Below are 115,343 nucleotides of genomic sequence, written 5' to 3' on the forward strand. Positions count from 1 at the left end.
TTCCCGCCTGTTTGATTAGTTGCTAATAATGTTCCGATGGGAGAGACGGAGGAACTTGAAATCACCAACTTCACCATGAAAATATTCGAAGAACCTTTTTTGTGTTTTTTATGATTTATGTATAAAATCGATCCTTACGTGGAGTTCTATAGTTAAACCATTTTTTACAGCAGAACCTTAAACCGGGATGGATGAATGAAATTAACAATGACAATGCTGGCGCTTGCCACCACTACTGCGGTGTGGGCAGAAGATAAACCGAAATTTGTAAATACCGTCGAATCGCTGCAGCAGTATGAATGCGCCGACTGGTTCCGTGATGCCAAGTTCGGCATTTATCTGCACTGGGGCGCCTATTCCGTTGCCGAACAGGGCGAATGGTATGCCCGTAATCTCTATATTGAAGGTCGCCCTGAATATGAGCACCATCTGAAGACCTACGGTCACCCTTCTGAATTCGGCTACGCCGATTTCATCCCGATGTGGAAAGCCGAAAACTTTGATCCCGATGCGCTGTTGGCTCTGTTTAAGCGGTCAGGAGCTAAATATTTCACCCCCTGCGCGGTGCACCACGATAACTTTGACCTCTGGGACTCGAAGTATCATGTATGGAATTCGGTCAAAAAAGGTCCGAAAAAAGACCTGATTCAGATGTGGAAAGATGCCACGCACAAAGCCGGTCTCCGTTTCGGGGTCACCACCCACCTCTCCCGCTCCTACAGCTGGCTGAATACGGCAAACCAGTCGGACACAGAAGGACCCAAAAAAGGCGTTCCGTATGATGGAGCCCAGGGCAAAGCCAAAGGCCTTTATCCGTCCAATGACGGACAGAGCACCCACCCGCGTGCCCCGTTCGATGCTCCACAGGAGTGGCGCGACAACTGGGCCAAGCGCATTAAACAGCTGATCGATGACTATGAACCGGATCATCTTTATTATGACTGTGCCGTTCCCTTCCGCGGTGAAGACGCCGGAGCAACCGGCATGGATGTCATTGCTCATTTTTATAATAACCGGCCGGAAGGCGTCATGTGCATCAAAGAGCGTCCATGGCAGGGACTCTATGCCGACGGCATTGCCACCCTCGACTATGAGCGCGGTAAAGCCGCAAGCATTCTCGAACAGCCCTGGCAGACCGATGATTCCATCGGGTCCTGGGGCTATAAAGCAGGCACCCCTTATATGACACCCGACCTCGTCGTCGACAAGCTGATCGATATCGTTTCCAAAAACGGAAATATGCTGCTGAATATTCCGATTAAAGCCGATGGCACATTGGATGCAGAAGCCACCGAACTGCTGAACAAGGTCGGCGATTGGTTTGATGTCAACGGCGAAGCGATCTACGGCACCCGTCCCTGGTATATGTTCGGCGAAGGGCATAATGAAATCGGACACAAAGACCTGGAATCACCGATGACTGCCAAAGATTTCCGCTATACCACGAAAGGCGATACCCTTTATGCCTTTGTTTTGGATTGGCACAACGCGAAGAAAAAACCGGTTGTACTTCCAAACCTTACCGCCATGAATACCCGGATAACCGAAGTGGTTTCCGTTGAAATGCTCGGGCATGAAGGCGATCTGAAATGGGAAAATCATGCCGATGGGCTCCAGGTCTGGTTCCCCAATGAAAAACCGTGTGACTATGCTTATGCCTTGAAAATCGGGTTCAAAAAATAGTTTAATTACATCTCATCGCCCTCGTGGCATTTCCAGCCTTTGGACTATCCAAAGGTTGGAATTTTTAATTTAACACCGTTAGGAGAGCACCATGTTTAAACACCTGTTGATTGCCGCAGTGGCCGCCGCAAGTATCTGCGCCGTGGCTGAAACCGAAAAACCCAACATCCTGTTTATTTTTGCCGATGACCTCTCCTATGAAACGATCGGTGCTTTCGACATACTCGACATTGACACCCCCCATTTGGACAGCCTGGTTGAGGCCGGCACCACCTTCACGCATGCCTACAACATGGGCGCCTACAACGGGGCCGTCTGTGTGGCCAGCCGTGCCATGCTCAACACCGGCCGTTTCGTCTGGGGCACCTATCAGCACGACACCGGCCCGAAAATGAAAGCAGAAGTCGAAGGCGGTCGCATGTGGTCGCAGCTGATGAATAAAGCCGGCTACCGCACCTATATGACCGGTAAGTGGCATGTTAAAGCCCAGCCTTCGGACATTTTCGATGTAGCGGCCAATGACCGCCCCGGCATGCCGAGAGACTTCTGGCGTCAGGGATCCGCCGATGGGATCAAGCCAAAGCATTACGGATACTTCCGTCCGGTGGATGAAGAGGATTATAAAAACGGCTGGAAACCCTGGGATACCTCGAACGGCGGCTTCTGGGAAGGCGGAAAACACTGGAGCGAAGTGGTGGCTGATGATGCACTCGATTTCATTGCCGATGCAAAAGAACACGAAGAACCCTTCTTTATGTATGTCGCATTCAACGCAGCCCACGATCCGCGGCAGGCTCCGAAAGAATATATTGATCGCTACCCACTTGATCGCATTAAGTTGCCGGAAAACTTTGTTCCGGCCTATAAATACCAGGATGAAATCGGCTGTGGAAAAAGTCTGCGCGATGCGGCCCTCGCCCCCTTCCCGCGCACCGAGTTCGCTGTAAAAGTACATCGTCAGGAATATTTTGCCCTCATCACACACATGGATGACCAGATCGGTCGCATTCTCCAAGCCCTGGAAGAATCAGGAAAAGCCGACAATACCTATATCGTTTTTACCGCCGACCATGGACTGGCCGTTGGACGACACGGGCTGATCGGCAAACAGAATATGTATGATCACAGTGTCCGCGTTCCATTCATGGTCGTTGGTCCGAATATTGACAAAGGGACCGAAAATACAAATCCGATCTACCTCCAGGATATCATGCCGACCAGCTTGGAGCTGGCCGGTGCGCCGATTCCCGATTATGTCGAATTCAAAAGTCTGAAAGCGCTGCTTGAAGGTAAAAAAGCGGAGCACTATGACTCCATTTACGGTGCCTATAAAAATCAGCAGCGTATGATTCAGAAAGGCGACTGGAAATATATCGCCTATCCCACCTGCGATGGTGAACGTCTCTACAACATTAAATCAGACCCCTTCGAAATGAAGGATCTATCCACGAATCCTGAATATGCCGCCAAAATGAAGGAGCTGCGGTCCGGACTTCTTGCCCTCAGTACCGACCTGAACGACCCGCTCGACTACAACGATCCGGTCACCAGCTGGAAAAAAGCAGCGCCTTCAAAATCAAAAAAAGCGGCTCATTGATCTTCAATAGCCCAAAGGTCTTATTCAGTGTTTTATAATGCCTTAAGTGTTCGGTCTAGTTGGATTTTAACTTCGGTTGCCTACAACTGGTCGACCTGATTGGATTTGAACTTAGGGTGCCTACAAACCCATACCCCATCTTTTGTCAGCAAAAAAGAAGGGATGGGTATTCCACCGCCTTCTTCCCGGCGGCCTAGGCCGCCTTGCGCTTCATCAGCGCTGTCCACCATGCAATGGCTTTCATGGTTCTCCTTTCCCGCTTTCGGACTCTTCGAGTTCACGCAGCATTTCCCTTTGTACCCGTTCCAGGGTCTGGATGATTCCGGCATCGGGGTCATGCAGGACATACAACTCGAGTTCATCCAGGTAGCCATTGAGCGCGGCCCTGAGAACCGGTTCATTCTCATGACGGAGCCGGGCGTGGTCCACCACGTCCCAGGCCATCAATCCAACAGCCAGCCACCAGGCTCCACCGCGGACCACCTTTCGCCCTACCATTCCCGCTCCGCCTTCAACTAGGTGTTTGCCGGTCGTCCTCAAGACCAACGCCCTTACCTGTCCGGCGGATGCCCGGGCGACCCGCGCCACGGCCAGACCGCCACCGGCAATGGTGGCCTTGGTAACAACCGGCACCTGCCTAGGCCCGCCCTCTATTATGGCCAACGTGAGGTCGGAGACGTTGGCGAGGTGCCTTTCCCATTCCATATCCGGTATCATAAAATCAGCCTGAAGGCCTTTGAGCTGGGTGCTCAATTCCAACAAGTAGACCTCAATACATTCACGGGTAACGGCCTCGACCTTGAGCTGGGCGGATTGGGGTTGCAGGACGCGGGCGGCATACGCCTCCTCAATCTGCTTCCCCAACCGCTCACGGGCACTCGGTTGCTCTCCTGCCAATGCTTCAACCGGCGGGAGATCAGCCAATACATACCCAATACTTTTCATGGCCCAGGCATTCTGGTTCCAGTATGACAGTACATATTCACAATACCCGTCCGTCCTGGAACGCAGTTGCCTTATCCACTGACCCACTGCGGTCTCTGCATGCCTGACCGCCTTGTCATGGGCGGAAAGCACAGCCGCCCGGATACGGACATCGACCTCCTGCCAGCTGACCACTTTAACGGTCTGCGTGCGCGGAAGCTCCGTATTCGGCTTCTGACGACCTCTACTGCAGAAACGCAGCGAGACCAGCATGAGCACCAGCAGTGCGCCGAGGGCGAATTTCCATTGGAGGGAAACGCGCAGCCTTCGCACCGGCCGCCGCGGACGCGGAGGATAATCGCCATATTCGTCGTAATCATCGTCGTACATGGCAAACCCCACTAACTGTTTCTGTTTTCATTTTATGCTCCTGTTAACGTTTCTTTTCTGATGGCGGAGATGCTGTCCATGAACAGTTCATATTCATGGGCGGCAGATCCCCCCTCTTCTATCTCCCCGACAGCCAGCGTATAGAGATCGATGATCTCGCAACGGTGGCCGGGGAATTGCCGGATGGCGGCACGGGCTTCGATCAGCAGTTGCTTTTCGTAGTCCATTAAGCCGCCTTCCTTTCGGCCACCATGCCGTCTGCAACCGGTTGAGCTGCCATAGCCTTTTCCTCGAGATTGCCAAGGACATAGTCATAGGCTTTCTGTGCCTGACTACCGGCGGTGATCAGCATGGATGGATCGGCTTTCAACCGAGCCAGCCAGCCCTTCAGGTAGGCAGTGGAGTTCTCTTCGGTCTTCGGCAGAATGCCGCAGTGGCCACAGAGGAACGCCGCGCCGAGTTCGGCAACAAGCTCTTCCTTGGCATACGGATCACTGCCGAACCGATTGGGCTCCATGATGGCCTTGCGGGCCAATCGCTTCGCAGAGCCGGTCGCATGAACACATTCGTGCAGGAGAGCTGAAAAATAGCTTTCTCCACTAACGAATGTTTCCGGTGACGGCATACTGACCGTATCGGTCGGCGGGCAGTACGATGCCGCCTGCCTCCGGCCATGTACAATGTGCGGAGGACACGGCATATTCGCGACCACCGCTTCCACCTCGGAAATCGGCGTATGTACCCGCTTCGGCACTTCCACTTCAGGTACCTTGCCGTCGAGCCCTTCGCACTGCTCCGCTGCATTCCAAACCTTGTAATACCTCAACATTGCGAATGACCGTTTACCGTCATCAGCCGTGTCATCGTCCTTCTCAATAATCTTGAAGAATGTGACAACATTGCCTTTTTCATGCTTACGGATCCGACCACCGAGTGCGTTGACCTGCTTCAGCGACAAAAACCAAGGTGAGCTGAACCCCATCATGTGCAACAGGAACACGTTCACGCCCCGGTAGTTTTTCTTACTCACCAGGTTCCGTGGCATCGTCGATACCGATGTCCACGGCTTCTTCCAGGGCAACTCGCCCGTTTCATTGATGCGGTCGATCAAACGCTGCACGACCATTTCGTTAATCTTAGCGCTCATGGCGCCTCCTTTCATTGGTTGTTAAAATTAAAGGCGGCCATCCCTCCATCGGGGATGGCCGCCGGCTTCCTCATGTCTCCCAGGGGTAGTCACGCTTGGCGGAATAAGGGTGAGGCCGCCCCTGGGGACGGCCTCGTGTCCTGTACTAAACTTTGGAACGCGTTCCAAAAGTCTGCCTTGCTTAGAACAAGTCTCGACATAATAACCTAGAACTTTACGAGACCTGCTTCACGCAGGGACAGCGCGGTCTCGCCTAGGATCACATGATCCAAAACTTTGATCCCCATAATCTCCCCGGCACTCACCAGCTGCCTGGTAATCTTGATGTCCTCGGCGCTCGGAGCTGGATCTCCAGACGGGTGGTTGTGGACCAGGATCACGGACGCCGCGCTGCACATTAGCAGACATCGGAACACCTCTCTTGGATGTACGAGTGCAGAGGTCAATGTGCCCAGCGAAACGATATGCTTCTCAATGAGCCGCTGCTTCGCGTTGATGGCCAAAAGGCAGAAGCATTCCTGGGCAGCGCTCTTCAGTTCCCCCAGGCAATTCTCCACATGTTCCGGTGATGTAATCAGCGTACCGTCTATCTCCGATTCACGAACCATCAGTTCAGTTTCCAGTCGTAGGACCATCTTATTTTTCTCCTTATGTTATGTTTATGAAATCGATGCGTAGAAACCGTGATCGGTGAATGGAGCCAAGGTTTTGGCATATTGGAATTTTTGAGCAGCTGACGTTTTTATCAACGCACCAATTCCTAGGCGGGTTCCGGGAGGGCTAAACCAACCGTTTTCGAGGAAACTCGCGTTTACCCCCATGTTCACTGGTGAATCTTCGGGTCAAACACGGTGATCCCGGAACATTTCGGAGGCCGATGAGAAGAAAAACGGATGACAAACGCCGAAAACGCCTGTCATCCGTGACAAATAAAACCCACTCAGCCCCGAAAAATGCACGAAATCGCATGCCGGAAACCGCGATTTCGAAGGTTTTGTGTAAGTGGTCCAGAAGGTTTTGGCATTTTGCCTACGCGGCCATGACCGCCGGTTCTTCCGCAGACCTGCACCACTCCGCACACGCTCCGGCATAGGGGCATCCACTGCACCCAAACGAATCCAGATTCGCGTAATGCAATCCATGCTCCACTATGGCATCCGCTTTAGCCACCAGCTTCGACAACAGGTTCCAATCTCCGGTGCCTCTCATCGTACTGTGCTGTTCGAATACAGGTCGGACATTTTTAACGGCCACGTCAAAACGGACACCAACGTTCTCCCCGTGCTTCATGCTATAGGCATAGGAGTAGGCCGTGGCCTGCAGGGATTTTCCTGCCCGGTTCTTGGCCCAACGGGTCGCACTCGTCTTCCAGTCAACCACCACCGGAGCGCCATCCTTACCACGTATTACCAAGTCGAATTCCCCTACTAGAGGCTTGGACATGAAACGGCCATTATACCTCACGGGTACCGCGAACACCTCGCTGATGCTAATGACCTCCTCATCGGGATCAACGTGGTCATACGCGAGCCTCACGAGCTTCCTGCCCTGCTCCTCTATGCCATCGGCATCCAGTTTGCCATACCGGACATTCTCCTTACCCACCGTACTGCGCCAGTCACTGGTAAAGAGCTCGGCCACGTCATCTACCGACAACGGCGAACCTTTCATTATACCGTTATACATCGTCGTCAACACCCTATGATAACAGCTTCCATACGCAAGGCTGACCGGAGTATGGCTGGGTTTCAGTTTATCCACCTTCTGGAATTTCCAGGCCAACGAACAGATAAACAACAAGGACTGCAAACTGCTGTAGCTCCAATGCGGGCGTTTTCTTAACTCTTCCAACTTCATTTGTTTTCTCCATATACATAACAGCCCCGCCGTCCACTGGGGACAACGGGGCTGTTACAGTCATGTTATTAACTACGCCGCCTTCTGCTGCTGCATGTGATCAATCATTTTACTGCATGAAACTCTATCCAGCATGTAAATTGAATCGACCCCGAACCGCTGCTGCACCTCGGCATTCAGCTGCGCCAGCGTCACATTCCGCGCGGTTGCCAAATCGAGCAGGTAGGCGGTCTGCTTTTGACTGGCTGGCCCTTCAGGCGCACGCTGACGCCTTTGCTGCCCCTGCCGTTGCGGGAGCCGCGTTACTTTTCCGGATATCTGCTCGTCAATGGCCTGCTCCAACCGTGCATATGTCTGATGAATTTCAGACTTTAACTGCTCCGCATTCAGGTCACTCGGCAATTCTTTTTCCAACGATGCATGATAGCTTTTACTGGAGAACTCACGATCTCCAGGCTCCTTGCGCCCTACCGACGCCGTCAATCTCGTAGGCATGATATTACCTCCATGGTTAATTACGAAAAAGGGCTGCTGGCACCAATGCCGAACAGCCCACTCACTGAGATTCTGTGTGCAGAACCTCTCTATATTATTTTTCCCGTTTTGCTCTCCAATTTAACCTAGAGCAATTTAATTTAAACTGTAGCCGCATGAGGCAAACCAACCTTGAGCATCCGCCGCACTAACGCACCCTAAGGCAGCGCCGATCGCATCAAACAGAGATTCCAGGGAGCGCGCTTTTTCCCCGCGAAGCAATTGCTTTACTTTGCTCCACATCTTTTCGATGGGATTGAGATCAGGACTGTAGGGCGGAAGGAACCAAACCTCTGCCCCAGCTTCTTCGATCAACTGTAACGAAGCCTTGTCCTTATGAGCCGAGAGGTTATCAAGCACAACGATATCGCCCACTCGAAGAGTCGGAGCTAGAACCTGTTCGACATAGGCACGGAATACATCGCCGCTTGTGGCGGCATCAATCGCCATGCAGGCTGTTTCTCCGTTGAAACGAATGGAGGAGATCATGGTGGTGGTACACCAATGGCCATGCGGGGCGTGATCGTAAGCCCGCTCATTTTTCGGCGAGCGTCCGTACAGCCGAGTCATATTGGTCTTGGCTCCAGCCTCATCAATAAAGACCAACCGAGCAATGTCAAGTTGCCCTTGCATGGCCATCCACTCAGCCCGTGCGAGTTTCACGTCTTCGCGCCCTTGCTCGCTGGCGTGAAGCGTTTTTTTTAAAGCTCATCCCCATGTCCTTGAGTACATAGTGAATGGCAGGCAGCGTGCAATCGAGCTCCAGTTGCTCTCGGATCTCCCACAACGTGATATCAGGTTGCCGATCAATCAGCGTTTTCATCTGCTTCCGGTGCTCTTGGGTGAAGTAGGGTTTTCTTCCTGAATGGCTGTGAAGCGGGGCGATATCGCCGGTTCGCTTCCGTTGCGAGAGGAGCTTCTTTACCATACCAAGCGATACCTTGTATCGGTCAGCAATGTCCTGCCGGGTTCCTTCTCCGGCATCGTAGGTGGCCAGAATTCTCTGGCGTAGATCCAGTGATAGAGTGCTCATGCAAAGAACTCTACACAATGACTCATCTAATGGCTATAGAATTATTTAAAATGCTCTAGGCAGCCTGTTTTAGGCGTTATTCTGCCCGTTTTACGCGTTTTCGGGACGTAAATGCCGTCGATTCCCAGCTTTTTCTTCAGATCACAGGCGTCACCCTTCGCCAGAAAGCCGGTGTCAACAGCGTCATCAATCACCCGTACGCCCGAGCGCCCGAGGAAACGATCCAGGTGGTGGCTCCAAGCTGTATTACGCGGAGTAGGCATACACCCCTGCCTCCTATGGCATAATCGTGGCGGCAACAACTTCATGTGGAACAACCGTGCCTCCACCCACCCGTCTTTGGCATCGGTTATTTCGCCGCCGCACGTCTCGCATATCCATGTCTGTTTCTTCTTCATTCGTCTTCTCTACTTTCTATGTAATCTGTTTTCGGCTGCACGGATCTATCCGGCAGCGTTAATGACAATCTCTTTTCTTTGACCGCTCTTTAACCGGACGGTGATAAGGCCGCTGGCTTCAAGCCTGTCCAACGACCGCTTCGCAGTCAGCTCCGTGCCCACCCCGTGCTCTGAAAGACGCCTGTGGCTGATCTGGAAGGATTCCCCGCGGTTAAGGCCATGGTGGTGCCACAGGATCATCCCCGTATGCAGGCATTTTCCTCCCAGTGCCCCTGCCGCGGTCACCCACGACAACGGCAGAGGTCCTTTGATGAAGAGTTCGTTATCCGTCTTCGGGGCGTCCGCCACGTTACCGACATCACCGCCGCCGACAGCGGTATCGACATCGTTACCGGCACCGGTATCAACCACGTCATCTAAAGCAAATTTATCTCTCAGGCCTTCCATCACACTCTCTACTATCTAATAGATATATTATAAGATTGGGCGGGGGTATCAGAATTGATAGGGGTCCCCTATCAGATCTGATAGGGGTCGAGGCTCCGGTTGATGACGTCCCACACCCACTCGCCACCAAAATCAAATCGGTCTGGGTACCGCACGATCTCGGCGTCGCTGCGCAGCTTGAATCCACCGAGTACAGCGGCGGATGCCTTCGTCATACACGACTGCATACAAGCCACGTCGCTATCAACGCTATCGGCATCGGCCTCGATAAGGAATGCATCATGCACGGGCGCACAGATACCGATACCGGCCTCTGTCGCCAGCACCGCCGCCATCCTCATCATCTCCGCGCCGTTACCCTGCATGGGGAAATTGGCGAGGGAACGGGGGTTGGCATCGGCCGGTACCGCACGCTGCCAGTCAAATACCGTCCGCAAACGCCCTGTGAGTATCGCCGAGTTCACAACGCGCTCCTGCCACTGCCAGAACCGGGAAAAGGCCGCACGGTGCTGTTTAAGCAAGTTACGGGCTTCGAGCCGACTGCATGCCAACCGCGCAGCCAAACCGGCCTCGCCCATGGAGTACTGCACACCAAGAACAACGGTCTTATAGATGTCGCGTTCAGCACCATGCGTCTCCCGAGTTGCCGACGGCGACACAGCTCCCACAAGCTTGGCAAAACCCAAATAGGGATCGCCACTGTCATAGGCCGTCATCATCGCCTTATCCCCGGACAGAGCCGCCGCAATGCCGAATTCCTGCTGATCCCAATCGATATAGGCCAGGGCCTTACCGGGTTCAGGACGGATAACAGACCTCAGCCACTTTGATTGCCCGAAGATAAACTTTGAGGACGATGGTTGGTTACGACCTGTAACCGACGCGAATGGCGAGAGTATGCAGCGGTTACGGCCATCGGGGCCTACAGCGAGTTTGTTATTTCTCAGTTGAATCAGGGTACGGCGCAATGTGCGTACGACATCGACGTCCGGGTGAACCTTAGCCATATCGCGGAAAACACCATCGTTTAGTGCCAGCGCACCGGATTCCAGGCGCGGCCAGTCGATGCCCCTTACACGAACCCACTCAGTGAACAACCGGGTATTGAAGCAGTCATCAATAAAAAAGCGGCATCCCAACCGCTGTTCAGCCTCGGTTATCAACGCCGTTACGATTTCCGAACGGTGTTCTGAAATGTAATCCAGTTTTTCGACATCGACGGGAATGCCCCGGCGCTCCATGGCCGCAATGGACTTGGTGTATTCACCGCGCCACCGACAGTACGGATCTGTCAGGCTATCGCACAAAACCTCCCAAAGCCGGGCAGCTGCGCTAACATCACTCTCGCAGTATTCGAGTATACGTTTACGCTGGTCACCGGTGTAGATACAGTTATCTATAATGAGTGAGCGGATCTCGTCTTTGTCATCGAGGCCCGTAACCGGCAAACCAAAATATATCAAGGCACCGACCAGGCCGTTGCCATGAGCAACTGGTACGCCGTTAGTGGCACAGCGGAATTCGACATGAAGATCGACAACATTGACCGGTAGCGGCCATCCCAGCTCCAAAAAGCATGACATCTCGGCCGCCGCGTAATACGCGATGACCAACGACGAGCGGCCAGCAGCAAAAGGAGCACGGTCAAGTTTAAGGAGATCATCACGCCACAGACGTATCACCCTCCCCGACCGCAGCTCCTTAGCCACCATGCATACCACGAAGGGCCGGTGCCCCGAAGGACACCGGTATTCAAAGTCGACCACCCAGATCTCGTCGTACGGGTCACACCACGCCATCAGAAATCTGCTCCCCTCAACTTTTTAAGGAATGGATGATCCTCGTTATCGATGGCGGACGCCCGCAGCACATCATCGTACAACCCTGCGATATCGACATCCGACCAATCGGGGGCTTGTGGACGGGAAGCCGGTTCCTGCGCTTTGTACGCACCGATACCCCGCACGGCTATGACACGAACCCATTTCCCCGCGTATTTACCGGCGATGACATGCGCGCTTTTATGCCAGGTGTTCCAGTTGCCGGTTTCATCCGGCAGCCCGACCGGCCACAGGCGCACACTGCCATCAACCAGCTTATAGGGCACCAGCACCATCTTCCGGCACTCATCAGCGAACTCATCCATCAGTTTAGGATGGAGAACGTAGTGCTCACCGGATTCGTCATCGGTCATGATGTAGCACGTCATACGCGCGCCGGAATCTGGGCAGGGGCTGACAAACTCCTGCTTCTTCGGCTTCGCGATCGACACGGTACACTGCACGGTTTCAGTGATGCCGGCAGCGCAATCCTGATCAAGTGCGTAATCCGCCATGCTGGCCGACAGCGGCACCGGAGCCGGTTCATCGGCCCCGACACTGAAGTCGGCGGAGGGGCCGACAACGGCCTCCTCCACCACGGTTACGTCACCGCCCGGCGACACCTGCGTATCATGGTCATTTTGATTATCCATCATATTCTCCATGGTTACGCAGCAACGGCCGCTTTGGGTTTGGATTCAAGAAGCTCTGGATAATATCGACGCAACCAGGCATGTGCCTCGTACATTGCATCGATAACATCGTCGTTCACAGCGAGAACGGTTGCCGGTTCCGTTGCCAGACCCTTACCACGAGCCGCTAGGTACATTTCAATCACCTCGGCAACCTCGTCTTCGAAACGCTGGAGAGGCCACTGACAGGGATCTGCACCCTCTCTGGATAAATCCAGCAGTTCTTCAAACCACGCCTGTTGTTCTGCAGCGACATTTCCATCCGGTTCCCAGAAGAATTCATCCAACAAGGCCTTGTTGTCACCGCCCAGACGGAGGAGCGACTCCCGGTATTGGCAGGCCCCCTTGATCACTCCTATGCGCAGCCTTTTATGCATGTGCAGGTTCCGGTGGTAAGCACATGCAATCAGAGCTGCGAAGGGGGGAACGAACCCCCTCGTAGCAATATCGATGCGCTCATCCCGCGGGATATCATGTATCCCGGTGCTTTCATCCAACCGACGGAGGCCGGTATACATGTCATAGTCTGGATTATGAATCATGTATCAGCCCTCCTGCGTTAGGGGAACAACCCGCCGATGACGGGGCAACCGCCTCGCCGATAACCGCGACAAGGGCTTCGAGTTCATGCGTCAGGCAACCGGCGCAGTCAAAAACGGCTTTATGTACGTTTCTGCCGCGATGGGACGCTTTCACCCCCATGAGCCCTGGACCAACAGGGTCTACGGTAATTTTGAACAGAGGAGCACTCACTACGCCACCTCCTTCCACGAACCGGATTCGAGCTCAATGTGGTCGGCGACGTCGGCGCAGGACAACAGCCCCAACTGACGCGCTTTTTCGGTCAGCACGAAATCATCGCCATCGATTTCATAATAATCACCGAGCTGCCCCACGCTTTTGAACACACCTTCAGACTTATCAGCCCAAACAAGCTCACTGGAACCGCGCACCGGATTACATAGCCATTGCGGACTGTCATCTCCCCCGCTGTTACCGATGAAGAGACATTCATCGGTAAGCTTTTCGGCATATGGCGACACTCCCTTCGCCCAGTTTTTCTGCGGCATTTCCGTGGGTGATGCATCCAGAAGACTCTCCCTGATCTCATTTACAGTTATGATCGTTACGCGGTTCCCTCTGGCAGCGTAAAGGAGATCCCTGGCCAGCTGGCGGTAGTGGAAATTTTTCTGATCCGATTCATCCAGCACATCACCAATACATTCAATGATGATCACCTCAAAAAACTGAGAGGTAATGAGGTACTTCAGGTGGAACTCAGATCCTGGCCGAAATATCTTCACCGATGGGACTATGGGACCAAGTACACCGGAATTGTCAGTAATGGTGAATTGAACGCGCGTCGGTGGCTTGTCGGATTTCCACCCCTTTGACAAGGGAAACTCCTTTTCAAAAATCCACCTATTTCCCACATATTGGATATGTAAGACGGAGGAACCATTTTCGACGTAGCTTTTAACTAGCTGTCTAGTTGCCATTCTGCCATCAGACCTTTTACTGGCAACAAATGAGAATACAGCCTCCTCCCTGAGCCGGCCTCCAATATGACCCGCAAACAACAATGCTTCCTGTGTAGGGACGAGAGACTTAGCTTTTGGGTTTTCTTTCCATTCTACAGCCATTAGAGATCTCCTAATGCTATTGAACCGCAGATACGGTCAGAATTCCCTATAACATGGTCTGTTAGGGCCTCCACAGTATTACGAAGCTGCTCAAGGCTCGTACACGTGTACTCATCACCTTCATCTAATTCCCGGATCACATAATGATCTAGGTCATAGACATCGACCTCTAATTCTAGCAGCAAAGGCCGATATTCACTTTTGACCGCTTCCGTTGCTGCTGACTGATTTTTCTTGGACTTACTCATGGATAACTCCTTTAAGTTCAAATGCGTATCGATTGTTACTACGTATTTTACTCTGTCCGCTCATTACGCCGCTCCAATCCGATGTTCATCAATCCAGCTTCTGACTTGCTCGAGATCGAAAAGGATCGTTCTGACACCAACCCTCACATAGGGCAGCCGTCCATCTGCAACAAGCTGCCGGATATACCGGGGGGATAGGTTCAGCATCTTTGCCAGTGATACCGTTTTTAGGTACTTCGGTTCTATTTTCATTACTTTGTCCTTTCGGGGTTACGTTGAACAACGCGTTCAACTGATGAAGGACAATAGGGGCTGTTCTCGGCATTTCAATATCATGCATATATGCACTATATCGGCATGGTTATGCATATTTTTAGATGCACCGAAATACGCATCACCCTAAATGGATTACCCGTGTTTCAGCTTGGATAACCAAGCCTTGAAGGCCTGCTCATACCGAGCATCGATCCGCCTTAACCGTACGCAATACTGTCTCGTCCTGACCTCGGGGATAGACGATGAGGACACTGTCTTCTTCCACATTTCGTTGGATACAGCGTCTAGTTCTCTTATTACCTGCGATTTCCGAAGTTTGCTGTCACGCCCCTCCAAAGAGCGGTAAACAATATTAACAACTTCCAATAGCTGATCATCAGAAAGCTTCCCCGATTTGGTAGCAGCTTTTTCAATACCGGTCACTGAATTCACCTGGGCACATACAACCCTATAGGCTTCATGCGGAAAGTGATTCTTCAATCCAACTCCGGCGTATCCTGAGGGCATTACGATCCGCACAGTACCGGTTACTCCAACAACAGTACGGCCATTAATAAGATCGGGGCGCTCAAACCTAAAAAAATCCCGGTCCCATTCTGATTTTTCTCCTAGCCGGATGCAATATAGCCCGTACTCCTGGAAGACTGATACCGCCTTGAACAATGCCTCTTTCTGCAGATGCACGTCGGAAGAATTTGCCGATAACTCGAATTCCATATAACCAAGCAGCTCGTTATACGAAGGTGCGTGAAGGCACCCTTTCCCATCACAAAACGGCAGAAGGTATTTCCCGTGGTCTTCTATGAGAGACCGAACCGCATCCTCTGTGGCGACTGCATTATAGGCCGTGGGCGTCAACAGATTCCACTCCCTCCACTTCTTCGGAGGCTTTGTGAACATGTAGTCAAGCTGAACCATTTGCTTCGCCAGCGTAAAAGCTCTGCCCGCACCAACCGAGTGTGCGACCCGAGCACCATCCCCATCCTCATTCGGACATGTTGGAGGGACGGAGGGGAAGATACTACTAACATAGATCTCGACCTCTTTGTTCCAGTCATACGCAGAACTCTGAAGCAGTTGTTCCAACTCCTCGAATACCTCGGTGGCATCCCACGGAAGGCGAGGCTTCGTCAACGATATCTCAACCTCCCTGAAGACCTGCTGAAATGTCTTTCTGCCCGGACTTAAAGCCAAAGCGTCACTACCAGCATATTTTGCCACCAGATCCTTGTACGTAAGAACTCTTGCAGCATATTTCCGAATATAGTTTTCAGACACAAATGCTCTCCCTTGATCCCATACCGTTACCACAAATTGAAGTATCAGAGAATTAGAATCAGGAAATCCCGATGCAACCTAAAATGCAACGAAATACCGTATATTGGTTGCATTTAATGCCGTTATTGCACTACCCGGCCCTTTACGAATACAAAAATAAAACCTCGTAACTTGTTAATTACGAGGTTTTTATAGTGGTAGAAGCGTGGGGGTTCGAACCCCAGACCCGCTGATTAAGAGTCAGCTGCTCTACCGACTGAGCTACGCTTCCAACGCAAAGGCAGGAAAGTAGAGACTCAGCCCGGTTAACGCAATGATAATTGATGGTTTTGTTTGGTACCGAGTTGCCTCAAATTAAATGACACCGAAGCATCCGATAGGATGCGGGCGGAAAGGATTCGTTGACTCACAAAAAATCACACCCTGCATACAAGATGAGTTGCGAAACCAGAATGGAATACATCGCGGTGCAAACACGCCGCTACAAGCGCGCGAAATAGGCCTTCAAGCCCCGCCTGCTCGACGAGGTCTGCACGGTATGCGGCTGCTCAACGGCTCGCTGAAGCCCTCCAGGGGCAAACGCGGACGCAAAGGCGAGTATGACTCGCCGGAACTGCAAAAGGCCCTGAAAACCCTGAGGCTTCGGTCCGGCCAACTCTGCGGAAAACGCCTCAAGCCCACCATGCCCCACTGGCTGAAGCACTATGAAAAGCATTTCGGCCCCCTGTCGTCCAAGTGCCGCGGAACGGTGCTCCTCGCCGTTTTGTTTCATCTAAGCTGGAAAAGCCCACCCCACCCCGATGTTGCAGTTATGCTGACGGCCGTCAGCATAACTGCAACATCCTGTGGTGGGTTTCGATCTGTGCCCGGGTCGAATTCAAAGGGGTTCGGAAGGGCATGCAGGGATCCCCGGCCGGAAACAGCTCCCTGTTTTTCCAGCTCAAGACGCTCTTCCGTGAAGAGGCCAAAATTCTATGTAGAGCCTTTTGTTTTTCCGGAATCCCTCACCGCCGCACCGGCTTTTTAAAGCGCAAGCCGACCCGGCAACCATTGCAAGATATCGGGGTGAACCGGAAATATTCGTCAGTTAATTCAGATCCGCCTGCCCTTGATCCAGTTAGTTCGATTCCCCGTTCGAAAAAGCGCTTTCCATGACGATTATTTCCGAACCGGCAACGCGCCATCCGCCGGAATGGCCCAATGGCGAAACCCTTGCTAAACCAAGCGAACAAGGACTTTGTGACAGTTGGAGGGCTGCCTCTTCGGGAGTGGCACACCTGGTGCGTAGAGACCATGCATATAAACAACCCCATAATATGTGTGTTTTATGAATCTAACGCTTGGTAAACCGGCGCCTTTGTTCTACAACGTCCGGCTTCCTGGTGGTTTTAATCCCTTAACAACGAAAAAACAGGCACTTGAAAATGACCCAAAAAGATCCGTTGGCGAATCCCGCCCCGCTTGGCCTCATGGGCTTCGGCATGACGACCGTCCTCCTCAACATTCACAACGCCGGGTTTTTCCCGGACGTCGGGAGCATGATCCTGGGGATGGGGATTTTCTTCGGCGGCATTGCCCAGATGATCGCGGGGATCCTTGAATATAAAAAAGGCAATACCTTTGGGATGACCGCGTTCACCTCCTACGGCGCGTTCTGGCTGACGCTCGTTGCGATGATGGTTATGCCGAAGCTGGGGCTCGCGACCGCGCCTCCAGCCGGTTTCGTTGGATGTTATCTTTTTATGTGGGGCCTGTTCACCGCGCTGATGTTCGTCGGGACGCTTAAGGCCAACAAGGCGCTCCAGTTTATCTTCGCGTCGCTGACGGTTTTGTTTTTCCTACTCGCGCTGGAGCATTGGCTTCCGGAACACACGGCGCACACGGTTGGAATCGTCGCCGGCTTCGAGGGTATCGTCTGCGGCGCGAGCGCAATCTATTTGGCCATGGCCGAGATCATCAACGAAGCCCACGGAACCGTTGTTCTGCCGATTGGCGAATACCAACCCCGCGCTTCCAGGAATCCCGCTGCCGAAACCATGCCAGGCCTGTCCGGCAGCCCGGCGGCATAGCCCCGGATCCTGCCCCAGGGCAGATTCAGCTAGCGTCATACAAGCCCGAACGAATGCCGAAGTTCGAATGCCCGAAGGGTTTGGTTCGGATGGGCGGCATTTCGGGTTTCGTTTTTGGTTTTTCTTTAGGTGTTTGGGTGCTTCGTCATTATTCATTCATACAACGCGTGTTCTCCTGCTGCGCGAATCGGCCATGGCCTGCCCCCGAATTGGATAAAATAAGTTTGCCAACCCCTCTCGGGCGAATTATCTACTCCACCGTCGCATAAAGGCTTTCGAGAGTCCACCCGTGTGGGAGGGCAGTGAGTACGGCGGCAAGAACACTTCTTCCAGGAGAACAGAATGAAGAAGAACCTCCATGAAAGGGTCGTCATGTCCCTTTCGCTTTCCTTCGCCCTGACCTGCGCAACCCTGCAAGCCTCAGCGGCCGCTCCGTCCAACACCTTCCAGGACATGGACCAGGATGCCGACGAACGCGTGTCGAAGGACGAGTTCATGGCCTACGGCAAAAACCTCAAGGAAACCGCCGGAAAACCGTTCGATGAAGCCGCCGCCGGTGCATCCTTCGATAAGCGAGATACCGATCAGGACGGATACTTGTCCCCGGCGGAACTCGCGGCCAAGAAACCGCCCCAGAACAAGAAAATGACGCTCGCCGAGCAAAAGCAAAAGATCGAGGCCGCGAAAAAAGCCAAGGCCGAGGAAGAGGCCAAGAAGAAAAAGGAGGAGGAGAAAAAGAAAGAAGAGCGCAAGCGCCTCGCCGAAAAGAAAAAGGACGAGAAAAACAAAAGCAACGATGACGGCGACGATGACTAGAACATCTAGCCTATGAGCTACCGCAAGGTTGTTTCGTGGAGGGGCGGACGCCGTGCGCCCCTCCGGCAAAGCAACTGTAGGGCGGGCATTCCTGTCCGCCCTTGACCATGCAAGAAAGCCTGCTCCACACAGGGAGGGATGTGGCGATCAAGGTCTGTTAACCCACCTGCGCGATGGCCTTCTCCAGGCAGGCCTCGATCATTTCGGTGGTGGGTTCCTTGATGAACCGGTTGTCGATGAGATGCTGGGTGAGGTTGCGCGCTTCGTCGATGTCGGCCTTGGCCTTGGCATAGACCTCGTCGCCTGTCATCTGGACACGGGCAACACCGTCTTCGATGGCCTGCAAGGCAACGGCTTTGGCGACGGCGGGGAAGGTTTCGGTTTCGTCCATCAGCGGCGCGATGTAGTCGGCATGCAGTCCGTTCTTCTCGGCGGTCTCGGCAATGGCGTAGGCGGCGGCGATGGCCATCTTGTCGGTAATCTTCCTGGCTTTCACCAGTAGCGCGCCTTTGAGCAGCCCGGGGAAGCAGAGGGAGTTGTTGACCTGGTTCGGGAAGTCGCCGCGGCCGGTTGCGACAATGTAGGCACCGGCGGCCTTGGCGGCGTGCGGGTAGATTTCCGGCACGGGGTTGGCGCAGACGAAGCAGATGGATTTTTCGGCCATGGTGGAGACCCACTCGGGCTTGATCACGTCGGGGCCGGGGCGGGACAGGGCGATGAGCACGTCGGCGCCTTTCATGGCTTCGTCGATGGAGTTGACCTTGCCGGGGTTGGTGGTCTGGCAGAGATCCCATTTTTTGTAGAACGCCTTGTCGGCCTCGATATCGGCGCGGTCGGTGTGCAGCCCGCCCTTGGAATCGCAGATGATCATTTTCTGCGGATCACCGCCGGCCTGGATGATGAGGCTGGCGATGGTGGTGTTGGAAGCTCCGGCGCCAAGCATGGCGATCTTGACGTTTTCCATCTTTTTGCCGGCCACCTTTACGGCGTTGATCAGGCCGGCGAGGGTGACGCAGCCGGTGCCCTGGGCATCGTCGTGCCAAACCGGGATCTCGCATTCGTCGCGCAGGGTGTCGAGGACTTCAAAGCAGTTGGGCTGGGAAATGTCTTCGAGGTTGACGCCGCCCACGCTGGGCTGGAGCATCTTGACGAACTCGATGATTTTCTTCGGGTCGTGCTCGCCCTTTTCATTGCGGGAATCCACGCAGAGCGCAATGGCATCGACGCCGCCGAGGTATTTCATGAGGTAGGCTTTGCCTTCCATCACGCCGAGGCCGCCGGACGGGCCGCAGTCGCCGTCGCCCAGCACGCGCGTGGAGTCGGAGACGACCGCAATCAGGTTGCCGCGGTTGGAGAGGTCGAACGAGCGCTCCGGGTTGTCGCGGATTTCGGTGGAAACCTTGGAGACGCCGGGGGAATACCAGACGTTGAACCAGTTGAAGCCATAGTAGCCCGCCTTCGGAACGGTCTGCATCTTGCCGCCGTAGAATTCGTGCATGGTTTCGGCGACTTCCTTGAGGAAGAGGGTTTTGCCCTTGGCGACCTGGTCGGGCGTGAACGCTTCCGGGAAGAGGGAATCTAGGTTTTCGAGTTTGAGGTTTTCGATTTTCGACATGGCGATCTCTCCTGTTTGAAATTGAACGGGGGATTATGCCCACGTCCAACGACAAATCAATGCTTTAGCCGTCGAGGAACGCGGAATTAGAGCAAAGCCACGAAACGGGGCGCCACAAAAAAAACGAAGGAAGAAGGCGGATTCCCGCTATTTTCCTATGCTGAGAGGGTTGTTGGAATCGTGGGAAACGCCGTTACGGTATCCCCGGCCCCCGTCGCGCGTGACCATGATGCCGAAAACCACGGCCCCGATTAATACCAAGACCGAGATTCCAACAAAAATCTGGGCCAGCCATGTCATTGCACTTTTCTTCTGTCCGGGATACATCTGGTTTCCTTTGTGTTGCCTAGCCTGGGTTTAAAGCAGGAGCCGTGCCGTTTATTCGGGCAATTAGAAAGCGAGCCGCGGTTTCCCGCAGCTCGCAGTCACGGCTTAATCGTCATGCATCCCCTTACGGCATCGGCAGTCCGTCCATGGAGTGCTGCGATTTTTCGAGCAGCTCGTCGGGCAACGGATAGTCCTGCAGGTTGCCGTCGAGATAGGCCTCGTAGCCCTTCAGATCCATCAGGCCGTGTCCCGACCAGTTGAAGAGGATGGTCTTTTCCTTGCCTTCTTCTTTGGCCTGCTTCGCTTCGCGGATCGCCTGCGCAATGGCGTGCGAGGTTTCCGGCGCGGAAATGAAGCCCTCGGTACGGGCGAACTGGATCGCCGCTTCGTAGCACTCGGTCTGGCCGATCGATGCCGCTTCGATAAGCCCTTCGTTGAGCGCGTGGCTGACCATCGGCGCCATGCCGTGGTAGCGCAGGCCGCCGGCGTGCAGCGGCGGCGGCACGAAGGTGTGGCCGAGGCTGTGCATCGGCAACAGCGGGGTCATCATGGCCACATCGCCGGAGTCGTAACGGTATTTCGCGCGCGTGAGCGTCGGGCAGGCCTCGGGCTCGGTACCGATGATGCGCATGTCCGCGCCGTGGATCTTTTCGTTCGCATAGGGGAAGGCCAGGCCGGCAAAGTTGGAACCGCCGCCCGCGCAACCGATCACGATGTCCGGGGAAGCGCCGATCTTCTTCATCTGCGCCTGCGATTCCAGGCCAATAATCGATTGGTGCAGCATCACGTGGTTGAGGACGGAGCCGAGGGCGTAGCGGGTATCCTCGCGCTGCACGCACTCCTCGATCGCTTCGGAAATGGCGATGCCGAGGCTGCCGGGGGTGTCCGGATCTTCCGCCAGGATCTTGCGTCCGGTTTCCGTATCCATGCTCGGGCTGGGGACGCAGTTGCCGCCCCAGGTGCGCATCATCACCTTGCGGAATGGTTTTTGGTCGAAGCTGATCCGCACCATGAAGACCTTGCACTCGATGCCGCCGACGAGCGAACAGGCGAACGAAAGGGCCGAGCCCCACTGGCCGGCGCCGGTTTCGGTGGTGAGCTTCTTGATGCCGAATTGCTTGTTGTACCACGCCTGGGCCACGGCGGTGTTGGGCTTGTGCGAGCCGGCCGGCGAAACGCCTTCGTTTTTGTAGTAGATCTTGGCGGGGGTGCCGAGCGCCTTTTCCAGGCGGCGGGCGCGGTAGAGCGGGGTCGGGCGCCAGATCTTATAGTAGCCCAGGATGTCTTCCGGAATATCGACCCAGCGGTCGGTGCACATTTCCTGCTCGATCAGGTTCATCGGGAAAACCGGGGCCAGTGCTTCAGGGCCGATCGGGTTTCCATCCATGCCCACCGGTGGAGGCATCGGCTTGGCGAAATCCGCGTTCAGGTTGTACCACTGCCTCGGCAGCTCGTCTTCGGTCAAGGTAACTTTGATTTGTTCACTCATGTGTGCACCCCCATGTGGTTGATGAATTGCGTTAAAAAACAACGGAACAATCTAAGCGTTCACCCCCCGAAAGGTCAAGAGGCGCGGCAACCAAACCTTATTGAGACCGGGTTGCAAGATGGACGCTTCCACGATCCAGCAACATCTTTCCAAGAACCTCTTTATGGATATCAGTCCTATGAAATAATGTTTTGGTGCGGGTTGCTAGTCCTCGCGATACCGGTCTCCGGGATGTGAACAAACCTCCACCAATGGGATCTCCCATTCATCGGGGCAGCCTTTGGGAACCTCGTCGAGGTATTCCTTCCGCCAGGTGATGATGGAATGGACCCGCGCTTCCTTGACGAGCGGGAGCTTGCCGTGCCAATCGAGGCTTGCCGCCTGGGACAAGGCCCCCACCTTCAGCCCGGCTTCGTTGCGCAGGAAAATCCTGTTTTCATCGGCGTGTTTTTCCAGGCCCACCACCGAACCCACCTTTAGCGCTGCAATTCGCCGCCGCGTTGCAGGGGAATAGACGGGGTAACCGATATAAACCTGCTTTAGATCGAGTAGTGCATATTGTGTCTGCAAAACCGCGGCATCGGGATGCTCCAACGCGCCTGCCCGCAGCCTTCTGGTTCCCGCCAAAGCCAATTTTTCCGTGAACGGGTTGCTGTGCCCTTCCAGCGTGCACAGCGTCAATGTTTGGCGCGCACGCGTCATGCCCACGTAATAGAGCCGCCGTTCCTCTTCCTGCTGATCCGTTGCCACCTGCCCGTTCCATTTTCCGAGCATGATTACATGGTCGAATTCCAGCCCTTTGGCGGCGTGCACGGTGGAAAGGTAGACTTCGTCGCCCACGCAGGGAGCACGCTGGAGTTCGTGCAGCGCTTCGTAGATGAAATCGACGGCATCGCCTGGCATGCGGGCATGGTTCCCGGTTGCCTCTTCCCACTCGGCCAGGATGCCGTCCACCATGCGGCACCAAGGGCTGTTCGATTCGTAGATTTCCATGTCGCGGAATGCCCGGCGCAAGCGGCTGGCCGACACCGTGGCCTGGCCCAATCCCTTGATGAACGCAATCAACGCCTGCGGCTCGCGCAGGCGATGGAGCGGAACGTTGCTTTTGCGCCCGGCGGCCATGGCCACCGGAATGCCCTCGGATTCCAGCGCGGCGCGGATGGGGTGCAGCTCCTGGTTGGTGCGGGCGAACACGGCGATGCTTCCGCCGCCGCGAGCCCGGATCTCTTCGAGAACGAAGCGCGCCTGGAGCAACGCATCGGAACAGGCCACAATACGCACGGGTTCGCCGGGTGGGTCGGAGCGCCGCGCCTTGTTGATTTGGATCGGGTGGCTGGTTTTCATGCGGTCGCGGTTCAGCGCGATGAGCTGGTTAGCGGCGGCGATAATGTTTTGGGTGGAGCGGTAGTTTTCGACGAGGAAGTGGGTACGCGCGGCATAGTCCTGCTCGAACTGCCGGATGAAGCGGATATTCGCGCCCTGGAAGGAGTAAATGTTTTGGTCGTCGTCGCCGACCGCCAGGATGGAAAGCCTGGCATCCTCGTTGTCCGATTCCAGCGTCCGGCCGGCGATGGCCGAGACCATGTCGTACTGGTCCTGGTTGATATCCTGGTATTCGTCGATCAGGATATGGCGGCATCCGGCCAGCAGGCGCTCGCGCATTTCGTCGCGCTCGAGGCCGGGCAGGTCGCACTCACCCCGCAGCAGACGGGTGGCGTCGCGGATCATCTGGTCGAAATCGGGATTGTCCTCCTTCTTTTCGGAATGTTCGGCCAAGGAGGCGCCGACCAGCCGCATGGCCAAACCGTGGTAGGTTTGCACGGTTACGCCGGCGGCATCCTTCCCGGCCAGTTCGCGGATGCGCGTCCGCAGGCTAAGCGCCGCCGCGCGGTTGAAGCACACCACCAGGATTTCGCGCGGCCGCACGCGCTCGACGCGCAGCAGATAGGCGCACCGGTGCGCGATCACCCGGGTCTTCCCCGATCCGGGGCCGGCCAGCACCAGCATATTGTCGTCCGTCCTGGCCGAGACCACGGCCACCTGCACGCCGTTGTTCAGCTGGTCGACGATCTTTTGGTAGGATTCCGCGCTGGTTGCGCGCTCGATCATCTTCTGTTCGCCGGGAAAGAACGTCTTCACGAACCCGGTCTTATCCATCGTGAAGTAGGCGGCGACCAACGCCAGCGCACCCTGGATCTTTTCCAATCCGAGAGCGGCGTAGCGGTTCATCACATGGATTTGGAAATTGCGCTCGCGGTAGTGCTCCTTGAGCGATGAAAAGTCGCCCGTGGTAAAGCGCCTTCCCTTTGCTTCCGGCAGGATCGTGATCGTCATGGCCGAACGGAACACGGCCAGCCCCTGCTGGAGGATGATACAGCGTTGCTCATGGAGGAAAAGCAACCCGCGCTCGATCGCCGAGCTAAAATCCTTGATCTGCGCCGCAACGAACATGTCCGTCTTCAACGCGGTGACCAGCTCGCTCTCGCTGAATTCCACCAAATGCTCGCCGCCCGTCCCCTCCGGGACCTTTCCCGCAATGGCCTTCAGCACAATGCCCGCAACCGCCTGGCGTTTTTCCGCGGTTTCCTGCAAGGCTTCCCAGCTGCGCTGCAGCTTGACGCGGTAGTGGTCGCGGTCGCGGTATTTCAATTCGATGCTTCCCCTGCGCCCAGCCAGCCCCTGCCCGTCCATCGCCAGACTTTTGAGCAGGTTGCGCAGGGATTCGGGGGCGGAGGCGTGGTCGTCGTCGAGCAGCCGCTGGTTCAGCCGCCGCAGGCTCAGCGCCATCCAGCCCTCGCCATCCGGCTCCTCCTCACGCAGCAGGGCGATCATCGCCTTCTCCAACGCGCAGACCTCCGCCAGCGCCTTCTCGGCGGAATTGGCGCAGCGCACCTTGACGTAGGCGCTCAGGAGGGTGTCTTTCTTCACCAGCCCGGCATCGACCATGTCCTTCAAAATCCGCAACACCGGCAGTGTATCGTGTCGCAAGGTGCGATACTGCGCGATCTCCTCCGCCACGGCCATGGAGGGCAGCTCGGCCAGCTCGTCGGCGCTAATCGCCTCGTCGGGATCGCGGTCGAAGAGCTGCGCCATGATTTCGTGCCACTGCCTTTTAACCCGATCCGCAAGATCCAGCGCGTTGATCTTTTCGATGGCTTCCTCGCGGGTTTGCATCAACGGCTTGACCTGCATCACGGCGGTTTTATTTTCGTCGCGCTGGACAAAGTTGCCGCGCTCCAGCATCGAGACCGCCGTATTGACCTTGGTCGCCGCCATGGGATCGGTGGTGTTGAATTCCGTTTCCACCTCCTCGTCGCGGAGGATTTCGCCGGCGGTGATGACGACCTCGTTGTCCTCGTTGCGCTTGGCGCGGCGGAGGCCGCGCAGGATCTGGGCAATGTCGTTGCGCGTGAGCCGCGAAAAGGCACTCATGGAAAACTGGGTTTCGATGTCCTGCTCGTCGAAGAGCAGCACGCACTGGGCCGCTTTTCTGTCGCGGCCGGCGCGGCCGGCCTCTTGCAGGTAGTTTTCGAGCGATCCGGGGATGTCCGCATGGACGACCAAGCGCACGTTTTCCTTATCGATCCCCATGCCGAACGCATTCGTGGCGCAGATATGCTGGATGTCTCCGGCAATGAATTGATCCTGAATCCGCCGTTTTTCGGGCGCTTCCAAACCGGCATGGAACGCCTCGGCCGAGAGGCCGGCCAGCTGGAGCCACTCCGCCATCTCCTCGGTTCGGGCGCGCGTTGCGCAATAGACCACCGATGCGCCGTTTTCCGGCACCCGATCCCTCAGCAGCTGCAAGACGCGCGTTTCCTTCTCCGCCGAATTGATCATCTGAACTTCGAACCGCAGGTTGGTTCGTTCGGCGCCGCCATCGAACACGCACAGGTCTTGCGAGAGCTCCTTTTCAAAATGCTGCAGGATTTCCTCGACCACATCGCACTTGGCGGTGGCCGTGAAGCAGGCCACCGGCGGGCACTCGACGCGCTGCTGTTCCGCCAGTTCGCGGATGAAGCGCGAGGCGTAGAGGTAGTCCGGGCGGAACGAGTGCCCCCAGCGCGACAGGCAGTGCGCCTCGTCGAAAACCCAGCATCCGATCTCCCGCTGCTTCACCATGTTCCTGAACGAGACGTTGCGCAGCTGCTCCGGGGAAACATACAATAAGGCGATATCCCCCAGGCGCACGCGCTCCAGCACGCTGCCCCGCTCGGGCGGGGTGAGCATGCCGTAGAGCGCCGCGGCAAAGTTCGATTCCGTCAGGCGGTTGAGGTTGTCGACCTGATCCTTCATCAGTGCCTGCAAGGGGGAGATGACGACGGTCAGGACGCCCCGGCGCTGGTTGCGCACCAACGCAGGCAACTGGTAGCAGAGCGACTTCCCGCCGCCGGTCGGCAGGATGGCCAGCAACGGCTCGTTGTTCATGCCGCTGCGGACAATGGCCTCCTGCAAGCTCCCGCCCTCGGGCAGCGAAGGCTCCGGGCGGAAATCGTCGAACCCGAAGAAGCGCTTCAGCTGCTCCTGCGGGTTGTGGTTGGCGCGGCAGTATGCGCACCCGGGGTCATCGCATGCGGTCTCCCGCAAGGTACGCACGAGCTTCACCACTTCGGGGAACCGGTACCGAACCCAGGGCGGCAGAATGGAATTGGAACCGGCCACCCGCAGCCACGCCAATGCATAGGCCGCCGCTTCACGATTTTCCGAATCCGCCGACCGAGCCGCTGTGGCGCATCCGAACCCCGCCGCATGTTCGGCAAAGAAATCCGCAGCCTCCCGATCCCCGAAAGGCGCGACCCCCAGCGCCTGGAACAAAGGCTCCATCGTTGCCGTAAAGGCCCATGCATAGAACCGCAAGAGCCCGGCATCGGATTCCCGCAGCGGGTCGAACGCCTCGAGCTGGTCCTTGAATAGAAGGGCGGCGTTCCGGGCATCGGCAACCGGATCGTTCAAGGCGGTGCTGACGAGTTTGTAGTCCTTCACCAAGTGGTGGTAGGGATTTTCCGGAAAGGCGATCGGCGAAAGCAACAGCGTGTCGATGACCGGAATCTCGTGGAGAACCAGATGGGGAAACTGCTTCTTCAGCAGCGGGAGGTCGTGGTCGAGGATGTTGTGGCCGAGCACGAAACGGGCATTCCCGGCCATTCCATCCAATGCCTGCACCACATCGGATGGCCGGAACCGCCCCTTAAAAAACCGTGCCTCGGCACCGAAAATGGCACCAACTTTAAGAATCCTTCCATCGGGGGCCGTCTCCAAGTCCAGCAGCAGGCTTCCATTCAATAATTTTTCAGCACGATCCATACAGCCAAAGTCTAGTTTTTCGCATTAAACACATGCAACAAGGAACTTTGCAAGTAGGCAGATCAACGCCGCTTTCCCCCAACGATTGCAAAGAGGCCAAAGATTGTAACACGCCGTCGGGCCGGCCCCCGCCGGAATTCCAAATGGCACACAGGATGCTAACGCTTTGCCCTTGACCCCGCGGGGCGATTTGTCACATTGTTTCCCGATTTTACACGAAGCAATTTTACTTAAAGGAAAACCAATATGTTCAACCGGGCCATGGGGATGTTCTCCAGCGACATTGGAATCGATCTGGGAACAGCGAATACTCTGGTATACGCGCGGGATCGCGGGATCGTGATCCGCGAACCCTCGGTCGTGGCGGTGCAGGCCGGCACGAACCGGGTTTTGGCGGTCGGCGACGAGGCAAAGAGAATGCTCGGCCGTACGCCAGGGAACATTGTGGCCATCCGCCCTCTGAAGAGCGGGGTGATCGCCGATTTCGAAGTGACCGAGGCGATGCTGCGCTATTTTATCCAGAAGGTGCATAACAGAAGACGGATGGTGAGGCCCCGGGTGGTTATTGCAGTGCCCAGCGGCATCACCGAAGTGGAGAAGCGCGCAGTAAAGGATTCCGCGATGCATGCGGGCGCGCGCGATGTGTTTTTAATTGAAGAGCCGATGGCCGCCGCGATCGGGGTGGGCCTGCCTGTACAGGAACCCGCCGGCAACATGATCGTGGATATTGGGGGGGGAACGACCGAAGTGGCCGTGATCTCCCTTGCCGGCATTGTTTACAGCCGGAGTGTGCGCGTTGGCGGCGATGAGATGGACGAGGCGATAATCCAGCACATTAAGCGGGAATATAATTTGTTGATTGGAGAAAGAACCGCCGAGGAAATAAAGATTACGATGGGATCCGCCCTGGCAACCGGTGACGAAAGCACCATGGAAGTGAAGGGACGGGATCTGGTGGCCGGGTTGCCGCGGACGCTGACAATCAGCTCCGAGGAAGTGCGACAGGCCCTGCAGGAACCGGTGAATGCAATTGTCGAGGCGGTCCGCGTGACGCTCGAACGCTGCCTGCCCGAGCTCTCGGCCGACCTCGTCGACCGGGGCATGGTCCTGGCCGGCGGCGGCGCATTGCTGCGCGGGCTCGATGTGCTCATTTCGGAGAAAACCGCCCTGCCCGTGCATGTGGCGGACGATCCGCTGAGCGCAGTCGCGGAAGGCACCGGAATTGTCCTGCACGAAATCAATTTCCTACGCAAGATGGCGGGGCCCAACAACTAGGGCTCTTTATCCGACCGATTTTCCCCGCCCATGTGCGGCTTTCGCCTGTCCTCCCGTTAGGGACGGATAGTGCTGAGGAACAAAAAACTTATCTATGCCGGAGCAACAGCCCTGCTGCTGCTCGTGGTGTTCGTTCCGCTACCCTCCTTGACCCAAAAGGGAAAGGGGGCGGTTCGTGACGCCATGGCACCGGCGGAACGCGGCGTTTCCGGCGTTTGGCAGCGGCTGTCCGAGGCCACCGCGGCCATCCGCGGCATAGGCGGCGCGGTGGAAAAAAACCGCGAGCTGCGGCATGAACTCGTGCGCATCCAGGCCGAACTCAACCACCTGCGCGACGCCGAGGAAAACAACGCCCGCCTGCGCCGCGCCTTCAAGTTCCGCAGCATCAATTCCTACACCATGATCCCCTGCGATGTCATCAGCCGCAATATTTCCGGCTGGTGGAACTCCGTGCGCATCGGCAAGGGCAGCGCCGACGGCATCGAGGCCAACCTGGCGGTCATTAGCCCCGACGGCCTGGTTGGCCGCACCAAGGAAATTTCGAAACTGACCAGCGAAGTCCTGCTCGTTTCCGATCCCGCCTGCCGCGTTTCGGCGCGGATCGCCCGCATCAAGGATGGCGGCTACGGCCTGGTGCGCGGCGCCGGCAGCACACTCAAGGGCTACCCCAAGGCTCGAATGGAATTCATCAACAAAGACATCGAAATCAAGGTCGGCGACGAGGTCGTCACCTCCGGACTCTCCAGCCGAGAAGGCGAAGGGCAGTTCCCCAAGGGCGTGCACATCGGCTATGTTGATAAGGTCTATATGGACAAGACGGGCCTGTTCCAGCATGCCGAGCTCATTCCGGGCGCCACCGTGGGGCTGCTCGACTATGTCTTCGTGGTCTCCAATACGGGAGGTGAAGGATGAAGCGCCGCATTCTCATGGCGTTGCTGCTGATGCTCGGCGCCCTGCTCCAGCAGGTGCTGCCGGCCTGGCCGCTCTTCGGCTCCATGAAGCCGCCGATCCTCGCCGCGATGGTGCTCTACTATGCCCTGCGGCGCGACAACCGCGACATGTGGCTGGTCGTCTTTGCCGCCGCGCTGCTGCAGGATGGCCTCAACCTCGGCGCGTTCGGCCCCGCCCTGCTGGCCTTCCCGGTCATCGGTATCCTAGCCAACAAGATACGCAGCGAAGTGTTTGCCGACGGCCTGGTTTCGCAGTTGATCTTCGGAGCGGCCGTCGGGCTGTTCACCGCGTTCGCCTCGTTGCTGATCTACTCCGCCACCGGGCAACGGCCGATGCATTTCGGCCTTACGCTGCTGCGGCTGGGCGGCTCCTTCTGGCTCGGCATGGCCACGCTGCCGCTCGTCTCGTTTTCGATCAACAAGCTGGAGGCCGCCCTCCCCAAACGACGGGGGTACGGATGGCAATGAAGGTGAGGCAACAAAAACGCGCTTCGAGCAACCACGTCATCTGGGCCGTCTTCGGCCTGATGGTTTTCGCCATGGGCGTGCTGGCCACCAATTTGTGGAAGCTGCAGGTGCGTGCCAAGGGATCGTTCGACGACCAGCTGTTCAAGCAGAGCGTCCGGCGCATCCGCCTGCCCGCCGTGCGCGGCATGATCTACGACCGCAACGGCGCCGTGCTGGCCGATAGCGTCCCGAACTATTGCATCGCCATCTACACCGAGGAGCTCTATGCCCCGAAATCCATGGTGGCCAAAACCCTCGAACTCGTGCACGAAATCTGGCTGCGCGTCGGCCGCAAGCCGGATGTGAGCTACAACGACATCAAGCGCCATCTGCATTTTGCCCCCGATAAACCCTTGGCCGTCTACAAAAACCTCACCCCGGACGAGATCCGCAAATGGCGCATCGGGTTCGAGCAGTGGACGGCCCCGCCCAAGGGCTGGAACAAACGCTATGAGGTGCCCGGCCTGGAACTGAAGAATCCGGTGGTCGACGGCGGCATCGTGATCCATACGGCGGAGCTGGAAGAACGGGCGACCTCCACGGCCGCCAACACGCTGGAGCTGGTCTACAAGATCCATGAACGCCTCCACGGCCGGGTCGACATGGAAAAGCTTCCCATTGGCCTGCAAGCCATCAAGCGGCACATCAACTCCCAGCGTCCCGTGCCCCTGCTGGCCTGGAAGCGCCTCGACCAGAAAACCATCGCCAAATGGGCCGACACCTGCTCCGACCTGACCGCCACCGACATCTATTGCCTGCCCGACCGCACCTACCCCGAAGGCGAAAACCTGGCCCACCTCATCGGTTTCACCCGCGAAGCCGACACGGGGAAACCGGACGAGCAACCGGGCGAACAATTCCACTTCGATGTCCGCGGAATCAAGGGAAAGAAAGGCCTGGAAGGGCTATACAACGAGCTGCTCGAGGGCGAACCGGGCTACCAGCTCGTCCAGATCGATGCCGACGGCTTCCGCCACCGCGACCTGCAAACCCTGCCGTCGCGCCCCGGCGGCGACCTCCAGCTCACCATCGACCGCAGCATCCAGCAGTTCGCCAAGGAAGCCCTCACCATGCACCTCGACACCGATCCGTTCGAGGGGCCGGTGAAAGGCGCCGTGGTGGTGCTCGACCCGAACAACGGCGATGTGCTCGCCATGGTCAGTTCGCCCTTGTTCGACCCCAACGAATACATGGCTTCGAGCGAATATGTGCAAAAGCTGATGACCGATACGAACGCCCCGACGCTCAACCGCGCGGTCTACGGGCAGTATGCCCCGGGCAGCACCTTCAAGCCCATCGCCTGCCTGGGCGTCCTGCGCGAGCACCCGGAGTATGCCGACGTGCACCACGACTGCCCCGGATACCACATGATCGGCAAGCGCAAGATGCGCTGCCATGCCCGCTACGGCCACGGGGACGACCTCTCCATCCGGCAAACGCTGGAAAAATCGTGCAACGTCTACATGTTCAAGATGGCGATCGAAGTCGGCTATGAACCGATCTACCGCATGGCGAAGGATTTTGGCCTGGGCCAGCCCGTTGGCCTCTTCCCGGACGTCGAGGATCTCTCCGGCACGTTCATGACCAAGGGCAACAAATACGGCAACCTGCCGGAAAAAGCGGTCGGGCTGGCGGGCGCCTGCAACCTTTCCATCGGCCAGGGCGAACTGATCGTGGCCCCGCTGCAGATGGCGATGGTCGCCGCAACGATCGCCAACGGCGGCCACCTCTACCGGCCCCGCCTGATCAAGAAATTCAGGTTCGATCCCGAACGGCCCTACGATCCCAACCCCACCTCGAAAATCCGCTACATCCCCATTCCGGACGAAGCCCTCGCGCAGGTTCGCGGCGGCATGCACGACGTGGTGATGGGCGGCGAGGAGGCCGCGAAGTGCGTCCAGGTGGACGACATCATCATTGCCGGAAAGACCGGCACGGCGGAATACGGCCCGAAGGAGCTGGGAAAAAAGAACACCTGGATGATTTCCTACGCGCCGTTCCACTTCCCGCGCTACGCCATTGCCTTCATTGTCCAGGACGGCGTCTACGGCGGCACCACGGTGGCCCCGCGCCTGCACGAGCTCTATTCGAAGATTTTCCACTACGATGGCACGCTCAAAGAGGAGGTGCTGTGATGGACGGCATTAATCCCAAGCGCATCGACTGGACCATGCTGGGCACCATCCTATTGCTGGTGGCGATGAGTGTGGCGTTTGTCTACAGCGCCCAGTTCAAGTCGGCCGAAAGCTACGGCAACAGCTGGGTGAAGCAGTTGCTGTTTGCCGGGATTGGATTATGCGTCTATGCCGCGTTGGTCTGGTTCGACTACAAGATTTTCTCCGCCCTTTCCTGGTGGGTCTATGCGGGGTCGATCGTATTGCTCCTCCTGGTCTTCCTTTTTCCGGCCAACAACGGGGCCCAGCGCTGGATCCCGCTGCCGGGCTTCACCCTCCAGCCCTCCGAACTGGCGAAGATCGCGGTGGCCATCAAGCTGGGCGCCTACCTCTCGGCCCCCGACCGCGACATGGACGAGTGGAAAACCCTTATCATGTGCGCCGCCATTGCCGGGCTTCCGTTCCTATTGATTGCGGCCGAACCGGACTTGAGCACGTCGCTCACCCTCGCGCCGATCACGCTGGCCATCCTGCTCTACATGGGGGTGAAGCGGAAGCTGCTGCTCGGCGGCCTTGCATTCGTTATGCTGGTCGCCGTGGTGGCCTGCACCTGGATCAAGTTTGAAAAACCTTCGGAAGAGCAGCAGAAGAAAGGCGTCGTGGCCACCAGTCGCCAGGTGCTGCCCAGCATTCCGTTCATGGAGGATTACCAGAAGGACCGCATCAAGGTTTTCCTGGAAAAGGATTATGATGTCGCCGGCGTGGGGTGGAACAAGCTACAATCCCAGATTGCCGTGGGCTCCGGCGGACTGGGAGGCAAAGGCTATTTGCAGGGAACGCAGAATATTCTGGGGTTCCTGCCGGCCGCCGTTGCGCAATCGGATTTTATTTTCTGCGTCATTGCGGAGGAGACTGGATTTATGGGTGGGGCGTTCATCATCGCGCTCTACACCGTACTGTTAGCAAGATGTATGCGGGTATCGATGCGATCCCGCGATGAGTTTGGGCGGCTCGTGGCACTGGGAATCGGCGTCATGTTGTTCTGCCATGTGTTTGTGAATATTGCGATGACGATCGGCATTCTGCCGATCACGGGCCTGCCGCTGCCTCTGATGAGCTACGGCGGGTCCTTCATGGTGAGTACCATGATCGCGCTCGGGCTGGTGCAAAGCGTGTACCAGCGCCGGAGAATTAGATAAGGAGAGAGTACCATGCTTAAGAAACTAAAAGCCATCGGTGGCAATAAGCGGGAAAAGAAAGAGATCATCATCAACATCGAAACGCTCGAAACGCGCGTTGCGGTGCTGGAGGATGGCAAACTCGACAATTTCCACATTGAACGCCAGGAAGACAACCGTATCGTCGGCAGCATCTTCAAGGGCAAGATCCAGAACCTCGAGGACGGCCTCCAGGCCGCCTTCGTCGACATCGGCCTGAAAAAGAACGCCTTCATCCACTACTGGGACATGATTCCGGAAGACGCCGCGCGCCTCGAACGCGAGGAAGGCATCCGCGCCAAGAGCTCCACCCGCCGCCGCAAGAAATACAAGCCCGGCGAAATGCAGAAGATTTTCCCGGTCGGTTCCGAGATCATCGTGCAGGTCACCAAGGATGCCATCGGCACCAAGGGCCCGCGCGTGACCGCCAACCTGAGCATCCCCGGCCGCTTCCTGGTCATGATGCCCGGCACGCACCTCAAAGGCATCTCGCGCAAGATCGACGATGTGAAGGAGCGCAACCGCCTCAAGAAAATCCTGAGCCGCCTGCCGATCCCGGAAAACATTGGCCTGATCGTCCGCACCGCCGGCTCCGGCACGCGCAAGGTCAGCTTTGCGCGCGACGCCCGTACGCTGTTCGAAATCTGGAACGACATCGAATCCGGCATCAAGAACGATGCCGCCCCCACCTGCCTCTATTCCGAGCCCAAGCTCGCCGAGCGCGTGGTGCGCGACTACCTCACCGAAGACATCGACCGCATCTACATCGACAACCGCGAAATGTTCGATGCCACCCGCCAGATCATCGCCAAGTTTTCGCGCCGCTCGCGCAACTGGGTGCAGATGTATGGCGGCGAGGAGCCGATCTTCGACTATTTCGAGGTCGAGAAGCAGATCGAGTCCGCCTACCGCCGCAAGGTCTGGATGAAGTCCGGCGCCTACCTGATCTTCGACGAAACCGAAGCGCTCATCGCCATCGACGTCAACACCGGCCGCCACAAGGGCAGCAAGAGCCAGGAGGAATCCATCCTGCAGGTCAACCTCGAGTCGGCCGAGGAAGTCGCCCGCCAGCTGCGCCTGCGCAACGTCGGCGGACTGGTGATCGTCGACTTCATCGACATGAAGTCCAAGCGCGACCAGAACGCGGTCTACCGCTGCCTCAAGGAAGCCCTCAAGAAAGACCGCGCCCGCACCAACGTGCTGCAGATCTCCCAGCTCGGCTTGCTCGAAATGACCCGCCAGCGCGTGGAGGAGTCCATCTTCACCTCCGGCTACACCGACTGCAACTACTGCAGCGGACGCGGACGCGTCAAATCCTCGCTCTCCATGAGCGTCGAGATCCAGCGCCGCGTCAGCGAGTGCATGCGCAAGGACCGCAACGGCACGCACTCCATGCGCGTCACCGTCAACCCGCTCGTGCTCGACCGCCTGCGCAAGGAAGACGAGCAGGCGCTCATCGACATGGAGAAGGAGTTCCAGGGGCACCTCACCTTCGTCTCCGATGGCCACTTCCACATCGAGGAATTCACCATCACCAACGACGACAACGGCCGCGTGCTCTTCACCAGCATTGAAAACTAGGCCACGGTAACAGGCGCCCAACCCAACCCTGCCACCCCCCATGCGTCTAATTAGAATTGACGGCCGTCAATTCTAATTAGACGCATGGGCTCATGGAGCCGGGGCCAGCTGCAGGCGGAACATGAGCGCGGGTTCGTTGGTGCTTGCGGGTTTGACGACAACCTCTTGGGCAGCGCCGTCGGGCGCGGTGGATTCTTCGGAATAGGCGGCGGCGATCCATTGGGTGGGCGTTGCGCTGCTCTGGATGGAAATGGCGTAGTCGGTGGCCTGCGTGTTCCGCCTGTACCAAAGGCGCGGCTCGCCGTCGTTGCCGAGGAAGATTCCGAAGGGGCTGTCGTTGCTGGCCAGCGGATCGGTGAGCTGCATGTATTCCCAGATGTTCAGGAGTCCATCCCCTTCCGCATCGCCGAGCAGGTTGGTATCGGCGCCGGAGTTTCCGGCGAAAGCGGTCTGCACATAGTTCCCGTAGGTGGAGGGCGGCGGAATATCGAGGCGGACCAAAACGACGTCCAGCGAATCGATGTTGACGCCGCTTTGGCCCGTGGTTTCGAGCAGGATGGTGTTGTTGCCGGCCTGTAGGTGTTGCTCGGAGGATTGGGTGGTCCAACTGGAGGTCCAACCCCCTGAGCTGGGGAATTCCCAATCCGTCGCCACCGTAGTGCCGTTGATAGTGAGGTCCATCGGGCGGTTGCGATTAGAATCGCCACTGGTGTAGCGCACTTGGATTTCATAATCGCCCGGTTGCGATGCGTAGACCATCCAAGTGATGCTCCCCTCGGAGCTGCTGAAATCGGCGAATCCGGATCCGGTCCAGCCGCTGCCGCCGGTTTTGACAACGGGGCCGGAAAGCGCTGCATCCTCCGCCTCGTAGGGTCCCGTGCTTGGATAGATGACTTCGAGCTGGTCGAAATTCATTCCGCTTTGACCGGAGGTTGAAAGCCGGATGAGGTTTGAGCCGTTCTTGAGTTTGCGGGTCGAGCGCACCGTTGCCCACGTCGTGTCCCAATCCCCGGTGTTGGGGAACTCCAACGCATCGTCGATCCGTTCGCCGTTGAATTCGAAGCGCATCGGACGGCCGCCGTCGGGATCGGCGCCGGCATAGTGGAAGGCCAGCACCACCTCTTCGTCATCGCCGTCGGTGGTGACCGACCATTCGATGAATCCTTCGCCGTTGGAGAAGTCGAGGAAGCCCGTCCCCTTCCAGCCGGAACCGCTGGCGGCCACGGCCGCTCCGGCGGAATCCGCGTCTTCGGCTTGATAGAGCGTTCCGACGGCGGAGATGGCGGGCGCGCCCCAATAGAGCCCTTCGTCCTCATCGAACAGCTCTTCGCAGGAGACGACCTTTGCGCCGTCGGCATAGATGGCGGCCTTCACGGTTGTGCCGAGGTTGACGGAAAAGCTTTCCGTGTAGGGTGTGGAACTATCGTCCGGTTCTGAGCCGTCGACCGTGTAGTAGATGGCGATGGTTTTGTTGGCGGGCGCACCCCGGAGGGCGAGTTGGTCCACATGGATGGAAACCCGGTCGGATGTAATCTGCCGCCGCTCGCCGAGGATCGCGGCGGCCAGCAGCAGGATCTCGCCGTCGTCCGTTGTGGATTCCACGAAAGCCTTGGCCTTGCCCATAAAGGCGCGGCGGTTATCCGCCCGGTGCGGATCGGTGTCGGTCGGGCCGCCGTTGCCCACGGATTTGAGGGTGGCGGGGCCGAAGAGTTCGAACCAGACGCGGTTTTCGCCGTAGGGGTAGAACACGTGGTTGGTGTCGTTGATGGAGACAACGACCTCGGCCATGTCGCGCGCGTCCGCCAAAAGATTCGTGTTGTTGCTTTCGAGTTGGATGCAGGCGGGAAGGTCTGCTGTTTCGATGGATTTTTCGACCACCTTGGTTCCGCCGATGTAGCCCTCGGCCCTCAGGGTTCCCGGAAGCCATTGCACCAGCCACTCGGCCGCCATTTGATCCCAACCGCCATCGAGGCCGCCGAGGGCCTTGGTTCCCAGCAGGCCGCCGTCCTTGTAGAGCCGCACCTCTTCGCAGTTGGAATAGACGGCCACGGGAACCTCCGTCCCCTCGACCATCACGGGGTGGGTCCAGCTTGGCAGGATGTGGATCATCGGCGACTCGTTGCCGTCGGTCCAGAGGCTTTGGTAGAGATAGCAGGCGTCCTTCGGGAAGCCGGCGACGTCGATGACGCCGGAGCTGAACAGGCGGAACGGCCAGCCACCGTAGATATAGTCGGCTTCGCCGAGATAGTCGAAGCCCGTCCAGCGGAAGGCGCCGCTGAGCCAGTCCGACTCCTGCACCTTTTGCTGGAAATGGCGGATGTTGTCGCGCACGTAGGCGTTGTCGTAGGACGAGTTGAAGGCCCGTTTATAGGTGTGGCTCCCGGCCCAGTCGTAGGTGAAGATTTCCGACGGGGTCAGATTCGGCGTTTCGAGCACGGTGGTTGCGTTGTAGCCGTCGCGGTACCAGGTTTGTGTGCGGTACACGCCGCGCGCCATCCAGCTATGCGTGCATTCCGTACCGATGAAGGGCGCGGTGGAGCTGGGATTGGACGTGAAGTTGATTCGTTCGGTGGCGCCGTTTTCGCCGTAGACATCCATCATCTCCTCGTTGGAGCTACCGCTGGTCACAAGGCGGGACGGATCCATGGCATGGCAGACGGCGAGCATGTTTGCGGCGGCGGTGGATCCGGAGGTTTCGTTGCCGAGGCTCCAGAGAATGACGCTCGGGTGGTTGCGGTCGCGCATCAGCCAGTCGGTGATGTCGGTTTCCCACCAGTCGTTAAAATCGAGCGCGCCGTAATCCTGCGCCGCCTTTTGCTTCCAGCCGTCGAAAATCTCGTCCATCACCATCAGGCCGATGCGGTCGCACAGTTCATAGAAGATCGGGGGGCGCGGATAGTGCGAGGTGCGCACGGCATTGGCGCCCATATCCTTCAGCATTTGCAGACGGTTGCGCACCACCGCGTCCGGCACGGCGGCGCCGAGCGGGCCGTGGGCCCAGTGGTTGCACATGCCGTGGATTTTGAGGGGCTCGCCATTGAGCTCGAACCCGGAGTTGCGATCCCAGGCGAGCGTACGCACACCGATGGTGGTTTCGTAGCGGTCGATTTCCACGCCGGCAGCCTTGAGCACGCTGTGAACCGTGTAGAGGTTGGGCGAACCGGGCGACCAAAGGTCTGGATTCGGGATGTGGGCCTGCTGTGAAAAGGTATTGGTTCCGCCCGGCGATACGCTCAACGTTTGCGCTGAGCTTTGGCCGACGAGCGTGCCGGCCGCATCGTAGAGCTCCACCTGGCAGCTGACATTGGTTGTGGCGCCATGTTGGTTCACCATCCGCGTCTCGACATCCACGGTTGCATCGGAGCCGTCGTAGGAGGAGACCACCTGGGTTCCCCAACGGTCCACATGCACCTTGTTGGCGACGGAGGTCCAGACGTGGCCGTAGATTCCGGAGCCGGTGTACCAGCGCGCGGCGGGCTGCAGGCTGTTGTCCACCCGCACCGCGATCACCAGATTGGTTTTGCCGGCGATATGGTCGGTGAGATCGTAGGCGAACGAAATGTAGCCGTAGGGCCGGTGCCCCAACTCGGCCCCGTCCGCATAGACCGTGCTTTTGCGGAAGACGCCGTCGAACTGGATCGAAACGTGTTGGCCCTGCCACGCCGGAGGAATCGCCAGGTTTTTGCGGTACCACCCGACGCCCGTCGGCAGGTAGCCGATCTTGCCGCCGCCGTTGGCCGATGCGCTGTATTCGCCCTCGATGCTCCAGTCGTGCGGAACGTTCAGCGACCGCCACGAGGCGTCGTCGAAGCCCAAGGCCTCCGCACCGGAAACATCCGCCTGGATAAATTTCCAATCAAAATCGGCCGACAGCCTTTGACGCTCTGCGACTGCACAGCTGACAACAAACAGAAGCAAAACCGAGGAACGGACGAGGGAACATTTCATGGTCAAAACCAACTCTCTTTCATTTGGTATGCTAGGCAGCAAAAGCATCTGAGCCTATATATTCATAAACCCCGCCAGACCGCTATGAAGGACGCGGGAAATGAGTTGCGGCCCAACGCGCCTACCTTTATGGGTGGTATACAAAACCATGTAGATGTGTTTACGTGTTATACCAATGGGTACGAAGTGGAAAACACGGCAAAGCCTGCTGATGCGGGCGAAGAACCAGGACGACGAGGCGGCCTGGGAGGAGTTCGTTGCGTACTACCGCGATTTTATTGTGATGATCCTGCGCAAGATGAACCTCTATTCGGTGGATCTTGATGACCTGACGCAGGAGGTCCTGGTCAGGATCTGGAAAAGCCTGCCGAACCATATCTATGACCAGGACAGAGCGAAGTTCCGCTCGTGGCTCAGCCACGTGATCCGCAACCAGGTGCTGAACCATATCCGGGCCAACCAGCGCCGCGACACCAGGCACGCCGTGGCCACCCGCGATGAATCCGTTGGGGGCCTCTTCACCAACGAGGAACCGGAAATCGAAAAGATTATCCAACAGGAGTGGGAAGTCTACGTGGTGAAGCTGGCCCTCAAGAATATATCCGCCCTGTTTTCCGAAGGCGCCATCAAGGCGTTTACCCTGAGCGTGGAAGGGAAAAGCTCCGCGCAGATTGCCGCGCATCTCGGCGTGAAGCCGAACTCGGTCATCAAGCTGAAGAACCGGGTGAAGGTTCGGCTTGCGCAGGAAATCCAACACCTCCGAAACGAGTTGGAGTCGGTGTGAGCGAAGCGCCCTTCAACAATGATGAGCTGGACGGCATGGCCCGCATGCTCAGCTCCATGTACGGGGAGCGGGTCTCGGCGGAAGATTCCGAAGGGACGATCCATGCCGAGCTGAGAGCTTCGGGCGACCGCTACACGGATGCCGAGGTGCTGGCGCGCGGCGGCATGAAGAAGGTCAGCCGGGTGTTCGACACCAAAACCGGGCGGCAGGTGGCCATGGCCGAGCTACGCGCCCATGCGCCGGCGGAACTCTACGAACCTTTTCTGCGCGAAGCGCGCCTGACGGCCCTGCTGGAACATCCCAACATTATCTCCATCCACGACATCGGCCTGTTCCCCGATGGTCGACCGTTCTTTACCATGGATTTGAAGCGCGGCGATTCGCTGGCGAATATCCTGAGGAAAAACAAGATGCCGCGCGAGCAGCTGCTCGAAATTTTCGTAAAGCTGTGCGATGCGCTTTCCTATGCCCACTCGCAAAAGGTGCTGCATCTTGACCTTAAACCGGAAAACATCCAGGTGGGCCGCTTCGGTGAAGTGTTTATTTGCGACTGGGGGCTGGGGAAGATCGCCGACGGGGATGAAAGCGATGGGCAGGAGTTTGATCTCATGCTGTTCAACCCCGACCTGCTGAACAATATGACCCTCTCCGGCGAGCTGAAAGGGACGCCCGGCTACATGGCGCCGGAACAGTTCGAGAAGGGCGGCGTGAAAACCTTCCAAACGGATGTCTTTGCCCTGGGCTGCATGCTGTATGCGATTCTCACCCAGCAACCCCCGTTCAAAGGGAACCTGGAGGAAATCCGGGAACAAACCTTGGCCGGCAAGGTTGTTTCCCCGGCCAAGGCCTTTCCGAAAAAAAATGTACCGGCGGGCTTGAACGCCGTGGTGATGAAGGCCCTGAATCCAAAACCTGCCCATCGCTACACATCCGCGGCGGAGCTGCGCGACGATGTGAAAAACTTTTTGTCGGGATTTTCCACCTCGGCCGAAAATGCCGGGTTGATCAAGGAATCGGCGCTCTTTTTTAAGCGTAACCGAGCGGCCTGCCTGGTTGGACTGATGGCTCTGCTGGTGGTGGTTGCAACCACCGTTCTGTTTATTCAGCAGCTACAGGGCAGTCTGGTAGACACCCGACAGGCTCATGAGTTGGCCGAAATCCGGCGCGAGGAAGCCGACACGCAACGGCAGGAAGCCGAAGCCCTGCGGATCGAAGCCGAAACGGCATCCGCCCTCTATCGCGAAGAGCTGGATCGCAATCTGCGGTTGATCGGAAGCGTGGCCGAAAACCGGGAGCAACAGTTGTTCAGGCAAAACCTCGACTTTATCTATTTGGATCCGGTTTTGGCGATCGAGCTCTCCCTGCAGCAACTCAACCTGCTTGCGAGGGAGGCGCCCTCGCCCTATTACTCCGGGGAGATCGGGTTCCGCCATTTTATCCGGCAGGAGTTCGCCGTTGCGGAAGACCATCTTAAAAGGGGCGGCAAGAGCCACATTGATCTGTGGGAGCTAAGCCGGAAATATAAAAACCGAAAATCCGGCCACTTGTTGAACCTCGACTGGTTCGCGGAGTTGATCGGGGATCTGAAAGCGTCCAAAATGTACCGCACGGCATTGATGGAGCGGATGCTCGTCTACGACGATGCCGTACGTGAGGACAAGACCGGGTATGAAAAAGTCGTGGAGGCCGTTCTGCGCGGGTGGAACAACCGGTGGACCGAAGGCAGATTTGAATATGATCCCGAAAACGCTTCGCTCGAACTATCGGGAATCAACTTAAAGAGGTTCGTGATCCAATCCAATGTCAACTCCGGCGAAAGCCCGTTGCGGTTTATCAATATCCGGACGCTGGATGTCCACCACACGGGGCTTCAGGATCTGAATCAGATTAAAACACTGCGGATTCAGTCGCTCGATATCAGCAACACCGAAGTGGTTGACCTAAAACCCATAAGCCTTTTTCCAGCATTGAAAACGCTGATTGTGGCCCCAAACCAGTTTACGGACGCGCAGCTGGCCGCTTTGCCGTCAACGATCAGCGTTTCCATCCGCTGAGGCGTGATACGTGATACGTGATACGTGATACGTGATTTTTCAAGACCATCGTTGGGGCACCAAGGCCGAAGTTGATAAAACCTCCTGCCACCTGATTCCTATTTCTTTTTTCCCACCGGAGTCCCTCCGGGATTTTCAGCGGTGTTATTGCCTATAAGAAGTAGGGCTCTCAATCCGCCTGCCTGCGTTTTCGGCATCGGATTGGGCTGAACATCAAACAAAGAGAAGAACAGGAGATTAAAATGAGGAAAACAACATGGATAGCCGCTTTGGCGGCGGGGATCGTTGGTATTTCAAACGCCGAAACGATTTACATCGATTTCTACGATAACGGAACCGTTAATTCCGCGACGGAAACCTATAACGTATTGCATTCCGGCGCCGGGCAGGGCGGAAGCCACCCCTTGGCTTCGGCTAGTTCGGGGCTGAGCATAATGAATATGGTGGACACGGGAAATGGCGCGACCCCCGTCGATGCTCATCTCATCTCCTATAATAACGACGGAAATACATCTGCCGGCGGCGGGAATGTCGCCATCGGCGAAATCAGCGGGATTGCCACCAATGCGTCAAGTGATGCGCTCTGGTGCAACGATCAAGGAACGGCCGGCAGCGACTTTGGTCTGGTTTTGACGTTCAGCAATTTGACCGGATCCGCATACAACATTTCACTGCTGACCGCGACATCTTCCGGCGCCGGAACCTGGTCTGTGACGACCGGTGCAGGGGATGCAAGCGCTGTAGCCTATCCTACCGTTGTAAACACGTCGAACACGCTTGATTGGACGTCGGTCGTGCCGGTCGGAGGCACGATTCAACTGACCAGCGCGAATACGTCCGGCGGTAGCTGGAAAAACATCTGGCTCGCCTTTGCTTCGCTGGAGGCCGTTACCGTTAGCGGTGCACCGCCGAGCGCCGATGCCATCTCGACCAATGTTGTCGAGGACGGAAGTGTAAACATCACCTTGAGCGGTGACGATACCGATGGCGACGAGTTGACCTACCGTATTCAGTCCATGCCGGCCAACGGCACGCTGACGACGAACGGTACGCTCCCGGATGTCACCTACACCCCGGATGCAAACTATGTCGGCGACGACAGCTTTACCTATTACGTCAATGACGGAACGCTTGACAGTACGGTAGCCACGGTCTCGATCACGGTCGATCCGGGCAACGACGATGCGCCCGTTGCCGATGACAAGGAAGTCACCGTCCTCGAAAATGGCTCGGTCGAGATCACGCTGAGTGGTTCCGATCCCGAAGGCAGCAACCTGACCTATGCCGTGGTCTCCGGCCCCGGCAACGGCAGCTTGAGCGACACCACCGGGCAGGTGCTCACCTACACGCCGGATGCGGACTTTTTTGGTTCCGATAGCTTTACCTACACCGTCAACGACGGCGCACAAGACAGCGCCCCGGCCATCGTCTCCATCACGGTCATCGAAGTGTCTGATGACACATTGATCATCAATGGCGATTTTGAAGCGGATGAGATCGCAGGCAACAATGTACTTGGGCCCGTTACGGGCTGGAATGACGGCGCCAACATCAGAATCGATGCCTCGGACTCCAAAACCCCGGGGAACCCGAATACCGTCGTGCGGTTGACGGGAAATTCCACCGTATACCAAAATTTCACCACGACCTGGAGCTCGAACGATACGTTCAAGCTTACCTTCAATGCCTGCAATGTGTGGTGGAAAACGGGTACCGAGCCCGGCATCTGGGTGTCCATGCGCAGCGCCACGGGCACGGAATATGCCGCACAGTTGGCCGCCACGGCCCAGACCCATGCGAACACCACCTATGCAGACTGGACGCAAGATATGACCTGGAGCTTTGAATTTGCCTGCTCCAACCTAGTCGCGGCAGGTGCGAGCCCCAATGACGAATTGCGGCTCAACTTCTGGTCTAAGAACAACAACAACTCGATTAACTGGCTCGACAATGTCTCGTTGGCCCTGGAAGTCGGCGAGCTTCCTCCGCCGTCGGAAGTCGGCGACATCTCCATCGAAGTCGTCTCCGGCGGAACCGAAGTGGCCCTCACCTGGCCAACCGCGGCTGGTTGGAACTATGGCGTGGTGGCAAGATCAAGCCTGGTGATCGGAAGCTGGGATACCGCCACCGACATCACCAATGGCGTTCCCGGAAATGGCGGCGACGTGACCATCACCATCCCTGCAACGGATGACGTCGAGTTCTACCGCGCTTATCTCGATAACTAATTCCATTTAAACAAGTAGTAATCAACCGGGCGGACGCAGCATCCGCCCGGTGAAATAAGGAAAAGGAGAACAATGAAAAAAACAATAGTAGCACTCATAGCGGTGTCCGGCCTGTTGGCCTCGGCAAACGCCGAGATCATCGTCAACCTTGATTCCCTCGATGTTAACTCATCGTTCGGCACCAGCACTGGCACCGTAGGTGCGGTGTCCGTCCCGTTGGGCGGCACTTCGGCGACACACTCGTTCACGGTCAGCGGCTTGGACGTTGCCGAGGACAGCACTGCCAATGACACCGTGACGTTTTATTACGATGTGACTGCGATTAATGGCAATATCCAGAATATTACCGGTAACGCATTTTCAATCGGCGTCGATGGAACGGGTGATCCCACCGACCACGAAATCGATCCGGGCGAGGGTCTGATCTTCGACAACCTGACGGCAACGGTTGTTTTTGGAGACGCCACCACGGACACGCTTGTCATCAATTCTGCGGCTTTCACGTACTTTGGGTTACGCTATCCGGGGGGTGGTGATGTGTACAATGTGACCACCTTGGCTGGCGAGGAGATTACCACTAGTTCAACCCTCGATGGCGGTTCTTATGATCCTTATGCCTTCGAAAGCCCACAGTCAGACTTCAAAGTCGTTTCTAGTGCTGGCGGTGGCTTCGGTGTCGATACCATTCAGGCAACCTTCACTTTGTCAGTCATCCCGGAACCGGCGACACTCGGTTTGGTGAGTGCATTTGGCGGAGCGGTTCTGTTTATCCGCCGTCGTTTCATGATCTAATCAGAAACCATTCCTGTTGGTTGGAAGGGGCCGCTACAGCATGTGGCGGCCTTTTCTTTTGGTTGCCGACGACCGGCGGCCCGCCCTGCCCCGTCGAACAGGTAGCGATGTAGAGTTCGTCGAAGAAAAAAAGCTAGTAAAGGAAGAGAAATGAAAATCAAAACAACCATTTTGGCCCTGGCCGCTGTGGGGCTGCTGGCCTCGGCGCATGGCAACCTGATCCAGAACAGCGATTTGGAGGCCGATGGGTATACAGGCACCGGGGTGAATAACTTTACCACGACCATTACCAATTGGTCCGGCACCACGAAAATCAGCACCACGGGCGACAACAACACGATTCCGGAGGCCCCGAACACGGTGTTCCGGATGCAGGACACGACGAGTGTCTGGCAGAATTTCTACGCGAATTGGGGGGCAACCAACACGTTCACGGTCACTCTTAACGCCTGCGAAGTCTATTGGAGATCCGGCGCCGCGGGCGCTAATCTGCTGTGGGTTTCGCTGAGAAGCGCCGCGGGCACGGAATATGGCGCGGTTTCGATCGATCTTCAAGGCACGCACGGCGGGAGCGGCGTCACCTATGCCGAGTGGCAATCCAACCAGACGCACACCGTCCAGTTTTCGGGGCAGGATCTCATCGATGCCGGCGCAACCGCCGGAGAGGAGCTCAGGCTGAATATATATTCGGGGGATATTAACTGGGTCGACAACATTGCGCTGACCGGCGCGGAAGCCGGGGATCCGCCGACCGTGGGCTATGGCTCTCCGTTCCAAAACGGCATGGTGCTGCAGCGCGGCAAACCGATCAAGATCTGGGGAACGGACGATCCAGCCAACACCGTGACGGTGTCGATCAACGGCAACAGCGCCCAGTGCGTGGCCGATGAAAACGGCGACTGGCTGGTTGAACTTCCGGCCATGACGGCGGGAGGCCCGTATGAGCTGGGCGCGAGCAGCAATGGCAAAACCAATACGCTGTCGGATGTGCTGGTGGGTGACGTCTGGATTGCCTTCGGCCAGTCCAACATGGTGCGCCCGTTGAGCGAAATGACCAATAAGCAGAGCTATATCGATGATATTTCCACCAACCGCATGATCCGCTGCCTTAAGATTGCCCTGGATGCCGCCTTGACGCCCCAGAGCGAGGGAGACATGACCTGGCTCGACAATTCCAACCCAGGAGCCTGGGGTTCGGTCGCGGCCGTATTCGCCCACCAGATGCATGCGGGCAGCGGCGTGCCGACCGCCGTGATCTGGGCGGGCTGGGGCAGCTCGTCGATCGAAGGCTGGATGCCGAGCCAGATGACCGACGACTTTCCGCACTTCGACGAGATGCTGGATCTGTATCAAAGCATCGGCGAATACACCACCGGCGATACGATCTCGTCGCGGGTGCCATCAGGATATGCCTCGAATCTTGAATTTATCACGGCCGTGCTGAACGGCGAGGCCACGTGGGATGATAATGCCGAAATTTTCATCCGCACGCGCCCCAACATTATCTACAACCAGCGGATCCACCCGTTGCTCAACCTGGGCATTTCCGGGTTTGTCTGGTATCAGGGCGAGGCCAACAGCGGCACCCCGGAAAACGTTGCCCAATACGGCTTCACGCTGCCCGCATTCGTGACGGAATACCGCGAACTCTTCGATCAGGGCGACCTGCCTTTCCTGGGCGTGCAGCTTCCCTCGTACAACAGCACCTACTGGGCTTGGTTCCGCGAATCGCAGAGTCGCGTCTCGGCGCTGAGCAACGCCTTTGTGGCCGTAACCATCGATACGGGATTGGAGAACAACATCCACCCCTACGACAAGGAGCCGATCGGCCAGCGCCTTGCGCTGCTGGGCCGCAAATATGCGCTCGGCCAAGATATCGTGGCGCACGGCCCAACGTTCGAGTCCATTTCCATCAGCGGCAACGAAGCCACGCTCGGCTTCGGCCACGCCGACGGCCTGACGACCGACGACGGATTGGATCCCGCCGAGTTTGAGTTGGCGGGCGCCGATCAGGTCTGGTACGCCGCGACCAGCTCTTCCATCAGCGGCACGAACGTGACCGTCAGTTCCAGTTCGGTCGCTGCTCCCGTGGCGGTGCGCTATGCATGGTCGCCCGCCCCGGTGAACACGGTAAACCTGATCAACAGCGACGGCCTGCCCGCCGCCCCCTTCCGCACCGATGATTGGACACCGACCGACCTGGGCGACCAGGCACCGATGGCCGTGAATGACCGCTTTGCCGCATTCACCGATGAACTGCTCAGTGTTCCCGCCCCAGGAATTCTGGAAAACGATATCGATCTCAACCGCGACGATCTTTCCGCTTCGCTGGTGTCGGATGCAGCATATGGCACACTGGCGCTGGCACCCGACGGCTCGTTCACCTATACCGCCGTTGCCGGCTTTGCCGGATACGATTCCTTTGAGTATGCCGCCTTCGATGGTGCCCTCTCCGCAACGGCAACCGTGACGGTTGTCGTCCAAGGAGAGGTGGCCGGGGACGATTTGATCCTCAACGGGGATTTTGAGACCAACGATGGCGCCACCGGAGGCAACACCTTTGCCAACTTTAACAGCTGGGTGGGATACAACGACGGCGACGCAGTGAATATCCGTAATGATCTGGGCAATGGCGACAATGTCGTGGGTACTTCGATCATGCCGCGGCTGATCGCGACCAGCACCACGGGAGACCGAGGCGTATATCAGGATTTTTACGCTGGAACCTGGAATAGCGCGCATACGTTCATCATCAGCTTCAATGCCTCCGAAGTCTATTGGAAGGCCGGAGGTGCCGATAATGACGGGGTCACCGTGTCCCTGGGCGATCAGGATGGCGGCAATGCCGTATCGGTCTATCTCAACCTGGATGGCACCTACGATGCCGACGACGAACCTTACACGACCTGGACCGGCAACCAGACCCACGAACTGACCATCACGGGCACGGAGCTGATCGATGCGGGCGTAACCGCCGGGGAAGATCTCAGAATTGACCTCTCCGCAACCTACACCGGCAGCGGAAACTCCATTATCTGGGTGGATAATATTTCGGTGATGCTGGAGTCCGATGCCGACGCACCCGAATTTGTGCCGGGTGGCGTGACCGTTTCCAACGGAAACCTCGTTGTATCGTTCGCCGGAACCGTCGGCGGTCCGTACACGATCGAGTTCACCGACGATCTGACCGACACCAACGCATGGAACACGGTCACCAACTGGAGCGCCCTGCCCGCATCGCCAATGGCCGTCACCCTGCCCACCACCAACCCCGCCGCCTTCTATCGCGTTGGAACGCCGTAAACGCGGCGGGATTCTGTGCAACGTTGAGCGGTTTGTCCATGATTCTGGCAATCTAATCCATTGCTTTTTTCCAATGAATGCAGAAATGTTGGAAACTGCAATTTGGAACCTTTAGAGCATCCGGGAGAAAGAGGCATGGGAATCGTTAAAGAATCATTCGGGCAGACCAACGACGGGCAGGCCGTCGACGCATTCGTTTTGGAAAACGCCAAGGGCATGAAGGCCAAGGTTATCAACTATGGCGCAACGATCGTTTCGATCGAGGCGCCGGACAAGGACGGCAAGGTTGCGGATGTGGTTTGCGGCTTCGACGACATGGCGGGCTACCAGAGCGACGCGAACCCCTATTTCGGTGCGTGCTGCGGTCGCTACGCCAACCGCATGGCGGAAGGGAAATTCAGCATCGACGGTGTCGAATACACCCTGGCCGTCAACAATGGCCCGAACGGGCTGCACGGAGGGCACATCGGCTTCGACAAGAAAGTGTGGGCGGCCGAGATGGTCGGCGACACCGTCAAGATGACCCTCGTCAGCCCCGACGGCGAGGAAGGCTATCCGGGCACGCTGACGGTTGAACTGACCTACAGCCTGAACGACGATGGCGGATTGCAGCTCGACTATTCGGCCACGACGGATAAGAAAACCGTCCTCAACCTGACAAACCACAGCTATTTCAACCTGGCCGGCGCCGCCGGCGGGTCGGTTCATCCGCAACTGATCCGCATCAATGCCGACCACTATACCGAGGTGGACGACGATTCGATTCCCTCGGGCAGGCTGTTGCCGGTTGCCGGAACCGAGATGGATTTGATTGAACCGACGCCGATCGGCCAGCGCATCGACGAGGTGCAAGGCCTGGGTTACGACCATAACTATTGTTTGAACAAGAGTGCCGAAGGCGAACTTTCGCTGGCGGCCGTTGCAACGGATCCGGAAAGCGGCCGCTCAATGGAGTGCTGGACCACCGAACCCGGCGTGCAGTTCTACACCGCCAACTATGTCGACCACGTTGTGGGCAAGGGCGGCGCCGTCTACAACAAGCAGGAGAGCTTTTGCCTCGAGACCCAGCATTTCCCCGACAGCCCCAACCAGCCCGGCTTCCCTTCCACCTTGCTGGCCCCCGGCGAAACCTACAAGCAGACCTGCATCTATAAGTTTGGAATCGCTTGATCGCCGGAACCGGTGCTCTTGCTACCTTGAGATCCGCAGACTCACCACCTCGTCAAGAAGTCGCAACGGAATGCCTGAAGGCTTATCGCGATATACCGGGTTTGGGGATTGGGTCGATTCCCGAGTGGATCCACCTTCATATAGCCGCCCGCATCATCCAGCTGAATGGCATGCAACGGCCGCTTGTGCTCATCCAGAAATTCAACCTGGGCATTTGCCAGTTTGATTTCCTTGCCCTTGTAGGTGAACTCAATGAAATAGGTATGCCCCGAGGTATTGAGTTCAGGGTTTGAACTCTTAACCGCCCGGGTTGTGACCATCTGGTCAAGAACCTCCACTTCGGTATGGCTGTCGTATAGACGGAAAGAGCACACGGCGACCGCCAACTGATCGGCAATCGACTGCCCGAACGTGGATGCTACAAATAAAGGAACCAACGACGCGACAACCATCCATGTTTTGCTCATCCTGCACTCCTTTCGAAAATGCCTAATAAATTGAAACCACAACACCTTATGTCGAGCGGCAGTTTAAAACCCGAAAGAAGAATGGCAAGGCATTTCCTCGGCACGGCGGGGAATTGAAGCTTGTTAAGCCCATGCTTAAAATCCAGACTAACAGCAATGAGGATCGGTTTTTCGACATTTGTATTGGATGGGGGGCAGACGGGGGTTGCGACGTATATCTGTGAGCTGTTGCGCTTTCTGCAATTGGAGGATACGGAAAACACGTATGACCTGCTGATGGCACAGAGGGATGCCGACCTGGTTCCGCTCACAAATCCCAACTTCAGCAAAACGGTGGTTCCCTCGATCATCGGCCAGCCGCTGGTCAACCTGGTTTGGCACAACACGGCGTTGGCGGCGGCGGGCAGGAAGCTCGATGTCCTGCACGTCCCGAGCGCGCGGCGCGTCCCGCTGGTGAAGGGCACCAAGGTGGTGGCTACGGTGCACGACCTGGCGGCGTTTGCGGTGGAGGCGAAATACGATCCTGCCCGCATGCTCTTCAACCGCAAGCTCGTGCCGGCCATGATCCGCAACGCCGACCACGTCATCACCGTGAGCGAATTCACTAAAAGCGACATCGTGAAACATGTCGGCTATCCCGAGGAGCGCATCTCGGTGATCTATTCGGGCATCAACCGCGACCTGTTCCAGCCGGTTGCGGCCGAAGAGGCGCGCGACAGGCTGCAGGTGCTCCACGGATTGGATAAACCGTTCTTCGTCTATGTTTCGCGGCTGGAGCACCCGGCCAAGAACCACGTCCGGCTGATCGAAGCCTTCGAACGCTTCAAGTTGCAGAACGACAGTTCGCACCAGCTGGTGCTGGCGGGGGCCGACTGGAACGGGGCGGATGCCATCAAGGCGCGGGCGGCGGAGAGCCCGGTGAAGGACGACATCGTGTTCCTCGGCTTCGTTCCGGTTAAATCGCTCCCCCTGCTCTACTCCGGGTGCGACCTGATGGTCTTCCCCTCGTTGTTCGAGGGTTTCGGGTTCCCGATCGTGGAAGCGCTGGCCTGTGGCGCGCCGGTGGCGTGCTCGAACACGTCCTCGATGAAGGAGATTGCCGGCGACCTCCTCCCTACCTTCGACCCAACCGATCCGGAGGCGCTATTCCGGAGCATGGAACGAACGGTTGCACAAGGCTGGAGCCCCGAAATGCGGACTCGCGGCACGGATTATGCTCTTACGTTCGATTGGCGGAAAACCGCCGAACGTGTTTTGGAGGTATATCGGTCGCTGACCTGACCGGGTTTGTTGTATGAAACGGGGAGCCACAACCCTTTTATGGATGATTGTCGTCGCGGCACTGGTCGTGACGGGCGTGCTCGTCTATCTGGAAATGCCGAAGGAGCAACCGAAGCTCGAACTCACCCGCAAGGAGTTCACCTGGCTGCAGGAAAATGCCGAAAACATCCGCCTTGCCCCGTTGCCTGATTCCCGGCCGGTCGATTTCATCGACGATAAAGGACGGCACGCCGGGCTGACGGCCGACTACCTCCGGCTGATCGAAAACAAGCTGGGGCTCCGCTTCAGGATTGTCCAGTGCGAAAACTGGGCCGAGATCCTCGAAAAACTGCGCAATCAGGAGATCGATCTGGTTGGCTCCGTGCAGAACACGCCCGAACGGCAGGGTTTCCTGCGCTTCACCGAGCCCTATTTCCGCCTGCCGACCGTCATCCTGACCCGCCAGGACTGGAGCGAGGAATTCAACATCGACAACCTGCAGGGCATGCCGGTGGTGGTGGTGGAAGGTTCGGCGATCCACGGGCACGTCGCCAAGCTCCACCCGGAATACAACCTGGTTCCGGTCAAGGATGCCGGCTCGGGGTTCCGGATGGTTTCGTTCAGCGAAGCCGACGCGATGGTGGCCGACCTGGGCGTGGCCTCGCACTATATCGACACCTATGCCATCGCCAACCTGCGGGTCGCCGGCGATATCGACTATCCGTGGGATCTTTGCCTGGCCTCGCGCAAGGATTGGCCCCTGCTCAACTCCATTCTCAACAAGGCGCTGGCGCACATCACCCTCGAGCAGCGGCGCGCCATCAAAAAGCAGTGGATCACCCTCGACGACACGGTACGCATTCCGCGCGAAGATTATCTGAAGGTGGTCGGAGGCATCCTGATTGTCACCTTGCTGGCGATTGGCTCGGTGATGTTCTGGAACCAGACCCTGCGCAAGCAGGTGACCCACCGCACCGAGGAGCTGGGGCAGGTCCGCCAGAGCCACGCGCAGGCCACACGCGCGCTCGGCGAAAGCGAAGAGCGCTTCCGGGCCCTAGTGGAATCGTCGAGCGACATGATCTGGGAAATGGATTTTTTCGGCAGCTATCTTTATGTGAGCCCGCGTGTGCGCGAAATCCTCGGCTACACCCCCGAGGAGCTGATTGGCAAGAGCTCGTTTTCGTTCATGGACAAGGAGGAATCCGCCCGCAACCTGGCCGCCTTGCGAACGAGTACCGTCAACTACACCTTCGACTGTGAAATCAACACCTTCATCCATAAGAACGGGCAAAAGGTGATCCTCGAATCGAGCGGCCGGGCCTTTGCAAACAACAAGGGCGAAGTGGCCGGTTTCCGGGGCGTGGCGCGCAACATCACCGAGCGCATCGAAAACGAGGGCGCCCTGCGGCGTTCGGAGGAGCGGTTCCGCAACCTGGTGGAAACCTCTTCCGACTGGATCTGGGAGGTCGATAACGCCGGCAACTACACCTATGCCAGCCCGCAGGTCGAAACCCTGCTGGGCTTTGCGCCGAACGAGCTGATCGGCCGCCACTTCACGGAAAACATGCCCCCGCAGGATGCCGAATCATCCCGGTCGCAGTTTGCCGGGATCGTTGCCCGGGGCGGGGCCATCCATGCCAGCGTTTCCACCAACCGGCACAAGGACGGGCGAACGGTTATGCTGGAGACGAGCGCGGTGCCGTTCTACGACAAGGATTGGAACATCCAGGGTTACCGCGGCATTGTCCGCGACATCACCGACCGCGTCGCTTTCGAGAAGGAGCTCGAATTCGAGCGCAACCTCTTCCGCACCTTCATGGAACATGCGCCCGACCTGATCTATTTCAAGGACGCGAAGGGGCGCTTCATCGAGGTTAACTCCGCCAAGGCCAAGGAAGTGCAACTCAGCCCCGAGGATTTGATCGGCCATACCGATTTCGACTATCTTCCGCAGGAACAGGCGCAGGTGCGGCTGGAGGATGAACGGGAGGTCATGCGGACCCGCAAGCCGCTCCAGAAGGAGGAGCTTGCCACCACACCCAGCGGGGATTGCTGGTATCTCACAACCAAGGTGCCGCACCATGACGGGGAAGGAAACGTGGTTGGCACGTTCGGCACCTCCTGGAACATTACCTACCGCAAACTGGCCGAAGAACAGCTCCGCCAGCTCCGCGCCCTGCTCAGCAACACGATTGACTCCATGCCCTCCATCCTGGTCGGGGTCGATTCGGGAGGCACGGTGATCCAATGGAACCGTCAGGCGGTATCGATTACCGGAATTCAACCGGTCGATGCCATCGGGAGGCCCCTGCGCGAGGCCTTCCCCGGCTTGGTCAAGGAAATGGTCAAGGTGGAACGGGCCCTGCGCGAGCGAGCGCCGCAACAGGAGGAACGCATCCGCATCCAGGAGAACGGGCGCACCCGCTACAACGATATCACCGTATTCCCCCTGCTCGACGGCGAAACCGAGGGCGCCGTCATCCGAGTCGACGACGTGACCGACCGCGTCATGATCGAAGACAGCATCCGAAACATTGTCGAGGGGGTCGCCGCCGTTGGCCGCCGCTTCTTCAAATCGATGGTCGACCAGCTGGCCAAGACCCTCGATGCCGATTTTACCTTCATCAGCGAATTCATCGGCGAAGAACGGACGGCCATGCGCACCATCGCGGTTTCCGACAGGGCGCAAACGGGCGCGAACTTCGAGTTCGATCTCGCCAACACCCCTTGCGAGCTCGTGCTGAAGGGCGATTCGTGCCTCTATATCGAACGGGCGCAGGAGCGCTATCCCGACACCCAGATGCTGCATAACCTGGACATTGATGGATACATCGGCATCCCGCTGGTCGATTCCGAGGAGAATGCGCTGGGAATGATGGTGGCCATGTATCGCAAACCGGTGGAACAGGTTGAGTTCGCCACTTCGATCATGCAGGTTTTCGCCGGGCGCACCGCGGCCGAGCTGGAGCGCCTCCAGGCAACAAAGGAACTCGTTGCGCTGCAGAACCTGATGGAAAACATCATCAACTCCATGCCTTCGATCATTGTCGGTGTGGACGCGGATCGCCGCGTGATGCAATGGAACCACCAAGCCGAAAGCCTTTCCGGAATGGATGCGGCGCGGGCGCACGGCCAACCCCTCGACCGCGTTTTCCCCGACCTCGGCAACGAAATGAACCGCGTGCTCGAAACCATGGGCTCCCACGGTGTGCAGCACCACGAGCGGATCCACTGCTCCATGAAGGGCGAGCCGCACATGGTCGATGTCACGATCTATCCGATTACCACCGATGGTTCGGAAGGCGCCGTGATCCGGATCGACGATGTGACCGACCGCGTGCGCATCGAGGAAATGATGATCCAATCGGAAAAGATGATGTCGGTCGGCGGCCTGGCGGCCGGCATGGCACACGAGATCAACAATCCGTTGGCGGGCATCCTCCAGAACCTGCAGGTGATGCGCAACCGGGTGACGCACAACACCGACCGCAATATGGACGCGGCGCGGGATGCAGGCACATCGCTCGAAGCCATCCAGAACTATATGGAGGCGCGCGGCTTGCTGAAGATGATGGAATCCATCTCCGAGGCCGGACGGCGTGCCGCCAAGATTGTCGACAACATGCTCAGCTTTAGCCGCAAGGACGAGGCGCACTTTGCCCCGAACGATCTCGAGGAGATCATCGAGCGGAGCATCGAGCTGGCCTCGAACGACTACAACCTGAAAAAACGGTTCGATTTCAGGCATATCCGCATCGATCGGGATTTCGATGAGCTCGAACCCATCCCGTGCGAGGGCAGCCAGGTGCAGCAGGTGATGCTCAACCTGCTGTCGAACAGCGCCCAGGCCATGGCCGCCCGCCCGGATGAGGCCCCGGAACCCCGGATTGTGGTTCGGTTGAAAAAAGAGAAGGACATGGCGCTGATCGAGGTGGAGGACAACGGCCCCGGCATGGATGAGGAAACCCGCAAGCGCGCATTCGAGCCGTTCTTCACCACCAAGGAGGTGGGGCACGGTACTGGATTGGGCTTGTCGGTCTCCTATTTCATCATCACCGAAAACCACGGCGGAACCATGAATGTGCACTCCGCCCCGGGCCGCGGCGCCCGTTTCAGCATCCGGATTCCGTATGAACACCGCATGGAACGTTGGGGGTTGCGCCTGTGACGCCCATGAGAAATGGCTTGGGTTTGCCCGATGGTTCGTTTTAGCATGCCGGGCTGCTGGAGATTATGCGCATGAACGACTATTCAAACATACGGGTGCTGGTGGTGGACGATGAGCCGGGCATTCGCGATAGCCTGTCCGCCTTCCTGGACGATTATGGCTTCGATGCCATGGGCTGCGGAAGCACCGAGGAGGCGCGCGATCTGATGATCGAGAATACCTTCGATGTCTGCGTGGTAGACCTTCGCCTGCCGGGCCTGAGCGGCGAGGATTTGATCCTGCTGGCCAGCAAACGCTTCCCCAGCCAGCGCTACATCATCCATACCGGTTCGATTTCCTATAATCTTCCCCAAGAGCTCCGGGCCATCGGCATGAGGCCGGAACATGTGTTCCACAAACCGGTGCGGGTCTTGAGCATGCTGGTGAAGCGCATCAAGGAGCTGGCTGAAAACCCTGCGGCCCAACTGCCTTTGCCCAAACTCCAGCAAGCCGAATAGTCCCACTATGGACTTGGGTTGTGACCACCGAACATTATAGTCTCGAGGTTCAATAAAGGAATCTTGATGGCTGACTACTCTTCAATACGTGTTCTGGTGATCGATGACGAGCCGGCGATCTGCTCCAGCTTGTCCGCCTTTCTCGAGGACTATGGTTTCCGCGCATCCACGGCGGAAAGTGCCGAGGAAGCTCTCGACCTGATGAAAAGCAACGTCTACGACGTCTGCATCGTCGATATGCGCCTGCCGGGCATGAGCGGGGAAGACATGATCATCCAGGCGCGCGAGCGCTACCCGGAGCAACGCCACATCATCTATACCGGTTCGATCTCCTACAACCTTTCCGAAAAACTCAAGGAGCTGGGCATGCGCCCGGAGCACGTCTTCCTGAAGCCGGTCCGCGTACTCTCCCTGCTCGTCAAATGCATCAAGGAACTCGCGCCCGACACCCAGGCGAAATGACCCCGGAACAACCACAGACCAAAGTGCTGGTGATCGAAGACGAAGCCCCCGTCCGCGATAGTTTCCACAATTTCCTCGAAGACCAGGGCTATGCCGTTTTCGAGGCAACCAATGGGCGCGAAGGAATCGAACAGTTCGACCAATGCCAGCCCGACGTCGTTTTGATCGACCTGCGCATGCCGGTCATGAACGGGCAGCAGGTGCTTGAACGGCTGGCCCCGAAAGCTCCGGACACCCCCCTGATCATTATCTCCGGCACCGGGCACATCGGCGATACCATCGAGGCGCTGCACCTCGGTGCGTGGGACTACCTGCTCAAACCGGTGGCCGATCTCGACATGCTCGACCACGCCATTACGGCGGCGCTCGAGCGCGCCCGGCTGATCGCGGAAAACCGCGAATACCAAAAAGGGCTCGAAATACGGGTTGAGGAGCGTACACGCGAACTGAACGCGAAGGTGGAGGAACTGACCCGCTTCAACCGCATGGCGGTGGGGCGCGAACGGCGCATCATCGAGCTCAAACGGCAAATCAACAACCTGCAGGTTGAACTCGGGCGGGAGCCCCAATACAAGTCGCCGCAAATCATCGACGAAGATCCCTCCCTGCTCGACTAGTCCGCCATGCCCGACTCCGTAGCCATCATCATGCGCGCAAAGGACGAAATGCCGTATGTCCGGCAGGCCCTGGACATGCTCAAGCGGCAAACCTTCACCGATTTCGAACTCTGCGCCGTTGATTCGGGCTCCACCGACGGAACGCTCGAGGAACTCGAAACCCATTGCGGAAACCTTGTCCGTATTGCCCCGGGCGACTATGCCCCGGGAAAAGTGCTCAACGACGCCATTGCGCGAACCTCGTCGGGCATCGTTGTTTTCCTGAATGCCGATGCCGTTCCCCAATCCGACGATTGGCTCGAACGCCTGCTGGCCCCGTTGCACGAAGGCCGGGCCGATGCCACCTTCAGCAAGCAGGTTGCCCGGGCCGATGCACGGTTCATTGTGGCCTACGACTATGAGCGGGCCTACAACCCGGCCAGGATCGAACCCGGCTTCTTCTCCGCCGTCGCCTGTGCGTTCCGGCGCGGGCTTTGGGAAAAGCACCGGTTCCGGGAGGAGGGCTACGCCGAAGACGTTGCCTGGGCGAAGGCATGTGTTGCCGATGGCGCCCGGTTCCAGCTATTGGGAGATTCGGTGGTCGAGCACTCGCACAACTACTCCCTCAAGGGTTTGTTTGAAAAGCGGCGCCGCCAGGCGGTCACCTTCAACGAGGTGCCGAACCTCGGCAAACAGGTTGCGAAGTGCTTCCGGGAACTTGTCCGCGACCTGCTCCATGCCACCCGGAAACTCAAGCTCCACACCGTCCCCTACAACCTCGCCTACCGCATCACCATCCACCGCGCAATCCACCAAGGGCACAAGCACCGATGAGCAAATATACCATCAGGGGATCGGAAGCATTGGATGCGCGGATCGATATTCATCTCGAACATATCGCCAAAACCGTGGCGCCCTATTGCGAGGCCGTCGTGCTGCTGGGCGGCTATGGGCGGGGCGAAGGCACGCCGTTCATCAAACCCGATGGTTCGCAGGCCCCGTTCAACGACTATGACCTGGTCGTCATTGTCGATACGCTCAACACGGCGGTGCGCCTACAGTTCAACACGCTGGAAAAACAGCTGACCGAGGATCTCGGCCTGCCCGTCGATCTCTGCCCCTATGCCAAGGCGGAGCTGCCCTCCCGCGAGTTTTCCCTGCTGAACTATGAAATGAAACATGGCCACATGGTCATCCGGGGCGATGAACATGTGCTGGACGCCATGCCGAACTATGCCCACGATGCCATTCCGCTTTCGGAAGGCGCGCGCCTGCTGCTCAACCGCGGCAAGCTGCTGCTCGACATCAAGCGGCGCCTTTCCAATCCCGAGCCCCTCTTCGCGGTGGAGAGGATCCGCCTCATCAAGTTTATCCACAAGGCGCTGCTGGCCTTCGGCGACGCCGCCCTGCTCGCCGCCGGGCAATACGACATTTCCTATTCCGTCAAAAAAGAGCGGATCCTTAAAATCGGGGAATGCCCGGGTCGAGAGCGGATTGTCCAAGGCTACCTCCAGGCGGTTGAACTCAAGGAATGGGGCGACTTCCAAGCCTTGGACGAGTACGGCATCGAATCCGAATTCAGCGGGGTTTGCGAACAATTCCTGCGCTTCATGCCGTGGTACCGACATCAATATTCAAGGCGGGAGTGCTCCATCCCCAAGGCGGTTGCACTGAACCTGAAATGGAACCGGCGCCTTTGCACGCAACATCCGCGCGTTCAGCTCTACGATGCGATCATCGAGCTTTTGCAGGATAAGGCCGCCATGTCGCACCAACGCTTCTATGAACTGCAACGGAGGTTTTCCTGATGAAAAAGGAAAAGCTCAGCCTGTTCCTGTTCATCGATGCCTTTGGCTGGGAAGTGAAGCAGCGCCATCCCGAATTCCTGCAAGGCCTGATCCTGGAGAGCAAGCCGCTCGAAACCATCCTGGGCTACTCCTCCGCCTGCGACCCCTCCATCATCTCCGGCCTCACCCCGGCCGACCACAAGCTGTGGTCGTCCTACTACTACGATCCGGAAGGCTCCCCCTTCAAGTGGACGCGTCCCCTCGCCCTTTTGCCCGACTTCATTTTCCGGCGCGGCCGCGTGCGCAACCAGCTAAGCAAATGGATCAAGAAACGGTGCGGCTTCACCGGCTATTTCCAGCTTTACGCCGTCCCCTTCAAGCAACTGCACCTGTTCAACTATGCCGAGCAAAAACGTATCTGGGAGCCCGGAGGCCTCCCGCAAGGCGACTCCATCTTCGACCGCATGGCCCGCAAAGGCATCCCCTACTCCACCCATGACAGCGCGTTTCCGGACGAGGTTCGCATCGAAAAACTGCTCCAACACATCGAACAGCAGTCCATCGACTTCGCCTACTGCTCCCTCGGAAAACTCGACGGCCTGATGCATGCCGAAGGCATCGACTCCCCGAAGATTGGGCCATTGATGGACTGGTACGACGCGCAGTTGCGCAAATTGATGGCCACGGCGGAAGAACAGTATGAAACGGTGTCCTTCTACCTCTTCACCGACCACGGCATGCACAACGTCGCCCGTTCCTACGACCTCATCACCGACATCGAAGCCCTGGGCCTGGAATGGAACAAGGACTATGCCGCCTTCTACGACTCCACCATGGCCCGCTTCTGGATCCTCGATGAAAAGGCTCGCGCCCCCATCACGGAATACCTGAACGGGCATTCACAGGGTCGGTTGCTGACCGATGCAGAGCTCAAAAAGTTCGGCGTCTGGTTCGAGGATGGCCAATATGGCGACCTGGTGTTCCTCATGAACTCCGGCACCCAGATTATTCCAAGTTTCATGGGCGCCAAGCCCTGCAAAGGCATGCACGGCTACCACCCTGACGATCCCGATTCGCTCGCGTCGCTCTCATCGAACAAGCCCATCCCCGAATCCATCACCAAAATCCAGCACATCCACCAGCTCATGCTGACCGAACTGGCCTTGGAGGGCGAGCCAACCCCGGCAGAAACAGCTCGGACAGAGCCTCGCCCTCCAAAGGAATGATTACGCATCACTCGTTACGAATTACGTCCCATGGAAGAACTATTCCCCGATCCCAAATTCCTGCTCGAACTCGCCGAAGCCCGTATGCCGTTCGGCAAGCACCAGGGCTGGTTGCTCATCGACCTCCCCGAACCCTACGTCGTCTGGTTCAAGCAAAAGGGCTTTCCCCACGGCAAGCTCGGCAAACAGCTCGAAACCATCTACGTCATCAAAGCCAACGGCCTCGAGCACCTCTTCGATCCCCTGCGCTAATCCTTAACCCGGTAATGAACCACGAAATACCTGGAGCAGCGGTGCCACGCTAGGTATTCCGTGGTTCCAACCTCATTCATCGATCCCGGTTCAACCCAAATGACCTCAATTCGAACAACCATCCAACCCGTTTTCTTTTTTAAGTATATCATCCAACCACCACGATCGTGGTGGTTGGATGATATACTTAAAACTGGCAAGAGGAGTTTTCAATGCGGGGAAATTGGCCTATGCTTTCGCCATTATAGCCAAAGAAAGGAACTGTTATGGATTCACTCGAAGGAAAGAAAGCGCCAGCGTTCACGCTGGAAGGTAGCGACGGAAAGAAGCATTCGATCAAGGATTATCTCGGCAAGCGGATAGTGATCTATTTTTACCCGCGCGACAATACGCCGGGTTGCACAAAGGAATCGTGTGGATTCCGCGACCTGCACCAGGAGATCGGCGATCTGAACACGGTGGTGCTGGGCGTGAGCAAGGATAGCCTCGCCTCGCACGATACGTTTATCGAAAAGTTCAACCTGCCCTTCACGTTGCTTTCCGATCCGGAAACGAAGATGATGGCCAAGTATGGCGCATGGGGCGAAAAGGTGCTCTATGGCAAAACCAGCATCGGCTGCATCCGCTCGACGGTGATCGTCGATGAAAAGGGGAAGATCATCAAACATTGGCGCAAGGTGCCGAAGGCCGATGCGCACCCCGCCAAGGTGCTGGAAATTCTCCAGAGCCTTTAAACCTGGCTGGACTTAATTGCCACAAAGAGGCTCAAAATGCACAAAGACCCGGACTGTAGTGTCTTCATGCTTCTTGCACCTTTTCGTGGCAATCTCAACTCCCGCGAGTACTACATCCATTCAATATCATTCATGCAATGCTAGAGCAATTTAATTTAAACTGTAGCCGCATGAGGCAAACCAACCTTGAGCATCCGCCGCACTAACGCACCCTAAGGCAGCGCCGATCGCATCAAACAGAGATTCCAGGGAGCGCGCTTTTTCCCCGCGAAGCAATTGCTTTACTTTGCTCCACATCTTTTCGATGGGATTGAGATCAGGACTGTAGGGCGGAAGGAACCAAACCTCTGCCCCAGCTTCTTCGATCAACTGTAACGAAGCCTTGTCCTTATGAGCCGAGAGGTTATCAAGCACAACGATATCGCCCACTCGAAGAGTCGGAGCTAGAACCTGTTCGACATAGGCACGGAATACATCGCCGCTTGTGGCGGCATCAATCGCCATGCAGGCTGTTTCTCCGTTGAAACGAATGGAGGAGATCATGGTGGTGGTACACCAATGGCCATGCGGGGCGTGATCGTAAGCCCGCTCATTTTTCGGCGAGCGTCCGTACAGCCGAGTCATATTGGTCTTGGCTCCAGCCTCATCAATAAAGACCAACCGAGCAATGTCAAGTTGCCCTTGCATGGCCATCCACTCAGCCCGTGCGAGTTTCACGTCTTCGCGCCCTTGCTCGCTGGCGTGAAGCGTTTTTTTTAAAGCTCATCCCCATGTCCTTGAGTACATAGTGAATGGCAGGCAGCGTGCAATCGAGCTCCAGTTGCTCTCGGATCTCCCACAACGTGATATCAGGTTGCCGATCAATCAGCGTTTTCATCTGCTTCCGGTGCTCTTGGGTGAAGTAGGGTTTTCTTCCTGAATGGCTGTGAAGCGGGGCGATATCGCCGGTTCGCTTCCGTTGCGAGAGGAGCTTCTTTACCATACCAAGCGATACCTTGTATCGGTCAGCAATGTCCTGCCGGGTTCCTTCTCCGGCATCGTAGGTGGCCAGAATTCTCTGGCGTAGATCCAGTGATAGAGTGCTCATGCAAAGAACTCTACACAATGACTCATCTAATGGCTATAGAATTATTTAAAATGCTCTAGTGCTCGAACACCATGGTTTTGCAATCGACGCCACCAATGGCTTGGACGGCTTCGATCATCTGGCAGGTTTCGGGCGTATCGGCCATTTCCAGCAGGATCAGGCCGTTCGATGGGCAGATATCGTCGTGCATGCCCAAGCGGGTTTTAATCTGTTCGCCGAATTGCGTGAAGACCGCCTGAACCTTCACGGCATGGGCCTCGCGGTCGACAATGTGAACGCCTACGATAATATGCTTATCCATTTCCATTCTCCTGGTTGGTTGGTGATTCGTTGAGTACGAGAAAGCGCGGATCGACTTCGTAGAATTGGTTGCGCCCCTCTTTTTCCGCGTGGGCGGCCAGGCAAAGATCGACCCAGTTCTTGAGGTATTTCTGGATCTGCTGCTTGCTCTTTCCCATGGTGGCGGCGAGCGAGCTGTTGGTGAAGCGTCGTTGCCGGACGGCGGCAAGGAAGACTTCCAGCTCCATGCCGTGGAGCGTGCGCTTCAATTCGCCAAAGACAATCTCGTGCAGTCCCGCCTGTGCATCCTCCAGACCGAGCGGTTGGGCATAGCTATCGGGCAGGTGGCTGATGAGGGAGGTGATGGCATTCATGACATAGCGTATTTTTCCCGAGAAGGTTTCGTAGAGATAGAAGACCACATCGTAGTCGACCGGCTTGATCCATTGCATCCGCGGAACCGCGAGCAACGCATAGCGCTTTTCCATCACTTTTCTTACCGCCTCGTGCGACAGCGGTTCCAGATGCACCGGCGTGTCGAAGAAGATGCTGCGCACCCGGGGCAACGGGATGATGACCTGCTGGAACATGCCTTCATAGCCCACGAACACGAAATATGCGCCGGGTTCCTGCAGGACATCGCGGATGTTTTCGAAAAAGTCGCGCAGTTTTTCAGGCGTTCGCCGGGCCAAAAGTTCCAGGTTGTCCAGATGGAAAACGACGCCGGAAAATCCGCGGGTTTGAATGAGGGCTATCAAACCGGAAAGAAGCTCCCGGAGTTGGTCGTTGGTCACCTCGCCGACCTTGACGGAGGAATTGCTGGTTCGCCCAAACCCGCCTCCGGTTCCAATCACCGAGATGCTGCCGGAAAACCCGTGCCCTTTTTCAACATGCACGCCGGTGATTGCTGTGATCTTGCGCAGGATCTTGTTTTTGTCGAAGGCCTTTTCCCCCATTTCCAGGCGCAGGCGCGCCGAGAGCGAAGCGAGAAGGCTCAGGAGAAAATCGCGCTCCCCCCACTCTTCCCTAACCGAGATCTCCGTCAGCGGGGAAAGCAACCGATGGTCCTTGGACGACTCCCACAGCTGCCGGTGATAGTTGACAAACGTGGTCTTTCCGACCCCCGGTTCGCCTTCCACGACCATCCTCCCGCCGCCCGGATTCCGCAGGAAATTCATCAGCAAGCGGGAAGCCGATGAAGAAATATCGCGTTCCACATAGGCATCCTGCACCGAGAGCGGGGCCGCCTTGCTGAGCGACAACGCCTTCGTATCGTAGGGATTATCGGTAAACCCGTACCGCTCCCACAAGTTCTGCGTAAGCTCCATGGCATTCCTTTCAGTAAACAAGGTTAGGTTTACCTTGGTTGACCAACCCTGTCAAAGGTAAACCGTATAAGGATTACCTTTGTTTACCATGGATCCTCCCCGCCATTGGACGCTAGATCCGCTCTTTTTCGAAATATTTCGTGTGGAGCAGTTCGTGCGATTTGTGGCCGAGCGGGGCACCGAGGAAATCTTCGTATAGCTTGGCGACGGCCTCGTTCTCGTGCGACTTGCGCAGGGTTTTTCCTTCGTCCTCGGCATAGATGGCCTTGATGCGCGCCTTGCGCACTTCATCGGTCGTGATGCGGGGCTGTCCCCCACCCCCGATGCACCCACCCGGGCAGGTCATGACTTCGATGAAGTGGTATTCGGCTTCGCCGGCGCGGATCTTTTCGACCAGTGCGCGAGCATTGGCCAGCGAATGCGCCACGGCAACCTTTGCGGTGACCCCTTCGAGGAAGCTCCATGCCGGGACGGTTCCTTCGATGGTGATGGCGGCCTCCTTGATGCCCTCGAGCCCAACAACAGGCGTGACATGCAGGTTTTCGAAAGGCAGCTCGCGGCCCGTCACCAGCTCGTAGGCGGTACGCAGTGCGGCTTCCATCACCCCGCCTGAGTTGGCGAAGATGTCGGCGGCGCCGGAACCGAGTCCGAGCGGTGCATCCATTTCGGAATCTTCCAACGAAACGAAGTCGATGCCGGCTTCGGTGATCATCCGGCCCAACTCGCGGGTGGTGAGCACGACATCCACATCCTGCGCGCCGCTGCCGTTCATTTCGGGGCGGGCGGCCTCGTATTTCTTGGCGGTGCAGGGCATTACGGAAACCATGAACATTTCTTCCGGCTTTTTGCCTAGCTTCTGGGCATAGTAGGTTTTCACCATGGCGCCCATCATCTGCTGCGGCGATTTGCAGGTGGAAAGATTGGCGAGCATGTCGGGATAGTAGAATTCCATGAACTGGATCCATCCGGGCGAGCAGCTGGTGAACATGGGCAACGCCACCTCTTCGCCATCGACCAGCGCCTTCTTGAGGCGGGTCAGCAATTCAGTGCCTTCCTCCATGATGGTGAGGTCGGCCGAAAAGTTGGTATCGAAGATGGCATCGAATTTCATGCGGCGCAATGCGGTGGTCATCTTTCCGGTCACCAGGGTGCCCGGTTCCATTCCAAAGCATTCACCGAGCGCGGCACGGATGGCCGGTGCGGTCTGAACGACCACGGTCAGATCCGGATTGTCCAGTGCCGCCCATACCTCGGCGGTCTGGTCGCGTTCGGAGATTGCACCGACCGGGCAGACGGCGGAGCATTGGCCGCACTGCACACAGGTTACCGTATCCAGCCCCTTGCCGAAGGCCGGGCCAATGGTGGTTTTGAAACCGCGGCTCTGCGGAAAAAGAGCTGAAACACTCTGGGTTGCCGTACATACGGTTACGCAGCGGCGACAGGAAATGCACTTGGCGCTATCGCGCACTAGCCCGGCCGTGCTTTCATCCTGGCAACGCGGCGCCTTTTCCCCTTCGTATCGCAGTTCGCGAATACCGAGGTCGCGTGCAATGGACTGGAGCTCGCAATCCTCGTTCCGGTCGCAGATCTGGCAGTCGCCCTCGTGCTCGGAGAGCAAAAGCTCAACGACCAGTTTGCGCGCCTCGCGCACGCGCCGGTTGTTGGTGTGGATCTTCATTTCGTCGGAAACCGGCATGACGCAGGAGGCGACCAAATCCTTTACACCCTCGATCTCGACCAGGCAGACGCGGCATGCGCCAATGGCCTGTATTTTTTCGAGATAGCAGAGTGTCGGTATTTTGATGCCCGCCTGCTTGCACGCCTCAAGGACGGTGGTTCCCTCTTCGACCGAGTACGGTTTGTAATCAATGGTGATATCAATCATTTTTAAATCCTCGTTAAATCCCATTACCAAGTGTGAACTTCTTCGCGATAGTCGCAACGCAGACAACGCTTTGCCTGCCGGGTGGCCGTGGCTTCGTCCCACGGTTGTTCGACTTCATCGAAGTTGCAGCGGCGGCGTTCCACCGGAATCAGCGGTTGCTTTTCACGTTCAAACATAACGGGATCCGCATCGGGATCGAAGGGCGTGTCGTTTCTCTTCTCCTCGCGCCAGAAGGCGTTGTTTTTCCCGGTCAGGAATTGGTCGATTCCGGCGGCGGCCTTTTCTCCATCGGCCACCGCTTCGATGACGGACGACGGGCCGGTGGCAACATCGCCACCAGCGAAAATCCAATCCTCGGAGGTTCCTTTGGAGAGTGCATCCGTCGCCACATAGCCATTCCGCTGTACGTTGAGGTTGAGGTTTCCGGTGAGTGCTGGAAGATCGACGCTCTGACCGATTGCCGCAATCACCTGATCGCACGGAACAATGAAGTCCTCATCCTCGCCGGCCACCGGGCGCCGACGGCCGGAACGGTCGAATGCGCCCAGTTCCATGGGCTTGCACCGAATGCCTACCACCTTTCCATCCTCAACCAGGATTTCTTCCGGGGAAGTGAGCAATTGAAGCTTAACGCCTTCAGCTTCGGCCTCTTCGATTTCCTCTTCGTAGGCCGGCATCTGCTCCCGTGTTCGACGGTATAGCACGGTAACGGTTTCCGCATCCAGGCGGGCGGCGGTACGGGCCGCATCGATGGCGGCGTTCCCGCCCCCGATGATGACCACATGCCGCCCGACCGGTACAGAACCGCGGATGTTGTAGTCGCGCAGGAAGGTCATGGCTTCATAAACGCCCTCGGCCTCTTCGCCCGGCAAACCAAGTTTGAGACCATCGGGTGCACCGACTGCAAGGAATACGGCTTCGTAGCCCTCCTCTTTCAGACTCTCCAATGTGAAATCGACACCCAGAGCCTTGTCGCATTCGATATCCACCCCGAGGCGTTCGATCATACGGACTTCGCGGGCAAGAATTTCGCGCGGTAACCTGTAGGCAGGAATTGTTTGCGCCATCATGCCACCCGGGCGGGGTGCCGCCTCGAAGACCTTTGGCTTGTAGCCAAGACGTGCCAGGAAGAATGCGCAGGAAAGGCCCGCCGGACCTGCACCGACAATGGCGATTTTCTTGGCGGCATTCTTGGCGTTTTCCTTGCAGTCCGGAACCTGGATAATCATTTCCTGCTCCACCATGAAACGCTTTACGCCCCGGATGGATAATGGACTATCGAGCGACGAGCGACGGCAATGCTCTTCGCACGCATGGAAACAGATTCTTGCACAAGCCGCAGCGAATGGATTGCGTTCCCGGTGCAGTTTCAGTGCATCGGCATAACGTTTTTCACCGACCAACGATACGAAGCCGGGCACATCAACCGAAGCGGGGCAAGCGCTTTGGCAAGGAGCCCTGACCAATCCGGCACATACCCCGGCGCGGCATTTGTGCTCGCGGATGTGTTCCTCGTATTCCACACGGAAATGCCGAATGGTGGAGAGTACGGGGTTGGCCGCGGTTTTTCCAAGGCCGCACAAGGCGGTTTCCTTGATCTGCTCACCAAGGGATATGAGTCGTTCAATATCGCCCTCCTTCCCTTTGCCATCGCAGATGCGTTCCAGGATTTCGAGCAAACGTTTGGTTCCCACACGGCAGGGTGTGCATTTACCGCATGATTCTTCCTGAACAAATTCGAGGAAGAAACGGGCGACGTCCACCATGCAACTTTCTTCGTCCATGACGATCAGGCCACCCGATCCCATAATGGCACCGAGCTCATTGAGCGACTCATAATCGAGGGCCACATTGAGGTGTTCCTTCGGAATACAACCTCCCGAAGGACCACCCAGTTGCGCAGCCTTGAAGGGTTTTCCATCAACAATTCCGCCGCCAATGTCATAAAGTAGCTCGCCAAGCGATATTCCAATCGGAACTTCGACCAGGCCGGTGTTGTTTACGGCCCCGGCCAAAGCAAATACCTTTGTTCCCTTGCTCTTCTCGGTTCCAAGCTGGGCATAGGACTCCGCGCCATCAAGAATGATAACCGGAACGCTTGCAAATGTTTCCACATTATTGAGTAAGGTTGGTTTTCCCCAAAGCCCCTTGATTGCCGGGAACGGAGGACGAGGACGCGGCTCACCGCGGTTCCCTTCGATGGAGGTCATCAGCGCGGTTTCTTCGCCACATACAAAAGCGCCCGAACCCATGCGGATTTCAAGATCGAAACTGAAACCTGAACCTAGGATATTTTCCCCTAGCAATCCCGTTTGGCGGGCCTGGTTTATGGCCTTCTGCAAACGTTCAATTGCAACCGGGTATTCGGCACGGCAATAGACATAACCCCGTTGGGCACCAACCGCATAACCGGCGATTGCCATACCTTCGATTACGCTATGGGGATCGCCTTCTAGCACACTACGATCCATGAATGCGCCGGGATCCCCCTCGTCCGCGTTGCATACCACGCTCTTAGTGTCCGATTCCGCTTCCCGGGTGAATTTCCATTTCAGGCCGGTTGGAAAACCTCCCCCACCCCGCCCGCGAAGTCCCGATTCGAGAATACTATTTACTACATCTTCCGATGACATCGAGGTGATCGCTTTGGCAAGTGCCTTATATCCTTTAGCCGCTATGTATTCGTTAATTTTAAGAGGATCAATATTTCCACAATTACGAAGCACCAGCTTTTTTTGGCGCTTGAAGTACTCGATTTCATCAACATCCGCAACCGGCTTTCCGCTTGCAGCATCCTTATGCAACAGGTGCGAAACCACGTTGCCCTTCATAATATGCTCTTTAACAATTGTTTTCGCGTCTTCAACCGTTATGCCTTGGTAAAAAACATTATCCGGCATGATTTTCGCAACCGGTCCTGCTGCACATGGCCCCATGCACCCGGTTTCTACCAAGGTCGCCTTATGAGAGAGTTCATTTTCTTCAATGTAATTTTTGAATGCCTTGCAAATTTCGAGCGCACCTGAAGCCAGGCACCCTCCCCCGACACAGACAAGAATCTCCCGTGTTGAGTCGTCGTGCGATTTCGATAATGAGTGATCTGCACGCAATCCAAGTTTTTGAATTTCAAGATTCTGCAATTTATCCAACGCTTGCGCTGATTCTATTTTTTCATACATGGTTAGGCCTCCTCCATTTGCGTTTCATAATAGGGAGCAAGAATCTGTTTAATTCGTGCTGGCTTCACGCGCTGGTGAACATCGTCATTGATCATGATTGCCGGGGCTAAGCCACATGCACCGAAACACCGGGCTACTTCCAGTGAAAAAGCTTTATCCTCGGTTGTTTCCCCTACATCGATACTAAGTTCCTTTTTGATTGAATCGAGGACTTGTTTTCCTCCTCTGACATAACATGCCGTTCCAAGACAGACTCTTATGACATTGTCCCCTCGCGGCTGGGTCGAGAAAAAGGAATAGAAACCGACCACGCCCGCGACTTCGCTATATGGTTTGTCCATTTTCTTCGCAATATGGCGAAGCACATCCTCAGGAAGAAAACCGAACAGGCCTTGCGCAATCTGCAAAACCGGGATCAATCCCCCATCCTTATATTTATACTCCTCAAGAATCTCATCAAGCTTCTTAAACAGATTTTCATCACTGGATTCCATTCCACAGGAACAGCTTACGGATTTAGCTTCATTCAGCATACTACGTCTCCATTGCTAGGGTTCTCAAGTGCTACATACGGAAAGTCCACTCTCCAAAATACTTAAAAAACCCGAAGATTCAACTACTCTCTATTTTTATCGATATATTTATACAAAATATTGATTGTGATTAGGGGGTAGGTCTCAAAGCGGAGCCGCATATATATGCTTAAGGTGATGTTTTTTGTAATATTTTACGTGGTTATACACAACCAATTCAAAAACCACATAAATTCATTTCAGATGCATTAAGTGTTTATTATGTTGATTTTATTCCATTGTAATAAGGTGTACTTAAGCTGCTGATATGAAGAAAACATATAATATGTACCGCAGAGGTGTCCGAAACCTTAAAGCAATAATAGACTGAAACTCATGAACTAACTTTGTTAGTTTTGACCGGTTTCACGTTTGATAAACATCATAAGAATTGAAACATCAGATGGATTGACGCCAGAAATTCTAGAGGCCTGGCCCAAGTTTTCCGGGCGTATATTTTTAAGTTTTTCTCTGGCTTCGTAGCGTAGGCTTTTAACATTATCATAGTCAAAATCTGATGGTATATGCTGGTCTTCCTTCCTCCTGGCTGCATCAATACGCTCTTTTTCGCGTTTAATGTATCCAGCATATTTCACCTCAATTTCAACTTGCTTTATCACCTCGTCGCTAAGAGATGAAACATTATGCGGTAAATCCTTATAGGAAAAGTTTGGTTGGCGAAGCATTTGTCCTAGCGATTTCCCATCAAAATATATGGTCTCTAGTCGATCGCATTCCGCCTGAATTTGTTTGCCTTGATCTGATATTTCCTCAATTTCAGAAATATCGACAATACCCAGCTTCTTTGTCTTTTCAAATAGCCGATAATAGACATTATCCTGACGTAACGTCAATCGATGCTCCGAGCGAGAGGTAAACATTCTATAGGGTTCATCTGTTCCTTTAGTGACTAAATCATCTATCAGGACACCAATATAGCTTTCACTACGACTCAATGTGAAAGGGCCGCCTCCAAGAACCTTTATTGCAGCGTTAGCACCAGCAACAAACCCCTGAGCCGCAGCTTCCTCATATCCTGTTGTTCCATTCAATTGACCGGCAAAGAAAAGATTTTCGACGAGTTTAGTTTCCAGTGTATGGAAAAGCTGGGTTGGATTTGAGTAGTCATACTCTATCGCATAGCCAGGGCGAATAATTTCGGCATTCTCTAAACCATGGATGGAATGGATCATTTGCCCTTGAACATCCTCAGGAAGACTATTGGAGGTTCCATTTGGATAGAGGCGGATATTGTTCCGGCCTTCAGGTTCAACAAAGACATGATGGGAATCTCTACCGGAGAACTTCACAATCTTATCTTCAATAGATGGGCAGTATCGGACTCCGGTTCCTTCAACCAACCCACCATACATCGCACTTTTTTTTAGGTTTTCAGCAATGATCTGATGGGTATTTTCATTTGTATGGGTTAGCCAACAAGGGATCTGGTCTGTACCAGGCATCCACGGGTGCATTCCAGGTTGTTCCACGTGGAACATAGCATTCATCCCAATGGAACTTTCCTTCTGGTGTTCCACGTGGAACATTTTCCACTCTTTACGTGCCATTCTAGAAAAGAAAGGGGGAGGGTTATCGCCTGGCTGTATCTCCATCTTGGAATAATCGACAGAATCCCTATGTATCCGAGGTGGCGTTCCCGTCTTCAATCTACCCAATTCAAAACCGAACCGATCAAATGATGTGCTTAATTCCTCAGCCGATTCCTCACCCATCCGACCTTCGTTAATACTTTTCATACCAATAAGGACACGTCCACGAAGAAATGTTCCGGTACAGATTACAACAGCACTAGCATCGATGTCTCCACTTCCTCTAGTCGTCACACCACATATTTTTGATCCTTTTGTTCGGATTTCCGTGACAATATCATCATGTATGTCGAGATGCTTCTGCATCCCAAGCACCGCTTGAATTCGTACAGGAAAAAGGTCTTTGTCGCACTGGATGCGGTTAGATTGAACTGCCGGCCCCTTGCGCGTGTTTAACATACGGTATTGAATCCCCGTATAGTCAGAATTACGACCTAATTCACCACCGAGCGCATCCAATTCAGAAACTAAATGTGATTTCGCAATTCCGCCCACTGCTGGATTACAAGGTAATCTTCCAATAAGTTTTTTGTTTAGTGTTATCAATAGTGTATTAACACCCATTCTTGCCGAAGCCAAAGCAGCCTCATAGCCTGCATGACCACCACCAACAACAATAACATCATATAAAGTCTTATACATAATTACACCATTTATACTTATCGGGTCGTGGATAGTTGCACTCAGCAATAGAATGGTCAACGATAGCTTTTGGACAAAATAACGGATCACCTTTAAAACGAGCGTTCTATGAATGTAGATATATGCTGTAAGCGCTGTTCAAGTTGCGAGATCAGGCGTAAGTTGAGTATATTGATACGGGGAAACACTAATTAAGGAAGGACTGCCAATGAAAATTCTATTGTCTGGCTCGCATGGATTAATCGGAACCCAATTGATGCGCTCGCTGCACGAAAAAGGACATGAAGTTAAAGCGTTGGGAAGAGATTTTACAAAGGATATGGATTTCAACGATATAGACGCAGTAATCCATCTTGCGGGTGAGAGCATAGCCAAGGGACGGTGGACTACTGAAAAGAAGAAGCGCATTGAAGAGAGTAGGGTTGCTGGAACCACCTTACTCTCTCAACAAATAGCCGAAAGCCCACATAAACCTCGTGTTTTCATTACCGCATCGGCCATCGGATATTACGGCGAAAGAGGAAATGAAATACTCGATGAATGTAGTTCAGCTGGAACGGGATTTCTTGCAGAAGTATGCCGGAAATGGGAGGCGGTGAGTCTTCCTGCAAGGAAAGCCGGAATTAGAACCGTCAACATAAGAACGGGAATTGTCCTAAGCGAAAAGGGTGGAGCACTATCCAAAATGCTTCCTCCATTTAAAATTGGTGCGGGGGGAATTATTGGAAACGGTAAACAATTCATGAGTTGGATCAGCCTACATGATCTGGTTGAAGCGATAACCTTTCTAATTAACGACGATGAATCAGTAGGTGCCATTAATTTAGTTTCGCCCAAACCAATAACAAATCATGAATTCACGAAAACCTTGGGCCATGTACTTCATAGGCCAACCATAATGCCGTTGCCTGCATTTGCTGCAAAGATTATGTTCGGAGAAATGGCGGAAGCGCTATTGCTTTCCAGCACCAAAGTAATACCAAAAAAACTAATGGAGGCTGGTTTTAAGTACAAACATGAGGATTTGAGGGAAGCTTTAGAGGATATATTGAGATGAAACAAAATGATGCACTGGATAGAATCCATAAACAAATTTCGGAAAAAGAAAAGGGGTATCGCGCCAAGGCGCTAAAAATGTTTCCACATATCTGCGGCAGCTGTGCCCGCGAATTCGAAGGTCTGAAACTGAAAGAACTCACCGTCCACCACAAAGATCACAATCATCAAAACAATCCCCCTGATGGATCCAACTGGGAACTGCTTTGTGTATATTGCCACGACCATGAGCATGAAAAGCATAAGATGAAGGGTTTCGGCAATGGAACCGAAGAAGCTTTCAAGGGTGGGGGATTCAGTGCTTTTGAGGGGTTGGATGCCCTGTTTCCAACCAGTGGAAAGGATGAAGACAGCAAAGATTAGATGCGGGATCTGCCCAAAAGGGTGCGAACTCGAACATGGCGAAACCGGAGACTGTCAGGTTCGGACAAATATTGACGGATTAATTAGTAGTGTAACCTACAGTCGCCCCTGCTCAATGAACATCGACCCTGTTGAAAAAAAACCGCTATATCACTTTCTTCCAGGTTCACCGATTCTTTCCATTGGAACCGCCGGATGCAACCTCCATTGCAAGCAATGCCAGAACTGGCAGATTTCCCAATCCAATCCAACTTCGCCCAATACGACATCGCCCGGGGAAATCGTTAAGCTTGCGGTTCACAAAGTGTGTCCGTCGATAGCCTACACCTATGCAGAACCGCTCGTATCTTATGAATACACCCTGGATTGCTGTAAAGAGGCGGCCGACGCGGGAATTAAAAACGTACTGGTCACGGCTGCCTACATCAATCCCGACCCATTACGGAAGTTATGCGGATATATTGATGCTGCCAATGTTGACTTAAAGTCATTTTCGAATCGCTTCTACGAAGAGATTTGCGATGCCCGGTTAAAGCCGGTACTCAATGCACTGAAAATCATGCAAGATTCCGGCGTGTTCCTGGAAATCACCAATCTACTCATTCCAACCCTAAACGACTCTGAAGAGGAAACGAAACAGCTATGCGCTTGGATTGCCGAAAACCTAGGGATTGAAACCCCACTTCATTTTTCACGATTCTTTCCGCAAAACCAATTGCGTCACCTTCCTCCAACCCCGATGGAAACCATTATTCGTGCCAGGGAAATTGCCCTTGGAACTGGCCTGCAATTTGTATACGTCGGAAACATGCATGATGGGGAAGGGGAGTCCACCCGGTGTCCGGGCTGCGGCGTATGCCTTATTGAACGGTATGGTTACCGAATAGTAAAAAACGGGCTAGTGAATGGAGAATGCCCTGATTGCAAAACAGGCATACATGGAGTTTGGTGAACTCCCTTGCCTATTCACTCAATTAAAACTCATTTGACCGACTTAACGAATTCACCGAATTCATCGGGTGAAACATCATCCAGCGACATTCCACGCTTATCCAGTTCATCCTCTATTTTTCGGATAAGTTGCTGAATATACGCATGACTTTCATCGGATCCCATAAAAACATCATATTTTTCCCCTTTTGTGATCCGAACATGCCCATCCTCGGCATCGAACCCTACACCTAGCAGACGAATGATTTTCTTCTGGTTAGCCTTAGACATTTTTTTGATAAACCTGCTTGATCCAACAAGGGGAAATGGATACTTTCTGCCCTCATTCATTGCCGAATGGTGTAATTGGCAGCACAAGCGACTCTGACTCGCTTAGTCAAGGTTCGAGTCCTTGTTCGGCAACCATTTTCCCCAAACCACTGGATAAGTGGACTGCTGGTTAACTGGCAAGCTTCCCAACCACCATCCCACCATTCGGTTTTCCACGCGTTAACTCACGCGGATCGGCATGATCACGTAAAGGAACGGGACATTCGTCTTAATCACGCCGGGGCTGAGTTCGTCCGAGAGTTCCAGGAAGATTTCATCGCTATCAAGATGCTTCAGCGGCGCCATCAGGAAGGCCGGGTTAAATGCAATCGTGATATCCTTTCCAGAATATTTCACAGGAACCGCTTCACGCGATTCACCGATTTCCGGAGAGGAAGTCAAAAGTTCCATGCGGTTTTCAGTAATTTGAACCTTCACCGAGGCAGCCTGGTCATCAAGCATGAGCGAGACACGACGAACGGCGCTCAGCAGCATTTCGCGATCAATGGCAATCCGCTCTTCGCATTGGGAAGGAATAACCTGGCGATAATTCGGGTAGGTTCCGTCGATCAGCTTCGAAATAATAAAAATATTTCCGAATTCGAAGGCCACCTGCGTTGCGGAGGTCTTGATGATGGCTTCACCTTCATCGCCGAGTGTTTTGATTAACTCATTAACGGTCTTGGTGGGCACCACAATATCAACTTCTGCATCGTCTGGCATGTCGATTTCCTGCTCCACAAGAGCAAGGCGCCTACCATCCGTGCATACGGTTGTGAGCTTGTTGTCCCGGAATGCCATCAGGGAACCATTCAAAATCGCCCGGGATTCGTCCGTAGAGGCCGCGTAGGATGTTTTCTGAAGGATATCCTTCAGCGTGCCTTGAACGAGCGTATAGGAGAAACTCTCTTCGAATGTGGGCATAGGCGGAAAATCATCCCGGGAAAGCCCTTCGAGTTTGCATGTGTAGGAACCGGAGATGATCGTGGCCACATCTTCATTGCTCACGCCGATGTCAACCTGATGGCTGGGCAAGTCTCGGCAAATACTGAAGAACCGACGGGCCGGAAGGGTTGTTGCTCCATCCTCATCGATGTCAGCCTCGATACTGGTTCTAACACTGACCTCCATATCGGTTGTTGTGAGCGTCAGCTTCCCGTTGCCCGCTTCGAGCAGGACATTCGAAAGAATCGGTAGCGTGGTTCGTTGGCCAACGATCGACTGCACCTTTTGCAACGCTTCCAGAATTTGATCCTTCTCGATGCTGAACTTCATTAACAAGCCTCCTGTTATATAGATATACTCTATTTATAAATTCACTATTAGTATTAGTTGTGGATAACCGTTCAAAAACCTACCGATTTACCGTAACCCCGTCACCCGTAAAAGTTTGAAAAAATCAACAACCCTGTTAATAAGCTGGGCATAAAAACAGGTGTCTGTTCACAACCCCGAGTTGTTAATTCCATCATCAGAAACTCCACAGGTTATCAAGGATTCATTAACAGGCCGTAAGCGTAGGGGGAGTCCGCGCCCTCTGTCAAAATGAATACCTTTGCATAAGAAAAAAACCGTCCCAGTCGAGACGGTTCCCATTTGAAAATCAAATGCCATCCAACTCTACTGAACCGCTTTCACACAATTCTTGCTCACCTTATCCTTGAGAATAGAGATCGTTTGTTGCAATCCACGATCGGCCTTGGCCTTTTCAGAGACCTGTTCATGTGCATAAAGGATGGTTGCATGGTTACGGCTGAACTGCTCGCCAATCACAGGGAACGACTGCGTGGTCATGGTTCTGGAAAGATGCATGGCAATCTGCCGCGGCCAGGCAATATCCCTCGAGCGTCTCTTTCCGGTCAGGTCGGACTGGCGCAGGTCGAAGTGCTCGGCAACGGTGCGCTGGATAACATCGACGCTGATCGCGGCCTGGGATTCCTTATCGAGGAGATCGTGCAATAGTTCTTCCACCTTTTGAACGTCCACTTGCTGGTTGGTAAGCGACATGAATGTGGCGACGCGGATCAAAGCGCCTTCCAGACTGCGGATATTTGAAGAAACACGTTCCGCTAGGTAATCCAGCAAATCATGGCCGATGTTAAGGTTGAGTAGTTCGGCTTTCTTGCGAAGGATTGCCGTTCGGGTTTCCACATCGGGCTTGCCGAGTTCCGTAACCAACCCCCATTCGAAACGGGAAATGAGGCGGGGTGCCAATCCTGCCATTTCGCTTGGTGTGCGGTCGGAAGTCAGGACAATTTGCTTATGGCTTTCAAAAAGTGTGTTGAACGTGTGGAAGAATTCCTCCTGTATACGCGCTTTTCCATCGAGAAACTGGATGTCGTCGATCATCAGCATGTCGATTTTGCGGTATTTCTTCCTGAACGCTGCCACGTTATTGTTCTGAAGCGCATCGATGTATTCGTTCAGGAAGGTTTCGCATGTGGTGTAGCAAATCTTTGCCCGCGGTTTTTTGGTTGCGATATGGTTTCCGATCGCCTGCATCAGGTGGGTTTTTCCCAATCCGACACCGCCATAGATGAAAAGCGGGTTGTAGGTGCGCGAAGGCGAATTGGCCGCCGCCATGGCCGCAGCATGGGCAAACTGGTTCGCCGCTCCAACCACATAGGATTCAAATGTATAGTTGGGATTAAGGTTATGACTCGGTTTCTTGTTCCCAAAACCGAGCGTCGGAAGCGAAATCGGCGACGGAGCTTCCGGCTCCGGTTCCGGTTTAACGGAATCGAAACAACTGGAGTCCACTTCCAGCGAGATTTCCATCTCTTTCCCACTCACGACCATCACGGCTTTTCGGATCATGGGGAAATAGTTTTCCTCCAGCCAATCCTTGTAGAAATCGTTGGCAACCGCCAGACGCATGCGCTCGCCTTTGATTTCCATGCACTGGATCACAGCGATCCATCGGTCATAAATATCACCGGAGAGAATCCCTTTGAGCTGTTTGCAAGCCTCTTCCCAAATATTGCAGATATTCTTGTCCATGTTCCCTAAATTCTGTCCCCTTAACAGGTCTCCTGTACTTATTGACAAGTTATTAACAGCCAGTAAGTTCCCATTCCATAATGCGATGTTGAAAGGTAGTTAAAGCGGTTTGCATCCTCAAGGCATTAGAGATTCATTGAGGCATATTTTTTCAATACCACTAAATGTAGTTGCATACACAGGAACAGACACAAGATAGGCGTGTCCATGTTTAGGAAATGTTAAAACAAAAATGTACTGTTGGGGAATAGAACTGTTGTAACACAAGGAATTTGAGCAGGTTGTGCCCAAATGATTCAATTAACAGGACTCGTTTAGCGTTGAAGATTGGCCCCAAAGCCATGAATAGCCTGGTTGAAGTGGTAATCCTGCTGGGGTTCGCCATCGAAATTGGCGTCTCGACCGTGGATGCGGTGGACGGAATGTAGACGCGCCGGCGCAGGTTGGCGGCCCGTCTGAAAAAGATTGGGCTTTTGTAGGCAATAGCTGGCTGATACCTTTCGTTATACAGGCCGAACGACAAGTTCGGGAGATAACCTATGAAAAGCACACTATCAATTCTTGCCGCATGCGGTCTCGCCATCCCCGCGATGGCACAAACCAATGAATTTCGGAAAGAGCAGGGCGATCGCCAGCGCTCGGAATGGATGAGGGGCGAACAAGGAGGCCGTAAGGGTGAAGGTGAGTATGGCCATCTGGAGCGCTATCGTGAGATATCCCCCGAAGAAAAAGCCGAACGGCAGGAACGCCGGCTTCAGCTGATGGAAAAAACCCTTCAAGAAATTGGAATCAATGAAGAACAGAAAACCCGCATTCTTGAAGTTCAGAAAAAACTAAAAGAAGATTTGTCCGTAGCCCAGGTCAAAGCCGACCTGGTGCGCAAAAACCTTTCAGACCTTGAGAAAGCCGGCGCTTCCGAAGAAGAAATCTATGCCGCCATCGATGCCGTTTCGGACTCCCAGGCGGAGACGATGAAAATCCTGACCAGAAACCGGATGGCCATGGAGAGGATCCTTGGAAAGGAAAAATACAAGCAGTTCATGGATGCCGCCCGAAACCAGTATCGGAAACATGGTCGACGCGGTGGCGCCGGCATTCCGCCCCGTCCCGGCATTCCGCCCACACCCGGCGAAGGAAATCCAAATCAAGAGCCACCTCTGCCGGATACGGTGAAAGTTCCGCGAACTCCGCCACCACCTTCAATCTAGGGTAACCCCCGAAGGAACAATGAAGCCGCATTTCCATAGTGCGGCTTTTTTGTTAATGCCGATTTTATACCAATCCATGCGGTGAATATAAAAGACAGGTTACAGAACCTGTGTTTCCATTATATGTGGAGATATAGCTATGGGTAATAAGGGGAAACCGGGGTATTTCGGGAAACATGCAAAATCGAGCGCTGCGCTTGTCAGTTTGGCAATCCATGCGGTTTTGCTGGTCGTTGCACTGTCGTTCGTAGCCGTTCAGGTCATTGTGAAGGATGAGCAAACCTTCGAGGCGCAAAAAGTAAAACGGCCCAAAATGCAACTCAAGAAGCTCACTGTTCCCGTGAATGTAAAGAAGAAGAAGGTGCAGAAACCCAAACTCCGTAAAACCATTGTCGTCAAAAAAGAAATAAAGTCGATGGACATCAAAATGCCGGAAGTGTCCGGTGTTAAGGGGGGAATGGGGTATATGGATGGGGGCGGCGGGCTCGGTGGCTTGGGCTTCGGACTCGAAATCGACCTGTTCGGCGCCAATAAAGGCACTGGTAACGAATTCGAAGGCACCTTCTTCGACCTGAAGATGGACCCCGATGGAAAACCAGCCAAAATGGACGAAAACTACTACAAGGAAGTGCTGCGTAATTTCGATGGTTCCTGGAACATCAGCCGGTTCGAAAAAAAATATTTCAAGGCCCCAAAGAAAAAATTCGCGACCACCTTCATGTTGCCTAAGATGAAGGCCGAAGAAGCTCCCAAGGCGTATGCCGTGCAGGATGTCGTTCAGCCCAAACAATGGGTGGCCTACTATAAAGGGGTAATAGCCGCTCCCGAAACCGGGCGCTACCGGTTTTGGGGTATTGCCGACGATGTTCTTATGGTTCGCGTCAAGAATCGCTTGGTCATAGACGCCAACTGGCCGAGCATGGGCATCACCGGTTGGACGAGCAATGACGACCGCGATAAAAAATGGAAAATGTCCGGCCAAAATGTGCGAATAGGCGACTGGTTCCACCTGACCAAGGGCAAACCGACCGAAATGGAAGTATTGGTTGGTGAGCGTCCCGGCGGCTTTTTCTTTTGCCACCTGCTGATTGAGCAGGATGGAGTCGAATATCCAAAAGGGGAGGGGGGGCGCCCCTTGCTTCCCATCTTCAAAACGCAGGAAATCCCCGAAAAACTAATCCCGCAAATGAAGATAGAACCCGGAACCTGCACCACGGACGGTCCCACCTTCGGCGTTTTGAAGTAGAATCCGTTTTTTCTGCAAAAGCGGTTCTGTTTTGCTACATTCACTGCATGGCGGAAAAACCCCCCAGTCCATTGCAGGCCAGTTTCTGGCTAACGAATGAAGAACAGCGCTATATCCTGATTATATGCGCCTTGTTCATTACAGGACTCGCTGCCCGCTATTTATACTTGAAAAACCAAAAGCCCGAGGTATACACACCCGCCGGAATTGAAGAATTGGAGCCGAACCATGAGTGATTGCATTTTCTGCAAAATCGTTGAAAAGGAAATCCCATCCACCATCGTCTTTGAGGACGCGGATGTGCTCGCGTTCATGGATATTGGCCCCATTGTAAAAGGACATGCCCTTGTGATTCCCAAGCAACACCATGATCCGGTAACCGAAACGCCGGATGAGGTTTTGGCCAAGCTTTTTCTCACGGCTAAGAAAATCGCGAAGGCACAAATGAACGCATTCGGTGCACAAGGGGTCAATATCATGCAAAACAACGGAAGGGCGGCTGGACAGGAAGTTGAACATATCCACGTGCACGTCATACCGCGTTTCGAAGAGGACGGGCACCACTGGAACTGGAATCCAAAAAGATACGATGATTTCGATGAAATGGCCAAATTGGCCGATCAATTGCGGGAACAACTTTAGAACCATGAACAATCCAAGCCTAGACGATTTACTCGCCCCGATCCTCCTGAAGGACGACCGCTACCAGGCCCAGGCCTATGTGTTTGTGCGCGAAGGGCTCGACCACACCGTGCGCAAACTCGAAAAGCCCCGCCACGTAAGCGGCGGTGAACTGCTCGAGGGCATGCGCGAATACGCCCTCCAGGAATACGGTCCCGTAACCAAGCGGGTGCTTTCCGAGTGGGGAATCAATGAATGCGTCGACTTTGGCCATATCGTCTTCAACCTGGTGAACGAAGGGTTGCTGGGGAAGACAGAAGAGGACTCCATCGAGGATTTCATGGAGGGCTACGATTTCCACGAAGCGTTCATCCAGCCCTTCCGCCCCAAAAAGCCATCGGCATGCCCGGTTTCCGCCGATTAGGCGTTCATGCCGCCCAACCCGGCGGCATGTTGTCTGAAAAGTATTCCTTCAATACCTCGGTTTCCGTCTTCGGCTACTGAAAGGCCAGGGGGGATCAAAGATCCCTCTTCAGGTCCATGTAACCTGCCGGATTCCCTGCTTCAGGCATGCCCCTTTCATCTCCCTCCTGGCTCGTAGGCGCATTATTGTGGCCCGACCTGTCTGAAATCCCTTTCAGCAAAGCGTCACATGGGCGTATATCCTATGATTTTATAATAAAGACCAACACATACGAGGTAGGGGAATGAACACACCCGGCAAGCCGGTCAGCTGGCTTTTGATTGCATCCATGTTTTCGCTCAACCTCCCGGGCGCGGTGGCCCAGGAGGAGACAAACCAAACCCAGGCGGTTTCAGCTGAAAACGTTCCACCGGGAACGGCCATCACCAGCAGGCGCGATTCCTCCACCTCCATCCCCCCCGTCCAAACCGGCGTCACGCGCGATGCCTCCAAATCCGAGGTGGCCATCAATTGGGAAAACGTCACCCTCAAGGACTGCATCGAGGTGCTTTCCCGCGATCTCGGCATGGAATTCATCATTTCCCCCTCCGTCAACGTCACCCAGGAGGTCAGCATCCGCGCCGGCGATGTCACCTCGTGGAACCGCGAAAACAAGCTCGAACTCTTCGATGCCATTCTCGACACCGCCGGCGTCCAGCGCATCCAGCGCGGCCGCGTCTGGGTGTTCGCCCCGTCCGATATCCGCCCGGTCATCACCGGAAGTGCCGGATCCGACCTGGCCGACGGCCAGCCCGTCATCGGCGTCATACAGCTCAAAAGCATCAGCGGCGCGCAGGCGCAGCAATTCCTTGGAACCATTGGCGGCAAGCCCCAGCGCGTATTCGCCATGGGCGGCACGCAGACCATCATCGTGATCGGAACCAAGGCGTTCCTGCGCCAGGTCGAGGAACTCATCGCCATGGTGGATGTTCCGCCGTCGGTCATGTCGCACTATGTGTTGAAGAACGCCGATGCCGAAGACGTGGCGACTGAACTGGGCAATGTGTTCTACCGCCAGATCGGCAGCAACGGCCAGCCCATCCGCTTTTTCGCCGTGGCCCGCCGCAACGCCGTCGTCGCGCAGAACATTGCATCCGGTATCGAGCAGGAAGTGGAGAAATGGGTGAAGTTCCTCGATGAAACCGACAACCTCAACGAGCGCGTCACCAAGGTCTACCGCATGCAGGTCATTGAAGCCGATGTCATTGGAAAAACCCTCTCCAACCTCTATTCCGACCTGTACAAACAATCCCAGCTGCGCGAACGCGAGCGCGGAAAAACCGCCACCAAGATTGCCAAGGCCGGTGCCGGCGCAAACGGCGGGGGCAAGTCTGCGGCGCCCAGCGCGGATTCCAAAGGTTCCCCGAAAAACCAGGCCGCCAAGCCGGCCGCCCCCTCCCCGAACCAAACCTCCGGAGGCGGGAATGGCGGAATGGATGGAATCGCATCCTCGATGGATGAAGAAGTCATCATCCATTCCGACAAGGATACCAACACCCTCATCATCAACGCACCCGCCGAAATGCACCGCGAAATCGAGAAAACCATCAAGGAACTCGATAAATCCCGCCGCCAGGTCCTCATCGAAACCGCCATGGTCGAGGTGGTGCTCGACGACGGCATGGACTTCGGCGTCGAATGGGCCGTGCAGGGCGGGGGCAACCCGGCGCACGCCGGCGCCCAGATGAGCGGTCTCGAGCTCGGCGCGCTCGCCGCCGGAACCACCCCGCTGACCGAGGCCGCCAACGGCTTCACCTATTTCGTCAAATCGAACGACGAAAAGTGGGCGCTCATCCAGGCCGCCAAGGACGAAGACCGCCTGCAGGTGCTCTCCTCCCCGACCGTACTCACGCGCGATGGCATGGAAGCCGAGGTTTCCTTTGGCTCCGAAGTGCCCATCCAGCAGAGCAGCGTCACCGACGCGGGCAAGGAAAACTTTTCATACGACTACCGCGACGCCAAGATCACCCTCACCGTAACCCCGCACATCGACGACGACCAAATGGTTACCCTCAACCTGGAGCAAACCGTACGCCGCGTCGTCGAAAACACCATTTCCACCGATAACGACGCCCCCGTCTTCCGCACCCGCGAAATCCGCTCCAACCTCCAGGTCGACGATGGCCAGACCATCATCCTCGGCGGCTTGATCGAACGCGGCGACCGCGAAGAACGCGTCGGCATTCCATTCCTGATGGATATCCCCTTCATCGGTTTTCTCTTCGGCCGCACCTCGGTCACGAAGGAGGGCACCGAAATCCTGATGATCATGACCCCCTATGTCGTTGATTCGCGCGATGAAACCGACCTGCTCACGCGCGACTTCCGCCGCAAGGTGCTCGGCGGCCTGAACAAAACCAGCGCCGACATCCGAACACTCTACGATCTTCAGGAAGAAGCGCCCGAGGAGGCGAACTGATGGCCTACCGTCCCATAGGCGATATCCTCGTCGCGAACGGGTGCGTCAACCGCGATGCCGTCGAGGCCGCCCTGCGCAAGCAGAACGAGGGTGGGGGACTGCCCAAGCTTGGCCGGATCCTCGTGGAGGACGGGGCCATCCAGCCCGCCGAACTCCTCAAGGCGCTCTCCGAGCAATACGATCTGCCCGCCAGTCCCCACGAAAAACCGGCCGACCACCTTTTCCTCGACGAAAACCTGCCGTTTCCGTTCATGATCGAGCACCGCGTGCTCTTCCAAATGGTCGAAGAGGCCATCTCCGCCATCACCGACGACCCCTCCGACTGGTCGTCCATCGAGGCCGCGCGCCTGCACCACGGCGAGGCGCTTCCAGTCCACCTGGTGACCGAGGCGCAGATGGACGAAGCCTTGGGCAAGGTGCAGGCCTTTGCCGAAAACAACCTGAAGTCGATGATGGCCGAGGCCGAGGTTTTCCAGGCCGGCGAGTGGGGCGACGAGGAGGAGCACCTGCGCGACCTCGCGCTCGAGGCGCCCGTCGTTCGCATGGTCAACCTCATCATCACCCAGGCCGTTGAAAAACGTGCGTCCGACATCCACGTCGAGATCGGCGAATACAACCTGCGCGTCCGCTACCGCGTCGACGGTGTCCTCCACGCCGCCGAGATGATCGACCGCAAACACCACGCCGCCGTCATTTCGCGTATGAAGCTGCTCGCCAAGCTCGATATTGCCGAGCGCCGCATCCCGCAGGATGGCCGCATCAAGATGCAGGTCCACGGGCACGATCTCGACATGCGCGTTGCCACCACGCCAACGATCTACGGCGAAAACGTCGTCATCCGCCTGCTCAACCAGCAACACGTCGAGCTCAATTTCGGCAGCCTCGGAATGCCCGCGCATGAGGAAGGCCTCTTCTCCAAAATGGTCGAGCAGCCGCAGGGCTTCATCCTCGTCACCGGCCCGACCGGTAGCGGCAAGACCACCACGCTGCACACGGCGCTCACGCACCTGAATTCCGACAAGGTCAAGATCATCACCATCGAGGATCCCGTCGAAATCCGCCTGCAGGGCATCAACCAGATCCAGATGAACCCCAAGATCGGCATGACCTTCGCCAACGGCCTCCGCTCCATCGTCCGCCAGGACCCGGACATCGTGATGGTCGGCGAAATCCGCGATGCCGAGACGGCCGACATCGCCATCCAGGCCTCGCTCACCGGCCATATGGTGCTCTCCACCCTGCATACCAACGATGCCGCCGGCAGCGTGGCCCGCTTGGCCGACATGGGGGTCGAGTCGTACCTCATCGCCTCCGCCCTCACCGGCGCGCTCGCCCAGCGGCTCTGCCGCCGCGTCTGCCCCAAGTGCGCCGAAGCCACCGTGGTGTCGCGCTCGCACCTCTCCGATTTTCCCGAAGCGGTCGAGCCCGAATACACGCTCTACCACGGCAAAGGCTGCGAGCATTGCGACGGCACCGGCTTTTACGGCCGCATGGGACTCTACGAACTCATGGGCACCAACGATGAAATGCGCGAGCTGATCCAAAAGTCGCCCGAATCCGGCCCCATCCGCGCCATGGCCCGCCAGCACGGCACCCGCCTCCTCCGCGAGAGCGGCTGGGAGGCCATCATCGCCGGCACAAGCACCGTGGAAGAGATCCGCCGCGTCACGCAGTGGAGTTAGGCAATGATCAAGTTTTCCTACAAAGCCATGACGCCAACGGGCGAAGCGCGCAACGGGGTGATCGAAGCGCCGACTCCTGCGCGTGCCGCACTGATGCTCCAGCAAAATGGCCTGGTGGTTCTGAACATTTCAAATTCCGCTTCCGCGGAAAGCTCCGTCTCGGTTTCGAAATCGCTCGGAGGCCGGATCTCGGCGCAGCAGCTGATGGAGTTTTCATCCGAAACCTCGGCCTTGCTCGATGCCAAGATTCCGCTCGAAGAGGCGCTAAAGACGCAGGCCGACCTCTGCACCCACCCCAAATTCAAGGAAATCCTCACCGAGGTTTGGAAGGATGTCAACGGGGGCGCCTCCTTCGCCGATGCGTTGGCCCGGCATCCGAAAGTGTTCGAGCGCTTTTATTCCAACATGGTGCGCGGCGGCGAGGCCTCGGGCTCGCTGGAGCTGATCATGCAGCGCATCGCCGCCCTGATGGAGCGGCGCCAGGCGCTACGCGCCAAGGTGACCAGCGCGATGATCTATCCCTCGCTCCTGCTCATCATGGGCATTGCCGTGGTCGCCGGCCTCATGCTGTTCCTCATCCCCAAGCTCACCGAAATGTTTGCCGAAAGCGGCCAGCTGCTTCCGGCCTCCACCCGCGCGGTCATCGCCATGAGCGAATTCAACCGCAACTATTGGTGGCTCACGCCCATGCTGGTGTTGGGCGGATTCGGTGCATTCAAGTTTTCCACCCGCACGGAGGAAGGCAAAACCAAGTGGGGGCTCAAGGTGCTGAAGATCCCGATGATGGGCCGCTTGATCGCCGAGGCCGAAACCAGCCGCTTCTGCCGCATGCTCAGCGCGCTGCTCGATGGGCAGGTTCCGATCCTCCAGGCCATTTCCATCACCGGAGGAACGCTTTCCAACGCCGCGCTGCGCAGCCTCATGGGCAAAGTCTACGAAACCGTGCAGGCCGGCAAGCCGATGGGGCCGCTGCTCCAGCAGCATCCCGAATTCCCGCAGCTCGCCTCGCGCATGGTCACCATGGGGGAGGATTCCGGCGAGCTCGGCACCATGCTCAACAAGGTGGCCGACCGCTATGAGGACAAGGTGTCCGCCACCACCGACCGTTTTGTGAGTGTGCTCGAACCGATCATGATCGTCGTCATGGGGATCTTTGTTGCCTTCATCGTCATCGGCATGATGCAGGGCATGATGGCCATGAGTACGAGCGGAAGATAGTGAAATGGAGAAAAACATGAATGAGAAAAAGAAACAGAAGAAAGCCGGCTTTACGTTGGTCGAACTACTCGTAGTGATCGTGATCCTGATGGTGATCGGCACCATTTCGATGCAGACCTTCCGCAAGGAGCCCGACAAGGCGCGGGTGCAGGCGGCGCGCACCTCGTTCAGCCAGCTCGAAACCGCCCTCGAGCGCTACAAGCTCGACATGGGCACCTATCCCACCGAAGAGGCCGGGCTGAATGCGCTCGTCTCCGCGCCGGAAGAGAACGACGGCTCCTGGGGCGGCCCCTACATGCGCAAAGCCAAGGATATCAGCGACCCGTGGGGCAACGACTATCTCCTCAAGGTTCCCGCCTCCGACGGCACCGACTATGAAATCATCTGCCTCGGCGCCGACGGCGCGGAAGGCGGAGAAGGTTTCATGGCGGATCTCTCGTCGATCGACGAATAAGGAATATCGAACAAGGACTCCGGAATGTCGAAGGACGGCCAAGCATCAAGCATCAGGAAGCGAGCTACGAAACAAGCGTTTACGCTGGTTGAGCTCATCGTGGTGCTGGCGATCGTTGCCGTCTTGGTGGGCATCAGTGTGCCGGCCATTGCCGCATTCGGCTCTCCGAAGGAGACCCTTCGCAAGGAGGGGCGGCGGGTGATGCGGCTGATGAACGAGGCGCGGCAGGTGGCGATGAGCCGCAAGGTGCGCGTCGAAATCCGCATCGATCCCGTGTTGAACGAGATCCGTGCGGTGGAGTCGCACGCCTATCGTGCGCTGATGGCCAACTATCCCGACGGACTCGTTGACCGCGAGGACGAGGAATGGATCGCGTTCATGAGCAACCGGTTCGAACGCGCTGTTTCATTTGGCGAGGAAATCTCGCTGGAGGGCTTTTCGATCGAGGAGATCGAAGTGCCGTTCGACGAGGACGATGCGTTCCAGCGCCTGGATCTGCCCGAAACGCAATACGATGGCGCGGAAGACGCGGAGGCCGAGACCGTGGCGCTCACCTTTTCCCACTTCGGCGGCAGCGACGGGGGCGGGATGACGCTCCGCTTCAAGGAAACCTCGCTCAACATTGCCGCCGACATTCTTACGGGCAGGCCCAAGGTGGTGAATCGAAGGGTGGGGGAACCATGAAAAAGGGCTTCACCATTCTCGAGATCCTGATTGCCCTGCTGGTTTTCGCCATCGGGGTAACCGGGATGCTGGGGGCGCTGGGGCACCACATGAAGGAGGTGTCGCTTGCGGAGGATCACGCGCGCGGGGTGCGCATTGCCCAGCGCGAAATGAATGCCCTGCGGCGCCTGCGCTATTTCCCGGCCATGGAAATGACCGGCGAGGAAGGCCGCTATGTTTGGACGGCAACGGTCGAAGAGGCCGACTATGACGAGCTGCCGGGGGTCGATTCCGACGAAGTCAGCAACTCCCGCGCCCTAAGACCCTGCACCATGAGCGTGCTGGTGCAGTGGAGCGACTCCGCCGGCGGGGAATTGAGAAGACGCGTTTTGTTCCAGGGCATGGAGCTATTTCAAAGACGATGAGGATGGGCAAACCAACCAGAGTGGGTGAGTGGGCGATAGGGCGAGTGCGTGCCCTATCCCTCCATCGCGTTTTCTCCCGCTCGCCCCATCGGCCCATTGCCCCCTCTCGTAAACAAGGATTTACGCTTTTGGAATTGTTGGTGGCCTTGACCCTGCTCGGCATCCTCGGCGCTTCCATTGCGGGCGTGCTGAAGAATTCGGCGGATTCCGTGGCGCAGGGCTCGGCGGCAATGGATCAGCTGACGCGGCTGCGGTCGCTGGAAACGGTGCTGGGCGGCGCGATACGCGATGCCCGGATTGCCGAGGTCTCCCAGCTGGAGCGCAACCGGCTGGCCGACGACCCCTCCTACGACGGGGCGGATGGGCGCTACCGCTTCCGCGGCGAGGAGCTGCTGCTCGGATTCGTGATGGACCGGCCGTTCCTGGAAGCCGAGCGCGATGGCTTTTGGCACTGGATCAACGTCGAAGTGCGGATCGACGAGGAGACCGAACAGCAAAACCTGTGGATGACCGACACCTCCTACCTGCCGGGCATCGACAACCCGGTCGGCCCCGACTGGAGCTCGGACGGGCTGGACGACGATTGGAAGCCGGTCAAGGAAGTGATGCTGCTGGGGAACACGAAGGAGATCTTTTTCCGTTATTGGGAGCTCGAGCAAACCAGCATGACCGACGAGCCGGAAAAGGAAGAGATGGAGTTCGACGACATCGACACCGACTATTCCGTCCGCCTTCCCGATCTGATCGAGATGGTCATGACCATCCCCAATCTCGGCACCGAATCGCTCATGTTCGACTATTCGATCCGGAGGAAAGGGATATGAGAGCGCAACTGTTCAAGAACATTTCCGCTCGGGTGGACGAACGGGCGAACGGGCGAACAGGGGCTTTTTGCTCCCCACCCCCCCATCTCCCTTTCACCCCCACCCAAAAATCGGGTTCCGCCCTCATCATGGTGCTGGCGGTGGTGGTGGTGCTGGCGGTGTTGATCACGGGCTTCGGTTCCAACATGAAGGGCGAGGTGAAGGCGGCCGGCGGCCACTATGAAGAGGCGCTCAACTTCCAGCTGGCCCGTTCGGCCGTTGCCCTCGCGCGCATGGAGCTCAACCGCAAGAACACCACCCTCTATTCCGACGACTTTGGCAACGCCTTCTTCATTGCGGGCAAAGAGGACTACGAATCGCAGATCGAGGAAATGATGCTGTACCGCCAGGGGCTGGAAATCGGGCGCGGCCTCGCTTCCTACCGCATAATCCACAAGCCCAATGCGCTCGATCCCAACGAGGTGAGCCAGAACGACTGGCACCGCCTGCTGGAAGTGGCCTGCGGCATCGAAGAGGGCGAGGAGCGCAACGCACTGGTCGATGCCTTCCACGATTGGATCGATTCCGACAACCTCACGCGCGCCAACGGGGCCGAGGAGGAGTTCTACCAGGATCTGGACCGGCCGCGCCACGTCAAGAACGGGCCGCTCTCGAACTACGAGGAAATCCTGCTGGTCCATGGTTTCACGCCGGAAATGCTCTATGGCTACAACAATCCGGTGCGCATCGAAGACAACATTATGGTAGGCGGAGGGCTGCTGCGCTACTTCATCGGCGACAACTCGCCCGAGGCGCGCGCTTCCCGCAAATACATCGTCGATGGCATATTGCCCTCCGAGCCCTCGCGCCGCCCGGAGGACGCGCAACGCTTCCGCCAGGTGCAGCAAAAGCCCGAGCAGCTCCACCTGGTTGCCCAGGGCTTCGTTCCCGACGACCCCTTCCATGGCGAGGAAGACGACTTCAACGAGGTCGAAGCAGACGAACAGCTCCCGGAACCGGTCTATCAATCGCGTCACATCATCCTCATGCGGTTGGAGCAGTCGAAGGATGCCTACCGCATCGGCGACCTGCTCGAAAACGCCGCCGCCGAAACCATCGAGCGCATTTTGGCCTACGGAATCCCCGAGGAGGATCTATGATGAAATTTTTACCACCCAGACTCGAAGGGGACGAAGAAACGCCCCGTTCCGCAGCAGTAGGTTTTGTGGAACTTGGAATTCTTCTGGGACGATCCATTCACTTAACACGTAAAAACAGGCGAAGCCTATGAGTGCAAAATCAACCTTGTGCATCCTGTTCCGGGACGAGACGGTGGATGCCGTTTTCGTGGACCGGACCCTGCTGGGTGCGCAAATCAAATTCATGGAGCGGCTACCGCGCGACGAGCTCGTGTTCGGGAACGTTGCCGAGCGGATGAAGTCGGTCGAAAAGACCCCGGCGCGCGTACTGCTTTGCGTCCCGCGCGACCTGGCGATGCAGCGAACACTGCGCTACCCCGCCATGGCGCCGGCCGACATTGCCAACATGATCCAGTTCGAGGCCACGCGCCACGTTCCGCTGGCCGAGGCCGACCGTACGCTGGCCTGGGCCGCCGTGGAGGCGGTGGAGGAAAAGCAGGTCGTGCTCAACCTGGTTGCGGCACGCGATGCCGACATCCGCGAGCTGGTCGACCGTTTTGAGCAGGCCGGGGTGCCGATCGACGAGGCGCTGCCCTTCAGCGCCGCCGTATATCCCGTTCTGGGAACCGCTCCAACCCTGCTGGCGATTTCCGATGCCCGGCACGTGGAGCTCTGCCTCTATGGCGGCGGGCAGCTGCAGGATTCGCAGGTGCTGCCGGTCAATGCGCCCGGCTTCAGCCCCGCGCGGGTGCTCACGGCCGCGCGCCAGATGGCGGCCAAGAACAAGGGCTGGCTGGGCATGGAGGGGATCGCGCGCGTGTTGCTGACCGGCCCCGCACCGCTGGAGGTCGATCTCGGAACCGCGTTCGGGCTGCAGGCCCAGCCCTTGGAAGCGCCGATCGAGTTCGCCGCGCTCGAAGAGCCTTTGACCGATGCGTTGCTCGCGGCCTCGACCGAGCTGCCCATGGATTTGAACCTGGTCGAGCATTCGGCCCGCAAGGTGCCGATCAGCAAGCGTACGGTCCTGACCGCATCGCTCTGTGCGCTACTGGCGATCGAGCTCATCGCCTGGGTCGGCTTCAAGACCGCCGCCCCGGCCGTGCAGCGCAAGCGGGTGGCCGAGGAGATTTCCAAGGTGCGCCGCCGCGCCGCGCCCATCCAGCGCATGAAGGATAAAAACCGCGAAATGCGCAAACAACTCTACCGGCTCGACGAAATTTGCAGCTCGCACGTCAGCGCCATGCAGATTTGGGGCGGGCTGAGCGAGCTGCTCCCCGAAGACACCTACCTGCAGATGGCCTATTATAAAAACGGACTGCTCTCCTTCCGGGGTTCCTCGAAAGAACCCGACCTCCTGCCGGAACGGCTGATGGCCTCCCCCTTTGTCGAGGCGATCAGCAAGTCGGAAATTGGCAAGAAAGAGGGCGACTACCACTCCATTAGCATGAGCGTTACACTGAGGAACCGTGATGAAGAAACCGACATTTAGAATCTCGCGCCGCGAAAAGATCTACCTGATCGCCGGCGGGATTGCCCTGCTGGTCGGGGGGGGGGTCTACCCTGCGCTCAAGGCCGCTTCCGCCTTCCGCGAGGAGCAGGTTGAAGCCCTCCACGACGAAATCGCATTGCTCGAGGATTTGAACGGATTGCTGGTCGATGCCCGCGCCATCCAGCAGGAGAACGAAATGCTGCGCGATGCGCTCAAGGGGGCCGACGAGCTGCTCTTCCCGCCCGTGGAAAACCAGATCATGATGCAGACGAAGATGATCAAGCTGCTCAACGACATGGGGCCCGACCTCGATCTGGAGGTGACCGCCGGCCGCTCCTCGATCGACGATTCGGCCACCCAGATCAACCTTTCCGTCCGCGGCCGCGGCCGCTACCCCGAAATCCTCAAGTTCCTGCACCGAATGGAAACCTATCGACCGCTCATCCTGGTCGATTCGATGTCGCTGATGGCGCCGAAACCCAAGAAGCCGAAGGATTCTTCCGGTAAAACAAAGAAAGCGCCCGAAAAGACCAAGGATCCGAGCATGCAGTTCCGGTTGTCGATCCAGATCCACACGCGCGCCGGAGAGGAGGGGGGGGCATGATCAAATTACCCGACATTTCCAAATATCTGGTGCCCGCCCTGGGGGTCGCCTGCGTCGGCGGGGCCCTATTGGCGGGCTCCGGCATGCGCCCGCCGGTCGGGCTGGAGCCGACCGATGCGGCGGAGGCCGCCGAGGCACGGGTTCCGAAAGACCTGGTGCTCAGCGGCTACATCCCCACCATGGAGCAGGTTGTGGCCAAGCACCTGTTTGTGCCCGAGCGCGTGGCCACCGGAGAAAACGCCTTCCCCGACCTGTTGGTCAAGGGCGTCTATGTGGGCGAAACCCAGCGCAATGCCGTCTTTTCGCTGAAGTCCAAGCCCGAGGCCAACCTGCGCGTTTGGCAGGGCGACGAAGACGCGGCGATGGCGCAGGTGACAGACGAACGCGACCCGCGCCAGCCGATTGTGGATTTTCTCAGCGAATGGCATATTAAATCGATCGACTTTGCCGGGGTCACCCTCGAGCAGGCCATCACCGGCGAGGTGGAAACCTACGAGGTGGACTACAAACCGCTGAAGCACGCCAAGGCGAGCGCCGGGGCAGGCTATGGCCAGGGCTATCTGGACGAAGCAATCTCCGTTGCCGCAAAGACTTCTGCGGGCAAGCCCGCTTCGGCTTCGCAGCCCGCGAAATCGCAGGCCCCCCCGGGGGGTAGCACCCAGGCGATTGCCGGGCGCGTTGGCCAATACATGCAACGCCTTTCCCCCGAGCAACGCCAGCAGTTCATGCAGCAGCTCCAGAAGCAAAACGCCGCCTCCGCCAAGAAAAACGGCGAATCTTCGCAACAGAACAACAACGGAGGTTCGTCCGGCAAGAAGTCCGACGGCAAGAAAAGCGGCGGGGGTGGAAGTGGCGGCGGCGGTTCCGGTGGTGGCACCCGGCGCAGGTAGCCACGAATTTTCCAACCTTTGAAGGTGGAAAAGCTTAGGCCAATCCCTAATATTCCCCCTCTTTCGCAGAGGCGGTGTATTTTGACCGCAAAGACACGAAGACAGGTTCTTCGTTTCTTTGCGTCTTCGCGATCATTCATTTTTGAACGGAGCAGGTAGGATGAGAGAAGAGTATCCATTTAACGACATTGAAACCAAGTGGCAGCATTTCTGGGACGAGAACGGCGATTTCAATACCGATCTGGCGGCGGCGGAAAATCCATACTACTGCCTGATGATGTTCCCGTATCCGTCGGGCAAGCTGCACGTCGGCCACGGCCGCAACTACATCATCGGCGATGCCGTTGCGCGCTATAAGAAGATGCAGGGCTTCGACGTGCTCACGCCGATGGGGTGGGACTCGTTCGGGCTGCCCGCCGAAAACGCCGCCATCAAAACCGGCACGCCGCCCGCCGAATACACCGCCGCCAACATTGCCACCATGAAGGAGCAGCTCCGCGCCTGGGGCTGCATGTATGACTGGGACAAGGAGGTCACCTCCTGCATGCCGGACTACTATCAATGGACGCAGTGGCTCTTCCTCCAGTTCTACAAAAAAGGCCTCGCCTACAAGCAAAATTCCAATGTCAACTGGTGTCCCTCCTGCGCCACCGTGCTCGCCAACGAGCAGGTCGTCGACGGCGCGTGCGAGCGCTGCGATTCCGAAGTCGACCAGAAATCGATGGACCAGTGGTTCTTCAAAATCACGGACTATGCCCAGCGCCTGCTCGACGACCTCGACACGCTCGATGGCTGGCCGACCCGCGTGAAGACCATGCAGAAAAACTGGATCGGCCGTTCTGAAGGCGCCGAAATCGATTTCCCGATCGTGCCGCGCGAAGACGGGGCAGGGGACAACACCGATAAAATTTCCTGCTACACCACCCGCGTCGACACCATCTACGGCTGTACCTATATGGCACTGGCTCCCGAACACCCTGAGCTGAAAAACCTGGTTAAAGGCCTGCCGCAGGAAGAAGAGGTGCTTGAATTCATCAAGGCCAGCTCCAAGCTCACCAACCTCGATCGTGAAGCCGATGAAGTGGAAAAGGAAGGCCGCTTTACCGGCCGCTACCTGATCAACCCCTACAACGGCGAACAGATTGAGCTTTGGGTGGGTAACTACGTCCTCATGTACGGCACCGGCGCGGTAATGGCCGTTCCGGCGCACGACACGCGCGACTTTGCCTTTGCCAAAAAATACGACCTGCCCATCAAGCTTTCCATCCAGAACCCGGAAGGCACGCTCGTGCTGGCCGAAATGGAAGACGCCTACACCGAAGACGGAACCTGCGTCGACTCCGGCGACTTTTCCGGCATGGACAACCGCGAAGCGATCAAGGCCATGATTGCGCTGGCCGAGGAAAAAGAATTCGGCAAAGGAAAAATCAACTTCCGCCTGCGCGACTGGCTGATTTCGCGCCAGCGCTACTGGGGCGCACCGATTCCGATGGTCTACTGCGCCGACTGCGGCATGGTGCCCGTTCCCGAATCCGAGCTGCCCGTGCTGCTCCCGACCGATGTCGAGTTCAAGGCCGAGGGCGAATCGCCGCTCAAGGGCTCTGAAGCCTTCATGAACTGCCCGTGCCCGAGCTGCGGCAAGCCCGCCACCCGCGAGTCCGATACGATGGATACGTTCGTCGACTCCTCCTGGTACTTCCTGCGCTACCTCAGCGCACAGGATTCAACCCAGGCCGTCGATTCCGCCATCACCAACAAATGGATGCCGGTCGATCAATATATCGGCGGCATCGAGCACGCCATCCTGCATCTGCTCTACGCGCGCTTCTTCACCAAGGTGGTGAAGGATCTCGGCCTCATCGATTTCGACGAGCCGTTCAAGCACCTCTTCACCCAGGGCATGATCTGCAAGAAGGGCCCCGACGGCAACCTGCACAAAATGTCAAAGTCCAAAGGCAACGTCGTCAGCCCGGAAGAGCTGCTGTCAACGTATGGCGCCGACACCGTCCGCCTCTACACCCTCTTCATCGGCCCGCCCGAAAAAGAAGCCGAATGGCAGGATTCCGGCGTCACCGGCGCCTTCAAATTCCTCAAGCGCATCTGGCGCAGCGTGGCGCTCAACAAAGCACTTCTTGTAGAAGCGACGCCCTCGTCGCTTGACTTGTCGGCCATGGCCGATGCCGAGCGCGACCTCTATCGCAAAACCAACGAGACGATCCAGCAGATTACCCGCGGGCTCGACGGCGCCTTCACCTTCAACACCGCCATCGCCGCCATCATGGAACTGATGAACGCCATCGACCACTTGAAGATCTCGGACGCCTCTTCCACCTCCGCCAAGGCGGTCTTCCGCGATGCCATGGTTAACGTTGTCCTGCTCATTTCGCCCTTCGCGCCGCACATTGCCGAAGAGCTGTGGGTTGAGCTCGGCCACGAAGCCGGCATCATGAATGCCGACTGGCCGACCGTGAACGAAGAGGCCCTCAAGCGCGACGAGCTCGACATGGCCGTACAGGTCAACGGCAAAGTCCGCGACCAGATCAAGGTTTCCGCCACCGCTTCCAAGGAAGAGATCGAAGCCGCCGCCATGGCCTCCGAAAAGATCCAAACCTGGCTCGAAGGCAAAACCATCCGCAAAGTCATCGTCGTCCCCGGCCGCCTGGTCAACATTGCGGTTTCGTAAAAAGAAGAGGGCTTCCAATCATTGGTAGCCCTCGCTGTATCTCTATTTCCTCTTCTTTGGTTTTTCAACCACCGTGGTTCGAGGATGCTTCTTTGCGAAGTTCTTCGTCACGTATCGGCCAGAGATCGCTGACCTTGCTTTGCCTTTTGCATTAGCCATTTTAGTTCTCCACTAAATTTCCGCCTAGGAGCGATACTCCTAGACGGAGTTTCATGATTACGCTTTCACTAGGATCGGAAAGCAGCGGGAATTCACTGGGTACTTACGTTTGCCAGTTTTCGGATCCGTAATATACGGTCGGAAAATCAGCTTGTACCCAGGTGGAACTTCGATGCGTTTGGTAGCCATTTTAGACCTCCTGTGTTCTGGGATTGCGATTGACGCAGGAGGGTTCTTAAGGTAGACCTTAAGCATAGTTCGATTGGCTTACGCCTGCGTAGGTTGATTACGCTCATGAAAACTTGGCCACAAGTTTTCCGAGCCCGACAGGGGATGTTGATAGTTACAGCTATCAACATCCCTTTTTTATCATCCAAATGGTATTTCAATAGGTACATCCTTTGGTTTGATGGGAACTAGTACTACTTCAAAGTCGCTGTTTGAGAAATCCATGCTGTATTCTACAACCTCGTGAGGAATTTTGTCGGCTAATGCCTTGGAATTAATAACGAGAGTTTTATTTTTCGTAGATGGTGATGTTACTCTCAAACTCCCACCTTTTGTAATTGCTACCATTTCTGTATCAGAATCGTAGAACATATCTACTGTGTCATCTTTGTTATATGTCACATGTTTGATAGCCATTTCGGCAACACCTGCGGATGAAATCCTGAGAACTCCTCCCGTTTTCGTTTTTTTAAATCTTGCAGAGTAACCTTTACTAGATGATCTGGTGCTCTCTATTTTCTCGAAACCCATCGTAATCTCCTTAAATTCGAGTGGATCATTTCATTATTAGCGTATGCTCGCAATTAAAAAATTTTAAAATCGAAGAACCATGCGTCACCCATCTTGGTATTTACGCATTTTCACATTTTAATCGTCGTATTGTCATGGTCAGGAAAAAAGCAATTGAAGCGGGGATGGTTTGTTGGGGGTGAGGATTTCCGAAAAAGGTTGGCTCTTCAGTTGCCGGATCGAACGGATAATCTGCGTGGAGAGCAGAGGAAGGCGCATGATGAGGCGGAGGCAGAACGGTTGTTGCAGCGGGCGTTGTCCGAATTACGATTGAGTGAGTCGGACCTGTTGGGAATGAAAAACAACCGGCCGGAAAAGCAGGCCGTGGCTTGGTTGATGAAAAAATCTACAACGGTTACAGGAGTCTGGATTGCAGATCGTCTGAAAATGGGTTCCCGGGCCAATATATCCCGCGCCTTATCTGCTCTAAGCAATGAGGTTGATGAAGTGCGAAAAGAACTAAAGCAGAAGATGACGCAATGTGCGGGCTGACCCCTATTTCGGGCTGACCCCTATTTCCTATTTGTGCGGGCTGACCCCTATTTGACCCCTATTTGCCTATTTTGCGGGCTGACCCCTATTTTGGTCATCTGTCTGATCAACCAAACCAACTTTCTGCTCGATCAGCAGATTGCCGCGCTTGAAGAGCAGTTTGTTACCGAGGGCGGTTATAGCGAAAAGCTTGCGGCGGAACGGTTGAAGGAGCGGCAGGAGCACAAAGCCACCGATCCGGTTCCCGACTGCCCGAAATGCGGAAAGCCGATGGTCTTGCGCACCGCGAAAACCGGGAAGACCGCGGGGCATCAATTTTGGGGCTGCTCCGCCTATTCCGACTGCAAGGGTGTGGGTGAGGTTTAGGCCGCCCCCGGCTGCATTCGAAAAAACGACATTCTTTAATCCGCATTCTTAATTTCCTGCCCCATGTACTGCTTCCGATATTCCTTGGGCGAGACGCCCATGATATTGCGGAAGTTGCGAATGAAGAGGGAGAGTGGTCGTAGAAGCCGCAGTCGAGCGCAATGGCGGAAATTTTGTACAAAACAGGCGAGTTTTGAATCTGACAGTGACGAATCTGCCTGTCCAGGGCAGGCTCCGGCAGGCAGACCCCAACCTTGGCAAACCCCCGGACCTTACACCTTATGCCCCCAAACGGCCTCTCGGGGCGAGTAGCCCAATCGCTGGAAAAGCGATTTCCCATCAATTTCTCGAAAGGTTTCCGGCTTAGGCGCGAACATTGGCACAAAGGAGTTACTTATGGGCATTCATCGAAAAATCTTACTCACCGGCGCAACCGGATATGTAGGTGGAAAACTACTCAAAAGGCTCGAAGCATTGGGTCATGAGATCAACTGCCTGGCCCGTGATCCCCACAAAATTAACGAAGCGGGATCGAGAACTCAAATATTCCGGGGCGATGTGCGAGACCGGGATAGTATGACCGAGGCCTTCGAAGGCGTGGACACGGCCTATTATCTGATTCATTCACTCAGCGATAAGAAAAACTTTGAGCAGCACGAGAAAGAGGCTGCCCGGAACTTTGCCGATGCCGCCCGCGTAAGCGGCGTTAAACGCATCATCTATCTTGGCGGGCTCGGGAATGAAGCCGGTGGACTTTCCCCGCATCTGCAAAGCCGTCAGGATGTGGGACGCATCCTCCGCTCCTCGGGCCTATTAACCATCGAGTTACGCGCCTCAATTGTCCTGGGAGCCGGTAGCCTTTCCTTTGAAATGATCCGTGCGCTCACGGAGCACCTGCCCTTTATGGTGATGCCCAAATGGGTGTCCGTGAAAGCCCAGCCCATCGGCATCCGTGATTTACTGGATTACCTCGTCCAATCCATGGATCTGGAGGTTTCAAGCAGCCAGGTGCTGGAAATCGGCGGAGCCGACCGGGTTTCGTACCGCGAGCTCATGGAAGAGTATGCGCTACAGCGGGGTCTCAAACGAACAATGGTTCCCATCCCCCTCCTCACTCCATGGCTCAGCAGCCATTGGCTGGGCCTGATTACACCACTCTATGCGGCGATCGGACGCAAACTGATTGAGAGCATCCGCAACCCCACGGTGGTGGAGGATTATTCCGCCCTGCAGCTTTTCGACATCAAGCCCGGGGGAATACCCGAAGCCATTGCCGAAGCGATCTCCGCCGAGCAGGAAGAGTTCGCACAGCCCGACTGGCTCGAAAAGGTATTGGTGCGTTGGGGCTCCACACCCCACCGGGTATTACACGACAAAAACCGGCTCATCGATCACCGTTGCACCAATGTGGCCAGCACACCGGACAACCTGTTCAAAACCGTGTCCTCCATTGGTGGATCCAACGGGATGTTTGCCTGCAGCACACTATGGGGCATACGGGCGTGGTTGGACAGGCTCGCCGGCGGCGGTAACATACAGCGGCCACGAACCGGGAATGAGCCCCTTGCCGAGGGCGATGCCGTAGACTTTTTCCGGATCGAGCATGTGGATCCCAACCGGCGAATCCGCCTGAAGACCGATATGAAGCTGCCCGGTTCCGCCTGGCTTGAGTTCCTGATCCAGGAAACCGACCGCGGAACCCAACTGCACCACGCGGTCATCTACGAACCCAAGGGATTCAGCGGTCGCTTATACTGGCTCCTCACCTATCCCGCCCACGCCATGGTCTTCCGCGGCATGCACAAGGCCATCATGCGTGAAGCCGAGAAACACGAGGAATTCCCCGGCGCCATTGCCGCCTGACCTCATTCCAAAAAACAACCCACATTGACGACATGAATATTTTTGTACTCGACCGGGATATCGAAACCTGCGCGCAAAACCACTGCGACCAACATGTGGTTAAGATGATACTTGAAAGCGTGCAGCTGCTCTGCACGGCCTTGAACAAAAAAGGGTTCGAGACGCCGTACAGATCGACGCACAGCAAACACCCCTGTGTGCTGTGGGTGGAGTCCTCCTACGACAACTTCATGTGGCTCGTCCAGCTCACCACCCTACTGAACCAGGAATACCGATACCGCTACGGGAACGAAAAAGACCACGCATCGATCGCCGTTCTTCAGCAGATCGAAGGCATGGAATACGCCCGCGCCGGGCTGCAACCCTTTGCCCAGGCCATGCCCGATCAATACAAGGTCCCCGGCAATGCCGTGGCGGCCTACAGGCGTTTCTACCGCGCCGAAAAAATGCGGTTCGCCACCTGGACCCGACGTCCAGCACCCGCATGGATCAATGCAAGCCTGTAAGGTCTCGCCGGCAGAACCGAACCGTTTAAAATCGAACAAAGGATTAGCCATGAACAATGAAAACATAATCGGAAAGCTCAACCAGGATCTGGCCAACGAACTCAGTGCCATCACCCAATACTTGACCTATGCCGCCAAGGTCAGCGGCCCCTACCGCCCGCAACTCATGCAGTTTTTCCTCGCCGAGGTGCCCGATGAGCAGCTACACGCCCAGTATCTCGCCAACAAGGTTGTGGCACTCGGCGGGGAACCCACAACCATAGCCAGCCCGGTTGCCGAAGCCCACTCGAACCGGGAGATGATGGAGGCCGTCCTGGCAGCCGAAATCACCGCCGAAAAAAGCTATACCCAACGCGCACGCGAAGCCGAGGAATTCGGCGACAAAGCCCTCGCGCTTCAATTGGAAGACATGGTTCGTGATGAAGCAGGGCACAAAGAGGAGATCCAACGGATCCTGAAAGACTGGCCACTCTAAGCGATCGGTGTACGTAAGCGGATGGATCGAGCCAGGTAAGGCTCTTACCACCCAACGCCGTTGCGTGGTGATCGGGAATATCCCGCAGATCTATCACGGCGTTCATGGCGGTATACTCAATCCAGATCCTTCTCATACAGAATGGCAACATCTTGAAAATCGGTGACCATGTCGAAGCGCTTAATCTTTACTTCAATCATCGCCACCGACGGGGTTCGTGCAAACTCCGCCATATGGGGATGCTTCGAGAGAAACAGATCCAGCGACGCCTGCCGGTCGGCGTCGTCCACTTCACGTGCGCTACCGGTAATGCTTACGGCCATCGCCTGCGTGATGTCGCCCCCCTGATTCGAGCTGTTGTGAACCAGTAGCGTAACATTCGGGTTACCCTGGAGGTTGGTATATTTTCGCGTTGCCTTCGGGGTGCAGAGAAGTAGCGTGCGCAGGGAAGCGTTGGCGGAAAAGGCGACGAGGCAGGAGTGTATGCCGTCTTCCGTCTGCGTGGACAATACGGCGAATCGCTGGTTGGCCAGCAACCGGGCCAGGGAGGACTTGCGCTCTTCAAGGGTGGTCATGTGCAGTTAACCTTTGACTATCATTCATGTTTTCGTCGACTGATCAGCCTCAATCATCGGCACTTCGGCGGGGTAAGTCAATGGATCGATTCGTGTTTCATCCCCGCTGAAACCCGTTGAGCAGCCACGCCAGGCTCCAGGCGGCGGTGCGGATCCAGTTGGTGTGGATCAGGCGGTCTGTCCAATCCGGTGTGTTGCCTAGGAGCTGGAGTTTGCGATGGCAGGGAACCGATAGCGTGAAGGTGGTGAGCCAGGCGGTCGCAACCGCAACCGCGCTGGCCACAGCTGCCGGGGACGGTGCATGTATGCATTGAAACGCAATGATGCCGGCCTGAAGCAGCATGGGCGGAATCACGATGAACGAAAATGTTCGCATATAACGGTGATGCCAGTCGATGAAGCGCGCCCGCTCGATGGCTCTGAAGGCGGGATAGATCACCAGCTGCACCAGCCAGATCACCATGAGCATGGCGGTGTCCATAACAAGCCGGAGTATCGATAATTCGTTCATCGTCATGCAGGGAGTTTACCGCGGGGCTTTACTCCAGCAAGGTTGAAATGGCGGCAGTGCAGATGCCGGAAAATAAGCTGTAATGTTCCCGGCCGCCAAACGAACAAAAAACATGAGAACTATACTGATATATGGAGCGGACGGTGGAATAGGATCGGCGTTGGCAAGGAAACTGACCTCGGAAGAGTGCCGTCTGATTCTGACGGCTCGAGATGAAAAGCGCTTGCAGGTTGTTTCCGATGAAACCGGCGCTGACTGCATCACGGGCGATGTCTGCAATCCTGATTCCTTCTCGGACATCATGGCGTATGCCGGAGACCGACTTGATGGACTGGCGTATTGCGTGGGAACCATCAACCTAAAGAGTTTGTCACGATTGAATGAGACCGATTACCTGAATGATTTTCGGATTAATGCGCTGGGGGCTGCCCTGGCCGTGCAGGCGGCGATCAAGGCGATGCAACAAGCGGCGAAACCGCCGGCATCAGTTGTTCTCTTTTCGAGCATTGCGGCCACCACGGGGTTTCCGATGCATGCTTCGGTGGCCATGGCCAAAGGGGCGTTGAATGGATTGGTTGTTTCACTGGCGGCCGAACTCGCGCCGTGTATACGGATCAATGCCATTGCGCCATCGCTCACGCAAACGCCGTTATCGGCCGGGTTGCTGTGCAACGATCAAGTCGTCCGATCCATCGCAGGGATGCATCCGCTGAAGCGGCTGGGAGACCCCGAAGAGGTGGCCGCGATGGCCGCCTTTCTCCTATCGCCGGCGAGCAGCTGGATGACTGGACAGGTGATCGGGCTCGATGGCGGCCGTTCAGCGGTTGGAAATATGACTTAATGCCGGAGAAAACCATGAATATTCAAAACATCGATCGACTGGTCCGGCGTGCGATGAGAGCGGTCGGCGAGCCGGCGGCGAGGTGTTCGCTGTTTGTGGTTTTTTTCTGGTTCGGTATCCTCAAGCCGCTGGGCGTGTCCTCTGCGGAGCCGCTGGTGCTCAAAACCGTGGACTGGATGCCGTTGCTCTCGCCCGTTCAGTGGCTGGCCGTGATCGGTTGGTGGGAAATGGCCATCGGCCTCTTCTTCCTGACGCGCAAAACCACCAGGCTGGCCATCGCGCTTCTGTTTCTGCAAATGACCGGAACATTCATGCCCCTGTTTATTCTTCCCGAGATTACCTTTCAGCCCAATGGGGTGCCGTTCCTTCCCTCCCTGGAAGGGCAGTACATCATAAAGAATATCATTATCATTTCCGCCGCGTTGGTGATCGGCGGAAACCTGAGGGGGTACCCGCAATCAGGTAATCACTCAGCAGCGGCTTGGTAAAAGGGTCGAAAAGCGGGCGCAAAAATGGAGAACCCATTTTCTGGGGCGTGTACTTGGAAAATGAGCCTCCATCGGGAGGCGCATTTCCTACGGCATGATGATGCCGGATCCTAGATCTTGAACCGGCGGCGGACAAAGAGCACCGCGACACCAAATGCCGCAATCAAACTCAGCGTGGCCGGTTCCGGAATAACGACAACCTGTAGGCTGCCATCCTGGAAGTAGGCGCTCTTGCCATCACCCAGGTCGTAGGCATTGCCGCTGCCGATGTTCTCGAAACCGCTAGTGAACACGGTTGCGGTTTCATCGATCAGCGTGTAGGTGCCATCCGCCGTAGCCGAAGAGATGCCTAGCAGGTCGTCGATGCCGAAGGTGCTGTCGAGGGTGACCGTGCCGGCCACTGAAAGCCCGATGTCGTCCCCGTCGAAGACGAATCCCGCGCCGGCGTGGAGGGTGAGGTCTCCGTCGAGCGAACCGTTGCCGCCGATTGCCCCGCCGGCGAGAACCTCGGTCAACCCCACGAAGGTGTTGTCGCCCCCAAGGAGGATTTCCCCGGTGAGTTCAAGATTTGCGCCGGCATCGATGCCGCTGATGGTTCCGTCATAGGAGCCGCCGCCAGCCAGCGATTCGAGTCTCAGCTTCCCGCCGCCGTAGCCAAAGGAGTTGGTGAAAGCAATATCGCCGTTGAAGGTGTTGTTGGCGTTGTTCAGGACAATGAACCCGCTGTCGCCGTCGATGGTCAGGGTTCCGGAGCCGGAAACGGCGCCTTCGACGGTCACGTTCTTGCCCCAGCCCGCCATCATGCGCCCACCGCCGGAACCGATGACGAGGTTGTTGTTGAGTGTTTGCACGTTGTCGTTGTTTTTCAACCGGGCACCGTTATTGAGGGTGACATCGCCGGTTCCCAGAACATCCGCACCGTTATCCTTCGAAGCGCCCAAGCCCACATGGATGCCATCGAGGGTGACGGCTCCCGACAGGGTGTTGTCTTTGGTTGTGATTAAGGTGGTGCCGCCGATAAGGTTCAATTCTCCCGAGCCGGAGAGGGTGGATCCCGTCATGGTCATCGGCCGGTTGCCCGTATGGATCGTACCGCCGGTTCCGTTCAGTTGAAGGTTGCGGCCCGTGAGATTGAGGTCGGCATTGTTGGCCTCCAGCCTTCCGCCATCCTCGAGGATCAGGTTGGCCGTTCCACTGTCGAGGGCGATACTGTCCGACTTGATAGAGAGGAGTGCGCTGGCTCCGTTAAGGTGGACATCGCCGGTAAAGGTGGCGGAGTTGTCGGAGTCCATATAGACCTTTTGGCCGTTCCCGTCGGCGATGGTAAGGGTTCCGGCGCCGTTGAAGATGGTGCTGTCGCGGAGGCTCAAATAGCCGCCGGAGGCATACATCGTGGCGCCGCCTGCGCCCACCGTGATATTCCGGCTGAAAAGGCTCACGGTTTTGCTGAGGGGAGCCAAGGTTCCGCCATCAATGGTGATGTCGCCCGAACCGAGGGCATCGTTATGCCGGATCCGAACCGTTGCGCCGTCGTTAATGGTGGTTCCGCCTTCATAGGTATTGGCACCGCCATTCAGGGTGAGCGTGTTGGTGCCCGTTACGGTCAAACCACCGGTTCCGCCGATTCCACCCGTGAAGGTGCTGCTGGCGCCGGTGCCGCCCACGGTCAGGTTCTTTGCTCCAAGCACGACGGAGGATCCAGACGCGCCGGCGAGTGAGCCGATGGTTTCCCCGGCCGCGGTGATGCCGGAAATATCGAAGGAGGCTCCCGAGGCGCCTACGTTCACGGCGGTCGTGTCGGAGAGAGAGCCGCCGCCGCTTAGTGCCAGGGTTCCCCCGGAAACGGTGGTGCCGCCGGAGTACGTGTTTGCTCCCGTCAGCGTCTGCGTCCCGGCTCCCTCCTTGATGAAATTCACCTTCCTGTTACTCGCCTGTTCCGTGATTGTACCGTCGAAGGTGCCCGAGCCCCCGTCGACCCCCACATGCAAATCCGTCGAAACCCCATATGACGTATGGGTTATGGTTCCACTTCCGGTAAGGGCATCCACTTTGACCGCTGTGCCATCCCAGATATCGAGGGTGCCGTCCACATTCATGTCCGCCAGATTGTTGTCCCAGTTGATCCCCGACCAACCGCCGTTTCTGAGTTCGGCGCCGGATTGGATATCGATCAGGGCATCCGAGCCCAGCTCCATGTTGACTTTGCGTCCATTTGAGGCCGCTCCGAGCAGGCCTCCGGTGAGGCGCAGGGTTCCGGTGCCGTTGATGGTGGAGGTGCCGGTGGCCCAGGTGTTGTTCCCATCCAGATTGAGCACCGCGCCGGCAGCGATCGAATAGTCGCGGGCCGTTCCGGAGAACGCATCTCCCTGCAGCTTCAATTCCCCTTCATCGATGGCCGTGGTGCCGGTGTAGGTGTTTGCACCAGTCAAAACCAACATGCCGACCCCGTCTTTGGTCAAACCCGATGTCCCGGCGATTTCCGCGCTTATCGTTGCCCATCGTTGGTTGCTGCCGGACAACGCGCCCAGCTGGTTGACGGTGATGGTTGGCGTGGTGCCGGCCAAGGTCAGGACATTCGCTGCATTGCCATTGTTATCCAACGTCCAATGTCTTCTCGAACCCGATACATCTGGGATGGTGTCGCCGAAAACCAGATTCCCAATGATGCGCGCCGTATCCATATGCACGAGGTTGTCTTCGGTTAGGTCAAGGGTGTTGAAATTGGCGGTAAAGCCGGAACCGTCCGCAACCGAGCCTCCCGACCAGTTTGCCGAATCACTCCAGTTCCCGCCACTTGCGACATTGGTATATGTTCCATCCGCGCCCATGGATGGGAACACCAACGCCATGAGGGCTGCGACGCTAAGGATTTTCTTCATCACTTCTCCTTTTCTCGGCTTTCTTTATCCCTGACAAATAAAAAGTACCCTTTCACTCAGCCACGAAGCACCCGCGCATTGGCGACAATCCTTCTACTGAGATCATTAACAACTACTCCTCGATGTCCGAGAAAGCAAACGTTAGCGTAAAAAAATATGTGCATACGCATGTACGGGAATTCCCATCGGGGAACGGCTTGGTTTTTGGTAAAGCTCAGGCTCCGGATTTCTTAAGCTCGGCCATCAGCGCCACGAGATGTTCGCGCTCCTGTTCGATGATGCCGTCCAACGCCTGTTGGGTGGGTTCATCGGCAACCACCTTTTTGAGGCCTTCATAAAACAGGATGGCCTGCTTTTCCAACTCGGTGCCGGTGCGCAGGATATCGGCCACGCTGTCGGCGGCTGTCAGTGCGGCTGTGGCGGTGGGCGAACCCTCCACGCGGTACCCGGAAGCAATGGCCTCGAGGTACATGGCACCTTCGGCCTGTAGCTCCTTCGCACCGCCCGTTGGTGCGGCCGAGCGCATGTTTTCGAACTTGGCTTTATGCCCGTCCTCCATGGCGGCCAATTTGGAGAATACGCCCGTTTCGGCGCCGTGCAGCTCATCGGCCTTGCGGTAGAACTTTCCCGCATTGTCTTCGATCTGTACTGCAATCGCGAATACTTCGTCCAGACTTACCAGATTAACCATTTCCCGCTCCCCGTCGTTTTGCGGGAACCGTTTTCGGCCGACACGGGCGCACGTCCGTCACGATCAGCCAATACCGATTCCCGTCGCCCAAGGCATAGGCAAAAAAGGGAATGAAGTCAAGACGCCTCACCGGGGTTCGCCGAGGGAACCGCATTTTCAACCATCCTTCAAAACCTTGTAAGGATTTCCGGGCGTGTGCGAACAGAAGGCATGAAAGTAAATATGGATAGATTTGGATTGAAAATATGGATGACCGGTGCCGTAACGACTATCGCGTGGATGGGATCTGCATCGGGAAAGAGTGCAATGAATTCGAGTTGGTACGAGGTGAACGACGGCGTCATGGGCGGCCTCTCCCAGAGCCTGGCCGAATACACCGATGAGGGTGACCTCCGGTTTTCAGGAATCGTTTCATTCGAGAACAACGGAGGGTTTGCATCCATACGGAACTCCGCGGGTTTTCTACAGCTCGAGAGATCCGATGGCATCAAACTGCGGGTGAAAGGTGACGGTAAAACATACCAATTCAGGGTACGCACGTCCCGTAAGTTTGATGGGGTTTCCTACAAGCACGCGTTTAAGACGATGAAGGGCGAGTGGAACGAACTCAACCTCAAGTGGTCGGACTTTTCCGCGACTTTCCGCGGCAGGAAAGTGCCGAATGCCCCCAAGTTGGTTCCCGGCGCCATAGAGCAGATCGGTTTCTTGATTGCCGACAAGCAGGAGGGGGCGTTTGCACTGATGGTCAGGGGGATTGAAGCTTTGCCCAAATAGTGATTTGTGGCTTTGCTAAGATAACTTTTTCCACAGACGGTGGGGGGCGGCGAGCAGGTTGCTGGTGATGAGGCGGCAGGTTCTGCGGACGGTACCCTTCAGTTCTTCGGATAGGAACGCGTCGATAATGTCCGCCGTTTCCGTTGCGCGGAGGTAGCCGTAGCTCTTGTGCGGGTTGGCCTCGCGGGTAGTTGAATAGTCGTTGGCAACCCGCAAATCCAACGCCCGTGCTCCACGCGCGTTCGGCCCATAATCGTCGCGGAGTGTTTGGTCGAGCGCCACGTGGTCGCGTGGGTCGGATAGGTTGTACCAATGCGGCCAGATGTTGTCCGGGGTTACGGGGCGCTTCAAATCGGGGTTCCCTTGCTTTTGGTTTTCGAAATTCCGCGCCATGATGGGCGGCAGGCCGAGCGGGGAACCCATGGTGACGAAGGTGTTGATCGCGGTTTTGTTCTCCGGGTTGGAGAGCGTGTCGAACGCGATGATCGATCCCATCGAATGGGTGATCAGCAGGATATCCTTGCGGGCATGTTTTTCGAGCGCCTGAACCAACCGTTCCTGGATCGCGGCCTTTGCGGAGCAATCTTTCTGATCCAGCGTTTGGCAACTGTCCGTATAGTAGGTGTCCAGATCCGAGAAATAGCGCTCCATCATTTTGGCGCTCGCCCCCGGAAAGGTTTCACTCAGGTCTTCCCGCAGGAACCAACGGTCGATGTTCTTTTCCAGGAACCGCAGCAAAGCCAAATAGATGCGTTTGGGTTTTAGGGGCGCGCGGGTGGCGCTCGCCGTATAGGGCTCGCTCAGGAATAGTGGTGCTTCGGGATCCTCCTCCGCAGGGTCGAGCGGGACGGGATACGATATGTCAGCCCAGTGGACCATTTCGAACGGGATCTTTTTCCGGGGTTTGCCGAAGCGCTCCAGCCCTTCATGGATGGCTTGCAGCCAACCCTCTTCAAGCACGTCGGGGGGCGGCTTGTTGCCGAGGCCATGCACCGCAATAATGATCTTCTTCACGCCACCAAACCACCCAGTTGTTCCCGCGTCCAACCCGGCCGGTTGGTCGCCACGCCGTCGATCCCGCCCTTGAACAGCTGCGCGGTTCGGTGGGCATCGTCGACCGTCCAGCAATAGCTTTTCAACTGCCGCGTGCCGCACTCCGCAATGCTGTCCGCATCGAGCTGCGGGATATCCTGGACATTGACGCCATCGAAACCCAGGTGCACGGCTTGTTTGATCCGGTGTTTCAATACGGCCCGTCTTGTCCATGAAGGAAGCCATGAAGGAAATCCAATGAGCCACAATACCTCGAGGTCGGGAAAGGCTTCCCGCGCCGCAATCACCGTCTCCAGATCGAATTCCATCACAACGATCTGCTCGCGGGCAAGTTTGGATGCGGCCAGCACTGCCTTCAAACGGGGCAGGGCGGTCTGGCCAACCTTCACCTCGATGAGGATCCGCCGGTCGGGCGGAACCAGATCCAAAACCTCCGCCAGCGTCGGAATCCGCGCGCCGCCCCACTTCGGTGCCTTCCAACTGCCCGCATCCAGCGCGGCCAGTTCCACCCGCGACAGCGCGGCCACGGCACCCGATCCGTTTGAGGTGCGATCGACCGTTTCATCATGGATCGCCATCAGCTCGCCGTCGCTTGAAAGGTGGATGTCGCACTCCAGTGCATCGGCGCCCTGGTCTAGCCCAAGCTGGAAGGCCTCCAACGTATTTTCCGGCGCCTCATGCGACGCCCCCCGATGCGCGATGATCTGTTGCATGCCGCAGTTTTATACAAATTCGAAACCGCGGGCGACATTTTTACGGTCGTGGTTGGGCATCGTAGCGTCGGTTCGCAGAACCGCGACCTCTGTGTCGTCCTGTGTTTGGGCAGGACGGCTGCCCCCTCGGCCCAACCGATTGCAAGAGCGTGGTGGAGGTTTGACGTTGCCTGAGGAATAGATGAAACTGTGCGGGAAAACTTATGAGGGGACAGAATGGAAAAGCTAATTGAAGAGGGGTTTTTTTCGGACAGGGATCTAAACTGTGCGGAGACGATTCTACATGCCGCGAATGAAGTGCATGGTTGGAATATGTCGCACGACGCGCTGTTGCTGTCGGCTGGGTTCGGTGGCGGAGTCGGCGGGCAGGAACTGCTCTGCGGCGCGCTGACGGGCGGGGTCATGGCGCTGGGCAAACTGTTCGTGCGCGACCGGGGGCATGAGTCGGACTTGATTAAAACGATTACGAAGGACTATTTCGCTTTGTTTGAAAAAGAGATGGGCCACATCGACTGCGCTCCGCTAAAGGAAGACCACCGCACGGAAAAAGAAGGATGCCGGAAGGTGATTCTGGCAAGCGCCCGCGCCATCGACCAAATCGTTGAACAATATCGAAACGAGTTGGCCTAGCACTTGCCGGATCGCATTCACCTTTTCGCTTCCATAATGCCCCTCCGGTCAAATGACAAGGGCTCTTCCCGGCACATCGCAGGTTCACCCAAAGTGGCTTCGCAGCAGAGAATGTAACAGAATAATTAGGACAGAATGATTTCCTTGATGCCGTAGCCATGAATTATTTTGTCCTAATTCTTCGTTAAACAAATTGCACGAGAAGAGGTTAAGGGTGGTTCGTTTAGGAACACAAAAGGGATAGAAACTAAGAGGGGCTCTGTGTCGTCCTTCGGTTGCCCGGGGTCACCACCCCTGGCTACAGAATTGGCCGCATGCTTTAGCCCGAATGCCCTTTGGGGATCGTTACTACGCAAAAGCCGCACTTATTTCCGAATGCCAGAATGCCCTGGTTTCGCAGTAGACCTTGCTATGAGGCTTCAATTTCCTTGAGACTCTTACCGTTAGAATTCTTCCAAGCGGTTAACCCATTGGTTGATCCGCCTCTTACTGCTGCGCCAGCAGCGCTTGGACTACTGAACTCATGATCTAAAGTGAAAATGCAGTGGTCATTGAGCTCTTTTAAGATTCCGTTTTCGACGAGCGACTCACGCATCCGTTTCGTGTGCACTGCAGATTTGCGATGTTTAAGAACCGCTTGCGACTCCTTGTACACGACGAAGCCATTTGTCGTGCGACGACCATGAGCAACCAAAGATCCGATTTTGCAAGAAAATAGCTCTCTTGGTGAAGGTTCCTCTTCAATCTGAGTGAAATGTGCGATCCCTAATATGGGTAACAGCTGATAGATTTTTTCAAGAAATACGTCCATCTCAGCTGCATCAGCTTCTGGCAACCGTGCACCGCTTGAGCTGGAATTCATTAGACAAACTTTGCCACTATCATTTGCTTGCTTGATTAATTGTCCTTCAATGTACTTCACGTGTGCTTTGGTCAGGTTTTCATCCTTGCTGATGAAGCAGGTCACACTAACCCAAAAGTCTTTATTGGTATGATTGGCGATTCTGGATCGCACTGATTCTGCTTCGCCGATATAGATAGTGGGCTTTCCAGTATCTGGATCGGATCCCGATAAGATATAAACCCCGGGGCTATCTATTTCAGGTCGCGTTCTAAAACCATTAATATTCGCTCGCGGACATGCGATGGCTTTTCCATTCCAGTTGGATATTTCGGCAGTTCTTAAGCCATCTGGAGTACCTTCTGTTAAAAAAATTTTGATTGTCGCAGGTTGCATACAGCTCTCCAGGTTTTTTGGCGATAAGCTGACTGATACTTATTTCACCAGCCCGCTCGCCCGCTCCAGGCAGGCTTCGAGCATTTCGGCGGTGGTTTTTAATGTATTCCACTTCGATGAGGTGGGGAGGTTGAGGTTGGTCATGATCAGGCTCGCATACACTCTTCCTCGATCATCTGTTCGATTTCAGGGGGCCCCACAACGGTAAGTTCCTTTTCCTTATGTGGACGAATGGCCTTTTGACTTTCACCCACAATCGAAAGCAAGTTGACCAAGCATTCCCCGTGGAATGAAGATGCCGCTTTTTCCATTTTCTTGTCGCCTTTGCTCAGTTTTACCAAGCGCTGGAGCAACTGCTCGATTTGGAAGGCGTGCATTTTCACGCGGTCGACAATCTTCATTTTTTTCGGGGTGAACTGTACGGACAGATCCAAACCGAGGGCGTCGGAATAATCGAGCAGTTCACCAACCGTGATTTTGCGATCCTCCTTATATTCGAGCTTGGAGATACGGCTTTGGGAGCATCCGCACTTTTCCGCGGCCTGCTGCTGGTTCATGCCCTGCTTGGCGCGCATGACCGTTAGCAAGCGCGAAAGGCGCCGCGCGTTGATATAGTCGATCTGCTCTTGTTTCCGTTCCTCCGGCAGATCCATGGATTTGATCAAATCCGATACACTCTGGTATTTTTTGCTCATCGTTCCAGTTCCCGTTTGATACGCCGTATAGCATTTCTACAGGTCTTTAAATCCTGTTGTTGCGAGTCCTTGTCGCCGATCCGGAGTAGGTACAACGTCGAGTTTATCTCGACGGTGTAAATGTAAAGCCTGGTTGTTTTTAACTTCGTTCCGGTTCGTTCACGTTTTGCGCCCCGCGAATCCAGCGCTAGGATTCCATCTGGTTCCTTGCGCGAGAAACTCAGTTCTCTGACTGCTTGCACGTTGTTCGTTTCGTTCAGGACGGCGAGAGCGGTTTCGAGGTTGGCCATAACGGCTGCTGATTCGGCTCTATGCTTTCGGGCAAATTTCTTGAAGTTGTTGTCAAATCCTTCTGCTTTCGCCAGTCCCCACATGCAACACCCCCATTTATTCCATATTGGAATATTTATGCAACCCTATTTTTCCCGTACCTTGCCGGCGCCACCGCACTATTCAGGAAAGACGATGAAACTATAAATACTTTTGTAATCTGAGGCAAAGAAAAATCCGTTCGTCTGAACGGGCTCGCTACACAATATCAGAATAGACATATCCCACCTGCTCAATCGCCCGCTCCAAACTCGCTTCGAGCAATCCGGGCCTGGGTATTGCTCTTCGATGAGGAGGGGAGGGCCGTAAGGCGGCCGGAGTGCAATATGGGCATGGATTTTTTTTTAAGGAAGCGCAGGGCCCCGCGCCGCCTACGGTTTCGTATAGATCCGGTTTTCCTGCTCGGCGACGCGGATGAAGGTGGTGCGCTTGGTGAGCTCCTTGAGCGTTGCGGCGCCGACATAGGTGCAGGTGCTGCGCAGGCCGCCTAGAATGTCGTTGAGCGTGCCTTCCACCGCGCCGCGGTAGGGCACCTCGACGGTCTTGCCTTCGCTGGCGCGGTAGTTCGCCACCCCGCCGACATGCTTTTCCATCGCGGTGGAGGAGCTCATGCCATAGAACTGCTTGAACTGCCCGCCCTCCTTTTCCACCACCTCGCCGCCCGATTCGTCGTGCCCGGCCAGCATTCCGCCGAGCATCACGAAGTCGGCGCCGGCCCCGAAGGCCTTGGCCACGTCGCCGGGAATGGCGCAGCCGCCATCCGAGATAATCTGGCCGCCCAGGCCGTGCGCCGCGTCGGCGCATTCGATGATGGCCGAGAGCTGGGGATAGCCCACGCCGGTCTTCACGCGGGTGGTGCAAACCGAGCCGGGGCCGATGCCCACCTTCACCAGGTCGGCGCCGGCCAGCAGCAGCTCCTCCACCATTTCGCCGGTCACCACGTTGCCGGCCAGGATGACCTTTTCCGGAAACTGCTCGCGCGTCTTTTTGAGGAAGGCGACAAAATGCTCGGAATAGCCGTTGGCGACATCGATGCAGATAAATTTGAGTTGGGGGTTGGCGTCCTTGATCGCAACGAGCTTCTTGAAATCCTCGTCGCTGGTACCCGTGCTGACCGAAACATGGTTTTCGATGCCTTCGGGGGCGTTGGCGAGGAACTGCTGCCACTCCCCGGCGGTATAGTGCTTGTGGATGGCGGAGAACAGGTTGCGTTCCGCCAGGGCGAGGGCCATCTCGAAGGTGCCGACCGTATCCATGTTGGCCGCCATGATCGGGACGCCCGTCCAGACGCTACCGGTATGCAAAAATCGGAAGGTTCGGTCGAGGTCGACCTGTGCGCGGCTCTTCAGGGTCGACCGTTTCGGCCGAAACATCACATCCTTGAACCCCAGCTTAATGTCATACTCAATTCTCATCGCATGCTCTCCTTCGTTGGCAATCTCCGGAAGAATAGACGTGTAGCCACCGAATGGGCACGAAGAAAAAACCGGGAATGCGAGGTCTGGACTAGGCCGCGGCAAATACAAGGATGCCTACGCCGACCACCGCGATTAGCGTGCCGGCCAGTGAGCGTTTCGACGGGCGGTCATGTTCGATGAACCAGGTCATGGGCAGAATGACCAGCGGCGAGATGGAAACGATCAGCTGGACGATGATGCTCGGCGTTGTTGCCAGCGCCCATTGGTAGCAGATCACCCCGAGGATGGGCCCGGCGGTGGCGCAGAGCAGGATGTTCTTGGCTTTTCCGGCCAGCGGATCGTTACGGCGCTCCTGTTCGGGGGGCGTCCGCCAGGCTTTGTGCCAACGGCTGATCAGCCAGAACGAACCGGCGATCAGGATGCCCCCGACCAACCGTGCAAAGCCGGAGGTGGTGCCCAGGAAAACATAGTCGCCGATCCCCTGGAAGTCCGCGGCTCCGGGCATGGTGAAGGCTTTCCGGCTGCAAACCGCGCCCAGGCTCTGGCCGAGGGCCGCGAGCACTCCGAAAAGGATGCCGGATGTATATTTGCGTTGTTCGGCATGTTCCCGTTCATGTTCCGGAAACAGGGCCAGGGAGATGCCGCCCAGGATAACGGCCAAGGCAACCAGCTGCGTGGCGCCGACCGTGGTGCCCAGCCACAGCCATTCCGCCAATCCCGCCAGCGGCGCCGCGATGCAATGCACCATCAGCAGGGTCAGTCGGCTCCCGATCCGCGGAAGCGCAAACCAGACGCCGATGTCCCCGAATCCAAAGCCGATGATGCCGCTCAGGAAAAACCAGGCGAAGGCTTCGTTGCCCAGCCTGATTCCTCCCCAGGCCGAAAGCAGCCCCATGGCCACCACGGCCACCAGCAGCCGCCAGAAATTGGCCGCATTCTCGCCGATCTGGGCCACGGACTGGCGGGCGGGAATGAGGCAGTAGCTCCAGAGCAGGGTGGTGAGGAAGGCAGGCGTCATGCATCGATTGGAACCGTTCTACCCCCGCAACATCAATCAGAAATTCCAACGAACTTCATTAAAATGGCGCCGCGAACAAAAAATTGTGCGGCTTGGCGTGGCGACCGGCCGAGCTTGCTGATAAAAACATGCCCCATGAAACCATCCATGCTTTATCTATGTGCGGGAGCCATGGCGCTGCTAACCGCCTCTTCCCTGGCCGCCGGTGGCTTGAAAGAAACCGTTGTCAAGGGGGGGAGCCGCTCGCTGCGGCAGGTCAATGGCTGGCGGATCGCGCTGGAGGGGGAAACCTGGTTGACGCTGGAGGACGCCGAGGATCCAATCTTGCGCGGCGAGATCGATTTCAGGTCGCCCGATGCCTGGGTCTCCTTTCCCGCACTGCGGCCTTCCGAGGTGAATGAACGGTTTCTGCGGTTTTTAAAGGTGCGGGGCGTTGCGGCGAAGGTTGGCGAAAACGTCCGCCTGGCCCCCCATGTTGGCGGAACGTTGGTCATTCCGCATGGGCCGGATTATCCGGCCTTGCAGACCTATGAACGGATGTCGTTCGGTGGCGGCGCGAGAAGCTTCAAGGTCCACGCATACCACCGGGCCAAGGAGCTCGGGAAGGACGACGACCGGATCATGTCGTTCGTCCTGAAAAAGGGCTACATGGCCACCTTGGCCGAAAACGGGGACGGTTCCGGTGCAAGCCAGGTATTCATCGCGCGCGACGCGGATCTACGGGTCTCGAAACTGCCGAACGAACTCGTGGGCAAGGTTTCGTTCGTGCGGGTTTTCCCATGGAACTGGACGGCCAAGAAAGGCTTCGGCGGCAAGCTCACCACCGCCGAAAAGCTGGGGGCCCACTGGAAATACGACTGGAGCGCGAACGGCGAATCGACGCTCGATATGGAGTTTGTCCCGATGCGGCACAATAAATCGTGGGATAGCTTTTCGAAGATCAATGCCAAGCAGAACGTAACCCACCTGCTGGGCTTCAACGAGCCGATGCAGAAAGACCAGGGCAACATGACCCTCGAACAGTGCCTGGACATGTGGCCGAAGCTGCAGGCCTCCGGCTTGCGGCTCGGCAGCCCGTGCCCGACCGACGGCAAGGTGGACTGGCTGTATGAATTCATCGAAAAAGCCGATGAGCGTGGACTGCGGGTGGATTTTGTTGCGGTGCACTATTACAAGGCCAACTGGAGTGCGGAAAAGCTGGTCGGGTGGTTGAGGGCCATTCACGAACGCACCGGCCGCCCCATCTGGCTGACCGAATTCAACAACGGCGCCAGCTGGACCAAGAACCACAACCCCTCGCCCAAGGAAAATGCCAAGCGCATCGAAGAATATTGCGAAGCAATGGAAAAGGCCGACTTCATCGAGCGCTACGCCGTTTTCAACCTCGGCGACAAGGCCCATCACCGCCAGGTCATCATCGACGGAATGCCGACCCCCGCCGGGGAGTCCTACCGCGAGGTGGTCTCCACCGAAGCCTATTTAGGGGAATAGCAAACCTCCCCGCAGTCCGTGGTGTCCTGAATACAGCGTTTGCCGGCGTTTGTTGGATAACCCAAGGGGAATCCAAAATGAACAGACGCTCTTGTTTGAAATCCGCCGTTGCG

General features: G+C 56.4%; 102 protein-coding genes and 2 tRNA genes (1 of these 104 running past the window's edge). 57 read left to right on the forward strand and 47 right to left on the reverse strand.

The features are described 5' to 3' along the window. Positions 1–195 precede the first annotated feature (195 nt). Both E9954_RS27040 and E9954_RS27045 read left to right on the forward strand, forming a co-directional pair. A complete protein-coding gene (locus tag E9954_RS27040; RefSeq protein ID WP_136082420.1) occupies positions 196–1,683 on the forward strand; it encodes an alpha-L-fucosidase in 1,488 nt (495 codons plus the stop codon). Positions 1,684–1,774: 91 nt separating this feature from the next. Then, complete coding sequence (locus tag E9954_RS27045) at positions 1,775–3,280, forward strand: sulfatase-like hydrolase/transferase (RefSeq protein ID WP_136082421.1); 1,506 nt, start codon at positions 1,775–1,777, stop codon at positions 3,278–3,280. Positions 3,281–3,520: 240 nt separating this feature from the next. On the opposite strand, the gene E9954_RS27050 is transcribed toward E9954_RS27045, so the two are convergent. The 18 genes from E9954_RS27050 to E9954_RS27130 all read right to left on the reverse strand — a co-directional run bounded on the left by E9954_RS27050 (position 3,521) and on the right by E9954_RS27130 (position 16,238). Next, positions 3,521–4,594: a hypothetical protein gene (locus E9954_RS27050; protein WP_136082422.1), complete on the reverse strand. Its 1,074-nt coding sequence runs from the start codon at positions 4,592–4,594 to the stop codon at positions 3,521–3,523. 32 nt (positions 4,595–4,626) lie between these two features. Beyond that, positions 4,627–4,821: a hypothetical protein gene (locus E9954_RS27055; RefSeq protein WP_136082423.1), complete on the reverse strand. Its 195-nt coding sequence runs from the start codon at positions 4,819–4,821 to the stop codon at positions 4,627–4,629. Further along, positions 4,821–5,741 carry an ArdC family protein gene (locus E9954_RS27060; protein WP_168442629.1) on the reverse strand — a complete coding sequence of 307 codons (921 nt, stop codon included), beginning with the start codon at positions 5,739–5,741 and terminating at the stop codon, positions 4,821–4,823. The genes E9954_RS27055 and E9954_RS27060 overlap by 1 nt, the downstream gene beginning before the upstream one ends. Positions 5,742–5,947: 206 nt before the next feature. Continuing rightward, positions 5,948–6,376, reverse strand: a complete 429-nt coding sequence (locus tag E9954_RS27065) for a JAB domain-containing protein (protein WP_136082425.1) — start codon at positions 6,374–6,376, stop codon at positions 5,948–5,950. Positions 6,377–6,770: 394 nt separating this feature from the next. After that, positions 6,771–7,598, reverse strand: a complete 828-nt coding sequence (locus E9954_RS27070; protein WP_136082426.1) for a PD-(D/E)XK nuclease family protein — start codon at positions 7,596–7,598, stop codon at positions 6,771–6,773. A 72-nt stretch (positions 7,599–7,670) separates the two neighbouring features. Further along, complete coding sequence (locus tag E9954_RS27075; RefSeq protein ID WP_136082427.1) at positions 7,671–8,093, reverse strand: hypothetical protein; 423 nt, start codon at positions 8,091–8,093, stop codon at positions 7,671–7,673. A 135-nt stretch (positions 8,094–8,228) separates the two neighbouring features. Then, positions 8,229–8,795 carry an IS630 family transposase gene (locus tag E9954_RS33160; protein ID WP_222847015.1) on the reverse strand — a complete coding sequence of 189 codons (567 nt, stop codon included), beginning with the start codon at positions 8,793–8,795 and terminating at the stop codon, positions 8,229–8,231. Then, positions 8,776–9,165, reverse strand: a complete 390-nt coding sequence (locus E9954_RS33165; protein WP_222847016.1) for an IS630 transposase-related protein — start codon at positions 9,163–9,165, stop codon at positions 8,776–8,778. Before E9954_RS33165 ends, E9954_RS33160 begins: the two co-directional genes overlap by 20 nt. 41 nt (positions 9,166–9,206) lie before the next feature. Further along, the gene (locus E9954_RS27085) at positions 9,207–9,563 is read right to left on the reverse strand and encodes a hypothetical protein (RefSeq protein WP_136082428.1); all 357 of its coding nucleotides are present in this window, start codon (positions 9,561–9,563) and stop codon (positions 9,207–9,209) included. A gap of 45 nt (positions 9,564–9,608) precedes the next feature. Further along, positions 9,609–10,010, reverse strand: coding sequence for a hypothetical protein (locus E9954_RS27090; protein WP_136082429.1), 402 nt, complete (start codon positions 10,008–10,010; stop codon positions 9,609–9,611). Between the two features lie 71 nt (positions 10,011–10,081). Continuing rightward, complete coding sequence (locus E9954_RS27095) at positions 10,082–11,692, reverse strand: DNA polymerase (protein ID WP_168442630.1); 1,611 nt, start codon at positions 11,690–11,692, stop codon at positions 10,082–10,084. Between the two features lie 116 nt (positions 11,693–11,808). Beyond that, on the reverse strand, positions 11,809–12,486 hold the full coding sequence (locus E9954_RS27100; RefSeq protein WP_136082431.1) for a hypothetical protein: 678 nt from the start codon (positions 12,484–12,486) through the stop codon (positions 11,809–11,811). An 11-nt stretch (positions 12,487–12,497) separates the two neighbouring features. Beyond that, on the reverse strand, positions 12,498–13,064 hold the full coding sequence (locus E9954_RS27105; protein ID WP_136082432.1) for a hypothetical protein: 567 nt from the start codon (positions 13,062–13,064) through the stop codon (positions 12,498–12,500). Positions 13,065–13,274: 210 nt separating this feature from the next. Further along, on the reverse strand, positions 13,275–14,165 hold the full coding sequence (locus E9954_RS27110) for a hypothetical protein (protein ID WP_136082433.1): 891 nt from the start codon (positions 14,163–14,165) through the stop codon (positions 13,275–13,277). Continuing rightward, the gene (locus E9954_RS27115; protein WP_136082434.1) at positions 14,165–14,413 is read right to left on the reverse strand and encodes an SH2 domain-containing protein; all 249 of its coding nucleotides are present in this window, start codon (positions 14,411–14,413) and stop codon (positions 14,165–14,167) included. The genes E9954_RS27110 and E9954_RS27115 overlap by 1 nt, the downstream gene beginning before the upstream one ends. Before the next feature lie 63 nt (positions 14,414–14,476). Continuing rightward, a complete protein-coding gene (locus E9954_RS27120) occupies positions 14,477–14,665 on the reverse strand; it encodes a helix-turn-helix transcriptional regulator (protein ID WP_136082435.1) in 189 nt (62 codons plus the stop codon). A gap of 156 nt (positions 14,666–14,821) precedes the next feature. Next, complete coding sequence (locus E9954_RS27125; protein WP_136082436.1) at positions 14,822–15,967, reverse strand: hypothetical protein; 1,146 nt, start codon at positions 15,965–15,967, stop codon at positions 14,822–14,824. A gap of 195 nt (positions 15,968–16,162) precedes the next feature. Then, positions 16,163–16,238, reverse strand: a tRNA-Lys gene (locus E9954_RS27130). A 1,153-nt stretch (positions 16,239–17,391) separates the two neighbouring features. Here E9954_RS27130 and E9954_RS27135 point away from each other — a divergent pair. Both E9954_RS27135 and E9954_RS27140 read left to right on the forward strand, forming a co-directional pair. Continuing rightward, entirely contained in the window at positions 17,392–18,036 is a 645-nt protein-coding gene (locus E9954_RS27135; RefSeq protein WP_136082437.1) for an acetate uptake transporter, read from the forward strand. 342 nt (positions 18,037–18,378) lie between these two features. After that, entirely contained in the window at positions 18,379–18,852 is a 474-nt protein-coding gene (locus E9954_RS27140; RefSeq protein ID WP_136082438.1) for an EF-hand domain-containing protein, read from the forward strand. A 157-nt stretch (positions 18,853–19,009) separates the two neighbouring features. On the opposite strand, the gene E9954_RS27145 is transcribed toward E9954_RS27140, so the two are convergent. The 3 genes from E9954_RS27145 to E9954_RS27155 all read right to left on the reverse strand — a co-directional run bounded on the left by E9954_RS27145 (position 19,010) and on the right by E9954_RS27155 (position 27,566). After that, a complete protein-coding gene (locus tag E9954_RS27145) occupies positions 19,010–20,467 on the reverse strand; it encodes an NAD(P)-dependent malic enzyme (protein ID WP_136082439.1) in 1,458 nt (485 codons plus the stop codon). A gap of 451 nt (positions 20,468–20,918) precedes the next feature. Further along, entirely contained in the window at positions 20,919–22,283 is a 1,365-nt protein-coding gene (locus tag E9954_RS27150) for a TrpB-like pyridoxal phosphate-dependent enzyme (protein ID WP_136082440.1), read from the reverse strand. Positions 22,284–22,487: 204 nt separating this feature from the next. Beyond that, complete coding sequence (locus tag E9954_RS27155; RefSeq protein ID WP_222847338.1) at positions 22,488–27,566, reverse strand: RecQ family ATP-dependent DNA helicase; 5,079 nt, start codon at positions 27,564–27,566, stop codon at positions 22,488–22,490. Positions 27,567–27,833: 267 nt separating this feature from the next. Here E9954_RS27155 and E9954_RS27160 point away from each other — a divergent pair, with 267 nt between their 5' ends. From E9954_RS27160 to E9954_RS27185, 6 genes are all read left to right on the forward strand, one after another. After that, entirely contained in the window at positions 27,834–28,862 is a 1,029-nt protein-coding gene (locus E9954_RS27160) for a rod shape-determining protein (RefSeq protein WP_136082442.1), read from the forward strand. 69 nt (positions 28,863–28,931) lie between these two features. Further along, positions 28,932–29,774 (forward strand): rod shape-determining protein MreC, encoded by an 843-nt coding sequence (gene mreC, locus E9954_RS27165; protein ID WP_136082443.1) that lies wholly within the window; start codon positions 28,932–28,934, stop codon positions 29,772–29,774. Beyond that, positions 29,771–30,280, forward strand: a complete 510-nt coding sequence (gene mreD / locus E9954_RS27170) for a rod shape-determining protein MreD (protein WP_136082444.1) — start codon at positions 29,771–29,773, stop codon at positions 30,278–30,280. Before mreC ends, mreD begins: the two co-directional genes overlap by 4 nt. Beyond that, on the forward strand, positions 30,277–32,454 hold the full coding sequence (locus tag E9954_RS27175; RefSeq protein WP_168442631.1) for a peptidoglycan D,D-transpeptidase FtsI family protein: 2,178 nt from the start codon (positions 30,277–30,279) through the stop codon (positions 32,452–32,454). Before mreD ends, E9954_RS27175 begins: the two co-directional genes overlap by 4 nt. Then, positions 32,454–33,632, forward strand: coding sequence for a rod shape-determining protein RodA (rodA, locus tag E9954_RS27180; protein ID WP_136082446.1), 1,179 nt, complete (start codon positions 32,454–32,456; stop codon positions 33,630–33,632). The genes E9954_RS27175 and rodA overlap by 1 nt, the downstream gene beginning before the upstream one ends. Positions 33,633–33,644: 12 nt before the next feature. Beyond that, entirely contained in the window at positions 33,645–35,231 is a 1,587-nt protein-coding gene (locus E9954_RS27185) for an Rne/Rng family ribonuclease (protein ID WP_136082447.1), read from the forward strand. Positions 35,232–35,321: 90 nt separating this feature from the next. Here E9954_RS27185 and E9954_RS27190 read toward each other — a convergent pair whose 3' ends face one another. Next, positions 35,322–39,179 carry a glycoside hydrolase family 2 TIM barrel-domain containing protein gene (locus E9954_RS27190; RefSeq protein WP_168442632.1) on the reverse strand — a complete coding sequence of 1,286 codons (3,858 nt, stop codon included), beginning with the start codon at positions 39,177–39,179 and terminating at the stop codon, positions 35,322–35,324. A 175-nt stretch (positions 39,180–39,354) separates the two neighbouring features. On the opposite strand from E9954_RS27190, the gene E9954_RS27195 reads away from it, so the two are divergent. The 6 genes from E9954_RS27195 (at position 39,355) to E9954_RS27220 (ending at position 49,510) form a co-directional block, all read left to right on the forward strand. Further along, a complete protein-coding gene (locus E9954_RS27195) occupies positions 39,355–39,963 on the forward strand; it encodes an RNA polymerase sigma factor (protein ID WP_168442633.1) in 609 nt (202 codons plus the stop codon). After that, the gene (locus E9954_RS27200; RefSeq protein WP_136082450.1) at positions 39,960–42,017 is read left to right on the forward strand and encodes a serine/threonine-protein kinase; all 2,058 of its coding nucleotides are present in this window, start codon (positions 39,960–39,962) and stop codon (positions 42,015–42,017) included. Before E9954_RS27195 ends, E9954_RS27200 begins: the two co-directional genes overlap by 4 nt. Positions 42,018–42,259: 242 nt before the next feature. Continuing rightward, the gene (locus tag E9954_RS27205) at positions 42,260–44,245 is read left to right on the forward strand and encodes an Ig-like domain-containing protein (RefSeq protein ID WP_136082451.1); all 1,986 of its coding nucleotides are present in this window, start codon (positions 42,260–42,262) and stop codon (positions 44,243–44,245) included. Between the two features lie 72 nt (positions 44,246–44,317). Beyond that, positions 44,318–45,037: a PEP-CTERM sorting domain-containing protein gene (locus E9954_RS27210; protein WP_136082452.1), complete on the forward strand. Its 720-nt coding sequence runs from the start codon at positions 44,318–44,320 to the stop codon at positions 45,035–45,037. Between the two features lie 150 nt (positions 45,038–45,187). After that, the gene (locus E9954_RS27215; protein ID WP_136082453.1) at positions 45,188–48,340 is read left to right on the forward strand and encodes a sialate O-acetylesterase; all 3,153 of its coding nucleotides are present in this window, start codon (positions 45,188–45,190) and stop codon (positions 48,338–48,340) included. 135 nt (positions 48,341–48,475) lie between these two features. Further along, entirely contained in the window at positions 48,476–49,510 is a 1,035-nt protein-coding gene (locus E9954_RS27220) for an aldose epimerase family protein (RefSeq protein ID WP_136082454.1), read from the forward strand. 41 nt (positions 49,511–49,551) lie between these two features. Here the strand turns inward: E9954_RS27220 and E9954_RS27225 are convergent, their stop codons facing one another. Then, complete coding sequence (locus tag E9954_RS27225) at positions 49,552–49,977, reverse strand: hypothetical protein (RefSeq protein ID WP_136082455.1); 426 nt, start codon at positions 49,975–49,977, stop codon at positions 49,552–49,554. Between the two features lie 156 nt (positions 49,978–50,133). Between E9954_RS27225 and E9954_RS27230 the strand changes: the two genes are divergently transcribed. The 10 genes from E9954_RS27230 to E9954_RS27275 all read left to right on the forward strand — a co-directional run bounded on the left by E9954_RS27230 (position 50,134) and on the right by E9954_RS27275 (position 60,959). Next, entirely contained in the window at positions 50,134–51,258 is a 1,125-nt protein-coding gene (locus E9954_RS27230) for a glycosyltransferase family 4 protein (protein WP_136082456.1), read from the forward strand. Between the two features lie 13 nt (positions 51,259–51,271). Continuing rightward, a complete protein-coding gene (locus tag E9954_RS27235; RefSeq protein WP_136082457.1) occupies positions 51,272–55,405 on the forward strand; it encodes a PAS domain S-box protein in 4,134 nt (1,377 codons plus the stop codon). Positions 55,406–55,476: 71 nt separating this feature from the next. Beyond that, the gene (locus E9954_RS27240) at positions 55,477–55,902 is read left to right on the forward strand and encodes a response regulator (protein ID WP_168442634.1); all 426 of its coding nucleotides are present in this window, start codon (positions 55,477–55,479) and stop codon (positions 55,900–55,902) included. Positions 55,903–55,968: 66 nt separating this feature from the next. Next, positions 55,969–56,364, forward strand: coding sequence for a response regulator (locus E9954_RS27245; RefSeq protein ID WP_136082459.1), 396 nt, complete (start codon positions 55,969–55,971; stop codon positions 56,362–56,364). Continuing rightward, on the forward strand, positions 56,361–56,981 hold the full coding sequence (locus tag E9954_RS27250; RefSeq protein WP_168442635.1) for a response regulator: 621 nt from the start codon (positions 56,361–56,363) through the stop codon (positions 56,979–56,981). The genes E9954_RS27245 and E9954_RS27250 overlap by 4 nt, the downstream gene beginning before the upstream one ends. 6 nt (positions 56,982–56,987) lie before the next feature. Then, on the forward strand, positions 56,988–57,794 hold the full coding sequence (locus E9954_RS27255; RefSeq protein ID WP_136082461.1) for a glycosyltransferase family 2 protein: 807 nt from the start codon (positions 56,988–56,990) through the stop codon (positions 57,792–57,794). Further along, the gene (locus E9954_RS27260) at positions 57,791–58,768 is read left to right on the forward strand and encodes a nucleotidyltransferase family protein (protein ID WP_136082462.1); all 978 of its coding nucleotides are present in this window, start codon (positions 57,791–57,793) and stop codon (positions 58,766–58,768) included. The genes E9954_RS27255 and E9954_RS27260 overlap by 4 nt, the downstream gene beginning before the upstream one ends. After that, on the forward strand, positions 58,768–59,973 hold the full coding sequence (locus tag E9954_RS27265) for an alkaline phosphatase family protein (protein WP_136082463.1): 1,206 nt from the start codon (positions 58,768–58,770) through the stop codon (positions 59,971–59,973). Before E9954_RS27260 ends, E9954_RS27265 begins: the two co-directional genes overlap by 1 nt. A 30-nt stretch (positions 59,974–60,003) precedes the next feature. Beyond that, positions 60,004–60,225, forward strand: coding sequence for a DUF3820 family protein (locus tag E9954_RS27270; protein ID WP_136082464.1), 222 nt, complete (start codon positions 60,004–60,006; stop codon positions 60,223–60,225). 266 nt (positions 60,226–60,491) lie between these two features. Beyond that, positions 60,492–60,959 carry a peroxiredoxin gene (locus tag E9954_RS27275; RefSeq protein ID WP_136082465.1) on the forward strand — a complete coding sequence of 156 codons (468 nt, stop codon included), beginning with the start codon at positions 60,492–60,494 and terminating at the stop codon, positions 60,957–60,959. A 150-nt stretch (positions 60,960–61,109) separates the two neighbouring features. Here E9954_RS27275 and E9954_RS33170 read toward each other — a convergent pair whose 3' ends face one another. The 8 genes from E9954_RS33170 to E9954_RS27310 all read right to left on the reverse strand — a co-directional run bounded on the left by E9954_RS33170 (position 61,110) and on the right by E9954_RS27310 (position 71,541). Then, positions 61,110–61,676 (reverse strand): IS630 family transposase, encoded by a 567-nt coding sequence (locus E9954_RS33170; protein ID WP_222847015.1) that lies wholly within the window; start codon positions 61,674–61,676, stop codon positions 61,110–61,112. Then, on the reverse strand, positions 61,657–62,046 hold the full coding sequence (locus tag E9954_RS33175; RefSeq protein ID WP_222847016.1) for an IS630 transposase-related protein: 390 nt from the start codon (positions 62,044–62,046) through the stop codon (positions 61,657–61,659). The genes E9954_RS33170 and E9954_RS33175 overlap by 20 nt, the downstream gene beginning before the upstream one ends. A 55-nt stretch (positions 62,047–62,101) precedes the next feature. Next, complete coding sequence (locus tag E9954_RS27285) at positions 62,102–62,347, reverse strand: hypothetical protein (protein WP_136082466.1); 246 nt, start codon at positions 62,345–62,347, stop codon at positions 62,102–62,104. Further along, a complete protein-coding gene (locus E9954_RS27290; protein ID WP_136082467.1) occupies positions 62,340–63,653 on the reverse strand; it encodes a hypothetical protein in 1,314 nt (437 codons plus the stop codon). The genes E9954_RS27285 and E9954_RS27290 overlap by 8 nt, the downstream gene beginning before the upstream one ends. A gap of 112 nt (positions 63,654–63,765) precedes the next feature. Further along, positions 63,766–65,538 (reverse strand): NADH-dependent [FeFe] hydrogenase, group A6, encoded by a 1,773-nt coding sequence (locus E9954_RS27295; RefSeq protein ID WP_136082468.1) that lies wholly within the window; start codon positions 65,536–65,538, stop codon positions 63,766–63,768. A gap of 23 nt (positions 65,539–65,561) precedes the next feature. Beyond that, the gene (nuoF, locus tag E9954_RS27300) at positions 65,562–68,648 is read right to left on the reverse strand and encodes an NADH-quinone oxidoreductase subunit NuoF (RefSeq protein ID WP_342793907.1); all 3,087 of its coding nucleotides are present in this window, start codon (positions 68,646–68,648) and stop codon (positions 65,562–65,564) included. A 71-nt stretch (positions 68,649–68,719) separates the two neighbouring features. Next, entirely contained in the window at positions 68,720–69,250 is a 531-nt protein-coding gene (locus tag E9954_RS27305) for an NADH-quinone oxidoreductase subunit NuoE family protein (RefSeq protein ID WP_168442636.1), read from the reverse strand. 389 nt (positions 69,251–69,639) lie between these two features. Then, entirely contained in the window at positions 69,640–71,541 is a 1,902-nt protein-coding gene (locus tag E9954_RS27310; RefSeq protein ID WP_136082470.1) for a tRNA uridine-5-carboxymethylaminomethyl modification enzyme MnmG/GidA, read from the reverse strand. Between the two features lie 208 nt (positions 71,542–71,749). On the opposite strand from E9954_RS27310, the gene E9954_RS27315 reads away from it, so the two are divergent. Genes E9954_RS27315 through amrS form a run of 3 tightly spaced genes read left to right on the forward strand, consistent with a single transcriptional unit; the run spans position 71,750 to position 73,912 of the window. Then, positions 71,750–72,598: a TIGR01777 family oxidoreductase gene (locus E9954_RS27315; RefSeq protein WP_136082471.1), complete on the forward strand. Its 849-nt coding sequence runs from the start codon at positions 71,750–71,752 to the stop codon at positions 72,596–72,598. After that, positions 72,595–72,960: a YajD family HNH nuclease gene (locus tag E9954_RS27320; protein WP_136082472.1), complete on the forward strand. Its 366-nt coding sequence runs from the start codon at positions 72,595–72,597 to the stop codon at positions 72,958–72,960. The genes E9954_RS27315 and E9954_RS27320 overlap by 4 nt, the downstream gene beginning before the upstream one ends. Beyond that, complete coding sequence (gene amrS / locus E9954_RS27325; RefSeq protein ID WP_136082473.1) at positions 72,941–73,912, forward strand: AmmeMemoRadiSam system radical SAM enzyme; 972 nt, start codon at positions 72,941–72,943, stop codon at positions 73,910–73,912. The genes E9954_RS27320 and amrS overlap by 20 nt, the downstream gene beginning before the upstream one ends. Before the next feature lie 29 nt (positions 73,913–73,941). Here amrS and E9954_RS27330 read toward each other — a convergent pair whose 3' ends face one another. Then, positions 73,942–74,181, reverse strand: a complete 240-nt coding sequence (locus tag E9954_RS27330) for a hypothetical protein (RefSeq protein WP_136082474.1) — start codon at positions 74,179–74,181, stop codon at positions 73,942–73,944. A 60-nt stretch (positions 74,182–74,241) separates the two neighbouring features. On the opposite strand from E9954_RS27330, the gene E9954_RS27335 reads away from it, so the two are divergent. Continuing rightward, positions 74,242–74,316, forward strand: a tRNA-Gln gene (locus E9954_RS27335). An 84-nt stretch (positions 74,317–74,400) separates the two neighbouring features. Here E9954_RS27335 and dnaN read toward each other — a convergent pair. Further along, the gene (gene dnaN / locus E9954_RS27340) at positions 74,401–75,495 is read right to left on the reverse strand and encodes a DNA polymerase III subunit beta (RefSeq protein ID WP_136082475.1); all 1,095 of its coding nucleotides are present in this window, start codon (positions 75,493–75,495) and stop codon (positions 74,401–74,403) included. A 345-nt stretch (positions 75,496–75,840) separates the two neighbouring features. Then, positions 75,841–77,220 carry a chromosomal replication initiator protein DnaA gene (dnaA, locus tag E9954_RS27345; protein ID WP_136082476.1) on the reverse strand — a complete coding sequence of 460 codons (1,380 nt, stop codon included), beginning with the start codon at positions 77,218–77,220 and terminating at the stop codon, positions 75,841–75,843. A 539-nt stretch (positions 77,221–77,759) separates the two neighbouring features. On the opposite strand from dnaA, the gene E9954_RS27350 reads away from it, so the two are divergent. The 16 genes from E9954_RS27350 (at position 77,760) to leuS (ending at position 95,227) form a co-directional block, all read left to right on the forward strand. Continuing rightward, the gene (locus E9954_RS27350) at positions 77,760–78,428 is read left to right on the forward strand and encodes a hypothetical protein (RefSeq protein WP_136082477.1); all 669 of its coding nucleotides are present in this window, start codon (positions 77,760–77,762) and stop codon (positions 78,426–78,428) included. A gap of 139 nt (positions 78,429–78,567) precedes the next feature. Next, positions 78,568–79,674, forward strand: a complete 1,107-nt coding sequence (locus E9954_RS27355) for a hypothetical protein (RefSeq protein ID WP_136082478.1) — start codon at positions 78,568–78,570, stop codon at positions 79,672–79,674. Between the two features lie 207 nt (positions 79,675–79,881). Next, the gene (locus E9954_RS27360) at positions 79,882–80,316 is read left to right on the forward strand and encodes an HIT family protein (RefSeq protein WP_281281274.1); all 435 of its coding nucleotides are present in this window, start codon (positions 79,882–79,884) and stop codon (positions 80,314–80,316) included. Positions 80,317–80,320: 4 nt separating this feature from the next. Then, entirely contained in the window at positions 80,321–80,719 is a 399-nt protein-coding gene (locus E9954_RS27365) for a Minf_1886 family protein (protein WP_136082480.1), read from the forward strand. A gap of 283 nt (positions 80,720–81,002) precedes the next feature. Then, positions 81,003–83,177 carry a type II secretion system secretin GspD gene (gspD, locus tag E9954_RS27370; RefSeq protein WP_136082481.1) on the forward strand — a complete coding sequence of 725 codons (2,175 nt, stop codon included), beginning with the start codon at positions 81,003–81,005 and terminating at the stop codon, positions 83,175–83,177. Next, positions 83,177–84,859 carry a GspE/PulE family protein gene (locus E9954_RS27375; RefSeq protein ID WP_136082482.1) on the forward strand — a complete coding sequence of 561 codons (1,683 nt, stop codon included), beginning with the start codon at positions 83,177–83,179 and terminating at the stop codon, positions 84,857–84,859. The genes gspD and E9954_RS27375 overlap by 1 nt, the downstream gene beginning before the upstream one ends. Before the next feature lie 3 nt (positions 84,860–84,862). Further along, positions 84,863–86,077 carry a type II secretion system F family protein gene (locus E9954_RS27380; protein ID WP_136082483.1) on the forward strand — a complete coding sequence of 405 codons (1,215 nt, stop codon included), beginning with the start codon at positions 84,863–84,865 and terminating at the stop codon, positions 86,075–86,077. Between the two features lie 16 nt (positions 86,078–86,093). Beyond that, entirely contained in the window at positions 86,094–86,531 is a 438-nt protein-coding gene (gene gspG, locus E9954_RS27385) for a type II secretion system major pseudopilin GspG (RefSeq protein WP_168442637.1), read from the forward strand. Positions 86,532–86,555: 24 nt separating this feature from the next. Further along, on the forward strand, positions 86,556–87,215 hold the full coding sequence (locus E9954_RS27390) for a prepilin-type N-terminal cleavage/methylation domain-containing protein (protein WP_136082485.1): 660 nt from the start codon (positions 86,556–86,558) through the stop codon (positions 87,213–87,215). After that, a complete protein-coding gene (locus E9954_RS32795; protein ID WP_168442638.1) occupies positions 87,212–87,619 on the forward strand; it encodes a type IV pilus modification PilV family protein in 408 nt (135 codons plus the stop codon). The genes E9954_RS27390 and E9954_RS32795 overlap by 4 nt, the downstream gene beginning before the upstream one ends. Before the next feature lie 2 nt (positions 87,620–87,621). Continuing rightward, the gene (locus tag E9954_RS27400) at positions 87,622–88,443 is read left to right on the forward strand and encodes a prepilin-type N-terminal cleavage/methylation domain-containing protein (RefSeq protein ID WP_281281275.1); all 822 of its coding nucleotides are present in this window, start codon (positions 87,622–87,624) and stop codon (positions 88,441–88,443) included. Further along, positions 88,440–89,582 carry a type II secretion system protein GspK gene (locus tag E9954_RS27405; RefSeq protein ID WP_136082488.1) on the forward strand — a complete coding sequence of 381 codons (1,143 nt, stop codon included), beginning with the start codon at positions 88,440–88,442 and terminating at the stop codon, positions 89,580–89,582. The genes E9954_RS27400 and E9954_RS27405 overlap by 4 nt, the downstream gene beginning before the upstream one ends. 127 nt (positions 89,583–89,709) lie before the next feature. After that, positions 89,710–91,050: a hypothetical protein gene (locus tag E9954_RS27410; protein WP_136082489.1), complete on the forward strand. Its 1,341-nt coding sequence runs from the start codon at positions 89,710–89,712 to the stop codon at positions 91,048–91,050. Next, complete coding sequence (locus E9954_RS27415; protein ID WP_136082490.1) at positions 91,031–91,654, forward strand: GspMb/PilO family protein; 624 nt, start codon at positions 91,031–91,033, stop codon at positions 91,652–91,654. Before E9954_RS27410 ends, E9954_RS27415 begins: the two co-directional genes overlap by 20 nt. Further along, a complete protein-coding gene (locus tag E9954_RS27420) occupies positions 91,651–92,544 on the forward strand; it encodes a hypothetical protein (protein WP_136082491.1) in 894 nt (297 codons plus the stop codon). The genes E9954_RS27415 and E9954_RS27420 overlap by 4 nt, the downstream gene beginning before the upstream one ends. A 160-nt stretch (positions 92,545–92,704) precedes the next feature. Continuing rightward, positions 92,705–95,227 (forward strand): leucine--tRNA ligase, encoded by a 2,523-nt coding sequence (gene leuS, locus E9954_RS27425; RefSeq protein WP_136082492.1) that lies wholly within the window; start codon positions 92,705–92,707, stop codon positions 95,225–95,227. 528 nt (positions 95,228–95,755) lie between these two features. Here leuS and E9954_RS27430 read toward each other — a convergent pair. Continuing rightward, positions 95,756–96,145: a hypothetical protein gene (locus tag E9954_RS27430; RefSeq protein WP_136082493.1), complete on the reverse strand. Its 390-nt coding sequence runs from the start codon at positions 96,143–96,145 to the stop codon at positions 95,756–95,758. 153 nt (positions 96,146–96,298) lie between these two features. Here E9954_RS27430 and E9954_RS27435 point away from each other — a divergent pair, with 153 nt between their 5' ends. The 5 genes from E9954_RS27435 (at position 96,299) to E9954_RS27455 (ending at position 99,886) form a co-directional block, all read left to right on the forward strand. Further along, a complete protein-coding gene (locus tag E9954_RS27435; protein WP_136082494.1) occupies positions 96,299–96,676 on the forward strand; it encodes a hypothetical protein in 378 nt (125 codons plus the stop codon). Between the two features lie 90 nt (positions 96,677–96,766). Beyond that, positions 96,767–97,042 (forward strand): four helix bundle suffix domain-containing protein, encoded by a 276-nt coding sequence (locus tag E9954_RS27440; RefSeq protein ID WP_222847340.1) that lies wholly within the window; start codon positions 96,767–96,769, stop codon positions 97,040–97,042. 396 nt (positions 97,043–97,438) lie between these two features. Then, positions 97,439–98,905 (forward strand): SDR family oxidoreductase, encoded by a 1,467-nt coding sequence (locus E9954_RS27445; RefSeq protein ID WP_136082496.1) that lies wholly within the window; start codon positions 97,439–97,441, stop codon positions 98,903–98,905. A 32-nt stretch (positions 98,906–98,937) separates the two neighbouring features. Beyond that, positions 98,938–99,411: a pyrimidine dimer DNA glycosylase/endonuclease V gene (locus tag E9954_RS27450; RefSeq protein WP_136082497.1), complete on the forward strand. Its 474-nt coding sequence runs from the start codon at positions 98,938–98,940 to the stop codon at positions 99,409–99,411. 49 nt (positions 99,412–99,460) lie between these two features. Further along, positions 99,461–99,886 carry a ferritin-like domain-containing protein gene (locus E9954_RS27455; RefSeq protein ID WP_136082498.1) on the forward strand — a complete coding sequence of 142 codons (426 nt, stop codon included), beginning with the start codon at positions 99,461–99,463 and terminating at the stop codon, positions 99,884–99,886. A 116-nt stretch (positions 99,887–100,002) separates the two neighbouring features. Here the strand turns inward: E9954_RS27455 and E9954_RS27460 are convergent, their stop codons facing one another. Together E9954_RS27460 and E9954_RS27465 are read right to left on the reverse strand one after the other, a co-directional pair. After that, complete coding sequence (locus E9954_RS27460) at positions 100,003–100,461, reverse strand: pyridoxamine 5'-phosphate oxidase family protein (RefSeq protein WP_136082499.1); 459 nt, start codon at positions 100,459–100,461, stop codon at positions 100,003–100,005. Between the two features lie 97 nt (positions 100,462–100,558). Then, positions 100,559–100,978 carry a hypothetical protein gene (locus tag E9954_RS27465; RefSeq protein WP_168442640.1) on the reverse strand — a complete coding sequence of 140 codons (420 nt, stop codon included), beginning with the start codon at positions 100,976–100,978 and terminating at the stop codon, positions 100,559–100,561. 106 nt (positions 100,979–101,084) lie between these two features. Here E9954_RS27465 and E9954_RS27470 point away from each other — a divergent pair, with 106 nt between their 5' ends. Both E9954_RS27470 and E9954_RS27475 read left to right on the forward strand, forming a co-directional pair. Beyond that, positions 101,085–101,813, forward strand: coding sequence for an SDR family NAD(P)-dependent oxidoreductase (locus E9954_RS27470; RefSeq protein WP_136082501.1), 729 nt, complete (start codon positions 101,085–101,087; stop codon positions 101,811–101,813). A 14-nt stretch (positions 101,814–101,827) separates the two neighbouring features. After that, positions 101,828–102,301, forward strand: coding sequence for a hypothetical protein (locus E9954_RS27475; protein ID WP_222847342.1), 474 nt, complete (start codon positions 101,828–101,830; stop codon positions 102,299–102,301). Positions 102,302–102,411: 110 nt separating this feature from the next. On the opposite strand, the gene E9954_RS27480 is transcribed toward E9954_RS27475, so the two are convergent. Together E9954_RS27480 and E9954_RS27485 are read right to left on the reverse strand one after the other, a co-directional pair. Then, the gene (locus tag E9954_RS27480; RefSeq protein WP_136082503.1) at positions 102,412–105,180 is read right to left on the reverse strand and encodes a beta strand repeat-containing protein; all 2,769 of its coding nucleotides are present in this window, start codon (positions 105,178–105,180) and stop codon (positions 102,412–102,414) included. A gap of 214 nt (positions 105,181–105,394) precedes the next feature. Next, a complete protein-coding gene (locus tag E9954_RS27485; RefSeq protein ID WP_136082504.1) occupies positions 105,395–105,871 on the reverse strand; it encodes a ferritin-like domain-containing protein in 477 nt (158 codons plus the stop codon). A 222-nt stretch (positions 105,872–106,093) separates the two neighbouring features. On the opposite strand from E9954_RS27485, the gene E9954_RS27490 reads away from it, so the two are divergent. After that, complete coding sequence (locus E9954_RS27490; RefSeq protein WP_222847343.1) at positions 106,094–106,645, forward strand: CIA30 family protein; 552 nt, start codon at positions 106,094–106,096, stop codon at positions 106,643–106,645. Between the two features lie 15 nt (positions 106,646–106,660). On the opposite strand, the gene E9954_RS27495 is transcribed toward E9954_RS27490, so the two are convergent. Both E9954_RS27495 and E9954_RS27500 read right to left on the reverse strand, forming a co-directional pair. Continuing rightward, complete coding sequence (locus E9954_RS27495; RefSeq protein WP_136082505.1) at positions 106,661–107,659, reverse strand: PGAP1-like alpha/beta domain-containing protein; 999 nt, start codon at positions 107,657–107,659, stop codon at positions 106,661–106,663. After that, positions 107,656–108,411, reverse strand: coding sequence for a glycerophosphodiester phosphodiesterase (locus E9954_RS27500; protein ID WP_136082506.1), 756 nt, complete (start codon positions 108,409–108,411; stop codon positions 107,656–107,658). The genes E9954_RS27495 and E9954_RS27500 overlap by 4 nt, the downstream gene beginning before the upstream one ends. A gap of 216 nt (positions 108,412–108,627) precedes the next feature. Here E9954_RS27500 and E9954_RS27505 point away from each other — a divergent pair, with 216 nt between their 5' ends. After that, positions 108,628–109,041 carry a C-GCAxxG-C-C family (seleno)protein gene (locus E9954_RS27505; RefSeq protein ID WP_136082507.1) on the forward strand — a complete coding sequence of 138 codons (414 nt, stop codon included), beginning with the start codon at positions 108,628–108,630 and terminating at the stop codon, positions 109,039–109,041. 409 nt (positions 109,042–109,450) lie between these two features. Here the strand turns inward: E9954_RS27505 and E9954_RS27510 are convergent, their stop codons facing one another. The 6 genes from E9954_RS27510 to E9954_RS27530 all read right to left on the reverse strand — a co-directional run bounded on the left by E9954_RS27510 (position 109,451) and on the right by E9954_RS27530 (position 113,739). Then, positions 109,451–110,278, reverse strand: coding sequence for a GIY-YIG nuclease family protein (locus tag E9954_RS27510; RefSeq protein ID WP_136082508.1), 828 nt, complete (start codon positions 110,276–110,278; stop codon positions 109,451–109,453). Between the two features lie 39 nt (positions 110,279–110,317). Then, positions 110,318–110,440, reverse strand: coding sequence for a hypothetical protein (locus E9954_RS33560; RefSeq protein ID WP_281281276.1), 123 nt, complete (start codon positions 110,438–110,440; stop codon positions 110,318–110,320). After that, a complete protein-coding gene (locus E9954_RS27515) occupies positions 110,425–110,973 on the reverse strand; it encodes a helix-turn-helix domain-containing protein (protein WP_136082509.1) in 549 nt (182 codons plus the stop codon). The genes E9954_RS33560 and E9954_RS27515 overlap by 16 nt, the downstream gene beginning before the upstream one ends. Next, the gene (locus E9954_RS27520; protein ID WP_136082510.1) at positions 110,970–111,347 is read right to left on the reverse strand and encodes a hypothetical protein; all 378 of its coding nucleotides are present in this window, start codon (positions 111,345–111,347) and stop codon (positions 110,970–110,972) included. The genes E9954_RS27515 and E9954_RS27520 overlap by 4 nt, the downstream gene beginning before the upstream one ends. A gap of 327 nt (positions 111,348–111,674) precedes the next feature. Then, positions 111,675–112,718 carry a GMP reductase gene (locus tag E9954_RS27525; RefSeq protein ID WP_136082511.1) on the reverse strand — a complete coding sequence of 348 codons (1,044 nt, stop codon included), beginning with the start codon at positions 112,716–112,718 and terminating at the stop codon, positions 111,675–111,677. A 91-nt stretch (positions 112,719–112,809) separates the two neighbouring features. Continuing rightward, on the reverse strand, positions 112,810–113,739 hold the full coding sequence (locus E9954_RS27530) for a DMT family transporter (protein ID WP_136082512.1): 930 nt from the start codon (positions 113,737–113,739) through the stop codon (positions 112,810–112,812). Positions 113,740–113,886: 147 nt separating this feature from the next. Between E9954_RS27530 and E9954_RS27535 the strand changes: the two genes are divergently transcribed. Together E9954_RS27535 and E9954_RS27540 are read left to right on the forward strand one after the other, a co-directional pair. Then, complete coding sequence (locus tag E9954_RS27535; RefSeq protein WP_168442641.1) at positions 113,887–115,230, forward strand: glycosyl hydrolase; 1,344 nt, start codon at positions 113,887–113,889, stop codon at positions 115,228–115,230. A 77-nt stretch (positions 115,231–115,307) separates the two neighbouring features. Beyond that, positions 115,308–115,343 carry the 5' end (the start) of a sulfatase family protein gene (locus E9954_RS27540; protein ID WP_222847344.1) on the forward strand. The gene runs 1,395 nt beyond the window's last position, so 36 of the gene's 1,431 nt are visible here — the first part of the coding sequence; its start codon is at positions 115,308–115,310; the stop codon falls past the right edge of the window.

This window comes from Pontiella desulfatans (genome assembly GCF_900890425.1).
Lineage (GTDB): Bacteria > Verrucomicrobiota > Kiritimatiellia > Kiritimatiellales > Pontiellaceae > Pontiella > Pontiella desulfatans.

Bases quoted from the DNA above. Each gene is read 5' to 3' on its own strand.
- E9954_RS27485 (WP_136082504.1), bottom strand. From the start codon at position 105,871: ATGGTTAATCTGGTAAGTCTGGACGAAGTATTCGCGATTGCAGTACAG.
- E9954_RS27050 (WP_136082422.1), bottom strand. From the start codon at position 4,594: ATGTACGACGATGATTACGACGAATATGGCGATTATCCTCCGCGTCCG.
- E9954_RS27260 (WP_136082462.1), top strand. From the start codon at position 57,791: ATGAGCAAATATACCATCAGGGGATCGGAAGCATTGGATGCGCGGATC.
- E9954_RS27530 (WP_136082512.1), bottom strand. From the start codon at position 113,739: ATGACGCCTGCCTTCCTCACCACCCTGCTCTGGAGCTACTGCCTCATT.
- dnaA (WP_136082476.1), bottom strand. From the start codon at position 77,220: ATGGACAAGAATATCTGCAATATTTGGGAAGAGGCTTGCAAACAGCTC.
- E9954_RS27330 (WP_136082474.1), bottom strand. From the start codon at position 74,181: ATGTCTAAGGCTAACCAGAAGAAAATCATTCGTCTGCTAGGTGTAGGG.
- E9954_RS27475 (WP_222847342.1), top strand. From the start codon at position 101,828: ATGAATATTCAAAACATCGATCGACTGGTCCGGCGTGCGATGAGAGCG.
- E9954_RS27520 (WP_136082510.1), bottom strand. From the start codon at position 111,347: ATGTGGGGACTGGCGAAAGCAGAAGGATTTGACAACAACTTCAAGAAA.
- E9954_RS27230 (WP_136082456.1), top strand. From the start codon at position 50,134: ATGAGGATCGGTTTTTCGACATTTGTATTGGATGGGGGGCAGACGGGG.
- E9954_RS27320 (WP_136082472.1), top strand. From the start codon at position 72,595: ATGAAACAAAATGATGCACTGGATAGAATCCATAAACAAATTTCGGAA.
- E9954_RS27110 (WP_136082433.1), bottom strand. From the start codon at position 14,165: ATGGCTGTAGAATGGAAAGAAAACCCAAAAGCTAAGTCTCTCGTCCCT.
- E9954_RS27055 (WP_136082423.1), bottom strand. From the start codon at position 4,821: ATGGACTACGAAAAGCAACTGCTGATCGAAGCCCGTGCCGCCATCCGG.
- E9954_RS27355 (WP_136082478.1), top strand. From the start codon at position 78,568: ATGGGTAATAAGGGGAAACCGGGGTATTTCGGGAAACATGCAAAATCG.
- E9954_RS27375 (WP_136082482.1), top strand. From the start codon at position 83,177: ATGGCCTACCGTCCCATAGGCGATATCCTCGTCGCGAACGGGTGCGTC.
- E9954_RS27390 (WP_136082485.1), top strand. From the start codon at position 86,556: ATGTCGAAGGACGGCCAAGCATCAAGCATCAGGAAGCGAGCTACGAAA.
- leuS (WP_136082492.1), top strand. From the start codon at position 92,705: ATGAGAGAAGAGTATCCATTTAACGACATTGAAACCAAGTGGCAGCAT.
- E9954_RS27415 (WP_136082490.1), top strand. From the start codon at position 91,031: ATGAAGAAACCGACATTTAGAATCTCGCGCCGCGAAAAGATCTACCTG.
- E9954_RS27490 (WP_222847343.1), top strand. From the start codon at position 106,094: ATGGATAGATTTGGATTGAAAATATGGATGACCGGTGCCGTAACGACT.
- E9954_RS27210 (WP_136082452.1), top strand. From the start codon at position 44,318: ATGAAAAAAACAATAGTAGCACTCATAGCGGTGTCCGGCCTGTTGGCC.
- E9954_RS27040 (WP_136082420.1), top strand. From the start codon at position 196: ATGAAATTAACAATGACAATGCTGGCGCTTGCCACCACTACTGCGGTG.
- E9954_RS27150 (WP_136082440.1), bottom strand. From the start codon at position 22,283: ATGAGTGAACAAATCAAAGTTACCTTGACCGAAGACGAGCTGCCGAGG.
- E9954_RS27045 (WP_136082421.1), top strand. From the start codon at position 1,775: ATGTTTAAACACCTGTTGATTGCCGCAGTGGCCGCCGCAAGTATCTGC.
- E9954_RS27470 (WP_136082501.1), top strand. From the start codon at position 101,085: ATGAGAACTATACTGATATATGGAGCGGACGGTGGAATAGGATCGGCG.
- E9954_RS27090 (WP_136082429.1), bottom strand. From the start codon at position 10,010: ATGGAAGGCCTGAGAGATAAATTTGCTTTAGATGACGTGGTTGATACC.
- E9954_RS27270 (WP_136082464.1), top strand. From the start codon at position 60,004: ATGGAAGAACTATTCCCCGATCCCAAATTCCTGCTCGAACTCGCCGAA.
- E9954_RS33175 (WP_222847016.1), bottom strand. From the start codon at position 62,046: ATGAGCACTCTATCACTGGATCTACGCCAGAGAATTCTGGCCACCTAC.
- E9954_RS27070 (WP_136082426.1), bottom strand. From the start codon at position 7,598: ATGAAGTTGGAAGAGTTAAGAAAACGCCCGCATTGGAGCTACAGCAGT.
- E9954_RS27265 (WP_136082463.1), top strand. From the start codon at position 58,768: ATGAAAAAGGAAAAGCTCAGCCTGTTCCTGTTCATCGATGCCTTTGGC.
- E9954_RS27225 (WP_136082455.1), bottom strand. From the start codon at position 49,977: ATGAGCAAAACATGGATGGTTGTCGCGTCGTTGGTTCCTTTATTTGTA.
- E9954_RS27350 (WP_136082477.1), top strand. From the start codon at position 77,760: ATGAAAAGCACACTATCAATTCTTGCCGCATGCGGTCTCGCCATCCCC.
- E9954_RS27505 (WP_136082507.1), top strand. From the start codon at position 108,628: ATGGAAAAGCTAATTGAAGAGGGGTTTTTTTCGGACAGGGATCTAAAC.
- E9954_RS27160 (WP_136082442.1), top strand. From the start codon at position 27,834: ATGTTCAACCGGGCCATGGGGATGTTCTCCAGCGACATTGGAATCGAT.
- E9954_RS27515 (WP_136082509.1), bottom strand. From the start codon at position 110,973: ATGAGCAAAAAATACCAGAGTGTATCGGATTTGATCAAATCCATGGAT.
- E9954_RS27255 (WP_136082461.1), top strand. From the start codon at position 56,988: ATGCCCGACTCCGTAGCCATCATCATGCGCGCAAAGGACGAAATGCCG.
- E9954_RS27315 (WP_136082471.1), top strand. From the start codon at position 71,750: ATGAAAATTCTATTGTCTGGCTCGCATGGATTAATCGGAACCCAATTG.
- E9954_RS27215 (WP_136082453.1), top strand. From the start codon at position 45,188: ATGAAAATCAAAACAACCATTTTGGCCCTGGCCGCTGTGGGGCTGCTG.
- E9954_RS27410 (WP_136082489.1), top strand. From the start codon at position 89,710: ATGAGTGCAAAATCAACCTTGTGCATCCTGTTCCGGGACGAGACGGTG.
- E9954_RS27450 (WP_136082497.1), top strand. From the start codon at position 98,938: ATGAATATTTTTGTACTCGACCGGGATATCGAAACCTGCGCGCAAAAC.
- E9954_RS27075 (WP_136082427.1), bottom strand. From the start codon at position 8,093: ATGCCTACGAGATTGACGGCGTCGGTAGGGCGCAAGGAGCCTGGAGAT.
- E9954_RS27185 (WP_136082447.1), top strand. From the start codon at position 33,645: ATGCTTAAGAAACTAAAAGCCATCGGTGGCAATAAGCGGGAAAAGAAA.
- E9954_RS33165 (WP_222847016.1), bottom strand. From the start codon at position 9,165: ATGAGCACTCTATCACTGGATCTACGCCAGAGAATTCTGGCCACCTAC.
- E9954_RS27145 (WP_136082439.1), bottom strand. From the start codon at position 20,467: ATGTCGAAAATCGAAAACCTCAAACTCGAAAACCTAGATTCCCTCTTC.
- E9954_RS27500 (WP_136082506.1), bottom strand. From the start codon at position 108,411: ATGCAACAGATCATCGCGCATCGGGGGGCGTCGCATGAGGCGCCGGAA.
- E9954_RS27290 (WP_136082467.1), bottom strand. From the start codon at position 63,653: ATGGAGCTTACGCAGAACTTGTGGGAGCGGTACGGGTTTACCGATAAT.
- E9954_RS27100 (WP_136082431.1), bottom strand. From the start codon at position 12,486: ATGATGGATAATCAAAATGACCATGATACGCAGGTGTCGCCGGGCGGT.
- E9954_RS27295 (WP_136082468.1), bottom strand. From the start codon at position 65,538: ATGATTGATATCACCATTGATTACAAACCGTACTCGGTCGAAGAGGGA.
- E9954_RS27220 (WP_136082454.1), top strand. From the start codon at position 48,476: ATGGGAATCGTTAAAGAATCATTCGGGCAGACCAACGACGGGCAGGCC.
- E9954_RS27115 (WP_136082434.1), bottom strand. From the start codon at position 14,413: ATGAGTAAGTCCAAGAAAAATCAGTCAGCAGCAACGGAAGCGGTCAAA.
- E9954_RS27460 (WP_136082499.1), bottom strand. From the start codon at position 100,461: ATGACCACCCTTGAAGAGCGCAAGTCCTCCCTGGCCCGGTTGCTGGCC.
- E9954_RS27400 (WP_281281275.1), top strand. From the start codon at position 87,622: ATGGGCAAACCAACCAGAGTGGGTGAGTGGGCGATAGGGCGAGTGCGT.
- E9954_RS27455 (WP_136082498.1), top strand. From the start codon at position 99,461: ATGAACAATGAAAACATAATCGGAAAGCTCAACCAGGATCTGGCCAAC.
- gspD (WP_136082481.1), top strand. From the start codon at position 81,003: ATGAACACACCCGGCAAGCCGGTCAGCTGGCTTTTGATTGCATCCATG.
- E9954_RS27190 (WP_168442632.1), bottom strand. From the start codon at position 39,179: ATGAAATGTTCCCTCGTCCGTTCCTCGGTTTTGCTTCTGTTTGTTGTC.
- E9954_RS32795 (WP_168442638.1), top strand. From the start codon at position 87,212: ATGAAAAAGGGCTTCACCATTCTCGAGATCCTGATTGCCCTGCTGGTT.
- E9954_RS27305 (WP_168442636.1), bottom strand. From the start codon at position 69,250: ATGCTGAATGAAGCTAAATCCGTAAGCTGTTCCTGTGGAATGGAATCC.
- E9954_RS27405 (WP_136082488.1), top strand. From the start codon at position 88,440: ATGAGAGCGCAACTGTTCAAGAACATTTCCGCTCGGGTGGACGAACGG.
- E9954_RS27275 (WP_136082465.1), top strand. From the start codon at position 60,492: ATGGATTCACTCGAAGGAAAGAAAGCGCCAGCGTTCACGCTGGAAGGT.
- E9954_RS27060 (WP_168442629.1), bottom strand. From the start codon at position 5,741: ATGAGCGCTAAGATTAACGAAATGGTCGTGCAGCGTTTGATCGACCGC.
- E9954_RS27245 (WP_136082459.1), top strand. From the start codon at position 55,969: ATGGCTGACTACTCTTCAATACGTGTTCTGGTGATCGATGACGAGCCG.
- E9954_RS27465 (WP_168442640.1), bottom strand. From the start codon at position 100,978: ATGACGATGAACGAATTATCGATACTCCGGCTTGTTATGGACACCGCC.
- E9954_RS27420 (WP_136082491.1), top strand. From the start codon at position 91,651: ATGATCAAATTACCCGACATTTCCAAATATCTGGTGCCCGCCCTGGGG.
- E9954_RS27535 (WP_168442641.1), top strand. From the start codon at position 113,887: ATGCTTTATCTATGTGCGGGAGCCATGGCGCTGCTAACCGCCTCTTCC.
- E9954_RS27065 (WP_136082425.1), bottom strand. From the start codon at position 6,376: ATGGTCCTACGACTGGAAACTGAACTGATGGTTCGTGAATCGGAGATA.
- E9954_RS27135 (WP_136082437.1), top strand. From the start codon at position 17,392: ATGACCCAAAAAGATCCGTTGGCGAATCCCGCCCCGCTTGGCCTCATG.
- E9954_RS27205 (WP_136082451.1), top strand. From the start codon at position 42,260: ATGAGGAAAACAACATGGATAGCCGCTTTGGCGGCGGGGATCGTTGGT.
- E9954_RS27240 (WP_168442634.1), top strand. From the start codon at position 55,477: ATGAACGACTATTCAAACATACGGGTGCTGGTGGTGGACGATGAGCCG.
- rodA (WP_136082446.1), top strand. From the start codon at position 32,454: ATGGACGGCATTAATCCCAAGCGCATCGACTGGACCATGCTGGGCACC.
- mreD (WP_136082444.1), top strand. From the start codon at position 29,771: ATGAAGCGCCGCATTCTCATGGCGTTGCTGCTGATGCTCGGCGCCCTG.
- E9954_RS27445 (WP_136082496.1), top strand. From the start codon at position 97,439: ATGGGCATTCATCGAAAAATCTTACTCACCGGCGCAACCGGATATGTA.
- gspG (WP_168442637.1), top strand. From the start codon at position 86,094: ATGAATGAGAAAAAGAAACAGAAGAAAGCCGGCTTTACGTTGGTCGAA.
- E9954_RS27310 (WP_136082470.1), bottom strand. From the start codon at position 71,541: ATGTATAAGACTTTATATGATGTTATTGTTGTTGGTGGTGGTCATGCA.
- dnaN (WP_136082475.1), bottom strand. From the start codon at position 75,495: ATGAAGTTCAGCATCGAGAAGGATCAAATTCTGGAAGCGTTGCAAAAG.
- E9954_RS27250 (WP_168442635.1), top strand. From the start codon at position 56,361: ATGACCCCGGAACAACCACAGACCAAAGTGCTGGTGATCGAAGACGAA.
- E9954_RS27195 (WP_168442633.1), top strand. From the start codon at position 39,355: ATGGGTACGAAGTGGAAAACACGGCAAAGCCTGCTGATGCGGGCGAAG.
- E9954_RS27480 (WP_136082503.1), bottom strand. From the start codon at position 105,180: ATGAAGAAAATCCTTAGCGTCGCAGCCCTCATGGCGTTGGTGTTCCCA.
- E9954_RS27365 (WP_136082480.1), top strand. From the start codon at position 80,321: ATGAACAATCCAAGCCTAGACGATTTACTCGCCCCGATCCTCCTGAAG.
- E9954_RS27510 (WP_136082508.1), bottom strand. From the start codon at position 110,278: ATGCAACCTGCGACAATCAAAATTTTTTTAACAGAAGGTACTCCAGAT.
- E9954_RS27235 (WP_136082457.1), top strand. From the start codon at position 51,272: ATGAAACGGGGAGCCACAACCCTTTTATGGATGATTGTCGTCGCGGCA.
- E9954_RS27120 (WP_136082435.1), bottom strand. From the start codon at position 14,665: ATGAAAATAGAACCGAAGTACCTAAAAACGGTATCACTGGCAAAGATG.
- E9954_RS27285 (WP_136082466.1), bottom strand. From the start codon at position 62,347: ATGGATAAGCATATTATCGTAGGCGTTCACATTGTCGACCGCGAGGCC.
- E9954_RS27430 (WP_136082493.1), bottom strand. From the start codon at position 96,145: ATGGGTTTCGAGAAAATAGAGAGCACCAGATCATCTAGTAAAGGTTAC.
- E9954_RS27380 (WP_136082483.1), top strand. From the start codon at position 84,863: ATGATCAAGTTTTCCTACAAAGCCATGACGCCAACGGGCGAAGCGCGC.
- E9954_RS27085 (WP_136082428.1), bottom strand. From the start codon at position 9,563: ATGAAGAAGAAACAGACATGGATATGCGAGACGTGCGGCGGCGAAATA.
- amrS (WP_136082473.1), top strand. From the start codon at position 72,941: ATGAAGACAGCAAAGATTAGATGCGGGATCTGCCCAAAAGGGTGCGAA.
- E9954_RS27525 (WP_136082511.1), bottom strand. From the start codon at position 112,718: ATGAGAATTGAGTATGACATTAAGCTGGGGTTCAAGGATGTGATGTTT.
- E9954_RS27140 (WP_136082438.1), top strand. From the start codon at position 18,379: ATGAAGAAGAACCTCCATGAAAGGGTCGTCATGTCCCTTTCGCTTTCC.
- E9954_RS27105 (WP_136082432.1), bottom strand. From the start codon at position 13,064: ATGATTCATAATCCAGACTATGACATGTATACCGGCCTCCGTCGGTTG.
- E9954_RS27175 (WP_168442631.1), top strand. From the start codon at position 30,277: ATGAAGGTGAGGCAACAAAAACGCGCTTCGAGCAACCACGTCATCTGG.